This is a genomic window from Margalitia sp. FSL K6-0131 (assembly GCF_038008735.1).
Taxonomy (GTDB): Bacteria; Bacillota; Bacilli; order Bacillales; family Bacillaceae_C; genus Margalitia; species Margalitia shackletonii.
The window spans coordinates 4,727,062-4,842,404 of the sequence record NZ_JBBOZS010000001.1 but is presented as its reverse complement, the minus strand read 5'-3'; the positions used below and the strand labels follow the sequence as shown (position 1 = coordinate 4,842,404).

Annotated in this window: 110 protein-coding genes and 7 pseudogenes (1 of these 117 running past the window's edge); 77 read left to right on the top strand and 40 right to left on the bottom strand. The window is 37.2% G+C overall.

The genetic code is table 11. The features are described 5' to 3' along the window. Positions 1-565: 565 nt before the first annotated feature. From NSQ59_RS23695 to NSQ59_RS28030, 3 genes and pseudogenes are all read left to right on the top strand, one after another. Positions 566-688, top strand: coding sequence for a hypothetical protein (locus NSQ59_RS23695; protein WP_268888422.1), 123 nt, complete (start codon positions 566-568; stop codon positions 686-688). Positions 689-753: 65 nt separating this feature from the next. Further along, positions 754-1,068, top strand: a pseudogene (locus NSQ59_RS28035) (VOC family protein); the annotation flags it as partial. Between the two features lie 315 nt (positions 1,069-1,383). Continuing rightward, the gene (locus NSQ59_RS28030; RefSeq protein WP_437177128.1) at positions 1,384-1,803 is read left to right on the top strand and encodes a VOC family protein; all 420 of its coding nucleotides are present in this window, start codon (positions 1,384-1,386) and stop codon (positions 1,801-1,803) included. Between the two features lie 310 nt (positions 1,804-2,113). Here the strand turns inward: NSQ59_RS28030 and NSQ59_RS23685 are convergent, their stop codons facing one another. From NSQ59_RS23685 to NSQ59_RS23675, 3 genes are all read right to left on the bottom strand, one after another. After that, a complete protein-coding gene (locus tag NSQ59_RS23685) occupies positions 2,114-2,653 on the bottom strand; it encodes an NADPH-dependent FMN reductase (protein WP_055742459.1) in 540 nt (179 codons plus the stop codon). A 111-nt stretch (positions 2,654-2,764) separates the two neighbouring features. Further along, positions 2,765-3,190 carry a universal stress protein gene (locus tag NSQ59_RS23680; RefSeq protein WP_055742458.1) on the bottom strand — a complete coding sequence of 142 codons (426 nt, stop codon included), beginning with the start codon at positions 3,188-3,190 and terminating at the stop codon, positions 2,765-2,767. Positions 3,191-3,355: 165 nt separating this feature from the next. Further along, complete coding sequence (locus tag NSQ59_RS23675; RefSeq protein ID WP_055742457.1) at positions 3,356-3,646, bottom strand: hypothetical protein; 291 nt, start codon at positions 3,644-3,646, stop codon at positions 3,356-3,358. A 273-nt stretch (positions 3,647-3,919) separates the two neighbouring features. On the opposite strand from NSQ59_RS23675, the gene NSQ59_RS23670 reads away from it, so the two are divergent. Together NSQ59_RS23670 and NSQ59_RS23665 are read left to right on the top strand one after the other, a co-directional pair. Then, entirely contained in the window at positions 3,920-4,231 is a 312-nt protein-coding gene (locus NSQ59_RS23670) for a helix-turn-helix domain-containing protein (RefSeq protein WP_055741498.1), read from the top strand. A gap of 74 nt (positions 4,232-4,305) precedes the next feature. Next, positions 4,306-5,184, top strand: coding sequence for an IS3 family transposase (locus NSQ59_RS23665; protein WP_244885895.1), 879 nt, complete (start codon positions 4,306-4,308; stop codon positions 5,182-5,184). Between the two features lie 434 nt (positions 5,185-5,618). Here NSQ59_RS23665 and dacB read toward each other — a convergent pair whose 3' ends face one another. Next, complete coding sequence (gene dacB / locus NSQ59_RS23660; RefSeq protein WP_437177124.1) at positions 5,619-7,115, bottom strand: D-alanyl-D-alanine carboxypeptidase/D-alanyl-D-alanine endopeptidase; 1,497 nt, start codon at positions 7,113-7,115, stop codon at positions 5,619-5,621. Between the two features lie 233 nt (positions 7,116-7,348). Here dacB and NSQ59_RS23655 point away from each other — a divergent pair, with 233 nt between their 5' ends. The 4 genes from NSQ59_RS23655 (at position 7,349) to NSQ59_RS23640 (ending at position 11,127) form a co-directional block, all read left to right on the top strand. Further along, entirely contained in the window at positions 7,349-8,059 is a 711-nt protein-coding gene (locus NSQ59_RS23655) for a FadR/GntR family transcriptional regulator (RefSeq protein WP_055742456.1), read from the top strand. 192 nt (positions 8,060-8,251) lie between these two features. Then, positions 8,252-8,998, top strand: a complete 747-nt coding sequence (locus NSQ59_RS23650; protein WP_055742455.1) for a (Fe-S)-binding protein — start codon at positions 8,252-8,254, stop codon at positions 8,996-8,998. A 22-nt stretch (positions 8,999-9,020) separates the two neighbouring features. Continuing rightward, positions 9,021-10,406, top strand: coding sequence for a LutB/LldF family L-lactate oxidation iron-sulfur protein (locus tag NSQ59_RS23645; protein WP_437177127.1), 1,386 nt, complete (start codon positions 9,021-9,023; stop codon positions 10,404-10,406). A 1-nt stretch (position 10,407) separates the two neighbouring features. Next, the gene (locus NSQ59_RS23640) at positions 10,408-11,127 is read left to right on the top strand and encodes a LutC/YkgG family protein (protein ID WP_055742453.1); all 720 of its coding nucleotides are present in this window, start codon (positions 10,408-10,410) and stop codon (positions 11,125-11,127) included. Positions 11,128-11,316: 189 nt separating this feature from the next. Here NSQ59_RS23640 and NSQ59_RS23635 read toward each other — a convergent pair whose 3' ends face one another. Continuing rightward, complete coding sequence (locus NSQ59_RS23635; RefSeq protein WP_083489552.1) at positions 11,317-12,414, bottom strand: helix-turn-helix transcriptional regulator; 1,098 nt, start codon at positions 12,412-12,414, stop codon at positions 11,317-11,319. A gap of 264 nt (positions 12,415-12,678) precedes the next feature. On the opposite strand from NSQ59_RS23635, the gene NSQ59_RS23630 reads away from it, so the two are divergent. Both NSQ59_RS23630 and NSQ59_RS23625 read left to right on the top strand, forming a co-directional pair. Then, positions 12,679-13,437: a nucleotidyltransferase domain-containing protein gene (locus NSQ59_RS23630; RefSeq protein WP_055742452.1), complete on the top strand. Its 759-nt coding sequence runs from the start codon at positions 12,679-12,681 to the stop codon at positions 13,435-13,437. Between the two features lie 184 nt (positions 13,438-13,621). Then, positions 13,622-13,825, top strand: a complete 204-nt coding sequence (locus NSQ59_RS23625; RefSeq protein ID WP_055742451.1) for a hypothetical protein — start codon at positions 13,622-13,624, stop codon at positions 13,823-13,825. Between the two features lie 24 nt (positions 13,826-13,849). On the opposite strand, the gene NSQ59_RS23620 is transcribed toward NSQ59_RS23625, so the two are convergent. Continuing rightward, the gene (locus NSQ59_RS23620; RefSeq protein ID WP_055742450.1) at positions 13,850-14,122 is read right to left on the bottom strand and encodes a hypothetical protein; all 273 of its coding nucleotides are present in this window, start codon (positions 14,120-14,122) and stop codon (positions 13,850-13,852) included. A 277-nt stretch (positions 14,123-14,399) separates the two neighbouring features. Here NSQ59_RS23620 and NSQ59_RS23615 point away from each other — a divergent pair, with 277 nt between their 5' ends. The 4 genes from NSQ59_RS23615 to NSQ59_RS23600 all read left to right on the top strand — a co-directional run bounded on the left by NSQ59_RS23615 (position 14,400) and on the right by NSQ59_RS23600 (position 17,637). Beyond that, positions 14,400-15,170, top strand: a complete 771-nt coding sequence (locus tag NSQ59_RS23615; RefSeq protein WP_055742449.1) for a transporter substrate-binding domain-containing protein — start codon at positions 14,400-14,402, stop codon at positions 15,168-15,170. An 89-nt stretch (positions 15,171-15,259) separates the two neighbouring features. Beyond that, complete coding sequence (locus NSQ59_RS23610; RefSeq protein ID WP_055742525.1) at positions 15,260-15,922, top strand: amino acid ABC transporter permease; 663 nt, start codon at positions 15,260-15,262, stop codon at positions 15,920-15,922. 1 nt (position 15,923) lies between these two features. After that, the gene (locus NSQ59_RS23605) at positions 15,924-16,646 is read left to right on the top strand and encodes an amino acid ABC transporter ATP-binding protein (RefSeq protein ID WP_055742448.1); all 723 of its coding nucleotides are present in this window, start codon (positions 15,924-15,926) and stop codon (positions 16,644-16,646) included. 100 nt (positions 16,647-16,746) lie between these two features. Continuing rightward, positions 16,747-17,637, top strand: coding sequence for a CPBP family intramembrane glutamic endopeptidase (locus NSQ59_RS23600; RefSeq protein ID WP_055742447.1), 891 nt, complete (start codon positions 16,747-16,749; stop codon positions 17,635-17,637). A 741-nt stretch (positions 17,638-18,378) separates the two neighbouring features. Here the strand turns inward: NSQ59_RS23600 and NSQ59_RS23595 are convergent. The 3 genes from NSQ59_RS23595 to NSQ59_RS23585 all read right to left on the bottom strand — a co-directional run bounded on the left by NSQ59_RS23595 (position 18,379) and on the right by NSQ59_RS23585 (position 20,859). Further along, positions 18,379-19,737, bottom strand: coding sequence for an IS1182 family transposase (locus NSQ59_RS23595; protein ID WP_055742329.1), 1,359 nt, complete (start codon positions 19,735-19,737; stop codon positions 18,379-18,381). Between the two features lie 163 nt (positions 19,738-19,900). Then, positions 19,901-20,287, bottom strand: a complete 387-nt coding sequence (locus tag NSQ59_RS23590; RefSeq protein ID WP_055742445.1) for an iron chaperone — start codon at positions 20,285-20,287, stop codon at positions 19,901-19,903. Between the two features lie 77 nt (positions 20,288-20,364). Next, the gene (locus NSQ59_RS23585) at positions 20,365-20,859 is read right to left on the bottom strand and encodes a DinB family protein (protein ID WP_055742444.1); all 495 of its coding nucleotides are present in this window, start codon (positions 20,857-20,859) and stop codon (positions 20,365-20,367) included. Positions 20,860-21,010: 151 nt separating this feature from the next. Here NSQ59_RS23585 and NSQ59_RS23580 point away from each other — a divergent pair, with 151 nt between their 5' ends. After that, positions 21,011-21,676: a hypothetical protein gene (locus NSQ59_RS23580; RefSeq protein ID WP_055742443.1), complete on the top strand. Its 666-nt coding sequence runs from the start codon at positions 21,011-21,013 to the stop codon at positions 21,674-21,676. A 586-nt stretch (positions 21,677-22,262) separates the two neighbouring features. Here NSQ59_RS23580 and NSQ59_RS23575 read toward each other — a convergent pair. Further along, positions 22,263-22,424 (bottom strand): hypothetical protein, encoded by a 162-nt coding sequence (locus tag NSQ59_RS23575; protein ID WP_161809321.1) that lies wholly within the window; start codon positions 22,422-22,424, stop codon positions 22,263-22,265. A gap of 748 nt (positions 22,425-23,172) precedes the next feature. Here NSQ59_RS23575 and csaA point away from each other — a divergent pair. The 8 genes from csaA to NSQ59_RS23535 all read left to right on the top strand — a co-directional run bounded on the left by csaA (position 23,173) and on the right by NSQ59_RS23535 (position 29,790). Next, on the top strand, positions 23,173-23,502 hold the full coding sequence (gene csaA / locus NSQ59_RS23570; RefSeq protein WP_055742442.1) for a chaperone CsaA: 330 nt from the start codon (positions 23,173-23,175) through the stop codon (positions 23,500-23,502). 428 nt (positions 23,503-23,930) lie between these two features. Beyond that, the gene (locus NSQ59_RS23565) at positions 23,931-24,263 is read left to right on the top strand and encodes a hypothetical protein (protein ID WP_083489550.1); all 333 of its coding nucleotides are present in this window, start codon (positions 23,931-23,933) and stop codon (positions 24,261-24,263) included. Positions 24,264-24,919: 656 nt separating this feature from the next. Next, a complete protein-coding gene (locus NSQ59_RS23560) occupies positions 24,920-25,705 on the top strand; it encodes a helix-turn-helix transcriptional regulator (protein WP_055742441.1) in 786 nt (261 codons plus the stop codon). A 59-nt stretch (positions 25,706-25,764) separates the two neighbouring features. Then, a complete protein-coding gene (locus NSQ59_RS23555; RefSeq protein ID WP_055742440.1) occupies positions 25,765-26,121 on the top strand; it encodes a VOC family protein in 357 nt (118 codons plus the stop codon). A gap of 2 nt (positions 26,122-26,123) precedes the next feature. Further along, complete coding sequence (locus NSQ59_RS23550; protein ID WP_055742439.1) at positions 26,124-26,588, top strand: SRPBCC family protein; 465 nt, start codon at positions 26,124-26,126, stop codon at positions 26,586-26,588. Between the two features lie 86 nt (positions 26,589-26,674). Next, positions 26,675-27,877: a sensor histidine kinase gene (locus NSQ59_RS23545; RefSeq protein WP_055742438.1), complete on the top strand. Its 1,203-nt coding sequence runs from the start codon at positions 26,675-26,677 to the stop codon at positions 27,875-27,877. A 210-nt stretch (positions 27,878-28,087) separates the two neighbouring features. Beyond that, complete coding sequence (locus NSQ59_RS23540) at positions 28,088-29,179, top strand: metallophosphoesterase (protein WP_055742437.1); 1,092 nt, start codon at positions 28,088-28,090, stop codon at positions 29,177-29,179. Between the two features lie 101 nt (positions 29,180-29,280). Next, entirely contained in the window at positions 29,281-29,790 is a 510-nt protein-coding gene (locus tag NSQ59_RS23535; RefSeq protein WP_340832910.1) for an SIMPL domain-containing protein, read from the top strand. A gap of 22 nt (positions 29,791-29,812) precedes the next feature. On the opposite strand, the gene istB is transcribed toward NSQ59_RS23535, so the two are convergent. Both istB and istA read right to left on the bottom strand, forming a co-directional pair. Then, positions 29,813-30,550, bottom strand: coding sequence for an IS21-like element helper ATPase IstB (gene istB, locus NSQ59_RS23530; protein WP_445669191.1), 738 nt, complete (start codon positions 30,548-30,550; stop codon positions 29,813-29,815). After that, positions 30,550-32,049 (bottom strand): IS21 family transposase, encoded by a 1,500-nt coding sequence (gene istA / locus NSQ59_RS23525; RefSeq protein WP_340828741.1) that lies wholly within the window; start codon positions 32,047-32,049, stop codon positions 30,550-30,552. Before istA ends, istB begins: the two co-directional genes overlap by 1 nt. Before the next feature lie 662 nt (positions 32,050-32,711). Here istA and NSQ59_RS23520 point away from each other — a divergent pair. The 5 genes from NSQ59_RS23520 (at position 32,712) to NSQ59_RS23500 (ending at position 39,470) form a co-directional block, all read left to right on the top strand. Continuing rightward, the gene (locus NSQ59_RS23520; protein WP_055742435.1) at positions 32,712-33,395 is read left to right on the top strand and encodes a helix-turn-helix transcriptional regulator; all 684 of its coding nucleotides are present in this window, start codon (positions 32,712-32,714) and stop codon (positions 33,393-33,395) included. A gap of 15 nt (positions 33,396-33,410) precedes the next feature. After that, positions 33,411-34,601 carry a MalY/PatB family protein gene (locus NSQ59_RS23515; protein WP_340832907.1) on the top strand — a complete coding sequence of 397 codons (1,191 nt, stop codon included), beginning with the start codon at positions 33,411-33,413 and terminating at the stop codon, positions 34,599-34,601. 184 nt (positions 34,602-34,785) lie between these two features. Beyond that, on the top strand, positions 34,786-36,156 hold the full coding sequence (locus NSQ59_RS23510) for an APC family permease (protein WP_055742433.1): 1,371 nt from the start codon (positions 34,786-34,788) through the stop codon (positions 36,154-36,156). Between the two features lie 44 nt (positions 36,157-36,200). Next, a complete protein-coding gene (locus NSQ59_RS23505) occupies positions 36,201-36,857 on the top strand; it encodes a carboxymuconolactone decarboxylase family protein (protein ID WP_340832905.1) in 657 nt (218 codons plus the stop codon). Positions 36,858-37,439: 582 nt separating this feature from the next. Beyond that, positions 37,440-39,470, top strand: coding sequence for a Na+/H+ antiporter (locus NSQ59_RS23500; RefSeq protein WP_340832904.1), 2,031 nt, complete (start codon positions 37,440-37,442; stop codon positions 39,468-39,470). Between the two features lie 210 nt (positions 39,471-39,680). On the opposite strand, the gene NSQ59_RS23495 is transcribed toward NSQ59_RS23500, so the two are convergent. Then, positions 39,681-40,754: a branched-chain amino acid aminotransferase gene (locus NSQ59_RS23495; RefSeq protein ID WP_340832903.1), complete on the bottom strand. Its 1,074-nt coding sequence runs from the start codon at positions 40,752-40,754 to the stop codon at positions 39,681-39,683. Positions 40,755-40,957: 203 nt separating this feature from the next. On the opposite strand from NSQ59_RS23495, the gene NSQ59_RS23490 reads away from it, so the two are divergent. Beyond that, positions 40,958-41,632 carry a GNAT family N-acetyltransferase gene (locus tag NSQ59_RS23490; RefSeq protein WP_340832902.1) on the top strand — a complete coding sequence of 225 codons (675 nt, stop codon included), beginning with the start codon at positions 40,958-40,960 and terminating at the stop codon, positions 41,630-41,632. A gap of 2 nt (positions 41,633-41,634) precedes the next feature. Here NSQ59_RS23490 and NSQ59_RS23485 read toward each other — a convergent pair whose 3' ends face one another. Further along, a complete protein-coding gene (locus tag NSQ59_RS23485) occupies positions 41,635-42,042 on the bottom strand; it encodes a hypothetical protein (protein WP_340832901.1) in 408 nt (135 codons plus the stop codon). A gap of 678 nt (positions 42,043-42,720) precedes the next feature. On the opposite strand from NSQ59_RS23485, the gene NSQ59_RS23480 reads away from it, so the two are divergent. After that, positions 42,721-42,918: a hypothetical protein gene (locus NSQ59_RS23480; protein WP_340832900.1), complete on the top strand. Its 198-nt coding sequence runs from the start codon at positions 42,721-42,723 to the stop codon at positions 42,916-42,918. A gap of 54 nt (positions 42,919-42,972) precedes the next feature. Here the strand turns inward: NSQ59_RS23480 and NSQ59_RS23475 are convergent, their stop codons facing one another. The 5 genes and pseudogenes from NSQ59_RS23475 to NSQ59_RS23455 form a co-directional block, all read right to left on the bottom strand. Further along, a complete protein-coding gene (locus NSQ59_RS23475; protein WP_340833196.1) occupies positions 42,973-43,641 on the bottom strand; it encodes an MgtC/SapB family protein in 669 nt (222 codons plus the stop codon). Positions 43,642-43,755: 114 nt separating this feature from the next. Next, entirely contained in the window at positions 43,756-44,226 is a 471-nt protein-coding gene (locus tag NSQ59_RS23470; RefSeq protein WP_340832899.1) for a low molecular weight protein-tyrosine-phosphatase, read from the bottom strand. 132 nt (positions 44,227-44,358) lie between these two features. Further along, the gene (locus tag NSQ59_RS23465; RefSeq protein ID WP_340832898.1) at positions 44,359-45,168 is read right to left on the bottom strand and encodes a MurR/RpiR family transcriptional regulator; all 810 of its coding nucleotides are present in this window, start codon (positions 45,166-45,168) and stop codon (positions 44,359-44,361) included. Between the two features lie 34 nt (positions 45,169-45,202). After that, positions 45,203-45,883 carry an N-acetylmannosamine-6-phosphate 2-epimerase gene (locus tag NSQ59_RS23460; protein ID WP_340832897.1) on the bottom strand — a complete coding sequence of 227 codons (681 nt, stop codon included), beginning with the start codon at positions 45,881-45,883 and terminating at the stop codon, positions 45,203-45,205. A gap of 1 nt (position 45,884) precedes the next feature. After that, positions 45,885-47,422 (bottom strand): annotated as a pseudogene (locus NSQ59_RS23455) (PTS transporter subunit EIIC). Between the two features lie 463 nt (positions 47,423-47,885). Between NSQ59_RS23455 and NSQ59_RS23450 the strand changes: the two are divergent. From NSQ59_RS23450 to NSQ59_RS23405, 9 genes and pseudogenes are all read left to right on the top strand, one after another. After that, positions 47,886-48,377, top strand: a complete 492-nt coding sequence (locus tag NSQ59_RS23450; protein ID WP_055742422.1) for a PTS sugar transporter subunit IIA — start codon at positions 47,886-47,888, stop codon at positions 48,375-48,377. Positions 48,378-48,568: 191 nt separating this feature from the next. Next, positions 48,569-49,837 carry a beta-ketoacyl-[acyl-carrier-protein] synthase family protein gene (locus NSQ59_RS23445; protein WP_055742421.1) on the top strand — a complete coding sequence of 423 codons (1,269 nt, stop codon included), beginning with the start codon at positions 48,569-48,571 and terminating at the stop codon, positions 49,835-49,837. Between the two features lie 467 nt (positions 49,838-50,304). Next, positions 50,305-50,919, top strand: a complete 615-nt coding sequence (locus NSQ59_RS23440; RefSeq protein ID WP_340832896.1) for a 3'-5' exonuclease — start codon at positions 50,305-50,307, stop codon at positions 50,917-50,919. Positions 50,920-50,979: 60 nt separating this feature from the next. Further along, on the top strand, positions 50,980-52,776 hold the full coding sequence (gene pepF / locus NSQ59_RS23435) for an oligoendopeptidase F (protein ID WP_126647909.1): 1,797 nt from the start codon (positions 50,980-50,982) through the stop codon (positions 52,774-52,776). A gap of 209 nt (positions 52,777-52,985) precedes the next feature. Further along, positions 52,986-53,630, top strand: coding sequence for an SDR family oxidoreductase (locus NSQ59_RS23430; RefSeq protein ID WP_055742418.1), 645 nt, complete (start codon positions 52,986-52,988; stop codon positions 53,628-53,630). Positions 53,631-53,707: 77 nt separating this feature from the next. Continuing rightward, positions 53,708-54,477, top strand: a pseudogene (locus NSQ59_RS23420) (class I SAM-dependent methyltransferase). A 48-nt stretch (positions 54,478-54,525) separates the two neighbouring features. Continuing rightward, positions 54,526-54,999 carry a DinB family protein gene (locus NSQ59_RS23415; RefSeq protein WP_055742416.1) on the top strand — a complete coding sequence of 158 codons (474 nt, stop codon included), beginning with the start codon at positions 54,526-54,528 and terminating at the stop codon, positions 54,997-54,999. Positions 55,000-55,083: 84 nt separating this feature from the next. Further along, the gene (locus NSQ59_RS23410; protein WP_055742415.1) at positions 55,084-55,620 is read left to right on the top strand and encodes an HAD-IIIA family hydrolase; all 537 of its coding nucleotides are present in this window, start codon (positions 55,084-55,086) and stop codon (positions 55,618-55,620) included. A gap of 39 nt (positions 55,621-55,659) precedes the next feature. Continuing rightward, a pseudogene (locus NSQ59_RS23405) lies at positions 55,660-55,893 on the top strand (ArsR/SmtB family transcription factor); the annotation flags it as partial. 302 nt (positions 55,894-56,195) lie between these two features. Here the strand turns inward: NSQ59_RS23405 and NSQ59_RS23400 are convergent. Continuing rightward, a pseudogene (locus NSQ59_RS23400) lies at positions 56,196-56,608 on the bottom strand (class I SAM-dependent methyltransferase); the annotation flags it as partial. 81 nt (positions 56,609-56,689) lie between these two features. After that, a complete protein-coding gene (locus tag NSQ59_RS23395) occupies positions 56,690-57,265 on the bottom strand; it encodes an LOG family protein (RefSeq protein WP_340832894.1) in 576 nt (191 codons plus the stop codon). Between the two features lie 155 nt (positions 57,266-57,420). Here NSQ59_RS23395 and NSQ59_RS23390 point away from each other — a divergent pair, with 155 nt between their 5' ends. Further along, entirely contained in the window at positions 57,421-57,957 is a 537-nt protein-coding gene (locus NSQ59_RS23390) for a GNAT family N-acetyltransferase (RefSeq protein ID WP_055742413.1), read from the top strand. Between the two features lie 149 nt (positions 57,958-58,106). After that, positions 58,107-58,673 (top strand): GNAT family N-acetyltransferase, encoded by a 567-nt coding sequence (locus NSQ59_RS23385; protein ID WP_340832893.1) that lies wholly within the window; start codon positions 58,107-58,109, stop codon positions 58,671-58,673. Positions 58,674-58,861: 188 nt separating this feature from the next. Here NSQ59_RS23385 and NSQ59_RS23380 read toward each other — a convergent pair whose 3' ends face one another. Continuing rightward, positions 58,862-59,575 carry an SGNH/GDSL hydrolase family protein gene (locus NSQ59_RS23380; protein WP_340832892.1) on the bottom strand — a complete coding sequence of 238 codons (714 nt, stop codon included), beginning with the start codon at positions 59,573-59,575 and terminating at the stop codon, positions 58,862-58,864. A 361-nt stretch (positions 59,576-59,936) separates the two neighbouring features. Here NSQ59_RS23380 and NSQ59_RS23375 point away from each other — a divergent pair, with 361 nt between their 5' ends. The 6 genes from NSQ59_RS23375 to qoxD all read left to right on the top strand — a co-directional run bounded on the left by NSQ59_RS23375 (position 59,937) and on the right by qoxD (position 66,009). After that, complete coding sequence (locus tag NSQ59_RS23375) at positions 59,937-60,404, top strand: GNAT family N-acetyltransferase (RefSeq protein WP_340832891.1); 468 nt, start codon at positions 59,937-59,939, stop codon at positions 60,402-60,404. 253 nt (positions 60,405-60,657) lie between these two features. Further along, a complete protein-coding gene (locus tag NSQ59_RS23370; RefSeq protein WP_340832890.1) occupies positions 60,658-61,722 on the top strand; it encodes an alpha/beta hydrolase family protein in 1,065 nt (354 codons plus the stop codon). Between the two features lie 496 nt (positions 61,723-62,218). Continuing rightward, a complete protein-coding gene (qoxA, locus tag NSQ59_RS23365; RefSeq protein WP_055742523.1) occupies positions 62,219-63,154 on the top strand; it encodes a cytochrome aa3 quinol oxidase subunit II in 936 nt (311 codons plus the stop codon). A gap of 19 nt (positions 63,155-63,173) precedes the next feature. Continuing rightward, entirely contained in the window at positions 63,174-65,120 is a 1,947-nt protein-coding gene (qoxB, locus tag NSQ59_RS23360; RefSeq protein ID WP_055742408.1) for a cytochrome aa3 quinol oxidase subunit I, read from the top strand. After that, a complete protein-coding gene (qoxC, locus tag NSQ59_RS23355) occupies positions 65,117-65,722 on the top strand; it encodes a cytochrome aa3 quinol oxidase subunit III (protein WP_055742407.1) in 606 nt (201 codons plus the stop codon). The genes qoxB and qoxC overlap by 4 nt, the downstream gene beginning before the upstream one ends. Beyond that, complete coding sequence (gene qoxD / locus NSQ59_RS23350) at positions 65,722-66,009, top strand: cytochrome aa3 quinol oxidase subunit IV (RefSeq protein ID WP_055742406.1); 288 nt, start codon at positions 65,722-65,724, stop codon at positions 66,007-66,009. The genes qoxC and qoxD overlap by 1 nt, the downstream gene beginning before the upstream one ends. Before the next feature lie 210 nt (positions 66,010-66,219). Here the strand turns inward: qoxD and NSQ59_RS23345 are convergent, their stop codons facing one another. The 5 genes and pseudogenes from NSQ59_RS23345 to NSQ59_RS23325 all read right to left on the bottom strand — a co-directional run bounded on the left by NSQ59_RS23345 (position 66,220) and on the right by NSQ59_RS23325 (position 70,911). After that, positions 66,220-67,014 (bottom strand): hypothetical protein, encoded by a 795-nt coding sequence (locus NSQ59_RS23345; protein WP_340832889.1) that lies wholly within the window; start codon positions 67,012-67,014, stop codon positions 66,220-66,222. Beyond that, positions 67,004-67,528 carry a sigma-70 family RNA polymerase sigma factor gene (locus NSQ59_RS23340; protein WP_340832888.1) on the bottom strand — a complete coding sequence of 175 codons (525 nt, stop codon included), beginning with the start codon at positions 67,526-67,528 and terminating at the stop codon, positions 67,004-67,006. Before NSQ59_RS23340 ends, NSQ59_RS23345 begins: the two co-directional genes overlap by 11 nt. Positions 67,529-68,024: 496 nt before the next feature. Then, positions 68,025-68,111: pseudogene (locus NSQ59_RS23335) on the bottom strand (YjcZ family sporulation protein); the annotation flags it as partial. Between the two features lie 174 nt (positions 68,112-68,285). Then, positions 68,286-69,197 carry a DMT family transporter gene (locus NSQ59_RS23330; RefSeq protein WP_055742403.1) on the bottom strand — a complete coding sequence of 304 codons (912 nt, stop codon included), beginning with the start codon at positions 69,195-69,197 and terminating at the stop codon, positions 68,286-68,288. 421 nt (positions 69,198-69,618) lie between these two features. Beyond that, complete coding sequence (locus tag NSQ59_RS23325) at positions 69,619-70,911, bottom strand: serine hydrolase domain-containing protein (protein WP_055742402.1); 1,293 nt, start codon at positions 70,909-70,911, stop codon at positions 69,619-69,621. A 315-nt stretch (positions 70,912-71,226) separates the two neighbouring features. Here NSQ59_RS23325 and NSQ59_RS23320 point away from each other — a divergent pair, with 315 nt between their 5' ends. From NSQ59_RS23320 to NSQ59_RS23310, 3 genes are all read left to right on the top strand, one after another. Then, positions 71,227-72,006 carry an arginase family protein gene (locus NSQ59_RS23320; protein ID WP_055742401.1) on the top strand — a complete coding sequence of 260 codons (780 nt, stop codon included), beginning with the start codon at positions 71,227-71,229 and terminating at the stop codon, positions 72,004-72,006. A gap of 189 nt (positions 72,007-72,195) precedes the next feature. Next, positions 72,196-73,443, top strand: a complete 1,248-nt coding sequence (locus tag NSQ59_RS23315; protein WP_055742400.1) for a multidrug effflux MFS transporter — start codon at positions 72,196-72,198, stop codon at positions 73,441-73,443. A gap of 112 nt (positions 73,444-73,555) precedes the next feature. Continuing rightward, positions 73,556-74,230: a YdeI/OmpD-associated family protein gene (locus NSQ59_RS23310; protein WP_055742399.1), complete on the top strand. Its 675-nt coding sequence runs from the start codon at positions 73,556-73,558 to the stop codon at positions 74,228-74,230. Between the two features lie 70 nt (positions 74,231-74,300). Here NSQ59_RS23310 and nhaC read toward each other — a convergent pair whose 3' ends face one another. Next, positions 74,301-75,698, bottom strand: a complete 1,398-nt coding sequence (gene nhaC, locus NSQ59_RS23305; protein ID WP_055742398.1) for a Na+/H+ antiporter NhaC — start codon at positions 75,696-75,698, stop codon at positions 74,301-74,303. A gap of 449 nt (positions 75,699-76,147) precedes the next feature. On the opposite strand from nhaC, the gene NSQ59_RS23300 reads away from it, so the two are divergent. From NSQ59_RS23300 to NSQ59_RS23280, 5 genes are all read left to right on the top strand, one after another. Beyond that, positions 76,148-77,092, top strand: coding sequence for a sugar-binding transcriptional regulator (locus NSQ59_RS23300; RefSeq protein WP_055742397.1), 945 nt, complete (start codon positions 76,148-76,150; stop codon positions 77,090-77,092). Between the two features lie 212 nt (positions 77,093-77,304). Continuing rightward, positions 77,305-77,976, top strand: a complete 672-nt coding sequence (gene deoC / locus NSQ59_RS23295; RefSeq protein WP_055742396.1) for a deoxyribose-phosphate aldolase — start codon at positions 77,305-77,307, stop codon at positions 77,974-77,976. Between the two features lie 167 nt (positions 77,977-78,143). After that, on the top strand, positions 78,144-78,542 hold the full coding sequence (locus NSQ59_RS23290; RefSeq protein WP_055742395.1) for a cytidine deaminase: 399 nt from the start codon (positions 78,144-78,146) through the stop codon (positions 78,540-78,542). A gap of 90 nt (positions 78,543-78,632) precedes the next feature. Continuing rightward, a complete protein-coding gene (locus NSQ59_RS23285) occupies positions 78,633-79,811 on the top strand; it encodes a NupC/NupG family nucleoside CNT transporter (protein ID WP_055742394.1) in 1,179 nt (392 codons plus the stop codon). Between the two features lie 155 nt (positions 79,812-79,966). Beyond that, on the top strand, positions 79,967-80,599 hold the full coding sequence (locus NSQ59_RS23280; protein WP_055742522.1) for an AmiS/UreI family transporter: 633 nt from the start codon (positions 79,967-79,969) through the stop codon (positions 80,597-80,599). A gap of 333 nt (positions 80,600-80,932) precedes the next feature. Here the strand turns inward: NSQ59_RS23280 and NSQ59_RS23270 are convergent, their stop codons facing one another. Both NSQ59_RS23270 and NSQ59_RS23265 read right to left on the bottom strand, forming a co-directional pair. Beyond that, on the bottom strand, positions 80,933-81,565 hold the full coding sequence (locus NSQ59_RS23270; RefSeq protein ID WP_055742393.1) for a TetR/AcrR family transcriptional regulator: 633 nt from the start codon (positions 81,563-81,565) through the stop codon (positions 80,933-80,935). A gap of 887 nt (positions 81,566-82,452) precedes the next feature. Further along, positions 82,453-83,430: an aldo/keto reductase gene (locus NSQ59_RS23265; protein ID WP_340832886.1), complete on the bottom strand. Its 978-nt coding sequence runs from the start codon at positions 83,428-83,430 to the stop codon at positions 82,453-82,455. A gap of 432 nt (positions 83,431-83,862) precedes the next feature. On the opposite strand from NSQ59_RS23265, the gene rlmN reads away from it, so the two are divergent. Continuing rightward, on the top strand, positions 83,863-84,924 hold the full coding sequence (gene rlmN / locus NSQ59_RS23260; RefSeq protein WP_055742391.1) for a 23S rRNA (adenine(2503)-C(2))-methyltransferase RlmN: 1,062 nt from the start codon (positions 83,863-83,865) through the stop codon (positions 84,922-84,924). Positions 84,925-84,962: 38 nt separating this feature from the next. Here the strand turns inward: rlmN and yfkAB are convergent, their stop codons facing one another. Both yfkAB and NSQ59_RS23250 read right to left on the bottom strand, forming a co-directional pair. Beyond that, positions 84,963-86,087 (bottom strand): radical SAM/CxCxxxxC motif protein YfkAB, encoded by a 1,125-nt coding sequence (gene yfkAB, locus NSQ59_RS23255; RefSeq protein ID WP_055742390.1) that lies wholly within the window; start codon positions 86,085-86,087, stop codon positions 84,963-84,965. A 196-nt stretch (positions 86,088-86,283) separates the two neighbouring features. Then, positions 86,284-86,805, bottom strand: coding sequence for a ribonuclease H-like YkuK family protein (locus NSQ59_RS23250; protein WP_055742521.1), 522 nt, complete (start codon positions 86,803-86,805; stop codon positions 86,284-86,286). A gap of 156 nt (positions 86,806-86,961) precedes the next feature. On the opposite strand from NSQ59_RS23250, the gene NSQ59_RS23245 reads away from it, so the two are divergent. Beyond that, positions 86,962-87,591 carry a hypothetical protein gene (locus NSQ59_RS23245; RefSeq protein WP_235950604.1) on the top strand — a complete coding sequence of 210 codons (630 nt, stop codon included), beginning with the start codon at positions 86,962-86,964 and terminating at the stop codon, positions 87,589-87,591. Between the two features lie 444 nt (positions 87,592-88,035). Here the strand turns inward: NSQ59_RS23245 and NSQ59_RS23240 are convergent, their stop codons facing one another. Both NSQ59_RS23240 and NSQ59_RS23235 read right to left on the bottom strand, forming a co-directional pair. Beyond that, positions 88,036-89,547 carry an acetyl-CoA hydrolase/transferase family protein gene (locus NSQ59_RS23240; RefSeq protein WP_055742389.1) on the bottom strand — a complete coding sequence of 504 codons (1,512 nt, stop codon included), beginning with the start codon at positions 89,545-89,547 and terminating at the stop codon, positions 88,036-88,038. Between the two features lie 318 nt (positions 89,548-89,865). Further along, entirely contained in the window at positions 89,866-90,516 is a 651-nt protein-coding gene (locus NSQ59_RS23235) for a LytTR family DNA-binding domain-containing protein (RefSeq protein ID WP_055742388.1), read from the bottom strand. 251 nt (positions 90,517-90,767) lie between these two features. Between NSQ59_RS23235 and NSQ59_RS23230 the strand changes: the two genes are divergently transcribed. Beyond that, positions 90,768-91,019: a DUF3949 domain-containing protein gene (locus tag NSQ59_RS23230; protein ID WP_055742387.1), complete on the top strand. Its 252-nt coding sequence runs from the start codon at positions 90,768-90,770 to the stop codon at positions 91,017-91,019. A gap of 184 nt (positions 91,020-91,203) precedes the next feature. Here the strand turns inward: NSQ59_RS23230 and NSQ59_RS23225 are convergent, their stop codons facing one another. Beyond that, on the bottom strand, positions 91,204-92,325 hold the full coding sequence (locus NSQ59_RS23225) for a LuxR C-terminal-related transcriptional regulator (RefSeq protein ID WP_055742386.1): 1,122 nt from the start codon (positions 92,323-92,325) through the stop codon (positions 91,204-91,206). Positions 92,326-92,538: 213 nt separating this feature from the next. Here NSQ59_RS23225 and NSQ59_RS23220 point away from each other — a divergent pair, with 213 nt between their 5' ends. The 3 genes from NSQ59_RS23220 to NSQ59_RS23210 all read left to right on the top strand — a co-directional run bounded on the left by NSQ59_RS23220 (position 92,539) and on the right by NSQ59_RS23210 (position 95,647). Then, positions 92,539-93,294 carry an SDR family NAD(P)-dependent oxidoreductase gene (locus tag NSQ59_RS23220; protein WP_055742385.1) on the top strand — a complete coding sequence of 252 codons (756 nt, stop codon included), beginning with the start codon at positions 92,539-92,541 and terminating at the stop codon, positions 93,292-93,294. 42 nt (positions 93,295-93,336) lie between these two features. Then, on the top strand, positions 93,337-94,080 hold the full coding sequence (locus tag NSQ59_RS23215; RefSeq protein WP_055742384.1) for an SDR family NAD(P)-dependent oxidoreductase: 744 nt from the start codon (positions 93,337-93,339) through the stop codon (positions 94,078-94,080). A gap of 733 nt (positions 94,081-94,813) precedes the next feature. Further along, positions 94,814-95,647, top strand: coding sequence for a hypothetical protein (locus NSQ59_RS23210; protein ID WP_055742382.1), 834 nt, complete (start codon positions 94,814-94,816; stop codon positions 95,645-95,647). Positions 95,648-95,725: 78 nt separating this feature from the next. Here the strand turns inward: NSQ59_RS23210 and NSQ59_RS23205 are convergent, their stop codons facing one another. Beyond that, on the bottom strand, positions 95,726-95,902 hold the full coding sequence (locus NSQ59_RS23205) for a hypothetical protein (protein WP_163258594.1): 177 nt from the start codon (positions 95,900-95,902) through the stop codon (positions 95,726-95,728). A gap of 35 nt (positions 95,903-95,937) precedes the next feature. Beyond that, positions 95,938-97,887 carry an aconitate hydratase gene (locus tag NSQ59_RS23200; RefSeq protein WP_340832885.1) on the bottom strand — a complete coding sequence of 650 codons (1,950 nt, stop codon included), beginning with the start codon at positions 97,885-97,887 and terminating at the stop codon, positions 95,938-95,940. Positions 97,888-97,980: 93 nt separating this feature from the next. Between NSQ59_RS23200 and NSQ59_RS23195 the strand changes: the two genes are divergently transcribed. The 4 genes from NSQ59_RS23195 (at position 97,981) to NSQ59_RS23180 (ending at position 100,171) form a co-directional block, all read left to right on the top strand. Continuing rightward, entirely contained in the window at positions 97,981-98,127 is a 147-nt protein-coding gene (locus tag NSQ59_RS23195) for a hypothetical protein (protein ID WP_161809319.1), read from the top strand. A 13-nt stretch (positions 98,128-98,140) separates the two neighbouring features. Then, positions 98,141-99,166 carry a 2-hydroxyacid dehydrogenase gene (locus tag NSQ59_RS23190; RefSeq protein ID WP_055742380.1) on the top strand — a complete coding sequence of 342 codons (1,026 nt, stop codon included), beginning with the start codon at positions 98,141-98,143 and terminating at the stop codon, positions 99,164-99,166. A 24-nt stretch (positions 99,167-99,190) separates the two neighbouring features. After that, entirely contained in the window at positions 99,191-99,574 is a 384-nt protein-coding gene (locus NSQ59_RS23185; RefSeq protein WP_055742379.1) for a VOC family protein, read from the top strand. A 129-nt stretch (positions 99,575-99,703) separates the two neighbouring features. Continuing rightward, positions 99,704-100,171 (top strand): hypothetical protein, encoded by a 468-nt coding sequence (locus tag NSQ59_RS23180; RefSeq protein WP_055742378.1) that lies wholly within the window; start codon positions 99,704-99,706, stop codon positions 100,169-100,171. A gap of 111 nt (positions 100,172-100,282) precedes the next feature. Here NSQ59_RS23180 and NSQ59_RS23175 read toward each other — a convergent pair whose 3' ends face one another. After that, on the bottom strand, positions 100,283-101,023 hold the full coding sequence (locus tag NSQ59_RS23175) for an IclR family transcriptional regulator (protein ID WP_340832884.1): 741 nt from the start codon (positions 101,021-101,023) through the stop codon (positions 100,283-100,285). Between the two features lie 166 nt (positions 101,024-101,189). Here NSQ59_RS23175 and NSQ59_RS23170 point away from each other — a divergent pair, with 166 nt between their 5' ends. From NSQ59_RS23170 to NSQ59_RS23155, 4 genes are all read left to right on the top strand, one after another. Beyond that, entirely contained in the window at positions 101,190-102,065 is an 876-nt protein-coding gene (locus tag NSQ59_RS23170) for a dimethylarginine dimethylaminohydrolase family protein (protein WP_340832883.1), read from the top strand. Positions 102,066-102,085: 20 nt separating this feature from the next. Continuing rightward, positions 102,086-102,847 carry a dimethylarginine dimethylaminohydrolase family protein gene (locus NSQ59_RS23165; protein ID WP_340832882.1) on the top strand — a complete coding sequence of 254 codons (762 nt, stop codon included), beginning with the start codon at positions 102,086-102,088 and terminating at the stop codon, positions 102,845-102,847. Positions 102,848-102,896: 49 nt separating this feature from the next. Continuing rightward, positions 102,897-104,306, top strand: coding sequence for an amino acid permease (locus NSQ59_RS23160; RefSeq protein WP_340832881.1), 1,410 nt, complete (start codon positions 102,897-102,899; stop codon positions 104,304-104,306). 70 nt (positions 104,307-104,376) lie between these two features. Beyond that, positions 104,377-106,008 (top strand): M20/M25/M40 family metallo-hydrolase, encoded by a 1,632-nt coding sequence (locus NSQ59_RS23155; protein WP_340832880.1) that lies wholly within the window; start codon positions 104,377-104,379, stop codon positions 106,006-106,008. Between the two features lie 21 nt (positions 106,009-106,029). Here the strand turns inward: NSQ59_RS23155 and NSQ59_RS23150 are convergent, their stop codons facing one another. Together NSQ59_RS23150 and NSQ59_RS23145 are read right to left on the bottom strand one after the other, a co-directional pair. Beyond that, complete coding sequence (locus NSQ59_RS23150; RefSeq protein ID WP_340832879.1) at positions 106,030-107,448, bottom strand: amino acid permease; 1,419 nt, start codon at positions 107,446-107,448, stop codon at positions 106,030-106,032. Positions 107,449-107,503: 55 nt separating this feature from the next. After that, positions 107,504-108,574: an aromatic ring-hydroxylating oxygenase subunit alpha gene (locus tag NSQ59_RS23145; protein ID WP_340832878.1), complete on the bottom strand. Its 1,071-nt coding sequence runs from the start codon at positions 108,572-108,574 to the stop codon at positions 107,504-107,506. A gap of 138 nt (positions 108,575-108,712) precedes the next feature. On the opposite strand from NSQ59_RS23145, the gene NSQ59_RS23140 reads away from it, so the two are divergent. The 7 genes and pseudogenes from NSQ59_RS23140 to NSQ59_RS23105 form a co-directional block, all read left to right on the top strand. Beyond that, the gene (locus NSQ59_RS23140; protein WP_055742370.1) at positions 108,713-110,065 is read left to right on the top strand and encodes a D-serine ammonia-lyase; all 1,353 of its coding nucleotides are present in this window, start codon (positions 108,713-108,715) and stop codon (positions 110,063-110,065) included. A 109-nt stretch (positions 110,066-110,174) separates the two neighbouring features. Continuing rightward, a pseudogene (locus tag NSQ59_RS23135) lies at positions 110,175-111,010 on the top strand (basic amino acid ABC transporter substrate-binding protein). 195 nt (positions 111,011-111,205) lie between these two features. Further along, positions 111,206-111,862 carry an amino acid ABC transporter permease gene (locus NSQ59_RS23125; protein ID WP_055742368.1) on the top strand — a complete coding sequence of 219 codons (657 nt, stop codon included), beginning with the start codon at positions 111,206-111,208 and terminating at the stop codon, positions 111,860-111,862. Continuing rightward, the gene (locus tag NSQ59_RS23120) at positions 111,859-112,581 is read left to right on the top strand and encodes an amino acid ABC transporter ATP-binding protein (RefSeq protein ID WP_340832876.1); all 723 of its coding nucleotides are present in this window, start codon (positions 111,859-111,861) and stop codon (positions 112,579-112,581) included. The genes NSQ59_RS23125 and NSQ59_RS23120 overlap by 4 nt, the downstream gene beginning before the upstream one ends. A gap of 164 nt (positions 112,582-112,745) precedes the next feature. Next, positions 112,746-113,768, top strand: a complete 1,023-nt coding sequence (locus NSQ59_RS23115; RefSeq protein WP_340832875.1) for a Bug family tripartite tricarboxylate transporter substrate binding protein — start codon at positions 112,746-112,748, stop codon at positions 113,766-113,768. Between the two features lie 91 nt (positions 113,769-113,859). Continuing rightward, a complete protein-coding gene (locus NSQ59_RS23110; protein ID WP_126647841.1) occupies positions 113,860-114,315 on the top strand; it encodes a tripartite tricarboxylate transporter TctB family protein in 456 nt (151 codons plus the stop codon). 21 nt (positions 114,316-114,336) lie between these two features. Continuing rightward, positions 114,337-115,343: the 5' portion of a tripartite tricarboxylate transporter permease gene (locus NSQ59_RS23105; RefSeq protein ID WP_340832874.1), read on the top strand. 520 nt of this gene lie beyond the right edge of the window; the window shows 1,007 of its 1,527 coding nt (coding positions 1-1,007); it begins with the start codon at positions 114,337-114,339; its stop codon lies beyond the right edge, outside the window.

Below are 115,343 nucleotides of genomic sequence, written 5' to 3'. Positions count from 1 at the left end.
TGCAAAAGGAAAAGCTCCGGATGTCGTTCATCGGAGGGATGAAGGACAAAAACGCAAAAGGAACAGCACCGGATGTCGTTCATCGAAGGGATGAAGGACGAAAATGCAAAAGGAAAAGCTTCAGATGTCCTTCATCAGAGGGATGAAGAACAAAAACGTAAAAGGAAATGCACCAGATGTCCTTCATCAGAGGGATGAAGGACAAAAAAGCAAAAGGAAAAGCTCCAGATGTCGTTCATCGGAGGGATGAAGGACAAAAATCGCAAAAGAAAAACTCAGGGAGTCCGTCGCGAAATGTATGAAGAATAAACCTAAAATGTCCTTTATTAGTCAAGTTTCTCCTTTACTAATTCCATCAGTCTTATGAACATTTCTTCTCCACCTTCCGAATGACATTTCTACGACTAAAGTTTGAAATAAGTTCAATCAATGTGTGGATTCGGATTTTTTGGGTAAAGATTAATATATAGCTATGGAATACAAATCGAAACGAAGCTGAATGTTACTAAATAAAAATAAAGTTTGTCATTAAAATCCAATTTAAAAATTTTATGGAGGGATCAATATGTTATTTTCGTATGAACAAATAGAGATTGCTAAATTAATCGAGCAGGATATGGTGAGAAAGAATCGCCACAGATGGGGATATTTCCAAAGGAAAAACGAGAGACAATACGAAGGAAAATAATTGAATGCTCAGGCATTTCAACAAAGTGTTGGGATGCTTGTTTTTGAGATGAAGGGGGAATAATCATGAAAATTTACCGAGTACAGTTAAAAGCATATTACTTAGAAAAAATGAAAAAGTTTTATACAAATCTTTTACAAATGCAGCTAGTTTATGAGGATGAGAGAAGCTTTGCCGTTTTAGCCGGAACAACAAGAGTTTATTTTGAGAAAGATGATGCGCAGCCATACTACCATGTATGTTTCCATTTAGGATCTGCTTTTTTTGATGAAATATATAACCGTTTGGAAAAAGAAAAATTACTCCTATCCAACGAAGAAGGAGAAACAAGCATGTATTGGAAAGGAAAACAGGCGTACTTTTATGATCCGGATGGAAATATTCTAGAGATTTTGGAGAGGCCGTTTCAACAAGGGGAAGAGGAGTCCGATGGTTGGTATAGAGTAGGGGAAATTGGTATGCCTAGCACAAATATCTATGAATTACGTGATTTTCTTTCTCCGTATATAGAAAATCAATATAAGATTGAGCAGGACTCTTTTTCCTTTTTTGGAAAGGAAGAGGGGGTAGGTGTGTTAGTGAAAATCGGACGGAACTGGTATCCGACAGATCGTCCTGCAGAAGTGCATCCTATTAAACTTGTAGTCAGTGGAAATACGGAAGCTTATTTAACTCACCCAACTCTTCCATATGAAATCACTGTAAGAAAAGAATGGTCGACGCTAGTTCCAGCTGTTCAATTCCGAATCGCAAGACCCACGAACCAGATGGAGAAGATTATTGAGTTTTACGGGAAAGGATTAGGTCTCCAAAAAGTAGGCGAGTTTCAAAAACATGAAGGGTATGAGGGTGTGATGTTCGGCATTCCCGATAAGAGTTATCATTTGGAATTTACACAGCATGAAAGTGGAAAGCCAATTCCGCATCCGCCAGAAGATCAGTTGCTTGTCTTTTATATAGCAGATACTTTTATGTGGAATGAAATGGCGGAACGATTATTGAGAATGGGATATCGTCAAGTGCCGTCGGAAAATCCATATTGGGATCGCGGTGGAATTACCATTGAGGACCCGGATGGGTATCGCGTAGTTTTAATGAATACTGTAGGAATTTGATTTTTGTTAATTTGTGAGTGTTCAAAATGCCAGGAGGAAGAAAAAACGGAAGCGAATTGTCCTTTATAAAGGTTCAAAAGACCAAGAGGAAGGAAAAACGGAAGCGAATTGTCCTTTATTAAGGTTCAAGTGACCAAGAAGAAGGAAAAGCCAAAGTGAGATGCAAAATTGGTTGGATACTTGAAGGCTAGGCAAGCAAATAAAAGCAATTAGTTAATAATGAAAAGAGTAACCAGGTGTCTCAGCAATGTTTGATAAAGCATTAATGTACCATAGAAAAAAGTTAGCGGACAGTACCATAAACTGTTCGCTAACCTCCTAATTTGCCTTGTAAATATAGCATTTCTTCCGCTAATTTGTTTATTCTTCGTAAAATATCCTTATCCAAAATCTCCGCAGTCTCTACATCGAATAAATCATTATGAACAAATACGTCCTTTGCAACGACAATTGCTTCTAAATAATGAAGAATTGGTTTTAATTGATATTGTGTTACGAGAAGATGTTTAGAAGATCCACCATTGGTAATACATCCAACTACTTTTGATTTAAATGCCCGTATCGGCATTAAATCGAATAAGTTTTTTAATGTACCTGAAATTGATGCTTGGTAAATAGGGGTTCCAATAACCAAACTATCTGCTTGGAGTATTTTGTTAACGACGGTTTGGGTATCGTCGTTGTAATAAGATAATGGTGTACCACGCATAAATTCAACGTCATATTCTTGTAAATCAATTAATTCCGTTTCAATGGCGGGATTGATATTTTTGGCTGCAGCTAAAACTTCATGTACGGTTTGCATTGTTTTACTTCCTGCCAGTGAACCTGAAACTCCGACAATTTTCACTTTTCTCCCTCCTTCAAAGTTTCCTTTCAATAGTTTCGCTTACTTATGTAAAACCGATTACGTATCCAAGAAAAAATACAGGGAGACATGTAACCTCCCTGTATTTTTTGTTTATTTTACAATTAATACTGGGCAATGAGACAATTGAGAAATCTTGTGGCTCACGCTTCCGAGCATCATTTCTTTAATATTGCCTAAGCCGCGGCTTCCGATTACGATTAATTGGTGATTTTCTTTTTCTGCAAGTTGAACAATTTGAACGGCAGGATCGCCCTGAAGATAAACGGTTTGGGCTTGTATTCCCTCTGCTTCTGCCTTCACTTTCATATTATTTAAAAGGTTTTCTCCTTCTTTTTGGATGGATTCATAAATATTATCGACTGTAGTACCTTCCAAACCTACTGGAATCGTAATATTTCTCTCCACATGTACTAAAGTAACATCTGCTTTTTGTTCTTTTGCAAGATGCAATCCTGCTTCCAAAGCTTTTTCACTCATCTCAGAACCATCGACTGCTACTAAAATCTTACGAAACATTTCAATGCGCCTCCTAAATTAGAAAAGCCTCTACAACCCCATTATATACCTAAATATTACTGGTGTCCCAAAAGGTGCCTATTTGGGTATCATTAGTGTCAGGCACTACTTGTGGACAAATAGAAGGTTTGTCCATTCCATATGGACAGTGGAAAATCATAAAAGTTACTCTCCAATTTTTAAAAGCCATTCCCGCAATTTTCTTTTTGGATAATAACTCTTTCCATTTAGAGCTAGATGCGGTATTTCCGGATGGTCATTTACTAAGGCTTTTGCATCTTCCTTAGAAATTCCCATGTAAAAGTGTATATCGCTCTCTTTTATTAACTCATGCTCATCACTTTCCTCCCACTTTTGAAAGACGCTTTTCGCAGTTGGATTATTAAAATTCTTTAAACCATCCCCAATAAAATAACCAGCTAGAGCAATCCCAATCGCTAAAAAAATGAATTCCATTTTTACTCATCTCCAATAAAAAATAAAAGTCCTGCATTTTATCTACGGAATCCCCATAATAAAGGTTTCACATAGTGTGTCATGCACCACTTGTGGAATATATTGAGAGGTTGTATTGCCTGAATTATTCCGAATTATGCCTGAATAATTACGTGAACTGCCTGAATTATTCTGTAAAGCTTTTTAGCCCCCTTAATCATTTAGACACGATAATACCTTAGGTTTACACTTAATGTATAACATACAAAATGATTCATAGGGAGGTGAAGACCCATGCCTGGAAAGAAAATTGATGTAATTGAAGATGTAAAAAAGAAATATGTTCGGCTTGCGTTAGAAACGGGTAACCATTCTTCTATTGCCCGAAAGGCGGGAATATCAAGAGATACCTTTAGAAGGTGGATGAATGAATATAAAGATGAAATGCTTGATCTAATGGAAAATGAGGGTACAACCATATTATCTGATAACCCCACTAAAGGCGAACTACTAGAAAAGTATGAACAAGCGATGAAATTGCTTGGAGAAAAAGAACTGGAAGTTGCCATGTTAAAGAATTTAATAAAAAAAAACGAATCTCTATAAATTCAAAATTAGATGAAGTGAATCTTTGGGTTGCGGAAGGTTTTCCTGTAAAACAAACGATGAAGGCATTGGAGGTGAGTCGCTCTTTGTACTACTATCATCAGGATATTGAAACAAATGAAAAAATAGTAACGAAGCGAGGGCGTCCTAGTCCAGGTTATTCATTAAGAAAAGATGGATCTATGGTTTCCGACGAACAAATTGAAGAGCTTTTAATGGAAGGCATAGAAGGAGAAGAAGGAATCTATGGTTATCGTAAGTTAACCAATTATTTAAGGGTGGAACATAATCTAGTGATTAACTTTAAAAAAGTGTACCGATTATGTGATAAGTTAGGCATTCTACTGCCAAAGCGCAACGTTTCTCCTTCCTATCCAAGACGACTAGCTAAGCAGCACTCAATTACCGGACCCAACCAATTATGGCAAGTAGATATTAAATATGGTTCGATAGAAGACAGTGGCCGGTTCTTTTTTCTGGCAAGTGCCATAGATGTATTCGACCGTTGTATTGTAGGTTATTATCGAGGATCAACATGTAAAGCCGAGAACATTAATACAATGCTTCAAGAAGCCATTATACGGCGTCAGGTTCATTTGCCACAAGATGAAAAGGAATATAGTATCATTATTCGAACCGATAATGGTCCACAATTTGTAAGTAAAGACTTTGGGGAATTTTGTGAACTCCATAAAATTTATCATGAACGTATTCCCCCAAAATCACCCAATTTAAATGCGTATATAGAATCATTTCACAGTATCATCGAACGGGAGTGTTACCAACGGTACACCTTTGAGTGTTTTGATGAAGCGTATTACCGAATAGATGAGTATATGGAATTTTATAATCACCGAAGATATCATGGGAGTCTTCATTATCTTTCCCCTACTCAGTTCCATAAGAAATTTAACGAGGTAGGTAGTATGGAAGAAATGGTTATTAATTTGTAGTGAGAATAGGATGAGAGGAAATTGGCCCCTTATTTGGTATAAAAGCAGAACGAATTAGGAGCACGACTTGATATGGAGCAGCGCATGATAACCTAGTTGGTGAATACAGCTTCTTAAGAGGCTGGGTTCCTGGATAGAGAATCATGCGCGAAGAGGCTCCATGTCAAGTCGATATGATACTATCACAAAATTAGGCAAGACAGAGGGGGCAATTTCCATCTTAAACAAAAAAATAAAATACTGCGAAAAAGAAAGATAATAGGAGTATGTGTCTAAAATAAGGGGGCCAACCCGAAAGTGACTGAATTATCTAATGGAAGTGGATTCATCAGTCACTATCTGTGGACAAGTCCCAAGTTCGTCCAGGGAAGCCGTGCAACCGCAAACAAAAAGCGCATAGCCATATTAAGAGACTATCCGCTATTTCTTGAATATTATTGATTGACTAATATTGCACAAATTTTATCCTCTATATCCTTCCCTTTTGACTCATCAGTTAGGTTGTTTAGCAAAATAGAAAATATTAGTTCCTTTCCGCTTGTGGTTTTTAGGTATCCGGATAAGGAAGTAATGGTGGAAAGGGTTCCGGTTTTTGCCTTCACATTTCCTTTTAACGGAGCAGTTTTCATACGATATCTTAGTGAACCGCCAACCATTTTGTCCGTTTCACCAGCAACAGGAAGAGACTGTAAATAAGAGTGGTACCATTTCTGTTTTTGTACTGCATACAGTAAAGAAGAAATTTCGTCCGCAGGTACTAAATCGATATGGGAAATCCCGGATCCGTCCCTTATTACTAGCGAGTTTGTATGCACCCCTAGTTTTGATAATTGCTTTATCATTACCTCAATTCCCTTATCCCAGCTGCCTTCTCCTTTTACCACTTTGCCCATTTCTTTTACAAGCGTTTCGGCATGACCGTTATTGCTTAATTTCATAAAAGGAAAGAGTAATTGTTTTAAAGGGATGGATTTATGTGTAATTAATAATTGTGAGCCATCAGATGTCACTCCTGTTTTGACCTTTCCTTCAACCTTAATTCCATTCTCCGCAAGTGATTGTTTAAACAAATCCAATGCAAAACGGGTAGGTTCCCAGACTGCAATCCATTCCTTTGTTATGCTGGCTTTTACGGGAATAGTTCCTTCAATGGTAACGGTATTGGAGCCATGGTCACGTTTAATTCTAATTTCTTTTCTACTATCCGGTGAAACGGTAACGGCATTGTTGACAATTTTGACATAGCTTGTTTTTGGAGTGACAGCAGTAATTGCTTTAGAACCAATTTCACTGCCGGGTTTTACTTCCACTACCACCGTTCCGGCATCGAAATCCTTGTCGGGTGATGCAGTCAATGCTGAAACCTGTGCCCCATAATAACTCGTTTCATCGCTCCACATGAGATCAGTGGATAATCTTACGTTGTCATACCATGTGTCATCTCCAATAAGGTCGCCTTGAATTGACTTTATACCTTTTTTACGAAGATCCGCAGCCATGGAATCAAAATCCTTTTTCAAAAGAGTGGGGTCTCCCTTTCCTTTTAAAAATAGATTTCCGTGTAACGTGTTCCCTTGTTTTCTTCCATTTGTAAGGATTTCAGTAGTAAACCGGTAGTTTTCGCCTAAAGCGGACAATGCAGCAGCAGCTGTTAGAAGTTTCATATTGGATGCAGGTCGTAAGCGGATACTTCCAAAATGATCATACATGATTTGCCCAGTGGCAGCTGACCGAACACTGACACCGGCAATTGCACCATATAAGTTATGATCCTTATTTAAAAGCTGATCGAGCTGATTGGACAGATCTCCTTTTTCCTCTATCGCATGTGCTTGAACATGAGCGAGAGGAGCCTTAACATGCATATTTGGTGTGAATGCTAAAATAAAGACGAAGATAGTAGTTAAAATTCTATGTATTTTTTTTATCAAAGTATCACCTTCCATTCGATTAGTATGGACAAATTTTGAAACGAAAACTCTACTATTTTATATTCCAAAAAAGGGTGAAACAGAATGAAATGAAGATGGTGAGAGAAAAAATAAATATAAGATACAGCTATTTTTATAAAACTTTTAGCGAATATAGTAAGATAGAGATGTATTCAGTGAAAAGTTTTATGGGAAAATAAAGAATATGGATCGTGCATTTCAGGAGTGAAAAAATGGAATATAAAAAGATACAACCCAAAAAAATATATGAACAAGTCGCAAGTGAGTTAATAGATATGATTCGTGAAGGTAAATTGCAGCCAGGTCAAAAATTAGACTCTGTTCAGCAGCTTGCAGAAAATTTTTCAGTAGGAAGATCCACGATCCGTGAAGCACTTACATCTTTAAGAGCTATGGGGTTAATTGAATTGAGACAGGGGGAAGGTACGTTTGTACGTAAGTTTGAACCTAGCGACATCACCTACCCCATTGATCAGGCACTTTTAATGGATAAGGAAGATATCGTACATCTTCTTGAAGTCAGGAAAATATTAGAGACTGGAGTAGCGATTACAGCGGCACTGCAGCATACAGAAGAAGATTTAGCCAATATGAAAAGTGCTTTATTGGATATGGAAAAGGCGACTGGAAATGAAGAATTAGGGGAACAGGCGGACCTTGACTTTCATATGGCACTTGTTAAAGCGACTCATAATCCGTTATTAATTAGTTTGATGAGCCACGTTTCTGAATTAATGGTAAAAGCGATGGAAGAAACAAGAAGAATCTGGTTATATTCAAAAGTTTCCACACTCGAGACTCTTTATGAACAGCATGCTCGGGTGTTAAAACATATTGAAAAAAGAGAATCGGAGCAAGCCAGAACCGCCATGCTAGACCACTTGAACAGTGTAGAAGAGATGCTTAAGGATTATTTAAAATAGTAATTGGCAATAAAATCCTCACCAAGACGAGTGAGGATTTTATTGTTGGAAAGGTATTTTTATAAAAAAGTAGAATAAGTCTAAAAGTAGGGCGAACAGTAAGGGCCTTTTCAAAATTTTAAATTGGAGTTACAATATTAACAGGTCATCTGATGACCTTATGTTCCCTATACTTTTAAGAAGGTGACAAAGTTGAAAGTAAGTTTATTTATTACATGTCTAGTAGATATGTTTAAAACGGATGTAGGAAAATCGATGGTGGAATTGCTCGAGAGGCTAGGTTGTGAGGTCGATTTTCCAGAAGGGCAAGTATGCTGCGGGCAGCCTTCCTACAATAGCGGCTATGTGGAAGATACGAAACCTGCTATGAAGAAAATGATAACGGCTTTTCAAGATGCTGATTATGTAGTGGCGCCATCTGGTTCTTGTGCCTTTATGTTTAAAGAATACCCTAAGATTTTTGCAGGTGACCCGGAATGGGAGCGGAAAGCGAGAAATCTAGCGGATAAAACATATGAATTCACGCAATTTATTGTGGATGTTTTAAAAATAGAAGATGTTGGAGCTAGATTGGATGGGAAAGCCACTTATCATCCATCCTGCCATATGACAAGGCTGCTTGGTGTGAAAGAAGCACCTATGAAACTTTTAAAAAATGTAAAAGGTTTAGAAATTGAACCACTACCTAATGCACATAATTGTTGTGGTTTTGGCGGAACCTTTTCTGTAAAAATGGGGCCGATTTCTGAGAAGATGGTAGATGAGAAAGTCCAGCATGTAGAGGAGACAGAAGCGGAATATTTAATTGGCGCTGACTGCGGCTGCTTAATGAATATTGGCGGACGTATTGATCGCAAAGGAAAACCGATTAAGGTATTACATATTGCTGAAGTATTAAATAGCGGCCATGGAGGTGAGCATATTGGGCATAAAAATTAGCGAAAAACAATTTAAAAGCCGGATGGATGAAGGGCTTCATGATGGTTTTATGCGCGGTGCCGTTCGTGGAGCTCAAGAACGCTTGCAGCATAACCGGGGCTTAGCTGCAGAACAGCTTGGCAATTGGGAGGATTGGCGAACTCTTGGTGAAGAAATCCGTCAAAACGTACTGGCTAATCTCGATTATTATTTATATCAATTAAGTGAAAATGTCGCAAAACGCGGCGGTCATGTCTTTTTTGCCGAAACAGCTGAAGAAGCGCGCGAATATATTAAAAATGTTGTAGTTAAAAAGAATGCGAAAAAAATAGTCAAATCAAAATCTATGGTAACAGAGGAAATCAGTTTGAACGAGTGCCTGGAAGAGGCAGGTTGTGAAGTAGTGGAAACCGATTTAGGAGAGTACATTCTGCAAATTGATGACCATGATCCGCCATCCCATATTGTTGCACCGGCCTTGCATAAAAACAAGGAGCAGATCCGGGATGTGTTTACAGAAAAGATTGGTTATACCAAAACAGAAAAACCGGAGGAGCTAGCTGCACACGCTAGGGCTATGCTCAGAAAGGAATTTTTATCAGCGGATGTTGGTATAACAGGCTGTAACTTCGCCATTGCGGAAAGTGGATCTATTAGTCTTGTAACCAATGAAGGAAATGCAAGGATGGTGACAACTCTTCCGAAAACGCAAATTACTGTTATGGGTATGGAGAGGATTGTTCCTACCTATGAGGAAATGGAAGTATTGGTAAGTCTTTTAACAAGAAGTGCCGTTGGACAGCGATTGACCAGTTATGTTACGTCCCTAACTGGACCAAGAATAGAAGGGGAAGTAGATGGACCGGAAGAATTTCATCTAGTCATTGTGGACAATGGCAGGGCAGAAATTCTCGGTACGGAATTCCAACCGATTCTACAATGTATCCGTTGTGCCGCGTGTATTAATGTTTGTCCAGTTTATCGCCATATTGGCGGACATTCCTACGGTTCTATCTATCCAGGTCCAATTGGTGCGGTACTTTCACCATTGTTAGGTGGTTATGACGAGTTCAAGGAGCTTCCATATGCTTCATCCTTGTGTGGGGCATGTACAGATGTTTGTCCTGTAAAAATTCCGCTCCATGAGTTGCTTCATAAACATCGACAGATCATTGTGGAACGGGAAGGAAAGGCGCGTGTTTCCGAAAAACTAATGATGAAAGCCTTTGGATTGGGTGCTGCATCCAGTGGTTTTTATGGAGTCGGTTCTAAAATAGCAACAAAGGCAGTGAAGCCATTTGTGAAGGATAATAAAATCACAAAAGGACCAGGCCCGTTAAAGGCGTGGACAGAAATTCGTGATTTCCCTGCTCCGAATAAAGAGCGATTCCGCGACTGGTTCCATAAAAGGAAGGAAGGAGATGACTAACATGATCGGTACCATTCAAAATCGTGATGGATTTTTAAATAAAATTGCTAAAAATCTAGGTAGAGAGCCGAAACCTCATGGAGTAGCTCTGCCTTCTTATTCCAAAAAGCCCCAATACGAAATATTAAAAGGAGCGACCCAGGAAGAATTAGTTCAAGTTTTCAAAGCCCAATGTGTGAACATTCATGTTGATTATTTCGACACGAATGTTGGTGAGTTAGCATCTACATTGGATACCGTAGTGAAGCAATATGGAGGCGGCCCGCTTTCCCTTTGGAAGGATGAGCGTTTTGAACAAGCCGGATTGCATACGCTTATACATGAAGTGTGGCCAAGTAAACAAATGGACGTTCATATTTGGGATCCTACTATGGGAGAAAAAAATATAGACCTTTGCGAGAAAGCGAATGTTGGTATTACTTTTAGTGATATCACGTTAGCCGAATCAGGAACCGTTGTTTTATTCAATGACAAGAACAAGGGGCGGTCCGTGAGCTTGCTTCCTCGTACCTATATTGCCATTATTCCAAAAAGCTCCCTCGTTCCACGGATGACTCAAGCGGCCGTTCAAATTCGTGAAAAAATTCAAAAAGGCGAAGTGATTCCTTCCTGTATCAACTTTATTACAGGACCAAGCAACTCCGCGGATATCGAGATGAACCTAGTCGTTGGTGTTCATGGTCCAGTAAAGGCTGCTTATATATTGGTTGACGACTTGTAAGTGTGGCGGAGGGTCCAATCCCTTGTCCACCTAATTTGGACTGGGGGTATGGTCCTTCTCCGATAGGTGGATCAAATGTCATATCCCTTAATTTGCTGAAGGGTAGGACAAGGAATGATTCCCCACAACTACATTGCAATATATACTATAAAAAAACCGTCAGCATAGACGGTTTTTGCATTATCTTGTTTATTTAACTCTCCCCAATAATTCTTTCACTAAGCCACTCAACGTTTCCCTTCCCAAAAAAGGCGCTAAGCTTGCCAATACATCTGGGTCTATATGATCAATTCCGATTTTTTTCAGCAGTGTTTCGATATTCTCTCTGCCTAAAAAAGGAGCGAGGGCCTTAATCCGTTGTATATCTATTTCACCCTCTTCAACCTGACAAACCAAATCATTTAATCGTTCCTTTCCCACAAACGGAGCAAGTTTTACCAATATATCCGGAGTCATTTTATCAGTACCGACTTTTTCAAGCAACGTTCCGATATTTTCTCTGCCTAAGAAAGGTGCAAGGCTTGTAACCCTATTAATATCTAGCTTTCCATCGACTACCTTATTAACTATTTCATTTAATCGTTCTCTACTTACAAATGGAGCGAGGGCATGAACAAAGCTCCAGCTGATTGTACCATCCACAGCTTTCTCGAGCAGCATATCAACGTATTCTCTGCCAAGGAATGGGGCAATTCTGACAAGATCTTGTATAGACAAAGTATTTCCAATTGTTTTATCCACTAATTTTCTCAGCGAATCTTTACTAAGAAATGGAGCAAATCTTGCAACAATATCCCAATTGATTTCTTCATCGGCCATTTGCTGAACTAATTCATCCAATACTTCCGAACCAACGAATGGTGCCAACTGCATGACTGTTTCTACATTAAAAACTCTTTTATCCAGGCTTTCTGTAACCTTATCTAGAATACTAGATTTTACTAATGGGGCAACATCCACAAATTCCTCTACGCTTATCTCTCCAGAATTGACCATTTCCGCTACTTCTTCCGTTTTCCCGCTGGAAATTTCACTAAACATATCTCCAATATGAAGGTATTTTCGATGTTCTAGCGCTTCTCCTGCGTTCATGATATCGTCGACCGTTATATCAAATATATGGGCAATCATCGGCAGTGTCCCGATATCGGGAAGTGATTCCCCGCGTTCCCATTTTGAAACGGCTTGGTGGCTTACATTTAATTGATCTGCTAACTCTAATTGAGTCATATCCTTGTCTTTGCGAAGTTTAGAAATATATACGCCAATTTTACGTGTATCGAGCATTTTATTCTCCTCCTTAAAATAATACAGTGCGCGCTGTTTAATATGATGGTAACATTTTCATCCCTATCAAACTATCAACAGATAGTTGAATGTTCCGAAAGTTTTCACTCAACTGGCGGTTGAGTGGTGGAATGGGAAGAAGGATCCTTGCTCCACTTAATTGGAAATAGGGACAAATCCCGTTCTATATCAAATTTTAAAAAAAGGAAAATAATCAGAGATACCGAAATATGATAAATAGGAAATGTAAAAGGGGATTCTAATATGTTAAGACAAAATACAGCAGTAGAAAAAATAGTGGAAAGTTTAAAACAGGATAAATCTGTGCAAGCCATTTTTTTAAAGGGTTCTATGGGCAGAAACGAACAGGATGAGCATTCGGACATTGATCTTTATTGTCTTGTTCATAAAGAGCATGAGGAGCAATTTTTATCAAGGCGCTTAAACCATTTACAGGCTTATCGGGAAATTATTTTTTATGATGATATTTTTATCATCGCCCCACAGATCATTGCGGTATTCGATGATATGCTGCACATTGATTTGTTCACAGTGACGAGGGAATCATTTGTTGGGAAGGATTATTTTAAAGTGTTGTACGACCCTAGCCATCTTTTAGATGAATTTAGTGATACTCAGGGATTATCACTCTCAGAAACGGAATATTGTGATGACGTATATGATGTAGCTTGGTTTTTGTTCCAATATAAAAAGATGTTAGCAAGGGGAAATGACATTTGGGAAGTGAGAATGCTGACGAATGTTATGTATCACTTAGGGAGAGTACTTTTGCATAGATATGTGCCTGAACGAGCACAGTTAGGATTAAAGACAATAGAGAAATCACTTCCTTCATCTTTAGTTGCGGAACTTGAACAAATCTTTGAAAACATTACACCAAGCCATCACAAAAAGGCGGCAGCACAGATCCGGAGGCTTGTTAAAAAGGAACTGGATTGGATTAAGCTGAACATATCGAAGGATGATCAGATTATTCCTTTTTTAGAGAAGATGCTTGAGTAAAATAGAATGAGAATTTAATCAGTAAAATAACATACTGATTACCAATACAAACAGTCTTAAAGCAACTTCATCGTTTCTTGTTCCATCTAAAGTTAACGTTTAATAATCTTAAATATGTATACCAACAATGCATAAACAAACCTCCTTGCGAAAACATAATGCTAAACAACAAGGAGGTTTTTTTATGGAGAATAGCAACAATGACGGATTTACAGTCGCCGGAACAAATATTGATGAAGTAAAAAGAAAAAATGCGCAGTCAGGGATGTCTTATAATGAAGTAAAAGAATGGCTGGCCAGGACAACAGGAGGGCGTGGGACAGCGATTTATAGTGATACGGATGTGGAAGAGGTAAAAAGAACAATCAACAATATGAGGAATGATTGAAGCCACCGAATTTTTCAGGTGGCTTTATTTGCGGTTTTTCAAAGGCATTTTCGTAATGACAATAGGGTCCTTCCAATTTGCATTAGGAATTTGCTGTGGTTCTAAGGTACTCGGCATGGATTTAATTGCCTTTATCTCTGGCGGAAGCGGAGCATTTACTGAATCAAGAATAATAAATTTTCGCTTCGATATATTTATCGGTTTTCTTGGATCGTTTCCTTTTGAAGGATGCTCACATCCAATTAAGTTAATGACTATAAGTAAGGTAGACATAGTGAACAGTAAAAGGTTTTTCATAACTGCCTCATTCCTTTTTTGTATTAGTATATGTTGTTTAGACATATAAACTCTAAATTTAGGTGAAAAAGCATTCAATCTTATTTATCACGGTGCCCCTTCTTTCCGGTGATTTGATAACAGATTAATGGAAAAGAATATTTCCCTTTTCAATGAATTGGTATAATACTCTGCCTGTTTCTATAAAGTAGTAATAGTCCGCTATTTTCATAGCGAATGAAAAAATATTAACTTTTTACAGGAGGGGTTTGTTATTTTTAGCAAAAGAATAAGGATATTGGCCGTTATACTGTCAATCGCACTTTTATCAGCATGCGGAACAGGCGGCAAAAACGTAGGAACAAGTGATGGCAAGATGAAGACTTACACAGTGGCGACAGACTCGAATTTCAAACCATTCGAATATAAGAATTCGAAAACCGGTGAAATGGAAGGGTTCGACATTGATTTAATCAAGGAAATTGCCAAAAGGGCTAAATTTAAAGTGAAATTTGAATCCATGCAGTTTGATGGGTTGATTGCGGGGATGAAATCGGGGCGTTATCCAATGGGTATTGCAGGGATCTCCATCACAGACGATCGAAAAAAATCTATTGCATTTTCAGATCCATACTATGATTCGGGCATTGTGTTAATGGTTTCAAATGAAAGCGAGATTCACTCTATTGACGATGTGGATGGAAAGAAGATCGGTACTCGTCAAGGTTCAACAAGCCAAGCATATTTGAAAGACAAAACAAATGCAAAGGTTGAAGCTTTCCCAGAAATCGTTAATGCCTACATGGATGTGAAAACAGGCCGTCTCGACGCTGCCTTTTACGATTTGCCAAATGTTCTTTTCTTTATTAAGCAGCAAGGAAATGGAAAAGTGAAGACAACCGGTGATGTACTAGAGGGACAATCATACGGTATTGCCTTCCCGAAAAACTCTGATTTAGTAGACGATGTAAATGCTGCATTGAAAGAGATTATAGAGGACGGAACCTATGCAAAAATTTACAAAAAATACTTTGGAGTTGAACCATCAGAGAAATGGCGGGGTAAATAAGCAATGGAAGCCTGAAAAATCGAGAAGGCGTAACAATGAAGTCTATGTTACGTTTCTTTCACACAATGTTAGGAGATGAAAGTTTTTTTATGATTGATGCCATACTGAACAGTTATTATATTCAATGTTTGCCGTTCTTATTTCAAGGATTGGTATGGACGCTCATTATTACGATTGGAGGATTAATTCTTGGCTTTATTCTTGGAGCACTGGTTGGAATGGGGAGGCTGTCAAAGAATCGCATTATTCGAGCGATATGTATGGTCTACGTCGAGATCGTGAGAGGTACTCCTATCCTAGCTCAAGTTCTCTTCATCTATTTCGGTCTTACGGAAGAAGTCATCGGGATAAATATTGATAAAATTATTGCCTCCATCATCGCGATTTCCTTTAACGCTGGAGCCTATATTGCCGAAATTGTCCGTGGAGCCATCAAATCGATTGAAAAAGGGCAGCATGAAGCAGGGCGCTCCATCGGTTTATCACAACGGCAGACGATGCGCTACATTATTTGGCCGCAAGCATTTAAACGAATGATTCCTCCGCTTGGGAATCAATTTATTATTAGTTTAAAAGATACCTCGTTGTTTTCCGTAATCGCGGTTGGAGAGCTCCTTTATATGGGACAACAATATTACAATCTTAATTTTGCCACTTTCCAAACACTAATCATGGTATGTGTCCTTTATCTTTGTATCACAATTCCGACTTCTTTATATTTACGTCGGTTAGAAAGGAGACTGGATGTGTAACATGATAACGGTCAAAAACTTGCATAAATCATTTGGTGCGCTCGAAGTTTTAAAAGGAATCAATGTAAATATTAAAGAGAAGGAAGTTGTTTGTGTCATTGGGCCATCTGGATCCGGAAAAAGCACTTTTTTGCGATGTTTGAATTTGTTGGAGGAGATTTCATCTGGTGAGGTAATAATAGATGGGAAAAATTTAACGGATTCAAAGATTGATATAAATGCCATACGTACACAGGTAGGAATGGTGTTTCAGCATTTTAATCTTTTCCCCCATATGACCGTGTTGGAGAATGTCACATTGGGACCTATCAAGGTGAAGGGGATAAGCAAGGTGGATGCAGCTGAAATTGCTCTTCCCATTTTGGAAAAGGTAGGACTTTACGATAAAGCAAAGGTGTATCCGGAAAGTTTATCCGGCGGTCAAAAACAACGGGTTGCCATAGCAAGGTCTCTTGCTATGAATCCAAAAGTGATGCTCTTTGATGAACCAACCTCCGCTCTTGATCCTGAACTGGTCGATGATGTTTTAAAAGTAATGAAGGATCTTGCAAAGGAAGGCATGACAATGGTAGTAGTTACACATGAAATGGGCTTTGCCCGTGAAGTTGGTGACAGGGTTCTTTTTATGGACGAGGGAATTATTATGGAGGAAGGGACTCCGCGTGAAATGTTTGAAAATCCGAAGAACCCAAGAACGCAATCGTTTTTAAGTAAGGTATTGTAAAAGGGGAGATGTATATCTCTTCTTTTTAGTCTTTTTTTCGTATTAGCCTTCCTGTAAAATGATTGGAAAGATAAATATATATTATTAGGGGTATGAAAAAATGGAAGTGAAAAGTAAAGCGCGTTTGATTGCCAGTATCATTTATAAATTAGTTGTTTCTATTGTCCTGATGCTTGTCTTAACTACAATCCTGTCGATTCCGGCTGTCATTTATGTCATTGCGACTTCTGATGCTCCATTAGAATCTATTTCTAACTTTTCATTAGATGATCCTGTAACAGGATTACTATCAGGGGCTGCATCCTTTTGTGGAGTGCTTTTAACGGTTCTGATCATGACTAAGTTTAAGAAACTGGCCATGAAAAATATGGGCTGGACGGATTTTTGGAAGCGGAAAAGAGAGCTTATCTTTGGATTGATATTAGGATTTGCTTCGATTACGGCGGTTTTCCTTATTTTGTTAGCAACTGGACAAATTTATTTTGACCATGTTCACTGGAGTTTTTCGTGGTCCCTCCTTCTAGGGCTGATTACATTTATTTTTGTGGCATTAAATGAAGAATTATTTTTTCGTGGGTACATCATTTCGATTTTAAAACCGACACATTCAAAAATTATTATGTATATTGTTTCTGCCGTTATTTTTAGCTGTGCACATATTCTAAATGATAATGTAAAAATTTTAGGTCTTATTAATATCGTATTGATTGGTCTCCTGTTTGCATATATGTTTTTAAAAACGAACCGATTATGGATGTCAGTCGGCTATCATTTAACCTGGAACTTCTTTCAAGGTAATGTATGGGGATTTCATGTAAGCGGAACGAATACTTCTAGTATTTTGCAGCCAGAAATTCGTGACACAATTTTAACTGGCGGAGGTTTTGGTCCGGAAGCAGGGCTTTTAACAACAATTGTTATCGTAGCAGGATTTTTTGTAACGAAATTCTTTTTGAAAACGGAAAAAGTAGAGTTGGAAGAAGAGATTTAAAATACCAAAGAGGCGGATTGATGCCCGAACTTTAGAATCCCCCGTAAGCAATTGGTCGCTTATGGGGGGATTCATTTTTTATTATGATCATAAATATATTGAAACCCATAAAGAAGAAGAGCACGCGAACAGTTGATGCAAAAGTATTGTGGCTTTTTTAATTTTTCTAAGGTAAATATTTTACACCAATCTACCAGTTTTAGCCCGAGAAGGTTAAATAGCAGATGAAGAATGGCATTAGAAATAATGTACAGCACAAATTTCCCATATGTCATTTTTAATATCCAAAGACTCATAACAAGATAGGGTCCAAGGTTAAAAAAATTCATACTATCAAATGGTGGAATCCCTTTATAAAACCTCCACCATCTTTTCTTTTCACCAAAAGTATCAATTATTTTCGTAAAAGTACATATAAAAATGGCGGCAGGGAGATGTCTTTTTAATGCGTTTTTGCCTAGAAAGGGTACGGTTAACCAAGGAAGGATTAGAACTGCAAGGTAAAATAACTTTGTGGGCTTCATGCAATCACCTCAAGGGTTAGAATATGCTATTTGGGAAGAGTTTATCCATTGGGATAGGAGTGTTTTTGGAGAAGACATAAAAAGCTCAGATTTAGATATCTGAGCTTCAGATTGTAGACAAAAGGGGTTCGGAATGGTCACATTCCGAACCCCTTTTGATTTTGTTCTTACTTTTTTACCTTTTTGGGTGTATGCTGACCTCTCTCATCCTCATCTACTAGGCCATTTCCGGACCTTTCCATATCCAGTTGGCCATTTTCTTCAAATTCATGGCAGCGAAAGTAAGCATCGCCTGCATCGACAATTTTTTAAGTCCCCTTAACGTTGTCCAACGCATACCATGCTTTTCTTTTGCGTCTGCAAATACACGCTCAATCGTTTCTTTGCGTTTCGCATATATCGTTTTTACCTCTTTGTGATGACGAAGATGATCTGCTTCCTCAAGGTACTCTTGCCAAATATGACGAGTCACTACTTTTTGATGATCCTTACTCTCCGTACATTGCGATAAAAATGGACAATTAGCGCAAATATGCTTAGAAGATTTGTATTCACGATACCCTTCTTTTGTCGTGGTAGAGTAATTCAATATCTCCCCTGATGGGCATATGTAACAATCATAGTATTCATCATATACGTACTCGTGTTTTCGGAAGAAACCTTCTTTTGTACGTGGTCTTGTATAAGGTAAAGCAGGTGTCATTTCGTTTTCGATTAAGTATTTCGTGATGGCCGGTGTTTTATAAGCTGCATCTGCCGCAACGGCATCGGGCTTTCCTACAATATCCATTACTTGTTCTACTAATGGTTCTAGGATTACGCTATCGTGGGTATTTCCTGGTGTCACCATATTTCCTAAAACAAATCCTTTGCGGTCAGAAGCTGCATGAAAAGAATAGGCGAACTGTTTAGTCCGTTCGTCTTTCACATAGTAACCACTCTCAGGATCTGTGGTACTTTCTTTTATTTCTTTTGTATCTTCTTTTTCAAATTTATCTGGTGGAAATGGCTTTTTTCCATGATCTTCCCGGTCTTGATTGATTTCTTCTTGGAGCTGTTCTTGATAGGCACGTGTTTCTTTTCGGACCACCTTTTTTTCGAATTTACGTTTATTCGCACTCGCTTTTACATGAGTGGAGTCGATAAAAACATGTTCTGCACTTATCAAATTCTTTTCCGCTGCTGTTTTTAGAATTCGATAGAAAATCTGTTCAAACAAATCGGTATCTTTAAAACGACGCTCATAGTTTTTTCCAAAGGTAGAGAAATGAGGGACTCTATCATAGAAACCATAACCAAGAAACCAGCGATAGGCCATATTCGTTTTTAATTCTTCAATCGTTTGACGCATCGAACGAATGCCAAATGTATATTGAATAAAGGTAAGTTTAATCAAGATCACGGGATCAATACTTGGGCGTCCAACTGCGGAATATGTTTCTTCCACTAAATCATAAATGAAAGAGAAATCAATCGCTGCCTCCATTTTTCGGACTAAATGATTTTCGGGAACCAACTGGTCTAAAGCGATCATTTCTACTTGATCACGTTGAATGGAATTATGTTTTGAAAGCATCTTCATCACCCCAAGTATTATTTCTATTTATATTTTAAAACAAAAAAGACTGTAGGCAAGCTCGATCTTCATCGAGTTTGTCTACAGTCTGAAGCTCAGATTTAGATATCTGAGCTTTTTATTATTTTTTTTATTTACTAAGCCTAGTTACATTATTAAAAAGTTATTTCTTGTCCACTAATTTTTCTTGTGCTTTCTTCATATTCTCAGCAACCCTAAATTTAACTATCCTACTAATCAATTCATATGGAAGTGGCTTCGATAAAGGAAAATGAATCGAACCTTTTGTTCTCTTATATTCTGATAGTTCTTGTTTAAAAGCATTCATTCCACTTGAAGTTGGATAAAACCCTATATGATTTTTCCACACAGCAAAATGTACTAGGTTCCCGTAAAACGAAAAGGTTGGCATTTGGTAGCTTATCTTTTCATCGGCTTCAGGTGCAGCCTCTTTTATAACTAATCGTAATTTTTTTAGTGTCTTCTGAATCTCAAGAGGAAATTGTAAGATGTATTCATCAATTGTTTTAAATGTTTTTTTATCTTCCATATTTTCTCCTTGTCAAAAACAGATAAATTTTAGAGACTTATTTTAACCTATACCTTATTAAATAGTCCTTCCCCTTTTTAGTCAAACAGTCCCCTTCTGATTAGATTAGCTGTAATAGGTTTTCGTCCTAGTTCACGGGACCACACAGATAACTGACCAATATGATGTATTTCGTGAGCAATAACATGACGCATTGCTTCTCCATACTTGAAAATTTCTAATTCTCCATCTGAATTAGTTTCTGAAAAGAATAGATTCTCCATATCAGGTTCCCAAGCCAATACAAAAGCTTTTACTTCCTCATGATATGATTTTGATAGTTCTCTGACTTTCTCCAATGTAGCCCATGACTCAAATGGTTCACTACATTCCTGTTTTTTCGGTATTTTTCCTTTCATATCGCAAATCCAACTGTATTCCACATCCACAATGTGAAAAAGTGTTTTTAGGATTCCTCCAACTCCTCCAACTCCTCCAGTTCTTACCTTCAGCAATTCATCTTTTGGTACATCCTCACACCAAGAAAACCACTCATTACGAACTTGCCAGTTATATTGAAACATTGTTTTCATCAATTATCCCACCTTAATTTAGCTACTATTATAATTAATTCGGGATACAAGCAATGTATACCTCTTTTAAGAAACACGGGGATGTATATTGCTCCTGACCAAAAGGTAAATTAACTATGAGGTGTTTATTATTCGATGCAGAATAGTGTTTTTGCTTTTTCTTATCAGTGGAATAAGTAGTAATCAAGTTTTAATTAACGCAGAATCTAAAACGATTGTTGCAAAATCCGAAGAGGCAAAGGTTGTTTTATATGCTGTTAAAAGTGATGGAATGTACAGAAATTTTGAAATGAAGATAAATAAAGGGATGAGGTTCTTCCCCTTTTGGTTGAATGTTACGAATCCAACGTATGCACCGGAGATTTTATACAAAGACATAAACCGGGATGGCATTAAGGATTTAATTATTGTTTTAACAAGAGGTTATGGGACAGGTGCCCGAGATTCTGAGGTTCATGTGTTTCATAAAATTCGCACCAATATAGGTGAAGTTGATAAAGAAAATCTGGTAGACAATCCAACCGCCATTATTTTAAAAAACGTAAAAACAAGTCTTTCCAAGCATCAAGCCATAGTGAGAATCGGCAACCGGAAAACAATTATTAATATTGATTCATTGCATATTCCGCAAGAGCACTTATTCAGTGATATAGCATTGGGAAATATTAAGCACTATGATGTTATCAACGATCATTTGGTGGCGTCCGTTAGTGCACAAATTTCTCCTACTACGTTTATTGGCATGTTAGAAATTACATACGAATTTAAAGATAAGATGTATCAGGCAAAGAAAATAGAGTTTAAACGAGTGAAATAGTATAAGGGCTTCGAGAATTTATACTTTTTAAAATCAAAATGTGGAGAATGTGAATGCTACTGTACCAAGCTCATTTATGCAGGAAAAAGCTTTGAAACAAAAACAGCTTGCAACGGTACCAATAGAAGTATTTTGGAAGTAAGGCGCATAACTTGATAAAGCGGTCAACAGTTCCGTTATTTGTGACAAAATGGAGTATTTTCTTAGTTTTGCGGACAGAGAATCCCTTATTTACCGAAAAAACATGGTTTTCCTTGTGGTTTTTAGTAAATAACGGAACCAGTGTCCGCATAACTCTTAAATTAGGGTCATTTTATGTGAATAGCGGATTCTCTGTCCGCTAACTACAAACATGGGAATGAACCTACAGTTTCTAGAGTGCAGGTCTCTAATCCCACTTATACAAAAGTGATTACAAGTAAGGAAAAATATGAATTTACATTGACAAAAACTTCTGTCATTTTATATTTGAATTTTCTCAGGTCAGGGTATACTATAAATGTATAAACATAAAATAAACCAAGGAGTTGTAACTCCTTGGTCAAATCTGTAACTACTGTTGCAAAGACGGTATGTTCTGGTTGAATTATTGCTGAGAAGAACCACCTTTACGTTTTGGTCGACGCGGGTGGTTTTTCTTTGTCGTTTTTTTACGCTTGCCACTTACTAATCGCTTTGCAAAAGCAGTAGCAAGTGCAGCAAAGAATACATTTAATGTATTCTCTATTAACGACTTGAAAACATCCATAGGTACATCACCTCCTTAACCATAAAAGGAAGAGGGAACATACCGTCCCGCATCAAAGTAGTTACTAAAAGAAGTATAACATAATAGTATAATGCGATTTAGAATATTCTATTTTTTTGTGGTGTATCTTCAAAATCCTCTGTTTTGGATCTAGCTAATAACTGAAGTATACAAAAGTTGTACAATGAAGTAATTTCTCTTGTCCAAAATAAAATGATGAACGGCTTTCAAGCAATTCGAAAATTTTATCAGCTCATCCTGATCTAATAAATAACAAGTTTATAAGTATTACGTACCAAAATTAGAAAAGACACTTGATATTATCTACGAAATCCAACAAAAAATGAAAAAATCCTTATATTTACGGAGTTTAAGAAAATCCATTCGAAAAAGGTTTAATATTAATCCGCAAATTATTAATGGAATGACATCAAGAAGTATTCAAACAGTTAAATATCTGATGAAATGAAAAACTCATTCATACCAGAATGGGTTTTTTTTAATATATAGTGGAACTTTGTATGTATTGCCCGCAGGACGGTATGTTTACGTAATTTAATTACGTGAAGATCTATCCTTACATTTGCGATGATTCGGGTGGTTTATTCTTTGTCTTTTATTACGCTTGTTGTTTCCTATTTGCTGTGCAAAAGTAGTAGCAAGTGTAACTTGGACGTGTTTGTTTGATTTTCCCTCCCATGAGTAATATTGTAAAATCAGAAGAACTAATAAAATGGAGGTAATATTCATGGCAACAATCGAAGATTTTTTAAAGTTAGATATTCGTGTTGGTACCGTGATAAAGGCAGAACCATTTCCGGAAGCACGAAAACCTGCCATAAAATTAGAAATTGATTTTGGCGAAATTGGAATCAAACATTCTTCCGCACAAATAACAAAAAGATATGACCCACAACAACTTATTGGGAGACAAGTAGTAGCTGTAGTAAACTTTCCTACCAGGAGAATTGCGGGTTATAAATCTGAAGTATTGGTACTTGGCGGAGTTCCAGAAGAGGGGGATGTGGTACTATTAAAACCGGATGAGCAGGTTAAAAACGGTACTCCAATAGCTTGAAATACAAAAGCAAACCTTATTATTTCTAGTAAACGTAGCGGTTCTCTAAGAAGGATCGCTTTTTTTCATCATCATCTTTTTTAGCTATAATTACACTGCACAATTTCATAATCTAGGTGAATTTTGTCGAATATTTGGTATTGACATTCTATTTCATTTTATGTAAATATTTTACTGGATATATTTTTTTCTCCGAAAAATTAAACTACAAACTCTTCTTTGATTAGAAGTCATCAATAACCACATTATTACTTCTATGTTTTTATCTCTATTAATAAATTCCAACACCTTATAGTAAGTAAAGTACTTGGTAACCTAGAAAACAGTAAAGCTATATTCTGTCTTTTTGTTAAGCCATCTTATGGGTACATTTTTATATGTACTCATGAGGGTATATATATAAATTTATCCTAAGGAGGATTTTATTTATGGGACATGATATTTACGGGCAAAATAAAGCGGGTGAAGCAATTGCTTATATTCGTTTTACGATGAGGGATTCTTGTGCCTACACTTTTTACCATTTATTAGATGCAACGGATTGTTATGCAGGTGTTAGCGGATCAGGTGACAGCAAAACCCTTTCATTGCCGCAAATGGAAAAGGCATTGGAGGCAAAAAATGAATTATTTAATGAAGATTTTTCAAAACAGCCAAAGGATGATTTTTTAGTATGGCAACAGAAGGAAATCCAGAAATTTATTACTAGTTGCTTGGAAACAGCTCAAAAAGAAGGAAGTGTCAAAGTCTTGTTTTCTTAAATGTTTTAATAGCAGCTTAAGTGTATAGCGGATTACCCACATTTTCCTCTTCCTTGTTGCCACATCTTCCTTACCTTTTCAAAAATCCGGAGACTACAAGTTTTTCATTTTTTTTCAATGACCTAAGAGCAATATCAAGGGTATACTCCTGAAAGAATTCTTCGTCCCATTTTTATAGAGAAGTTGGAATTGGAGATGAAAAGACAATAAATTTTTGATTTGTAATTTACAAAATATTCTTTATTCTAATAGTTGATTATTTGCGGGAAGAACCGAACCACCCTTATGCTTGCGGCGAAAAGCGGGTGGTTTTTCTTTTCGGTTTTTTTACTTCTGCTGCTTAATATTCGCTGAGTAATAGCGGTAGCAAGCGCAGCAAAGAATACATTCACTGTATACTCTATTAACGACTTGAAATTATCTATAGGTATATCACCTCCTTACCCATAATAGGAAGGAGAACATACCGTCCCGCATCAAAGTAGTTACTACAGTCAGTATAGAATATGTCTTCTAAAAAAATAGTGTAAAGGAAGGAGCGCGCCGAGGCTCCATACGAGCAGCATAATGCTACATATAGTTGAAGGAATTCTCAATAGTTCAGAAGAATCTTATAAGAGCAGAGAAGTAAATTCTAATAAAAATAGGTGGCTGTAATGGAAAATAAGAATGATCAAATGAAGGCGGTAAAAATATCTATCGACTATATGAAAAAGAATATAGATACAGAGATTACTTCTGAAGAACTTGCTTACTTAGTCGGTTATAGCACCTATCATTATTCACGGATTTTTAAAGAAATTACAGGTGTTTCGCCACGGCATTATTTATCTGCCTTAAGAATGGAGGCAGGGAAGGAAATGCTGATAAGCTCCAAATCGCCTTCTATTTTAAAAATCCTTTTGTTAATTGGTTTTAGAAGTTTAGGAACATTTAGTTCGAAATTTAAGCAATTTGTAGGATTATCACCTAAGCAATTTCAATTAAGTACTAACGATTTACATGATTTTGTTAATGATTACAAGGACAAGGAATCCCCTTTACTGCTTGCATCTGCACCGCCGATATTATCTTGTCACCTTGAAGTGCCGGCAACTTTTAAAGGAATTATTTTTGTTGGCCTTTTTCCACGTGCGATTCCAGACCAGAAACCTATAATAGGCACAGCTTTTACCCAAAATCAAACAAGTTGTGTTTTTTCAGATATTCCGCTTGGAACTTATTATGTATTAGCGGCTGCATTAAAATGGAGTGTAAATCCGAAAGACTACTTTCTACTGAACAGGGCTTTGCGAGGCAAGTACGATAAGCCGATTGAAATAACCAAGTTTACTGATACAGAAATTACAATAAGCCTGAGAGAACCCTTACCAACCGATCCGCCGATTTTAGTGAACTTGCCCCAGCTTCTATATGAACAGGTAAAGAAGAAAGCAAACTAGAAGAAAGTTTCGGAATAATTAACTGGTAAACTATTCATAAAACCGAGGAGGGAAATAAAATGTTAAATAAAGTATGTGTTCTTACCGTAAAAGTGGAAAATTTGAAAAAAGCGATTGAGTTTTATACGGAGGTTCTGGATTTTAAAGTTTATAAACATTATGGGGAAAAAATCGCTACTTTAGTTCATGATGAAATTCCGATTGTGTTGGAGGAAGAGGGAACAAATAAATCCGGAGAAGGTCAAAATGTTTTACTTGGCATTCTTTCAGAGCATATTGAAAGTGATTTTAATCGATTAAAGTCAAAAGGGGTAAAAATTCTCTTCGATGAACCTAAACCGTGCCCACCTGGCCGCTATATTGTCATAGAAGATCCTTCGGGAAACCAAATTGAAATTTTGGAGTTTACGAATTAAATATGGTGGGAATAAAACACCAGGCATACATTAAGGTAGAAAAGGAGAAGGTATTTCAGACGTTAACCACCGCAGAGGGTTGGAATGCATGGTTCACCGATCGAACAATCATCAATATAAATATTGACGGGACAGGTGAAATCTGGCTTCGTTGGTCATATGGGGATGATCATCAAAGAGAAATCGTTGATGGTGGAAAAATAATAGAAACCATTCCTTGTGAGTCTTTTATTTTTCAATGGAAACCAGGTAAAAATACGACGACTGTAAAATTTCAATTACATCCCTTTAAAGAGGGGACGTTGCTAATCTTAGAAGAAGACGGCTATACAAATGATGATATAACCTCTTGTATTGGATGTTCGGTAGGATGGGGAGAAGCTATTACCTTATTAAAAGTTTTTTTAGAGCATGGGATTGTTTATAAAGGAGATTTATTACTAGGTTTTGAGGATGACCACGGGTAGTGCCTGACACCATGATGTGATACTATATGAGTAGGAATATTTATCCTGTATAGGAAAATGCTAAAAAGACTTTTTTAAGGTGCAACATGGAAGAATTTTATACTCATATAAATAAAAAATTATATTATATAACAGTTTGCATTGTAATAACTATTATGGCAATGGGATTATTAGAGGGTAACGCTATTATTGGCTGGTTGGAGTTTGGGTTTGTTTTACATAGTCTGTTAGTAGTGATTTTATCTGTATGTTTATTGCTATATCCTAAGCATGTAACTCATTTGTTCAGAGCCGTCATTATTATCTTAGCGTTTTGTTATTTTTATACCATCTTTTTTCTGTACCCTGGTATTGGGTCTAATTTTATTTTTCTTTGTTTTATTCCTGCAGTTGCTATTTTGTTTTTTGATTCAAAGCTATTTTATTTTTCCATTCCGCTTAACAGCATTCTAATGACATTTACGTTCGTTTATATTAATTATTTGGATGAAGAATCTGCTTATTACTATATTAAAGAAAATTTAATCGGCAATGTGATAAATTTTATCGGGAGTCAAGCACTGATCTGCTTTACTTTCTATTTAACGTACGGGCGAATGAAAAAACAGCAATTATATTATGAACAAATTAAGCAGTCAGAGCGATTAAAGACAACTGGCCAATTGGCCGCTGCATTGGCCCATGAGATAAGAAATCCTTTAACAGTGGTCAAAGGCTTTTTACAGTTATATGAAAAAGACACAGCATATAGCGCCGACGCAAAAAGACATTTCAGGCTAATGATAGATGAATTAAATATAGCAGAAGAGGTGCTTTCTCAGTTTCTATCAATCGCGAAACCGAATAGAAATGCAGTGACAGAAACCGTGAATGTTAGATCTGTTCTTCAAAGTGTAGTAGATCTGCTTCAATCCTATGGGTTTTTTCGAGATAATAAAATTGAACTTAAGGTAATGGAAGATTGCTTTATCGCTGTCAATAACATTGAGATTAAACAAATGCTCGTCAATATTATCAAAAATGCCATTGAGGCTTCTAAAATTGGCGATTCCGTTATTGTAACGGCAGAAAGGAAAAAGGATTTTGTTGAAATAAAAGTGACCGACTTCGGGGATGGAATGTCTGAAGAGGAAGTGAAATCTCTCGGTACTCCTTTTTATTCATTAAAGAGTAAAGGGACTGGCTTGGGGATGATGATTTGCTTTAATATAGCAGCTAAGTATAATGGGACTATTGACTTTCATAGTAAAAAAGGCGAAGGAACCACCGTTACGATACGATTTCCTTAATAAGGAATAGGCAAAGAGCAAAAGGCATCTTTGCTTTTTTGTTTCCCTTCATTTTTAAAGATGCCTTAATTCGGGTGTATAGCCGTATAAATGAACGATGTGTAAATAAGGAGAGGGTAATGTCCACGAGTATGCCTGACACCGAAAGGAAAATGGAGAATTTTGTCGAATATCAAAAAATAAAATCAAGGAATAAAGGAGTTCCCTACATTGGACAAAATAAGAGAATTATCTATCCCAAATCATGCAAGAATTATTGTTATATCCGATATCCATGGAGAATTAGAGCTTTTTCAAAGGCTGCTAGACAAAGTTCAGTTTAGCAAAGAGGATTACCTCATTATTAATGGTGATCTTTGTGAAAAGGGAAGCAACAGTATGGGCGTAGTCCAATACATAATGGAATTAGAAGCAAATAATCCAAAAGTTCACGTCATAGAGGGCAATTGTGATACATTAGTGGAATATCTTTTAAATGAAGATCAGAATATTATAAACTACTTATGCACAAGAAAGCATTCCATCATGAATGAATGGCTGGAGAATATCGGTTACAAGATTTCATCAGAATCAAGCGTTAAAGAGGTAAAGGAACAATTATGGAGGCATTTTTCAAGGGAAATAAAATGGTTAACAGAACTACCAACTGCCATTGAAACGGATCATTATATTTTCGTTCATGCTGGGCTGGAGGACATTGAAAACTGGAAAGACACGAGCAGAGTTGCTGCCATTTCGATCCCAGAGTTTTTACTTAAGTCACATCAAGCAAATAAATATGTTATTGTCGGACATTGGCCAGTTGGAAATTATACTTCAAAAACTTTATCGAACAATCCAATCATCGATCAGGAGAAAAAAATCATTGCAAATGATGGTGGGAATAACGTAAAACTTTCTGGGCAACTAAATGCCTTTATTATTACTCCGTCCTCCTCAGGGGATAATTTTTCTCATACATACGTGGACCGTTTTCCTACAACGAAGGTAATAAAACAATTTAACGCAGATTCATCTTGGACAGGTTCCATTTCTTATGTAAATTATGCTCTTACTCCAATTGAAAAAGGAGAGCATTTCACCTTATGCAAACAACCGGGAACTGACCAATTACTCTATGTGAAAAATGAGTATATCCTTCAAAAGGATAGAGGCTATGAGGCAAAAGAGGAGGTCTCTTGCACACAAATAAGTGTAGAAAAAGAGGACATTGTTTCTATCATTGATGACAGTTGCGCAGGATATGCCTTGATAAAAAAAGACGGATTCGTCGGCTGGGTAGCTAAGGAAGCTATAGAATGATAGTAAGTCCTAAACATTAGGAAATTTTTAATACTTTTCACACTCCCCATTCCACCTTTTTCTTCATAAAATCTAATATTAAAGAAAAAGGTGGAATGCCTATGTATTATCCCTCCTATCGTGATGATTCTCCTCGTGTAATAACGGTTATTGGAAGGGCAACTCTTTCTCGAAAACCGGATACCGTTATCATCCAATTAGAAGTGATGACAGAGAATGAACAGATTCAACAAGCACAACAGGAAAATGCGTATAAAATGAATCAAGTAATCCAAACTCTTATACAATCAGGAATTATAAAGGAAGATATTCAGACTTCTTCTTATATCATCCATCCTCGATATGATTACGTGGATGGAAAACAAGTATTTAAGGGCTATCAAGTAATCAATTCGATCATGGTTAAAATAAAAAAACTGGATCTAGTCGGACATATTATTGATACGGCTGTTAAAAATGGGGTAAATCAGGTATCCAACATTCAATTTACACTCGAAAATCAACCAATTTACTATCAAAAGGCGCTGAGCGATGCCTTAAAAAATGCTCTGGTAAAGGCACATGTTTTTTGCAAGCAGAAAGTGCAGAAAAATGCAGCGAAATTTACATAGGCTTGCAGCGGTTTGTTTTACATTAAATTTCATCCAATGTTTTTACCGATGAAAGAGCATTTTTTAACCTATAACTTTCTCCCGTAAACGCTATTACGTGGGCATGATGTACTAATCGGTCCACAAGGGCTGATGTTAGGCGGTTATCTCCAAAAACCCGGTTCCATTGACCGAATTCTAGGTTAGAGGTTACTATCACGCTCTTGTGTTCATAACAGTCTGCGATAATATGAAACAATAATTCAGAGCCTTCTTTTTGAAAAGGGACGTATCCCAATTCGTCCAATATAAGTAGGTCGCACTTTTCGATTTGACGTTTTAACCTGTGTAAAGTGCCTAATTTCATTGCTTCTTCTAATTGTCCTACTAAATCAGCTACCCGAAAGAAACGGACTTCATATCCCATTTCACAGGCCTTAACACCTAAAGCCGTTGCTAAATGTGTTTTCCCCGTACCCGGTGTCCCCATAAGTAGTAGGTTCTGTTTTTCCTTAATAAAACGAAGGTCACAAATTTCCTCTTTCGAGGTTGTGGCTGGTAAATGTAGCTGCTCATCCCATTCATAGCCATTAAGCCATTTAAGTTCCCTAAATTTAGCCTTTTTTATTAGTCTAGCTATCTTTGTTGTCTGCCTAGAATTGACTTCAATTAATAGAACATCACGTAAATACTGTTCTTTACTTTCAAAAGGGATATCCTCAAACTCTTCGATAATATGGGCTAAGTGAAGTGTTTTGCAAATTGCCTTCAAGTCGGCCATCAGGAAACACCTCCTTCCAGAGAAGGACAAAGCATTTTATCATAAGTATTCAAATCGGTTTCATAGTTAAGCAAAATCTTAGGCGTATGTACCTCGTTTAATTTTTCCGGATAGGATGCTTTTTTTGCTTCTAAAATAAAATCAAGTTCATGTGGATCCCTCTCAAAACGTTCTTCTTTTTCCAAAGCCATATGAATATCATTCAGAGTATGTTTTTCTAATAATTTTTTTACCCCCTTGACCCGGGATCTGGTCTCTTCTGATCGTATCGTCAAATACGTTTGAACTCTTTCCGGCAAATACTTAAAAAAGCGTGAATACCTCACGGACCGCGGTTTCTTCTCCCAATCTATTAAAATATCATTCCATGGAATCGCTCTTGTGGCATTCATATAAGGGCGGTTTTCTTGATAAACAATTTCTCCGTCATTCGTAAAACAGGTAAATCGATCCCATTCCATTTTAAGGACTAACGCCTGTTTCATTCTCGCTTTGTGGAGAACAAATTTCTCACCGTCAACTTCAATTTCCCCGTATTTATTAACCTTAGCGGATTTTACCGAATAAATCGGAAAATCAGTTAAAGGAAGGGCTTTCAATTGCTTTTTATCCTCTTCCCAAAGCTCATCAATCATCACATTTTTTTCATAGTGGGGACGTTGCCGGTCCTTTTCCATTTCTTCCTTCATCCAGTCTGCTAATTGTGGAAAACTCTCCATAATCGGTGCTGTTGTAAACAGGTTATTCCTTGTATATCCGACCTTCTTTTCTACATTTCCTTTCTCATGTCCACTTGCCGGATTACAAGGCTGTACTTCAAAGCCGTAATGGCATTTAAATCTCAGAAAGGCGTCAGTATAGGTCCTTCTGTCCCCTTTGCCAATAGAAACAACCACCGCGGCTAGGTTATCTATACGCAAATATGTAGGTACTCCTCCTGATTGATGGAACAGCTGCTTTAACCCCTCTAAGAAACACTCGGTATTTTCGCCAGGAAGAGGATAACCAAATCCAGCATTACTGTGTGGAAAGCTCAGGATTAGAGCTTTGATATCTTTATAGGCTCCATCTTTTACTACAGTCATGTTTCCAAAGTCCACCTGCGCTTCACCTGGAGGGTGTTCTAAACGTTCATGTCTTTCAATCCTAGCTGCTTTGAGTTGTGGCTTTCGGTTCTGGATATATTCGCATACGGTCCGATAGGACCCTTTAAAACTATGGTTATCTCTAAGATCTTCATAGATCTTCTTGCTAGTTCTCCGTTCTTTTCTTTTGAGTTTCATGTCCTCCTCTAGCCAATCATCAACAATTTCCCCGAAACCTTCTTCGTACATCATTCCTTTTTTACTGAACTTTAGTGTCTCTTCAAATCTTTCTCCATCAGCGTATTTCTTAACCGTCCTCCAATTACAACCAGTTTTTCTTGTAATTTCATTTATTGATAAGTCTTCTTCTTCTCTTAAGTGTTTGATATAATCTACTTTAGGCATTGCTAGCATCCTTTCATTTCCTCCCCACTGTTGTGATCTCTCAATCAATACAGTAGGGGATAATTTTGGGGCTGGCAAGCCTATTTTTATGCAGTTAAGTTCTGCATAAATTCCCTGCAAACCTCTGTACTTTTATTTTGCAATAAACAGGCACAGACGCTTGCGGAAACATTAAAGGTAAATTATGACCCCATCCCCATAAAAATTGTAGAGGATATTAGTGAAATGCCCCACCCTTTTCAAAAATTTGCGTTGGTGGAAAATAGTATGTCTACTCCTATTGTGCCTGGCGAGATGGAGATTAAGGCAAAAGTGGAAGTGCAAATGGAGTATTATGGATAAACATCCGTTAAAAAAGCGCATATCAGTCATTTTGATTTGCGCTTTTTTAAGTGGCCCAAGTCGAAAAATGTAGTTTTTTTAATGTTGTGAATATTCCATAAAAATATTGACACATAAATAAAAATAAAATATATTTATCGTAATAAAAATTTATTATCCTAATAAAAAATAATCATTGATGAAAGCGAGGGGAATATGTAACAACATTTTTTTACATCTCTATTGAAAGCGTTTTCATAAAAGGTAGAACTGTCCTTGTGGAACGGACAAATAAAGAAAATGTCCACGGGTGGTGCCTGACACCACTTGGTGAGGGGTGGTAGTTTCATATGAGTGAGAGCGTGTCTTTGCAAATTAAGAAGTATATACCGTTGGTGGAGTTCTTGGGAAGTGTAATGGGAAGCCATTGTGAAGTGGTTTTGCATGATGTTCGTAATATCGAAAATTCTATTGTTGCCATCAAAAATAGTCATATAAGCAATAGAAAGGTAGGGGGTTCCTTAACAGATCTTGCATTAAAAATATTAAAAGATAAATCATATATAGGAAAGGATTTTCTGATTAATTATGCCGGCAAGACACAGGATGGCAAGATTGTCCGTTCGTCCACCTTTTTTATAAAGGACGATATGGGAAATGTAATAGGAATGCTTTGCTTTAATATGGACGTAAGCAAAATGGTGGAAACTAGGAATCTATTAGATAGTTTGATTAACGGGGCAATGGAGGTTCCGGAAAATGGCTTGCAGCTTGAAGGAAAACAACCTGGACATCATGATCCGCCTATAGAAGATTTGCATACTTCCATAGAGGATCTTACAACATCCATCGTTTGCAAAACTATATCAGAAACAGGTATTACTCCAGATAGAATGTCATCGGAAGAAAAAATGGAAGTGATTCAAAAACTAAATGAAAAAGGTGTTTTTTTAATCAAAGGCTCCGTATCAGAGGTAGCAAAACATATGAAAACATCTGAAGCAACGGTATACAGATACTTAAATAAAGCTTAATGGAGGAAAAAGAACATGAAATATAATTTTGATGAGGAAATAAATCGTTTTAATACCAGTTCCGTTAAATGGGATGAAGTAGATACTATTTTTAATGGTGAAAACCTTCTGCCTATGTGGGTGGCTGATATGGATTTTAAGGTGCCAGAACCTGTCATTGAAGCAATAAAACAACGGGCAGAACATGGAATCTTCGGTTATACAGCACGGAACGATTCTTATTACGAAGCAATCATTAATTGGATGCAGCGGCGCCACAATTGGAAGGTGGAAAAAGATTGGATTTGCCATGCACCTGGTGTCGTTCCAGCATTAGGGATGATCGTTCGAACCTTCACAAAACCGGGGGATAAAATCATTATACAATCGCCTGTCTACTACCCTTTTACAAATGTAGTAGAAAAAAATGAGAGAGTCATTGTCCAAAATCCATTAAAATACGAAGACGGTAAGTATGTTATGGATTTCGAAGATCTGGAGAGTAAAATCGATCACGACGTAAAAATGATCATTATTTCCAGTCCTCATAATCCGGTTGGAAGAGTGTGGAAGAAAGAAGAACTTACCCAACTAGGAGATATTTGTCTAAAACATAATATCCTTGTTGTATCAGATGAAATCCATTTTGATTTAATTTTAAAGGGACATTCCCATACGCCATTTGCTTCCATTTCAGAAGAGTTTGCCCAAAATTCGATTATTTGCACTGCTCCAAGTAAAACATTTAATTTAGCAGGATTGCAAACATCCAATATTATTATTCCGAATAAAAATATACGTGAAAAATTTACAAATACATTAGAGTCCCTTTTCATAGGCATGACTAGTACCTTTGGCCTTGTAGCAACAGAGAGTGCATACCGTTATGGGGACGAATGGCTCGATCAACTACTAGTATACTTACAGAAAAATCTAGAGTTTTTAACTGATTATATTAATCAAAATATTCCAGAGTTAAAAGTAATCCCAACAGAAGGCACCTATCTTGTTTGGATTGATTGCAGAGAATTGGGGCTTGAGGCAAAAGAGCTTGAACATTTAATGCAAAAAGAAGCGAGAGTTGCATTAGATGAAGGCTATATATTTGGCAAAAGCGGTGAAGGCTTTACAAGAATGAACATCGCTTGTCCGCGCTCTATTTTGGAAGAAGGGTTAAAAAGAATCGAGAAGGCAGTTAAAAGTGTCAGGGGGGTTGCCTCGAAATAAAAATTCAATAGGATTTCCCAACTGTGAAAATGTCGTTCGAGTACTTTCATAAAGCAGTTAATTCCCTCTTCGTACAGATTCGGGCGACAAAGGTTACTAAGATAGTGAATGAGAAAGCTATTTTAGTAATTTTTTTAACGAGAGTATTCAGAATGTTCCAAATAATGTTGAGGGGGATTGGGAAATGGCTAGTCAAGAATCGAATTTAAAGAAAGTATTAGGATTAGGGGATGTAATGGGAATTGCGGTAGGTCAAATTATCGGTGCAGGTGTTATGGCATTGACAGGCGTTGCAATCGGAATGACTGGAAGTGGTATAACACTCGCTTTTATTCTTTCTTCTGTTTTTACCATTATTACTATTTTGCCAATCGCCATAATGGGATCTGCTATACCTACAACAGGCGGATTATATCGATATTCCAGCCGCTTATTATCTTCAAAAGTAGGATTCTTTTGGATGTTGTTATTTATTCTTGGTAATTTGACTATTGCAATGTACGCCATTTCGTTTGCCCAGTATATGCAAGGATTAGTGCCATCTATACCGATGACACCTATTGCATTCGGACTACTCACGATATTCTATCTTTCTAATATTGTAGGTGTAAAATTTGCAGCAATAGTGGAAAAAGTGATGGTAATCGTGCTCTTCCTTGGTTTAGCAGTCTTTATCATATGGGGTTTTCCAGAAGTAAATTATTCCGTATTTAATGCTAAAGAGATGTTTCCGCATGGGGCAGGTGGATTTTTTACCGCTGTCGCATTGCTTTCCTTTGCAACTGGAGGTGCTCAAGTAATTGCTGAGCTAGGCGGGGAAATGAAAAGACCTGGAAGGGATATTCCATTAACCATCATTGTTACGACCATTGGAGTAGGTATTCTTTATGCGTTTATGGCAACTATTGCAGTTGGAATTCTACCGATCTCCGATGTTGCTAACAAGCCGTTAACCGATGTTGCAAGAACGATTCTACCGCATCCGCTATTTATTTTCTTTATGATTGGCGGGGCAATGTTTGCATTAGCAACAACCTTAAATGCCACCTTATCTTGGATCACAAAGGGAATCTTGATATCTTGCGAGGATGGATGGCTTCCGAAATCATTGGGGAAGGTCAATAAGAAATTCGGAACACCACATTGGCTGCTAACTGTATTTTATGTTGTTGGTTTGATCCCAATTCTTACAGGACTATCGCTTGAAACCATTTCGGCATTAGGTACTGGAGTGTTACTGGTTGCAAATGTTATCCCAATCATTGCCTCTTCACAATTGCCGAAAAAATATCCGGAATTATATATGAAAGCACCATTTAAATTATCGAAAACAGCATTAAATATTGTCGTTGTTCTTGCCGTGATTCTCTTGGCAGTTCAAGGATACTTACTATTATCATCCTTATCTTACAAGTTTATGATCGGTGCTGGTATTTACATGGTTGCCGCTGCACTTTATGTCATTATCTTCGGCAACAGATTAAATATCAAAAAAAATCTAAGCTTTGCGGAGGATCCAGATTCCCCGCAACATCCAACCAATATTGGAGCTTAGGGTTTTCTGAGTAAAAAAATGTAAAATAGTGGGAGGTATCGAAAATGACAGACGATAATTTATATAAAAAGTCGTATATTCGTAGATTAAGTGAATTAGGAAAGCTGGCACCGGATACGATGAAAAAGTTTACGGCTTTCGATCAGCAGGCATTAGCAGAAGGGGTGCTATCTAAAAAGACAAAGGAACTAATTGCGGTTGCAGTGGCTCATGTTACTGGTTGCCCGTACTGTATTGAGGCGCATGTTTCAAGTGCAAAAAGATTAGAGGTTTCAAAGGAAGAAATGCTGGAAGCCATTATGGTGGCAACAGCGTTAAAAGCAGGTTCAGCACTCGCTCATGGGGTAAATGCGTTAAATGCCTACGATGGAACAGGTGGGGAGGAGCTTTACAAGAGGTCGAATAAAAACCGACTGATGGAGTTTAAAGAGATAAATGCTGATTCGTTTCATGCTTTTTCTCTGTTTAATCATCAAGCATTGAAGGATGAATTGTTGAGCAGAAAAGAGAAGGAATTAATTGCCGTTGCGGTTGCTCATGTTACAGGGTGTGCCTATTGCATTGATTCCCATACGAAGAGTGCGAAACAATTAGGAGTCACCCTAGAAGAACTTGCGGAATCCATTTTTGTAGCTACCGCGTTAAAGGCAGGTTCAGCACTCGCACACAGTGTTAATGCTCTCAATGCTTATTACGACTAGTTAACGGTAATTTCTGCAAAACTAGATAAGCAGGAGGGGGTATGGAATGAAGATTCCAAAAACATTTCCTTCACTAGGGTTTCGTGATTATCGATTGCTTTGACTAAGCTTTTCTATGGCTAATTCCGGACAATATGCCTTTACGGTTTCAGTTAGCTGGCTTATCTTTTCTTTATCTAAATCATCCGTTCTTGTGGGTTTGATTATGTTCGTTACCATGATTCCGGGAGTAGTATTTGGTACCATCAAAATAATAATAAGTTTAAGGATTCCGAGTTAATGGACTTGGAATCTTTTTTTTGAGGGTAAAAAAATGTAGAAGCAATGAAACAAGGTTTTTCATTTTAAAACATGACCAATATTAAATGGTCGGTGATGTAATAAAAGCAACAAATAAACGAAAAATAGAATGGTAAAACTGTTTTCGTAATTGGTATTAAATACTTAGGCAGACTTCGTTTCGGGCATCTTTTCTTAAAAAGGATATCCATTCTTAAATCGGGTAAGTAAGTTTATAAGATTACTTTTACAAAAGCAACAAAATCTAAGAAAAGAGCCAATGGTAAAGGAGAATGAAAATGAATGGATAATTTACTGATTGTCTTATTGTTATTAGCAATTATTGGTCTTTCCAACGTTATTAATCATCTTGTTCCATTTATTCCTGTACCCCTTATTCAAATTGCTCTTGGTGTCGCTATTGCTGTCCTTCCATTGGGAGTCCATGTTCCGATGGAAACCGAATTGTTTTTAGTATTATTCATTGCACCACTGTTATTTAACGATGGAAGAAATGTATCGAGGATTGCTTTGTGGAAACTAAAAACACCTATTTTATTATTGGCACTCGGGCTTGTGTTTGTTACCGTGTTCATCATTGGGTATTTCATCCATTGGTTAATTCCAACGATTCCTCTTCCTGCATCTTTTGCCTTGGCAGCGCTTTTGTCACCGACAGATGCAGTAGCAGTAAGTGCAATGTCAAGCCGGGTTAAGATGCCGAAAGTTATTATGCATATTCTTGAAGGAGAAGGCTTGATGAATGATGCATCAGGACTTGTCGCTTTTAATTTTGCCATTGCGGCAATGGTAACCGGAGTGTTTTCATTAGCAAATGCCAGCATAAGCTTTGTTATTATTGCAATTGGCGGTTTTGTGGGTGGTGCCTTTCTGGCATTTATTATTATTAGGTTAAGGGTTTTAATACGGAGATTTGGGATGGAAGATGTAACAATCCATATGCTGATTCAAATTCTTACGCCATTTGTTATTTACCTGATAATCGAACATTTTCATCTATCAGGAATATTGGCAGTAGTGGCAGCTGGAATTGTGCATGCCATTGAAAAGGATCGTGAAAAATCACCAACTGTTGACCTGCAAGTTGTTTCCAAAAGCACTTGGACAGTCATTTTATACGTTTTAAACGGTTTGGTATTCGTTTTACTTGGAATTCAGATTCCTAGTGTAGCTAGTACGATCATAAAAGACCCATTATATAATAATTTTGTTGCATTAAAATATATCGTTCTCATTACTGCCGCATTATTAATTCTTCGTTTTGTCTGGGTTCTTCTGTCGGGAACTATCGGTTTGAAGATTAGAAAACGTAAGATTGGAAAATTAGGTTTCAGACAAATAGCCATTACGACGATTGGCGGTGTAAGAGGGGCAGTCACATTAGCAGGAGCTTTTTCCATTCCGGACGTTTTAGAGGATGGAAGCCCATTTCCTGAACGATCCTTAATTCTTTTTATTGCAGCAGGTGTCATCCTATTAACGCTGATTATTGCAAGTATATTCTTACCTGTGATTGCAAAATCCGATGGGGCTAAGGAAGTAGAGAGGGAAAAAATAAAGGAATGGGCCCTTATTCAAATGAGTATTGCTGCAATTCGTACTATAAGGAATAGCATGAATGATGATAATCGCGCATCCGCTTTGTCTATTATTACATCCTACAATAAAAAAATTCATCAACTTCGATATGGAAATGAAGAAGCAGGCTCATCCGCCATAAAGAAGGCAGAAGTAGATATTCGGATGGAAGCATTAGAAGCGGAGTCTCAATATGTTGCAAAACTTATTAAAAATAAAGAAATTGACAGAGATACCGCCTATCGTTGCCAAGAACATATTCACCGAATGGAAATTGCGATTACCAACCAAATGAAATACAAAGCTCTCGTTTTCTGGAGTATGGTAAAAAGAATCCTCATTCGTATCGCACAAATTTTTACTCCTAAAAAAGAGGCACTGCTGCAGCAACGCAGGAAGCAATTTCAAAAAATAGCGGAGTTAAAAATAGAAATGGCAAAAGCAGCAATCGATCAATTGATCAAAGCAATGTCGCAAGAAAATAAAGATATTTGTTATTTAGTGATTAGCGAATATAATGAATTGATAATGAAGCTAAAGAAAATGAAGGATAAAAATACATCAAAAACCAATGAACGGTATGAACGAGAGCTAAAAGATAAGGCTTTCCAAGCAGAAAGAGATGCGCTCCAAAATATGTTTGAAAAGGGGCAAATACCTGCTGATCTTGTTAGAAAGCTAAGGCAGCAAATCAATATTAGGGAAGTATATTGGATGGAAGGGAAAAGTTTGTAGCGAATGTAAAAAAAGAAAGCCACTAGGAAATAGAGGCTTTCTTTTTTAGTCTTTGTTTAGCGCAAGCAGCCGTCGGTTAGCGGATCTCTCCAACTTCTTCCGATAATAGGTCAACATCTGCTCGTGAACTGCCTAGCTGTGTTTCCTTTCTCTCAGTCGAAGACTAGGAAATCCGTACTCCGATGAGCAAGGCGCCTGCGCTTTTCTAAATTATTTTACTTCAAGAGTCCAATCAAATGGATCGGGTTCCGTTCCATTTTGTAAATTTGTTAGTGTATTATATAGCTTTTGGGATAACGGTCCGGTTTCTCCATTATTAATATCCATCTTTTCGCCTTCCCAATTTAATTCACCGACTGGAGAGATGACAGCTGCTGTCCCTGTTCCGAATATTTCCTCAAGGGAACCATTTTTGTAACTGTCATAAATTTCATCGATTGAAATTTTTCGCTCGCTTACAGGAATACCCCAGTATTTTAATAGACTGATGACAGAATCACGTGTGACCCCTGCTAAAATACTGCCATTAAGTTCAGGAGTTACTACTTCCCCATTGATTTTAAAGAAGATATTCATACTTCCTACTTCTTCAATGTATCTTTTTTCGATTCCATCTAACCATAAGACTTGAGAATAACCTTGTTTTTCCGATACTTCCTGTGCCTTTAAACTAGATGCATAATTTCCTGCAGTTTTTGCTTTTCCTGTTCCACCGGCTACTGCACGGACATACTCCCGTTCTACAAAAATTTTAACAGGATGAATTCCTTCTTTATAGTAAGAACCAACCGGAGATAAAATAATCATTAGTTTGTAGGATGCGGATGCTGCTACACCAAGATAGGGTTCCGTTGATATGATAAAAGGACGAATATAAAGGGATGTCCCCTCAGCAGTTGGAATCCAATCCTTTTCCATCTCTATCAATTTTATTAAAGCCTTCAAAACAAAATCTTCATCAATCCGGGGAATACATAAGCGCTCATTAGACAAATTTAATCTTGCCATATTCATTTCAGGCCTAAATAGAAGTACTTTGTTTTCCTTTGTTTTATAAGCCTTTAATCCTTCGAAAACGGTTTGTCCATAATGAAAGATCATGGCGGCAGGATCTAATGTGATGGGCTGGTAGGGCACAATTCGAGGATCATACCATCCCTTCTCTACCGTATAATCCATAATGAACATATGGTCTGTGAAAATTCTTCCAAATTCAAGCTGTTCCGAATTCGGTTTCTGCTTTTTAGAATGGCTTTGGGTAATTTGAATTGTTTGATCTTCCATTTCAATCCTTCTTTTCTTATGGAGTTTAATAATTTTAAATACTATTATTACAGTTTTAAAGCATTAAAGCAATCCTTTTTGCAAGAATATTAGATAAACTTCATTCCATATTAAACCCTTTTCCACTTCTTCTATTTTAGAGGAGTTATTCGGGTCTGAATCGAAACTATAGGAAGTGAATGTGTTTTATAGGAGGAATTTTATTGTTGTCTGATTTTGAACTAATGAGAATTCATGTAAACGTTTTGTTTCGACATGATGAGGAAAATAGAATTACGTATGTGAACGAACCTCCGTATGATAAAGCGCCCCGGGTTTTTATCGGTGGAACTAAAGATGGTTATGTAGTCAGGTATCATCGATCTCTTAGTGAAGAAGTGGTCAATGAATTGGAGCAAACTATTAGTTCGGATAATAATCCTCCCTTAGCTGAAATTATTTGTATTCTAAACAAAGCTCGGGAGATAAACAGTATTGAGGTTGGAACTGCATATTTTTTTTCGGGTGTGAAAAGTAGTGCAAACAGAGCAGTGAAGGTCACTTCCTCCAATCAAGAGATTTTATTGCCGAATTTCCCCTATACATATGAGGAATTTGAATTGAAGCAGCCATGTTACGCCATCGTCCAAAATGGAATTGCTGTTTCTTTATGCTGCAGTGCCAGACAAACGGATGCCGCTGCCGAGGCAAGCTTATTTACATTGGAAGAATATCGTGGAATGGGATACGGGATGGAGGTTGCGAATGCATGGGCATCGGATGTGCAGAATCAAGGGAAATTAGCCTTGTACAGCACGTCTTGGGATAATTTCTCCTCTCAATCAGTGGCGAAAAAGCTGCAATTAAGTCAATATGGAATAGATATCCATATTAGATGATTTCAATGTGGGGATTTTTCCCTTACCTTCAAAATATCCTCGATAATCGCCAAATGAAAAGCTGCCCAAGCTTTTTCACGAAAATGGAGCAATACACTAACAATTAGAATAAGCAGGTATATAAATCCAAAAATAGCCCAAAGTTTACTGCCATCTTGAAAGAGAAACTTCTCTAATTGTGTGGCAAAAAGGAATAATAGCCACGGAATGGAGGACACAAAGAGAGGAATGATACCGGACGCATTTCTCTCTTTTATCATGCGATAGTAAATAAGTGTTAAAGTATTGCTGTCAATAGATTCATAAAAATCCTTTATTTCCTTGATTTCGGTTAAAAATTTGGCCTGTTTCACTCCGCTTTGCTTTAATTGCAAATAAACCTTATGTGCATCTCCACGCAAAGAAAACATATTTCCTCCTTGTATTGATTCATGTCGCTGAAACGAATCTTTTCCGGTTACATTTTATCTAGTTTGTGGAAAATAATACATTCTATACGGTTTATGGTTATAGCAGGTAGGGTGATGCCTGAAAACGTGATTGGAATGATAATACGTTCAGCAAAGAGGAGGATTTGTGCTCGAGAATAAGATCGGACCGGGAATTAGTCTATGAAAGAGGTGGGAATGTGCCCGAACGCTGTACAAATTGAGAGCAACAGTAATATTGGGAGGGTGAATGTGCCCGAACGCTGAATAAATTGAAAACAACGGTAATATTCAGAAAAAGAATGTGCCTGGAAGAAGACGGTAACAATACGAGGAGAATCTTTCCCGCAAATGGGGCTGGAGAAGAAAAACGGTAACAATACAAAGAGAATCGTGCCCGCAAATAAGGCAGAAGAAGAAGAACGGTAACAATACGAGGAGAATCTTTCCCGCAAATGGGACTGGAGAAGAAGAACGGTAACAATACGAGGAGAATCGTTCCCGCAAATGAGGCAGAAGAAGAAAAACGGTAACAATACAAAGAGAATCGTGCCCGCAAATAAGGCAGAAGAAGAAAAACGGTAACAATACAAAGAGAATCGTTCCCGCAAATAAGGCAGAAGAAGAACGGTAACAATACGAGGAGAATCTTTCCCGCAAATGGGGCTGGAGAAGAAGACGGTAACAATACGAGGAGAATCTTTCCCGCAAATGGGGCTGGAGAAGAAAAACGGTAACAATACAAAGAGAATAATGCCTGAGAATGCGGTCGGAATAAAAAAACGGGAACAATACGAGGCAGATTGTTCCCGTGAAAAGGAAAACAGTAACGAGTGGGGAGCAAATGCCCGAATATGAAGCCTAACCAAAGAAACTGGCATCATTGAACTTAGATTCTGACAAAATGACAATCTAATCAAATTTAATCCTTTCAATTTCAGGCAGTTGCTGAAGCGCTTTTATAATATCATTATCTTTTATTCCCTTATTTGATTTTAGCTGAAAGTCGATAATATAGTGGGGTTGCGTATCGGTTGATTTAACTTTTACTTGATACGTTACTACTTCAAGGTTTTGTGATGTCAAGGTATCCAGAATACTAGGTATGACTTCGTTGGAAGAAACGTGGATATTCATTTTATGTGACTTCGATATAATAGGTTGAAATAATCTTTTTAATACTTCTAGACCTACTAAAACAAGCACAGTTCCGCAAATACTTACAATGTACATACCCGATCCGATAGCAAGCCCGATTCCCGAAGTTGCCCAAAGTCCTGCTGCTGTCGTAAGGCCGCGAACAGATTGGCGCTGAACAAGGATGGTTCCAGCTCCTAAAAAGCCGACTCCGCTAACTACCCCGGCTGCAATACGGCTCGGATCAAGCTCAATCGTACCATTATGTACAACGTCGAAAAAAGCGTACTTAGAAACGATCATTGCAAGGGCGCTACCAACTGCCACTAGAAAATGAGTGCGCAATCCTGCTTCTTTGAAACGCTTCTCCCGTTCAAAACCAACGAGTGCCCCAAGAATCCCGGCTATCACGAGCCTCGCGATGAGTTCAATTTCTGTCATAATGCTAACTTTCCCCTTTTCACAAAGTGTTTGATTATTCGTTTTATTTAGGATACCATTGCCAAACTTTTAATTCCAGAAATTAAAAAAATCCCGCCGAAAGACGAGATAATTTTATTACTTCTGTAAATGATGTTCCTCACGAATTTTCTCAAGCAACGCCCTGCACCCTTGTGAAACTAAATCATACGTTTCCTGAAAATCACCCGTATAATATGGATCTGGAACATCTTTTTTATGTTCGGTTAAATCCAGCAGGCGAAGGATCTTCGGATGATTTGGTTTCCCAGTTAATTGATAGATGTTTTTTACATTGCTCGTATCCATGCCAACTATGTAATCGAAATTCTCGAAGTCATCCTGTTTCATTTGGCGTCCCACAAGACCCTCAGTGGAAACATTGTATTTCTTCAAGATAGTAAGAGTGCCCTTATGCGGCGGATCCCCAATATGCCATGAACTAGTAGCTGCAGAATCTACTGTTATTTGATTGGTCAAATTTTCTTTTACAAGCATGTCACGAAAAAGGGCCTCTGCCATAGGGGAGCGACAAATATTCCCGAGACAAACGAATAGGATATTGATCATGTGTTCGGCTCCTTTCCTTCTATTATATAGTGCTTATTATATCACCTATTCTAAGAACGGTATTCTCTTAAAAATCTGTTGAGTAAAAACATGAAAAGAAAAACTCCTCTACAGAAGAGGAGTCGATGTTTGTTAAGTTCTATCTATATGCGATAAAGAAGAGATTACTGATACTGTTTCAGTATATATTTTATTTCTATAAGGATCTTGTAAAAAATGCACGGTAATTCGGTCGATTAAAAATAATGCACTTAAATCAAGCCCCGTAGAGAAATAGCCATTTCGAATAGGGTGAACTGTCCACAGTACCTCGTGTGATAATTTGGTTAACGGAGTATCACCGTAAGCCGTGAACGAAACGATTTTTGCACCATTTTCCTTTGCTCTTTCTATTGGAATAAGTAGATCCCTTGTTTGTCCGGAACGGGAAAATGCGAGTAGAAGATCGCCTTCCTTCAGCAATGCACTCCTTATGACCATTAAGTGCGGATCTGTTACTGCTTCGGCAATAAACCCCATCCTGCTTAAACGGTAGTTAAGTTCCTGTGCGGCAAGTCCTGAACTGCCTAAACCATATATAAAAATTCGATTTGCTTCTTTTATTAATGATAAAACACGAGAAAAGGATTCCTTTCCAGATAACGATTGGATATCATGGAATATTTCGATGTATTGATGATGTAATGCATCATCGATATCCGTGCTCTCCTCCGTATGATTTTCCCGAGCCAGCTTTAATTTTAGCTCCACAAAATTTCGGCAGGAGACTTTTTTGGAAAATCTAGTAATAGAAGCAACAGAGACTCCTGTTTTTGCCGCAATCTCTTTAATATGACTTTGGGAAGCTTCCTCTGGAGAAGAGAGTAAATAATCCGCTATTTGCCGTTCTTTATCTGAAAAAGAAGAATATCTTTCCTGAATATCCTTTAAAAGTGATGCCACTTATAACTCCTTTCTCCTTCGAAACAGTGGTTAACTACTTGCGAATCATATCAGTAAAACGTGCTGTAATTTGCTGTGGTCTGGAAATGGCACCGCCAACCACAACGGAATGTGCCCCAAGATCCAACACCTGTTTAGCCATTTCCGGCGTAATAATATTTCCCTCTGCTATAACAGGAATGGACACGGTTTGAAGGATGTCTTTTAAAAATTTAAAATCACTATCATATAGTTTACATCCTTTTGTTTCATTTGTGTATCCGAATAGGGTGGTAGAAACACAATCGAAACCTAATTGTTCCGCATTTTTTGCATCCTCCACAGAAGAGATGTCAGCCATTAACTGTACTTCCCGCCCATTTGTTCTGATATAGGATACAAGCTCTTCAAGTGTTTCTCCATTCGGTCTCGTTCTTAACGTAGCATCTAGTGCAATCATTTCACAGCCGCTTTCAAGCAACTCAGCCAATTCTTTTTTTGTTGCGGTGATAAATACCTCACTATCCGGATAATCTCTCTTGAGGATACCTATCACTGGTAAATCAATTTCCTGTTTAATAGCGATAATATCCTCTTTAGAATTAGCACGTATTCCAACTGCTCCGCCCATTTTAGCAGCAAGAGCCATTTTTGCCATAATAAATGAGCTGTGAAGCGGTTCATCTGGAAGTGCCTGGCAAGAGGCGACTAGCCCTTTTTTTATGGTCTCTAACATTTTATCCACCTACAATTTCTTCGATTTCGTTTTTGATAATTGTTACATCCGGTCCATAAATAACTTGAATGCCTTTTCCTTTCGAAACGACACCTTTTGCACCGGTTTGCTTCAAAATATCTTCATTAATAGAAGTTTCGTCTTTTACCGTTACACGCAAGCGAGTAGCACAGCAGTCCACATTTTCAAGGTTTTCAGCGCCACCTAATGCGCCAATAATGACTTGGGCACGTTCACTTTTATTAGTAAAGGTAGCAGTTGTTTCACCTGCATCCTCACGTCCTGGTGTTTTGAGATTAAACTTCTTAATGAAGAAGGTGAAGGAGAAGTAGTATAGGAAGAACCATACAACTCCAACAACTGGAACAAGCACCCAGTTTGTTTTTGCATTACCTTGTAAGATTCCAAATAAAATAAAGTCAATAAATCCGCCAGAGAATGTTTGCCCAATCGTAATATGAAGGATGTGGGCCATCATAAACGCTAAACCATCGAAAAATGCATGTAGAACATAAAGCCCTGGTGCAATAAATAAGAATGAAAATTCAAGTGGTTCTGTAATCCCTGTTAAGAAAGAAGTTAATGCAGCAGAACCCATTAAACCAGCAATCTTCTTTTTATTTTCAGGTTTTGCTGTCCGATAGATGGCAAAAGCAGCACCAATCAATCCGAACATCATGGTAATAAAACGGCCGGACATAAATCTAGATGTTCCTATAAAGAAATGGTTTGTATTTGAATCAGCTAATTGAGCAAAGAAAATTCGTTGAGTTCCTTCCACTAAATGGCCGCCAACAACAGCAGTACCTCCTAGACTTGTTGTCCAAAATGGCATGTAAAAAATATGATGAAGTCCAAAAGGTCCAAGTAATCTGAGAATAAATCCATAGAAGAATGTTCCGATATACCCTGTTGCTTGAACAATTCCACCAAGCTTAAAGATTCCGCTTTGAATAAATGGCCAAATAATAAACATTACAACGCCTAAAATAATAGCTGCAAATGAAGCGATAATTGGAACAAAACGAGAGCCACTAAAGAATCCTAAGAATGGCGGCAGCTGAGTCTTGTTATATCGATTGTGTAACCATGCTGCTAAAATTCCGACCACTACCCCTCCGAATACACCTGTTTCTAGGGTTTGAATACCAAGAACCATCCCTTGTCCTGCACAGCAGCAGGGTTTTCTGTATTCATCTTATGAGTGATAGTAAGCATTGCTGACATCGTCGCATTCATTACCAAAAAGGCAAGAACACCGGCAAGACCAGCTGTACCTTTATCTGATTTTGCTAAACCAACTGCAATACCAACTGCAAAAAGTAAAGCTAAGTTAGCGAAAACTATATTTCCTGCACTTGACATAATTGTAAAGATGGATTGAAGCCAAGATACATCTAAAAATGAATAGGCTTTTACGGTATTTGGGTTCGATAATGCTCCACCAATTCCCAATAAAAGACCGGCAGCCGGCAATACAGCAATTGGTAACATAAAGGACTTACCGAACTGCTGAGCTTTCTCGAAGAAACTATTCATCAAAGCACCTCCTAACATGAAAATTATTTACACACAAAGTATATAACATTACTAAAATATAATTCAAGAAAAATTTAAAAGCGTTTTCAATTGATATTCAAAAATTCATGATTTGAAAAAGAATATAAACATGCGAAAAAATGGTTTGCAGCAAGGGTTTATCCATATCATTTTCTGGACCTTTGAAAAATTTTAATGTATATGATTTTTCAAAATCGTAATCTTGCGTTAGAATAGTAATCGTTTTTTATTGCAGATTAACGGGAAGGTAATACCCGCCTTAAAAATTGAAGGAAACTAAGTAGTGGAGAGTGACTGCACGAAAAGCTCGATTGGTTCGGGCATGCAGGAGCAGGTCACCAAGACGTTGCAACAGGCTGTTGCGTGTTTAGCCATATCAGTTGGAAACCCTCGACTGATATAAGTTCCACTTTATTTAGGCCAAATGACTGGAGGAATTTACATGTTTAAATCATTATTTAAAAAAAGTGATAAATCTATTACACTATTGGCACCCTTAACGGGTAAGGTTGTTCCATTAGAAGAGGTTCCTGATCAGGTCTTTTCACAAAAAATGATGGGGGATGGAGTAGCTATTATTCCATCAAATAGCACAGTATACTCCCCGTTTGACGGAGAGATTGTAAATGTTTTTCAAACAAAGCATGCCATTACGTTACGTTCAAACGAAGGCGTAGAGATTTTAATTCATATGGGATTAGATACTGTTAACCTTAAAGGAGATGGGTTCGACATAAAAGTATCAGATGGAGAAAAAATAACAAAAGGAAGTTTATTGGCAAATTTTGATCTAACTAAAGTAAAAGAAGCAGGCTATGAAGTCATTACCCCGATTATATTATTAAATGGGGACACTTATGAAATAAATCAACAGTCTCTTAGTAATATGGTTAACGGCGGAAATGATATTTTGATGGAGATAACTAAAAAGTAATCAATGAGGAAAAGTACTTTTGCCATAGGTAAAGGTACTTTTTTTAAATAGAAAAATACTGAATATAGCAAAAAAGCGTCATATTGTATGAATCCCAAAAAAAGAGTTATATTTAATTATGACATCATAAATTTTCTATAACTATGCATAATGAATAGATTTTTAATTAGGAATAGTAGGAAGTGAATAGTATGACATTAAAGTCTACACGAATTGTTGTGACAGGTATGGGTGCTGTTACTCCTTTTGGGATTGGGGTAAATCCATTTTGGGACGCTTTGCTTGCAGGTAAGTCTGCTGTAAAGGAAACGGAAAATGAGCTATGGAAGAAGTGGATTCCAGTGCTAGCGGAAATCCCTGAATTTGATCCTTTAGAGTATCTTACGAAAAAGCAAGTAAGAAATACAGACCGTTTTACCCAAATCACGCTTATTGCGGCGGCGGAAGCAATCAAGGATGCGGGCTTGTCATCGGATGACCCGGATGTGGCATGGAAGCCTGATACTTCTGCTCATCGAATTGGTATTTCGGTGGGTACTGCATATGGCGGTGTTGGCACATTGGCGGAAGGCGCCGAGACTTTGACGATGAATCCAGATAAAAGAATGAGTCCTCGCTTACTATCCAAGTCATTGCCTAATGCAGCTGCGGCTGCGCTTGCCTTGAATTACGCAGTTCGCGGACCAGTGATGACATATACAACGGCCTGTGCCTCTTCCGCCAATTCGATTGGGGAAGGGGTGGCCTGGCTGCAGACTGGGAAAGTAGATCTCGTCATTGCCGGCGGTTCAGAATCTTTGTTCTCACCGGTTGTTTTATCAAGTCTTCGTTCTGCAGGAGCGATTGCAACCGAAGGACCAGAGGACTTTAGTGCTTGGAGCAGACCGTTTGATGCGAATCGCAAGGGAATGGTTGCCGGAGAAGGAGCAGCTTTCATGGTGTTGGAACCTTATGATCGTGCAGTGAAACGCGGTGCGAAAATCTATGCAGAACTTGCCGGCTACGGGGCTTCCAATGATGCCTACCATGAAACAGCACCGCATCCAGAAGGAGCTGGTGCAGCGCTTGCTATTGTACAAGCGCTTGAAGATGCGGGAATTGATGCTAATAAAATCGATTATATCAATGCTCATGCTACAGCGACGCCAGCTGGAGACAAGGCGGAATCTATTGCTCTTAAGCGGGTATTTGGGGAACAGCTTGCCGACATTCCGGTGAATTCTATTAAAGGAGCGATTGGCCACTTAATTGGAAGTGCCGGTGCTATTGAAAGTATTGCATGTATTAAATCCATCGAAACCGGAATGCTGCCGCCTACGCTTCATTGTACAGACCCTGATCCAGATGCACCAAGTAATCTTGTTTTAAAAACACAGCAGCATCATGTGAAGCATGTTTTATCCAATTCATTTGGCTTCGGTGGACAGAACGGATCTTTGATTTGGAAAAGCGTAGAATAAGAGCATTTGCTGGGAAAAATGAAACTAATCGGAGGACCAAATCTCATAATGATTTGGTCTTTTTTATAAAAACAATGTAATGGTTTTGGCGGACAATGGTTCCGTTATCTGTGACAAAACGGGTTCATTTCACATGTATGCGGACATCAGTTCCGTTATCTAGCAAAAAAGCAGTGATTTTCTTGCACTTTTTCGTAAATAACGGATTCAGTGTCCTCATAACCCTGAAATGGAGGCCATTTAATCAAAATAGCGGATCTGGTGTCCTCCTATGATTTTTATTCCACAATATCGGTCCAACTGACCTGCTTCATAAAAAGGCATTTTTTAATGATGCTGTGAGCAAAAAGATAAAAATTGCTGGACAATAAAGGTTATAATAAGAATATAATTGAAGAGATATTTTTGTGAACGAAATGTTAAGACTATTCAAACATATTATATAGTGAAATTGGAAAGGAGTAATAATGAAAAATTTCATTGCATTTGATTTTGAAACGGCAAATCGCAATCGCCATAGCATTTGTTCTGTAGGGATGGTATTCGTGGAGGATGGCAAAATCGTGGATTCTGTATATTCATTAGTGGATCCGGAAGAATCGTTCGATTATGGGAATATTCAAGTCCATGGGATTCAGGCCTACGATGTTGAAGGGGCGCCAACTTTTGACGCCTTTTACGAGTCTATTAAAGGCAGAATAGAAAATCAGGTCATGGTCGCGCATTTCCTCCCTTTTGACGGCTACGCTCTTAGAGATAATTTAAATCGATACAATGTAACTCCAGTATCCACCCAACTACTTTGCAGCTATCAACTATCTAAAAAACTTTTAAAGGGACGATCAAGTTATACTTTAAAATCCTTGTGTGACCATTATGAAATTGACCTTCTCCATCACCATAATGCACTGGACGATGCGAAGGCTTGTGCGGAAATTATGATCAACCTTTCCAATGAATTTGGAATATATGATCTGGATACGATTTTTCAAAAAACGAATATCAGAGCTGGCGAGATTGCTCCTAGCTACTATCGTTCATCATTAGTTTCTAAAAAAATGAAAACATGTGATGCTTCATAATTTGGGGGTACCGAAAAGCGGAGTCCAACTATTTATCATATAAAAAAGGGGTAATGAATAATGACTACATATGCATCAAGGCAAGAGATACCAGAAAAGGAAAAGTGGAATTTAACAGACATTTATCCAACAGTCGAGGATTGGAATAAGGATGTTCAGTATATTGAACAGGCAGCGGAAGAATTGAAGAAATTTGATGGGAATATTCATGATGGCAAAGCGTTGCTTTCTTATTTAACAGAAAACGAAAAAGTATCGTTTAAATTTGGCAAAGTGTATGCATATAGCATGCTGTCTGTTGATCTTGACACAAGAGATACCGCTTCTCAGTCTCTCCAGGATAAAGCGAAACAGGTTGGGGTGAAGGTGAGTTCAGCTACATCCTTTTTCATGCCTTTCTTACTTGGGCTAGAGGAAACAACTTTGAAAGCCTATATGGAGGAAGAAAAAGGGCTTCAGTATTTTGAAAAGGATTTACATGATGCCTATCGTTATAAAGCACATGTTTTATCGAAAGAAAAGGAAGAGGTATTGTCCCAGCTGGGTGAAGCTCTTTCGGCACCTAGCCATACATACGGTATGATGAATAATGCAGATATTAAATTTGGTAAAGTGACGAAGGCAGATGGAGAAAAAGTGGAGCTTACACGCGGTATGTATGCGAAGCTGATTGAAGATCAAGACCGAAATAAACGAAAAGAAGCCTATAAAGCTTATTATCAACCATATGTTCACTTGAAAAATTCTATTGCATCCACACTCGGTGCAGCCATTAAAAACAATGTGACGGTTTCGCGTTTACGTCACTATCCTTCTGCTTTGGAAAAAGCATTGTTTGCAGATAATGTCCCGAAAGAAGTGTATGATAATTTAATTTCAGCTACAAAACAAAATATTGAACCGCTTCACCGGTATGCGAAAATCCGTAAAGAAAAGCTAGGACTGGATGAACTCCATCAATATGATTTAAATGTTCCGCTTGTGGAAGGTGTGGAAAAGGAAATTTCCTTTGATGAAGCTTATGAAACAATGTTAAATGCGTTACGTCCGCTCGGCGAGGATTACATCAATACACTCGCGTCTTTCAAGGATGCTCGTTACATTGATGTTCGCGAAACACCGGGAAAACGATCTGGTGCATATAACATGGGCGTATATGGTGTTCACCCTTATGTGCTGTTAAACCACCGCGATAACATCGATGGATTGTTTACATTGGCACATGAGATGGGTCATGCCATGCATAGCCATTATTCTCATAAAACACAGCCGCAGAATACGGCTAAATACAGTATTTTTGTAGCGGAGGTAGCATCGACTGTTAATGAGGTATTATTGATTAACTACTTGCTTAATAAAGAAACGGATGAAAAACTCCGTCAGTATTTGCTCAATCATTTTATCGATAAATTTAAAGGGACATTATTTACCCAAGTCATGTTTGGGGAGTTTGAAAAAATTACCCACGAGCTGGCTGAAAAAGGTGAGCCGTTAAATGCAAAGGTATTTAGCGAAGTATACGAAAACCTATTTAGAGAATACAACGGGGATGAAATCGTATTTGATGAGGAAGTAAAATATGGATGGTCACGAATTCCGCATTTTTACCGTCCATTTTATGTATACAAATATGCGACAGGATTTGCTTCCGCCGTCCATATTGCAAACCGTATTCTAGACGGCGATTCCAAAACCCAAGCTGCATATTTGGAATTTTTGAAGAGCGGAAGTGCGGAATATCCGCTAGATCTTTTGAAAAAGACTGGTGTGGATTTAACCTCTCCAGAACCGGTGGAAAAAGCCTTAAAGCAATTTAGCGAGTTAGTGGAAGAGTTTGCAAAGATACCGATAAAATAATAGCTCCTCAAAAAGAATTAGCATACCATGAACTTGATGTTGGTATGCTTTTTTCTTAAATTATTTTTTGCTTTCGGAATGGGGAAAATGGTGTATAAGGGCTAAAGAAGTCAAAGAATATTCCATTTACATCGAAGACAATAATAGGTAGATGGTGAAATCTCTGTTGAAAATTTCTCATGAATTAATTGTAGAAAGGAGTGTTTGCTTTGAAGGTATTAGTAGTTGGAGCAAACGGTCAAATTGGAAAACAGCTGGTGAGGCTTTTAAAAGAAAGCTCCGAATACAGTGTTCGTGCATTCGTGAGAACAGACAAGCAAATAGAGGAGTTCGAACACTTAGGGGTAGAGGCGATACTAGGGAATCTCGAAGGAAAAGTGGGTGAACTTGAAGAAGCAGCTAAAGGCTGTGACGCAGTGGTCTTTACAGCTGGATCCGGCGGACAAACGGGCTATGATAAAACACTGCTGATTGATCTGGATGGAGCAGTAAAAATGATAGAAGCGGCTGAAAAAGCAGGGGTAAAAAGATTTATCATGGTCAGTGCTATTCAAGCTCATAACCGTAATAATTGGAATGATCAGATCAAGCCATATTATGTGGCAAAACATTATGCAGATAGAATTCTTACACAAAGTGAATTAATATATACCATTATACGGCCAGGAGGTCTCGTTAATGAGCCTGGTACAGGTAAGGTGAGAGTTGCAGAGAACCTTGAAAGAGGATTTATTCCAAGGGAGGATGTGGCAAAAACAATCTTCGCAGTTATGAACGAAGCGAATACTTTTCATAAATCATTTGATATTGTATCAGGAGAAACCCCTATTTCAAAAGCGGTTAGAAGTATATAAACTGTCTTTTACATGCCTTCAAAATTTCCGCCACATAATAAGGAAAGTGTTCTTAAAAAAATATTGGCGATGTGAAGATGACAAATATAACTAAGTTTAATGGAAAATCAATCGTTTATTCGAAATTCCGTCCAGATTATCCGAACGAATTAGTAATGGATATGATTTTTGAAAATAAGCTAAAAGAAGATTCAATCGTCGCGGACATTGGTTCTGGTACTGGTATTATGACAAAGAAATTATTAGATCATGGCTTCAAAGTATTTGCAGTGGAGCCAAATACTGAAATGCGTAAGGTGCAGAAGAGAAACTGAAAAAATATAAACTTTTCATTTCTGTTGAGGGTTCTGCAGAAAATACCACATTGTTAAAAAGAAGTGTTGATTTCATAACGGTTGCTCAAGCATTTCATTGGTTTGATTTAAAAAGGTTTCAAAAAGAGTGTCAAAGAATATTAAAGGTATATGGAAAAGTTGCAATTATATCCAATGAACGAATGACAGAAACTTCTATTACTCAAGAAATTGAAACCGCCTATAAACGATTCTGTCCAGATTTCAATGGTTTTTCTAATGGATTAAATAATTCCGAAGAAATTTACGATAGATTCTTTAAAGAAAATTATTCAGTGAAAATTTACGAAAACCCACTGTCATATAATAAAGAGGGTTTTATTGGCCGTCATTTATCCTCTTCCTTTTCCTTAACGAAGGACGACAAATATTATCCAAATCTCGTCGAAGCCTTAAGCAACATATTTGAAAAATACAGTAAAAATGGCATTATTTCAGTGCCTAATTTAACTAAATATCGATGTGGATGTGTCAAAATAATCGATGAAGGTTAAAAAGTAGTAATGCAATATGAGAGAACCACATGAAAAGGAGAATAGGAAATGAAACATTATTTATTTGATCAATTATATTTTGTTCGGAACAATACCTTGAATGAATTGGCGGATGTTACCGATAGTTTATCTGATATTATCCCGGCAGGTTTTAATAACAATATCAAGTGGAACGCAGGCCATATTTTCTTTATTCAAGAGAAGTTTTCTTTTCATTTTGCCGGAGAGGAAATGAGTATTACGGAAGAATTTTCAAAGTTGTTTTGTTCAGGCTCAAAACCGGAAGAAGGCAACTCGAATGTACCATCAATTATGGACATTAAAGAAATGCTTAGTAAGCAAGTGGAGCGGATAGAAAAAAACTTTAAACACCGCCTTAAAGAAATTTCCCCCATAGGAGGATATACAACATCTAAAGGATTGCCTCTGTCAAGTGTGGAAGAATTCCTCAGTTTTTGCCTTTATCATGAAGGGATGCACTTTGAAAAAATAAAGCTATTAAAAAAAATGCTTAATGCATAATTTTCCTTTTGAAGAATTTCTATAGGTTTCTTGTTTAAGAGGTAGGTTACTAGAATAAGAGAATTTGAAAGGAGAAATATATATTTGAATTCAAAAAAGATAGAAGCAGTGTTTATTGATCGTGATGGGACGATTGGTGGTACTGGGCATTTTATTCACCCAAAAGATTTTACACCTTATCCTTTTAGTAAAACTGCTTTAAAGCTATTGAAAGATAATAATATTAAAATATTTGCATGTACAAATCAACACCGAATAAGTAAAGGGGAAGCTACAATCAGTGAATTTTACAATGAGTTTAAGTTATTAGGATTTGATGATGCATTTATTTGTCCCCATAACCCTAGCGAGGGATGTGATTGCCATAAACCTAACCCGGGATTGCTTTTAGAAGCATCAAAAAAATACAATTTGGACTTAATGAAGACTGCGTTTATCGGGGATGTTGGTTCAACTGATATGTTAGCCGCTCATTCTGTTGGGGCAATCAAAGTTTTAGTATTAACTGGATGGGGAAATGGTTCCCTTCATCATCACCGGCATACATGGTCAAACGTGGTGCCGGATTATATTGCGGAAAACTTACTGGATGCAGCGAAATGGTTAATGGATAATGTTTAGTAAAAGGTTGATCAGCAAAAAATTAATAAATTCAGATGGGAAATTGCTGATCGTTTACAAATCCGACAGCCACAAGCTTCGAAACACCTGCGTGTACTTAGTGATGCAGGAATTGTTGAAGCACACGCAGATGCGAATCATCGCATCTACAAATTAAGACCAGAACCATTTATTGATTTAGATGCATGGGTTAAGTCTTACAGTCAAATCTGGGAGGAAAGATTTGATCGCTTGGATGATTATTTAAAGAATATGCAAAAAAAGAACAATTGAGAAAAATGGGTTAATATATCCAAAAATTCACAATTTGACCAACTCGATCATCTTCTGGAAGCCTTAAAATAAATAGAGAAAACAGACCAAACGTATACTTAAGTGTTTTATTTTGCTGTGTATTTTATATTAAAGGCGTGACAACTGACATCAGTTTTGGCACGCCTTTTTTTGACAACTAAAGCTCCACGTTTGCCAATCATGAAGAAGAGCTTCGCCAGAGACCCTGTAAGAATACTATGTTCTTAAAGTGGTTGAATAAGAAAACGTCCCTACATCTCGTAGGAACGTATAAAAAACATTTACTTTTCTGCTGAGATAATTAAGAACATAGGTCTCCGAAGTTCATCTTTCATTTTCAGGAATGTTCTTTAACATTTCATCAGAGGGAACTGGTTCCTTGACTGTCCTTATAATAAATTAAGTCATTGACATAAGTTGAAAAAGTACGGTGATATTTTATCACGTTTTCAGTTATGAATGTTGTCTCACGAAGCCCTTCCGATTGGTAATGATCAACTGCCCAATGCCAGGCAATTCCTCTGGTCATCATAATACCAATCTTGTTCATTCCGAGAAGTGAAAATGGGATGTTCAACTGAAAAGAACCTCCAAGCTTCAGACAAGCGTAGACTTTTTTACAGATTGCTTCAAAGGACTTAATATAGTAAAAGGCCAATGAACTGATTACAACATCAAATGGTGAGTCTGAAAATTCCTGTGTCAATTCCATTTAACAAAATGCACTTCAAAAATGAACCCTTTAAAATAGCCAGGTCTGCTTTTTTGTCGATCTTTATTTTTCGGTATTGTATGATTTTACTGTAGGCGGTTCGTATGAATTAAATTTATCAAGCAAGCCTTTTGGATCATTATCTACTATGGCCAAATTACGATACTTTTCATGTAAAAACTGCTCTTCTGCCATGTGATTAAATAACGCGACTAGAGGGTCATAGTAATGATTAATATTTAAGAGTCCGCATGGTTTTTGATGCAGTCCTAATTGAGCCCATGTAAAAATTTCAAAGAACTCTTCTAAAGTTCCTGGGCCACCAGGCAGTGCTATAAATCCACCCGCCAAATCTGCCATCTTTGCTTTTCTATCATGCATGGAATCTACGATAATCAATTCTGACAAGTTCTTATGGGATATCTCTCTTTTCTCTAAAAAACCCGGCATAACACCAATAACAGTTCCTCCTGCTTCCAGAACTGAATCCGCAACGGCACCCATGACTCCAACACTAGCTCCACCGTAAACAAGGGCAATTTTTCGTTCTGCTAATTCTTTGCCAAGTTTTTTTGCCTCTTCTATATAGACATTTGATGCTCCATTACTCGAACCACAAAATACGGCTAACTTTTTCAATATATCGCTTCCTAAATTATTTCCTTTTACGATTATATTAAACTTTTAGATATTGTTAAACTTAAAATATTAAATGAAATGAATTTCAACAAAGGTAAAAGGATTATTCTGATATTGGAATTATATAGGAAGTCAAATAAAAAGGAGCTCAACTGATGGATTTAACATTAGAATCTAATCGAATATTATTAATGTGTTTTAAAAAGGAAGACGCTTATAGAATTGCAGAGTTAGCAAATAATGAGGAATTAGCTAATATACTTGGTCTTCCACACCCATATAAAATAGATATTGCACAAGAATGGATTGCTACTCAACCTGAATTAATTAAAATGGGAATCGAATACCCATTAACCATCATCGATAAGCAAGTAAAAGAAATAGTTGGGACAATTACTATAAGGGTGGATAACAAAAATAATAAAGGTGAACTTGGTTATTGGATAGGTAGGGATTTTTGGGGAAAAGGTTATGCATCAGAAGCAGTAAATAGGATGATAGAATTTGGTTTTATTGAACTCCATTTAAATAAGATTTGGGCGTCTGCTATTTCCAGAAATATTGCGTCCATCAAGGTATTGGAAAAATCGGGATTTCAAAAGGAAGGAACGTTAAGACAAAATAAACTACTTTTAGATACTTATGAAGATGTAGATGTATTCGGTCTTTTAAGATGCGATTATATCAAATAATAATCGTGTATTGTAATTTTCTTGAAATGGCACAGCAATATGGTAAGTTTTTTTCATATTTATTTTCTCCATTATCTTTCTTTATAAAATTTTATAAAGTAAAAGTAATACCCTATTACAGAAAAGTATTTAATAATGGAGTGAAACCAATGGTAGATTTGAGGTATAAACCACTAATTGTAGGAGAGAAGGTAAAACTAAGGTCTTTTAATGATTCGGACCTTCCTTATTTAGAAGAGTGTTTAAAGGATCCGGAGGTTATAAAACTTACAGGAAGTACATCAGAATTCGATAGGGAATCTGTTATTCATTGGTATGAAACAAGAAATGAGCAAAAAGACCGTTTGGATCTTGCAATTGTTGATAAATCCGTAAACATCTTAGTAGGAGAAGTGGTAGTCAATTTATATGATGAAAAAAAGGAAAGTATGAATTTTAGGATCCTCATTGGACCATGGGGAAGAAATCGTGGATTAGGAACGGAAGCTACCAACCTCATAATTGATTACGTCTTCAAAAATACGAATCTAAAGCAATTAACTTTAAGTGTTTATGAATTTAATCCTAGAGCAAAAAAAGTATATGAAAAGGTTGGATTTGTTTTAGATAGTATAGATAAAAACGATTTAGAATTTGAGGGGGAATGGATCGACTCCATAAATATGATATTGACAAGAGATAATTGGATGAAAATGCATGATGAAAAGAGTAGATGAAGATCAATGGAGAAAAGCAGCTTTCTTAATTGAACGTATGGGGTAAAGAGATAGTAAGGAGTTGCGGTGGAATCACTTTTCTCTTTTTTGCTAAATATAATAAGCTTAATAGTTATAAAAAATAGGAAAGGATTTTTATCTCCTTTCCCGCCCCATAATTTCCATCCATTTTGTTTGTGAATCTCCTATTATTGGAGACCTAATGCTTCCAATCCGATTTTGGCAAGTATCTCATGCCCTAAAGGTGTTGGATGGTTATCCTCGGGTAAAATATATCTATCTTGTTTTTCTTCAAAAGCATTAAAAGCATCTGCAAAAACTACATTATTTCCCGTATTTGAAATAACATCCTGAATAGAGGTGTTGATTGGTGAAAGTAAATAATCAACATAATAATGTAATCCATCATCTCCTAATTGGAACGGATTAAAAATATTGTAAGCAATGATTTTAGCATCAGTCAGTGACCGAATTTCATTAACAATATCACCAAGGTTTTGCAGCATAGGATCAATGTAAGTCTGTAAAACGTCGGGATCTCCATTACCAGCTAATAATCCTTGTAGGAAATCATTTGTGCCGATGTTCAAAGAAACAACATCTGCATGTTTTACTGCGTTACGAAAGGCATTATCTGTCCGTAAAGCATTTAACAATTGGCCAGATGACATTCCTGGTACACCAAGGTTACGTAACCGCATATCCGTATTTTGCGCAATAATAGAAGGATAAGCAAGATTAGATGGATGATTATTATTATCTAAATTGTATCCGTACGTTATCGAATCCCCCAGCGCAACGAATGATTTTTTGGCATTTACGCTCTTTGCTTCTCCCGTAGTTGTAAATAAAGAACCAACCAACATTAATACTCCTAACCACACCATTAGCTTTGTCTTCATCACTTCACCTCTTTATTATTTATAAAACCAGTATAAATAAAGTAAATATACAGAAGTGTCGAATCCTGGAAAATATATGAATTTTATTTTCATCGATATTGTTAAGTTATAAGTATTTCATTATATGAAGCGATCAAATTTAGATTAAGAAGGAATTGCAGCAAGAGAAGCAGAATAGATAATATACGTTTTCTTAGCATCTAAATATTATCTAAATTGAGTGGGTTAGTATTATGAAACTAATAAATGGCGAATTTACGGTAAAACTTAATGGCATAAATCATTGGGTTAAATTTGAGGGCAGCGAGAATAGTACCGACTATATTAAATAGAATCGGAACGTTTTAGAAGGAGAATTATTATGGAGTTTCATTATTATAATGAAAGATATAAAAATTTAATTGAACAATATACCTTATCAGAGGAACAGCTCTGTTTTACTGCCACTCCAAAAGACTGCGTGGAACTTTCAAAGAAAGATCCAGAAAGATATTCTATATTAGCTATTGAAGGTGAACAGTTAGTAACGTTTTTTGTTCTACATAAAAATGAGGGAGTAAAGCCTTATTCAAATAATAAACATGCAATATTATTAAGAGCTTTTTCAACGGATTTTCATCATCAAGGCAAAGGATATGCAAAACAGGCATTAATGTTATTGCCTGAAATCGTTAGGTCACATTTTCCCGAAATGAACGAAATTGTTTTAGCAGTGAATCTGAAAAATGAAGTGGCACAAGGATTATATAAAAAATGCGGTTTTGTTGATGAAGGTGTAAGAATGATGGGGGAAAAAGGCGAACTTATTATTATGAGCTATCATTTGTAACTTTTAAATTGTGTATTATTTATGGAAGACCCAGAAAAGGCATTTCAATTTCCGCAAGTTCGAGCAAAGACTGAACATGTCAAAAAAGTCCAGGCTTTTTTAGCATGGTCTATAACCTACATCATTCCTCTATTTCAATAGAATGCCAGAAAATCAATGGTTATCATCAGCTGTTGGTTTGGTCATAAAAAGTATATGAAACAGGTAAGTGAGAGATTGGTTAATGATGAAATATGAATAGGGGTATACTAAAATGAATTCGAATATAAAGGTTGGCAGAGTGATTAAAGTAATAGAGGATTTCAATAGACAAGAAATTTATGAGGAAAATAGATATTTTCGTTCTTTTCCCATTAGCATATTTTATCCAACAAATGAAATACAGGAGACAGACATTACTTCATTATTCCATCCTGCTATCCATGATGCTATAGATGCTTTTTCAAAGGCGGGGATTGGGGAGGAGAAGTTGAGAGAAGTTTTTATTTCGGTTAAGGACAATGCAACGCCTTTACAAAATACTTCGTTTCCAGTCGTTCTTTTGACACCTGGTTTCGGCATTGATCGTGATTTGTACATAGAAATCATTACAGCTATTGTTCAAAAGGGATATATAGTAGTTGCTATAAGTGTCCCATATGATAGTTTTTTAACGGTTTTTCCAAATGGGAAAGTTATAAAGCAAGCAGAAAGATTTCCGGATGATCAATCACAGATAGTAATGAGAATGGACGATGTTCGTCTTGTATTAGATTCTTTGGACAAATGGAATCAAGAAGAATTTTTTAATGGTATATTTGATACTGATAAAATCGGTATGATTGGGCATTCCCTTGGTGGAGCTACCGTTTTTAATCTAGCAGCTATTGAAAAACGTGTACGTTGTGCTATTTTATTAGACGCAAGTTTGCATTTACTCGATGAAAAGATGCCAAATATCCCTATACTAAATATTCGGCAAGAGGCAGCTTCGTTTGAAGAGTATCTTACTGCAATTATGGAGGAAGAGGACGATGGGGCAAGCGAGATTATCGCTAAGCGTTATATAGAAAAACAATTAGATATGTATGAACACTTACCAGCAAGCAGTTCATTTATAAAAGTAATGGGAGCTCATCATCTGTCATTTTCAACAATTGGAAGACTAATATCTGATGTATCTCCAGATGTTACTATATCGATACAGGAGCTCACTAGTGCATTTCTGGAGGAGTTTTTGAAAGAAGAACGAGGTACCTATTCAGAAAGAATAAACGAAAAAAATAGACCATTGAATATCGTGGAAATCAATGGAGGCGGTTTTCCTGTTATTTCATAAATTTCTCTGATGTTGTTATAACATATTTCAAAGAGCTTTTCACCTAAAAGGTATTTCTGCAAATATGCAGAAATGTTTTATTTAAACATTTAATAAGTTAAGGGTATTTTTTAGTAATTTAAGTTTGCTAGATACCTAAATTTCCAACCAATTTCCCCTAATTAGTTATTAACAAAACCGTAAATTTTTTCATTAATTTTCACAAATTGTCCGCGTAGAAAAGACAAAATACAGAAATGTCCACTGGTAGTGCCTGACACCAAAATGGGAACAGCGTTTGTCCCTTCATTAGTGACGGCAATATGAACTAGTGGTGAACGACATATGAAGAATTGTTGTCGACTTTGTGAAATTGCGCACAAATTATTTTATTTTGAGTAGAATTTACCATAAAGATTAAAAGAGAATGAGAAACACATTAAAAAACAACGAAATTTCACTAAAAAAATTTGTGAATCAATACACAAACTCTGACTTAAGAAAGGAGAAGAGAATGTTGCAAATAAAAAAACTCCCATGGAAACGGTTATCTTTCATACTGTTATCCGCGCTATTTTTATTAAGTGGCTGTGACACTAGTAATATTGCAGTTTTAAATCCAAAAGGGCCAGTTGCCCAAAAACAATATGATCTTATTGTTTATTCATTTTGGCTGATGATGATTATCCTAGTCGTTGTTATGGGACTCTTTATTTTTATGGTATTCAAATATCGAGAAAAACGACTAGCAGCAGATTATGTTCCGCCAGATCATCATGGCAATAAGTGGCTTGAAATTATTTGGACGGCAATCCCGATTGTCATCATTATCGCAGTTGCCATACCGACTATTAAAGCAAATTATGCATTGGAAAAAGTGCCTAAGGGTTATGAGGATAAAAAGCCTATTATCATTAATGTTACATCGGCAGACTGGAAATGGATTTTTAGTTATCCGGATCAAAATATTGAAACGGTAAACTATGTCAATATTCCAGCCGGAAGACCGGTTAAGTTTCAATTAACATCTGCTGGAACTATGGCTTCTTTCTGGGTGCCGGAATTGGGTGGACAAAAATATACGATGCCAAATCACTCCATGGAATTGATTCTTCTAGCAGATAAACCAGGGTCCTACCAAGGAAGAAATTCCAACTTTAATGGTGAGGGTTTTGCTCATATGGATTTCGAAGTTCTTTCACAATCTCAAAAGGATTTTGATAAATGGGTAAAAGATGTGAAGGGATCCGCACCTAAACTAACAAAGAAAGACTATAACAAAATTTTAAAACCAGGTTTAGTTGGACGAATGACATATACGGGAACTCATTTGGCATGGGTGAGTACACCACATCAACACAATGTTATGAAGGTAAAAGACAATAGTCAACACGAACATAATATGGATGGAATGGACATGGACAACATGGATATGTCCGATCATAAACACTAGAAGATGGGAGGAGAACAGAATGAAGCTTGATGAATTTTTCGTCACAGGTGAGCCGATTATTTACGTAACGGAAGCGGGAATTGCTCTTGCGATGATCGGTATACTGTTTTACTTAACCTATTTTAAAAAATGGAAATGGCTTTGGAAAAACTGGCTTACAACTGTTGATCATAAAAAAATCGGTGTCATGTATATATTAGTTGCGGTCTTAATGCTATTCCGCGGCGGTGTCGATGCACTAATGATGCGAGCCCAACTTACGGCTCCTAATTTAAAACTATTAGATGCAAATCATTACGATGGAATTTTTACGACACACGGTACTATCATGATTTTGTTTATGGCAATGCCATTTTTAATGGGGTTAATAAACATTGCAGTTCCATTGCAAATTGGGGCACGTGATGTTGCCTACCCAATGTTAAATTCCTTTAGCTTCTGGACATTCGCAGCAGGCTGTGCACTATTTAATATTTCGTTTATTATCGGTGGTTCACCGACTGCAGGATGGACGTCCTACTTTCCGCTCGCAGGAACGGAATTTAGTCCTGGCGTAGGAAACAACTATTATGCAGTTGCCTTGCAAATTGCAGGTATAGGTACATTAATTACAGGAATTAACTTTTTAGTGACGATTCTTAAAATGAGAACAAAAGGCATGACCATGATGAAGATGCCGATGTTTGTATGGTCCGTGTTAATCATGTGTATCATTATCATTTTTGCATTCCCGGTATTAACGGTGGCATTGGCATTAATGACATTTGATCGTATAGCCGGAACTCACTTCTTTACGATGGCAGCTGGCGGTATGCCAATGCTTTGGAGTAATCTGTTCTGGATTTGGGGACATCCTGAAGTATATATCGTATTACTGCCATCATTAGGTATTTACTCAGAAATTATCAGTACGTTTGCGAAAAAACGTCTCTTTGGTTATAAATCAATGGTCTTTTCGATGTTGGCAATAGCTTTATTCAGTTATTTTACATGGGTTCACCACTTCTTTACGATGGGGAACACCGCAGCCGTTAACTCGTTCTTCTCGATTTCGACGATGCTGATTGCAATACCAACCGGTGTAAAACTGTTTAACTGGATTTTTACCATCTATAAAGGAAAAGTGAAACTAACATCCGCCATGCTTTGGTCTTTAGCTTTTATCCCGAACTTCCTTATTGGTGGGGTAACTGGTGTCATGCTTGCGATGGCGGCAGCGGATTATCAATATCACAATAGTTATTTCTTGATCGCGCATTTCCATTACACATTGATACCAGGGGTAGCATTCGCATGTTTTGCCGGTTTGCATTATTGGTATCCGAAGATGTTCGGTCATATGTTAAACGAAAAGCTTGGAAAAATTACGTTTTGGTTCTGGATGGTCGGATTTAACGTATGTTTCTTACCGCAGTTCGTTCTTGGTTTAAAAGGAATGACTCGTCGGATGTATACGTATCAAGCAGGACTTGGCTGGGATAATTTAAACATGGTTTCCACAATCGGCGGTGTATTGATGGGTATCGGTTTCCTTGTCCTTGTATGGAATATTGTCTATAGCGTTCGCCACGGTGAGCGTGATGTAACAGGTGATCCATGGGATGGACGTACATTGGAATGGGCTACACCAACTCCAGTACCTCATTATAATTTTGCGGTAGCTCCTGTTGCGGAAGATATCGATGCGTACTGGAATATGAAGCAAAAGAAAACACCTTTATATAAAAAAGAAGATGTAAAACCAATCCATATGCCAAATAATACAGGAATGCCGTTCGTTGCGGCCGTAGGATTTGGACTTGGTGGTTTCGGACTTGTCTTCTCATGGTGGTGGCTTGCGATCATTGGGTTAATTATTGTACTTGGATGTCTTGCATGGAGATCTTTTGATCCCGATAAAGGCCACCATATCCCAGTGAAGGAAATATTAGAAACGGAAGAAGCTGCAAGGGGTGAGGTAGTATGAGTGAACATTTAGACACTTCTTTACCGTTAGAATATCAATCTGAACAAAGCAGATTAAATATATTTGGCTTTTGGATTTTCTTAGGTGCAGAGATCGCTCTTTTCGCGACTCTCTTCGCTACCTATTTTGTCCTTTCCGGAATGACTGCTGGAGGACCGAGTCAACTGGATTTGTTTAAAGAAAAAGATGTTATGGTAGAAACGATACTACTGTTAGTCAGCAGTTTCACTTGCGGTCTTTCGATTTTTTCTATGAGAAATAATAATAAGAACGCAATGCTAACATGGTTCATCCTAACATTACTCTTAGGTGCCGGCTTTATCTACTTCGAACTGCATGAGTTTATTGACTATGTACACGAAGGAGCTACCATGCAAACAAGTGCTTTCTTATCTGCCTTCTTTGTCTTGCTTGGTACACATGGTGCCCATGTTACAATGGGGATTCTTTGGGGAATTTTACTGATTATCCAAGTGATCAGAAATGGTTTAAACCCTGTAACATCTAGAAAATTCTTTATCATCAGCCTATATTGGCATTTTCTTGATGTTGTTTGGATCTTTATCTTTACATTTGTGTATTTAGGAGGGCTGATACAATAATGGAACATCAACATTCCAAATATCCTATTGGTCATATTATTGGTTTCCTTCTTTCGTTAGCAATGACGATACTCGCTGCGATTGTGGCGCTGCGTTCAGGGTTGCCTAAACCAGCAATCATGAGCATCATCGGTGTCTTGGCCTTCATGCAAGCAGGTATGCAGCTCTTCATGTTCATGCATATCAAAGAAAGTGATAACTCAGTTGTTCAAATCGGCAACATTATATACAGCATCATCATCGCCCTAACCATCGTCCTGGGCTCTGTCTGGGTAATGCATAACTAAACTGCATTGAAGGGTGCCTGGCACCACTCGTGGACAATTTGCATTTTTGTTCACATACAGAGGACAGATTTAAAAAGGCGGAAGTAATCATGCAAAGGTAGTTTTTCGTTATGATCGAGGGGATTTACAAATAATAAGCTGATGCCGGATCCTTGTATTTAAAACTAAAACAACCTTATCCAATGAATGGATAAGGTTGTTTAAAGAATTTTAATAAATGCCTCCAAATTCATCACAATTAAATTCGATTGTAAATGCTTTTTCATTTGAAATATTGCTTAAAGAGAAGATTCCTTCAATTCGTATCTTATACTTTTTACCGCCATCTACTAAGGAAGCTTTATAGGAAGTCTGTTTCCATGTACCTGGACCGGAATACTTTGCAAATTGTGTTGATACATTGTCTACTCCTACAAATATATTACGGTCAAGTTCTGCATTATATTGCGTTTTAAATTTGGCTGTTACTTCAATTTTTCTTATAATATTAGGAATGTATATATAGGTTGGTTTAGTTGTTTCTCCATCCAAATCTGTTACTGCAGGCTCAAGATCGGAGGACCTAGCAGCTATTTCTTCACGTTCTGTTTTTAAGTCTGCCTCTAACATACTTTGAATCTCTTTTTTAAATTTTTCTGGTGTAACCCAATGATTAAACTCTTCAAAAGGTGAAAGGCCGATAGTTGAGCCGACTTTCTGTTCGTTCGCTTTTTTTACAATTTTTTTATATTGCTCATAATATTGTTGTTTCTGTTCTTCTGTAAGTGGATGGGAAGAATGATTGGAATTACTCTGGGGAGTATTTTCTTCTTTAACGATGGAAAGCATAACTGGTACTGCTAAAACTACTGTTATCATTATAAAGAGAGCAAATACCACTACCGGTTTTAAATAAAAATTAGACGTACGTGATTGACGAACACGATATCGAATAGTTGCTTTTTCATTTTCTGTTAATGTAATATTTACCGGAATAGACTTCTCTAGTTCATCTTTAATATTCATACTCTAAGTCACTCTCCTCCATTGTTAATTTCGCTAACTTTCTTCCTCTCGCTAAACGTGTTTTTACTGTATTAGCTGAGCAATTTAAAACATCTGCAATTTCAGTTATTGATAATTCTACATAGTAATACAGCCAGATGACCTCTCGATATTTAACAGGGAGGGTACTTACTACTTCTGCAATGTTTTGATTTTGTTCTTTTTGTATATATTCAACTTCAACGGAATCGTAATTTTTCCATATTTTCATTTTCTCTGTAACTACTAATTTTCTATAATGCCAGCTTTTTAAATAATTTTGACACTCATTTACTGCAATCCGATATAAATAAGTTTTAATAGAAGAACGACCTTCGAAACGATCCAGATTTTTATAAAATTTAATGAAAACTTCTTGTATGATATCTTCTGTTTTTTGAATATCTTTTACATATGTAAAAATTAAGCGTTTTAAATAATCGCCATGTTGATCCATCGCTTCATTTAAGTGACGCTCCTTCTCATTAACAGTCAAAAGATTACCCCCTCTCATATAGGTTAGACAAAGCGGTAAGCTATTCGGTTTCATTTTGAAAATAAAAAAACTATAAAATCCTTTGTTGATTTTATAGCGTGGATCATTTTATCGTTATGGAAAGAAACTTTGTGTTTTATATTATTTTTGTGCGGTAGTTCTGGATGAGGTGTTCCACTATCTAAATATGCATTTATCCAGTTAAATTTATAATAACAAAAAGATTTATACTCTTTAAATTTTTTGTTTTTAATAAACGATGTCCAAACTAGTGGCTGGTTATTTATGCATTTTTAATTCAGGAATATTTAATAAGTTTAAGTATTTCAGTAGTTCCATATAAGTAGCAAGTAAAAAGAATGGAGTGATACCCCATTCTCAATTCATTTATCAAAATAAGGTGAAGTCTGTGTACAACAATTATCACATCATCTTACCAGAAAAACGGGAAAAATCCTCCGATAAATACAGGGTCAGCTCCGCCAGCAGCACCGGCTCCACCTACATATGATGCACCAACAATAATTAACAGAATAAATAAAACAACAATTAACGCAAATCCGCCTCCAGTAGTGCCACTCATCTCAACACCTCCCACCGTAACTCATTCAATAGTTAAACGATGATATTTAAATAAAAATTGTCTGTACATGCACCTATTCATAGATGAAGAAAAGGTGCCAGGCACCACCCAAAAAAGATACCTATGAAAACATAGGTATCTCGTAATTTATTATACTTTCAATGTATTTACATTTTATTTAGATGCGCCGACCTGAATATCTGTAGCGTTGTGGATTTTCGGTGTGCGATTTACAAAATAAATACTGAAAACAATGAGGATAAGTCCGATAACTAAATTAATAGTAACTGGTTCATGAAGAACGATCGTACCAACCACTAAAGCGATAAGTGGAACTAAAAATGTGCAAGTCGCCACTTTACTAGCCTCACCAGAACGCACCAAGACAAAATAAGCAAGCCAAGCTAACGGGATTCCGAAAATAGCCCCATATAATAAACCAGAAATATAAGGTAAGGTCAAATGGATGGCAGCAAGACTCTCTGTATCAACTCCCACAACAGACATAACGAATCCACCGACTAGGCATTGGATCGTAACAAGCCAAATGGCATCGACCTTGTCTCCAGACTTTTTCAAGAATACCGTACCAATCGCCCAGCTAATCGCTGTAATTAGTGCTAAAACTACTCCAATAACAGAAACTTCAGCACTTAAACTTTTAAAACTAATGACTATTACTCCAAAAAATCCGAGAATCAAGCCTAAAATCTTGAATCCAGACATTTTTTCCCCGAGCCATAGCCATGCAAGAAAGCCGACTAACACTGGCTGGAAATAGACAATAACGGAAAATAACCCAGATGGCAAGTATTGCAATCCGACGGTTTGCAACCCGAAAAATAAAATGACATTAAAGATTGTGGAGATCAAGTATACAAACCAGTTCTCCTTCATATGAATTTGTTTATACCTTGGAATCGTTACAATAAGGAGAAAAATTCCTCCTAAAAATGTCCGCATTCCCGAAAATAAAATAGGCGGTGTGTAGTTCAACGCAATTTTATAAATGGGCCAGCACAAACCCCAAACGAGCACAAGAAATGATATCAATAATACAGATCGGGTTCGTGATAGTTCACCCATGATGATTCCCCCCTCATTTTTTACATACAAAAAGATTATACGCCTGTTATAAAAAAATGACTATACTCTAGAATCACCAATATGAAAAGTACAAGCACCACAATTATAACGTACGGATTTCGCGTCTTCGACGAGCTTATGCCTTACCACTGGGAGAAGTGGTAAATATACGCTAGCTGATAGGCGCTAGAATTAGACAGAGACTAGAAATCTGGTAATTAAAAAGGAATCTAGATGCCCGAACATGCAATTGGAAACGGAAATTGGTAACGAAAGAGGAGGATAGGTGCCCGAAAATACGTTTAGAAAGGGAAACCGGTCACCAATGCTGAGGATTGATGGCCAAAAGTGCGATTGGAAAAATACTTATTTTTAAATCTTTAATTAAGAGCCAAGCAAGCCTGGCTCTTCATCACCACTATTATTCAACCTTGAGCAGCATTCTCATTCCTAAAAACGCTGCCCATGATTCCTTTTTTTCATTGAAATGGAAACGGATAGTTCTTCCTTTTTCGCTTATAAGCGTGTTGTTTTCTCCAACCCTTAAAGGCAATGTTTCATTTTCCAATATTGCTTTCAAATGATTATCCTCTAAATGAATTTGCAAACGGGAGCCTTCGTTTGACTGATAGGTACCAACATATGAAACTAATTCCTCTTTCGCAACATTCTCTGCAAAAGGCTCCACACTTCGCTTTTCACCAAGTGGAATTCCGAGAGCTGTATTCACCGCTTCCAGCCAAATATCCGCGGCAGGAGCATTCGAAACATTTGTTAAAACCGCTACAACAAGTCCCTGTTCCGGAACGAATCCAAAATTAGACGATACACCAGGCTGCCCTCCGCCGTGCTCCACTAAGGTAACTCCATGATAACGAGGGGTAACCTCTAAAGCATATCCATAGTAGGAATTTCTGGCATATTGAATTACAGGACGCCACATTTTTTCGATGAATTTCTTTGAAATGATTTCTTTTCCCCCATTAACAAAGACCTCACCATACTTCACTAAATCGCGTACACTAGAACGGATTCCACCCCCAACTTCATAGTTTCCGAGAGTTGGCCATGGCTGCTTCTGATATTCGCCCTCAGTAAAAACATATGGGGTAGAGACGTTATCCATTTTAGACAGCTCTTCAATACTAAAAGTGGAACGGTACATTTTTAACGGATTTAATAGGCGTTCCGTAACAAATCGCCTAAATAAACAGCCGGTTACTCTTTCGATAATAGCTCCTAATAATAAAAACGCATCATTACAGTAGCTAAAATATTCGCCCGGCCTTCCTAAAATATCGTGGTCATCCCCCGCTAAATAATCAAGATGCTCCCGAAGTTTGTTTAACTCCTCTCGCCGTCTCAATGGTGCTAGACCAGTTGAATGAGTTAGCAAATGATGAATTTTAATAGAATCTATGTCCGCTATGGTAGGAATTCTGAATTCAGGCAAGTATTTTGTTACCGGGTCATCTACACATAGTTTTCCTTCCTCCTCTAATGTTAAAATCGCAAGAGCGGTAAAAGATTTTGTTACGGAGGCAATGCCAAACATCGTATCGGCATTTATAGGTTCCCCAGTTTCAACATCTTGTACACCGAATCCTTTTTCATAAAGAACTTTTCCATTTTTGCTGACGGCAATAGCTAGCCCCGGAATATGATCTGACTCCATTCTGGCATAAACTTGCTTTTCAAAGGATGTCCAATCCATTTCAATCACCTCTTATAAAGTTACTATTACTATATTATCTAAAAATTCTATGCATTTTGGAAGCGGGAATGAGGGACAAGGGCCCTACCTCCTCAACCCACCCTTATCCGAAGCAAAATCTTTTGTTGAAAAAGGAGGAAGTTATATAATATCCATATAACAATTTTCAGTAGCATTTTGCCATATCTAAAACTAGTTTTTATGAGATTGGATAACATGCAGCACTGATTTCACCTCGATTTATTTACTATTCTCTATTAAAATATTGCTCGTGTTAAAACCAATCTCTTATAATACGATAGGAGATGAAAGAGGATGGGGTTATTAAATAAAGGAATAACCATCATGAACTTTGACGAAACGTATTTTGCACAGCAAGCGCTACAGCATTACCCACATGACAACATTAATGTTCAGCAATTACAACATGTTAGTCTTTATTGCGAAGAAGACTCTTTAAAAGAGATAAATAGCTTTTTACAGAAAAGACAGCATAGAGGAATTACGTTTATTGGTAGTGGCAACTATCATTATGTCACTTACTTATTATTAAAAGATATGAAAAAGCCATTTAGCTTAGTATTATTTGATAATCATCCAGATATTGGCCAAAACAAAGGGGATCGAATGCTCTCTTGTGGTACATGGGTCTCTTATGCACTTTCCAACATTCCGCTTTTAAAAAATGTCATCATCATTGGCCCGACTGGCAGTGAGGCAAGTCGTATCCAAAGCCCTCGTATAAATGTTTTTTCTTTCAAAGGTAATCAAGTCTATTCAACTGCATCTATTCTATCTGCGATTCCAACCGACAGAGTGTATATAAGTATTGATAAAGATGTCTTAAATCCAAATGAGGTTCAAACAAACTGGGACCAAGGTGTGATGACAATCAATACGTTACTTAGCTACTTAAAGTCTATCCTACAGTTTAAAAAAGTGGAGGGGGTGGACATATGCGGGGAGGAAAAGCTATCTCCTCTCCAAGCTATACTTCCAAACTATCAAAGTATTATTCACAAAAATGAAAAGGCTAATCTAAAAATTTTAAATAGCTGCTTAAAAGGGTATGAAGCACAATTAAAAGGGGCATAAAGTTTTTTTTATCCTTCCTAGATGCTGAGGAGGGATTTTTTTATCCTGCATTTCTGTTCGGCGGCATTCGTTTTTCATTGAGTAAATTTCCGATTCATTTTCTTTGAAAAGTAAAGCATGAATATACTAAAATTTAATGAATATATTCATTACTTAGATATATTTCCACCATCATCTTAAAAAAGGAAGATAAAGAATATGAGTTTAAACAACTTGGGTTTAGAAAGTAATGCAAAAATGCACCGATTAAGACTGGCTCTCATCCTCGGTTCACTTACCGCATTTGGCCCGTTATCCATCGATATGTATTTACCTGCACTCCCAACTTTAACCAAACAACTTCATACTAGTACATCTGTTGCACAGCTTAGCTTGACAGCGTGCCTCATTGGGATGGCAGTAGGCCAACTTTTTGTGGGCCCATTAAGCGATGTGAAAGGGCGGAGAAAGCCTCTTTTAATGACGCTTATCTTTTATTCCATTGCATCCCTGCTTTGTGCTGTAAGTTCGTCCATCTGGATACTCATAATTTTACGTTTTATTCAAGGTGCGACTGGTGCTGCTGGCATTGTCATTGCTCGGGCTTCTGTTCGGGATATGTTCTCGGGAACCGAGTTAACAAAATTCTTTGCTTTATTAATGCTTGTGAATGGTGCAGCACCAATTTTAGCACCGATTGTCGGAGGACAAATTCTTCATTTTGTTTCATGGCGAGGAGTATTTATCGTATTGTTTTTCATTGGCATCCTTATGTGGGCTGCTGTTACATTTGGACTTCACGAAACATTGCCAATGGAAAGACGATCTAAAGGTGATATCTCCCATACGTTTGCTGCTTACCTTCGATTATTAAAAGACAGGGAATTTATGAGTTTTGCCTTTTCGCAAGGCTTTGTTTCGGCTGCGATGTTCGCGTATATTTCAGGGTCACCTTTCGTATTACAGGAGATTTTCGGTGTCTCCCCTCAAGTTTTCAGCATTATTTTTGCCATTAATGGGATTGGTATTATTATCGCTTCGCAGGTTACAGGGCGGCTTGCAGGAAAAATTGCAGAGTTAAAGTTATTTATATTCGGTATTAGTTTAGCCGCTATTGGCGGTTTGATTTTTCTTATAGTGATCTTAACCGGTGGAGGATTAATAGCTGTAATTCCATCATTGTTTATTGTCGTTTCTTGTGTAGGGATTGTCGGGACCACCTCATTTTCATTAGCTATGCAAAATCAAGGCGGCTCTGCAGGAAGTGCGTCTGCATTACTTGGTTTGTTGCCATTTATTTTTGGCTCGATTGCTGCACCGCTTGTCGGAATTGGCGGCAGTCATACCGCATTGCCGATGGCGATTGTTATTGCTGTCTGTGACCTCGGAGCCTTATTTTTATTTTTACTGATTAAAAAGAGCACCAAGAAAAAGGTTGCACAACAAACCATCCATTAAAACTGTTTGGAGCCTAATCCGAACGGTTTTTCTTTTGCTAAAAAAGGCAATATTGTAGGAAGAAATGATAAACTAAAATTATAAATTTAGTAGAGGGAGAAATGAATGTAGTATGAGTGCACCGAAAACTGTAATTGAAAAATTAAATTTAAACAAATATCCTACTAAGCTTATTTTGAACAAGCCTGATGATATAAATGATTTTAATGAACTGGAATATGATACGGATATCAAACAGAATCAATATGATCTCGTTTTTCAGTTTATATTTTCGATAGAAGATTTCCTTCAGAAATTACAATTCGTAATCGAAAAACAGTTAGTAGAAGATAATGGTTACTTATTTTTTGCCTATCCGAAAAAGAATAATCCTCAATATGAGGAATACATTGATCGAGACCGTTTTTTACAAGAAATCAATTTAGATGAAGATGGATATGTTCCTGGAAGCAATTTAAAATTCTCGAGAATGGTAAGTTTGAATGATGTGTTTACAGTTGTAGGTCTGAAAGCTGCACCGAAGAAAGCGAAGAAGCCATCTAGTGCAAAAAGTCAATGTGTCGACGATTATATTGAGCATGTGGAAGATATTAAGCAATATTTGCAGTCAAAAGAGGAAATATTAAATGCCTACAATCAGCTAACCCCTGGATATCAAAAGGATTGGGCACGTTATGTATACAGTGCAAAGCGAAAAGAAACACAAGAAAAGCGTCTGCTGGAAATGGAAACTGTTTTAGCAGAGGGATATAAAACAATGGATTTATATAGAAGAAATAAGAAATAAATATAAAATTAAGCTGATATTAAAGGCAGCTAGCCTCCTTTAATATCAGCAGTATCTAATCTAAAGTCTATTAAGCACTGATTTTTTCTGTTTCTTTAATGGTTAATGTTTTCCCCGTAAATCCAAAAAATATGGTTAAGATTGGGGAAAGCAAACAAAAGAAGGAGAATGGTAAGTAATGTAAGGTGCCGACACCTAGAACTTTCGTTAAAAAGACACCACATACACTCCAAGGGACTAACGGGTTGACAACTGCTCCCGCATCTTCAAGAACTCTGGAAAGATTCTTATTGGCAAGGCCAAGCCTCGCAAATGATTGCTGAAACGCTTCTCCTGTTAAAATGACAGATAAATATTGTTCTCCAATGAAAACATTCACACCGATTGCTGTGAAAGCAGCCGACATAATGACCGTACCAATTTTGTTTAATCCTCTACTTAAGGATTGTAATAAAACTGGAATTATACCTAAGGTTAAAGTGAGACCAGCCATACAAAGTGCAAGAATGACTAATGACATTGTGAACATCATGCTATTTAGCCCTCCTCTAGTAAGCAGGCTATCAATCATTTTGTTCCCAGTATGAGATACATAACCATTAAATAGTACTTGGAATAATTCTGTGCCTGATATAGGGTGATGAAAATAAGAAAGAATAATGGCAAAAAATGAATTAAAGGCCAGCGAAATAAACGCAGATATTTTTTTATAGGCAAAAATTCCAAGTAACACAATTGGAAGCAAGCTATACCAATGAATTAAATGGGTATGAACTAAACTGTCTTGAAATCCTGAGAGTCTCGTCATATTTTTGGATGATATGTTAAATGAAAGAATAACATAACCAATACAACTAATAATAAAAGCTGGGATGGTGGTCCATGCCATATTACGAATATGTTCAAATAAATCTACTTTCATAATGCTAGATGCTATATTCGTTGTATCTGATAATGGTGACATTTTATCACCGAAAAATGCTCCGGAAACAATGGCACCGGCCGTAATGGCTAATGATGCGTCAAGTGCCGATGCAATTCCGATAAATGCAACACCTAATGTAGCGGAAGTCGTTAACGAGCTTCCAATCGACGTTCCTACAATTGCAGTAAGGACAAAGACAATCGCATAAAAGAAATGTTGAGTAACAATATGAAAGCCTCCGTATATTAAAGTTGGAATAGTCCCGCTGATCATCCATGCAGCAATCAATATTCCGATTAGGAAAAAGAGAAAGACGGCTGATAAACCATTTTGCGCCCCAATTACCATACCTGTCTCCAAGTCCTTAAAAGAAATTTTTTTGATGAGCCCGAAAATAATTAATACAAAGATAGATAGCAGTATGGGGATTTGTGGTGCTGCAGAAAATTTAATGATACTAAAACTGATTAATCCCACAATCAAGATAGTTAGTATTAATGCTTCCGGCAACGAAGGTGTATACACCTTTTTCATTTGATTCATGTTGCAAACCTCCTATGATGTAAAAAGAAATAAAAAAGAGAGCTTCCTTGTCCCAATTAGGGACGAAGAAGCTCTCCGCGGTACCACCCTAGTTAATGATATTACTCATTCACTCATTTCTTTCCAAAAATGCACACGGTGTATTTCATTCTGCTTATCGCCTGGATTTTCAGCGACCATCCAGTTTCTTTATGCTGCTAATAAGAGAATTACTAGTGTCCGTGATTTGGAATAAACTATTAACTTTTATACTTAAACGCTTTTAAGCTTTTATGCAATAAAGTAATCGGTTATTAATATATCATGTTTTGAAAAATAATCAAGTGGAAATTTTGGCTTCATCTGAAGAAGTGAAGAAGCTAAAATAGAATTCCCTTTTACAAATGTTCAATTTCCTACCTTAATTTGTTAATATAAATATATAGTACGTTCAAATTTGGAGGATGGGTATGGAAGCGGAAAAACTTAAAAAGGTAATAGAGGCTGCAAGACTCTATTATTTACTTGATTATAATCAACATCAAATTGCAGATAAATTAGGAATTTCGAGACCCACGGTATCAAGATTGTTGCAAATTGCAAAAAATGAAGGCATCGTTCAGATAAAGATTATGGATCCGAATGATGATGTTGAACAATTATCCAAACAAATTGAAAAAAAGTTCAATTTAAAAAAAGCAATTGTTGTTTCAGTCCCTCAATATGAAGACAATATTATTAAAAATTATATTGGGGAGAAAGCAGCAGCATATATGCATGATATCGTGAAAGATGGCGATATAATTGGGGTTACTTGGGGAACAACCTTATATCATGTTGCGTTAGAATTAAAGCAAAAGTTTGTGAAAGACGTGAAAGTTGTTCAACTAAAAGGTGCAATCAGTCATTCTGAAACAAACACCTATTTTTCAGAAATTCTCTATCTTTTTGGGAAAGCATTTAATACGAATCCAATCCATTTGCCGCTGCCGGCAATTGTGGATCATATCGTCGTAAAACAGGCGATGGAGGCGGATAGACATATTAAGAAAGTGTTGGATATAGGGAGAGAAGCAAATATTGCTATGTTTACTATTGGTGCTGCAAAATCAGAATCACTATTGTTCCAATTAGGATATTTTTCCGAAGAGGATATGAGAATGATTCGTTCCAAAGGTGTCGGTGATATTTGTTCGCGATTCTTTGACCAGGATGGCAACATCTTAAATGAAAACTTAAATAATCGGACATTAGGCATTGAATTAAGTGAATTAAAACAAAAAGAATATTCCATCCTAGTCGCTGGTGGAGCGCAAAAAATAGACGGAATTTATGGAGCGCTTAAGGGTGGATATGCTAATGTAATCGTCATTGATCAATTTACAGCTAAATTTTTGCTGGATAGAGATGAATAATTAATAATGAAAGCTCTCAGAGGGAACTGAGAGCTTTCATTTTGTAAAAATTTAACCTCTGGAAGAATTTGATTTTTACATTTGTTCAAGTCAATATTTACAATTGTTCTATCTCTTGGTATAGTACTTGTGTAAAGGTTTTCAGATTAATTCATAAAATCGTTTTCATATAGTTGATAAATTAGTAACGAGAAAAAGGGAGGAATAGTAAGATGAATCATTCTTTAGCCAAAATGATTGACCATACTTTGTTAAAAGCAGATGCAACGAAAGCAGAAATTCAAAAATTAGCAGAGGAAGCAAAAGAATATTCATTTGCATCCGTTTGTGTCAATCCAACTTGGGTAAAAACGGCTGCAGAAATATTAGAAGGAACACCTGTTAAAGTGTGTACGGTAATCGGTTTTCCGCTTGGAGCAACTACAACAGAGGTTAAAGCGTTTGAAGCAAATAACGCCATTGAAAACGGTGCTACTGAAATCGATATGGTCATTAATATCGGGGCTTTAAAGGACAAGCAGTATGACATGGTTGAAAAAGATATCAAAGCGGTTGTAGAAGCTGCAAAGGGCAAAGCTTTAACTAAAGTTATTATTGAAACTTGCCTTTTAACTAATGAGGAAAAGGAAAAGGCATGTGAGTTGTCCGTTAAAGCAGGTGCTGATTTTGTGAAAACATCAACTGGGTTCTCCACAGGTGGAGCAACAGCAGAAGATGTGGCATTAATGAGAAAAGTTGTAGGTCCAACAATTGGAGTTAAGGCTTCTGGCGGTGTGAGAAGCTTGGAGGACGCAGAAAATATGGTGAATGCAGGTGCTACACGTATAGGTGCAAGCTCCGGTGTTGCTATTGTAAACGGTCAAACATCAACATCTTCTTATTAATTGATTGATTTATATTAAGTTTAGTTTCAAGGCATCTTTTCTTAAACGAGGTATCCATTCCCTGGAATGGGGAAACCAATATTGTTTTCTTTAAAATAGTTATTGTCACTGAAAAAGCCAACAAAGTTTAAGAAAAGTGCCTTGGTTTTTAGAGAGGAGAATGAAGGATGAATGTAAATTGGCTGATAGAACAAGCGATAGAAGCTCGGCAAAAGGCGTATGTTCCGTACTCATCATTTCAGGTTGGCGCTGCTTTGTTAACGGAAAATGATAAACTTTACCTTGGTTGCAATATTGAAAATGCCTCCTATGGTTTAACAAATTGTGCGGAAAGAACAGCGATTTTTAAAGCGGTTTCAGAAGGGGAAAATCGTGTTAAAGCAATTGCGATTGTTGGAGATACGGAAGGGCCTATTTCCCCATGTGGTGCTTGCCGTCAAGTTATTGCAGAGTTCAGTGATGACAATACGAAAATTATCCTGGCTAATTTAAATGGTGATTTTGTGGAAACAACCATTAATGAACTTTTACCTGGCTTTTTTTCCAAAAAAGATTTAATAAAATAAATAATTTGTTTAATCTATAGCACTAATATTTTTAATTGTTTTGTAACCGTATCCAATTGAACTTAAAAACTACAACTAGGAGAGACAATAATGAAATATCTAATTTCCATTCTCGGAATTATAGTCGTTCTCGGTCTAGCATTTCTGGCAAGTAATAACCGTAAAGGGATCAAATATAAACCGATTGTGATTATGATTGTGATTCAGTTAGCTTTGTCGTATTTATTATTAAATACTAAATTTGGATTACTTATTATTAAAGGAATCGCGGATGTTTTCACTAAGTTATTAGAATATGCAAATGAAGGAGTTTCGTTTGTTTTTGGCGGAATCGCCAACAAAGGGGAAGCACCTTTCTTCTTAAATGTCTTACTGCCAATCATTTTTATCTCTGTGTTAATAGGAATCTTTCAATATCTTAAAATCCTTCCGTTTATTATGAAAGGGATCGGGTTGCTGATAAGTAAAATTAATGGTATGGGAAAATTGGAATCTTATAATGCGGTTGCCTCCTTAATGGTTGGACAATCAGAGGTATTTATCACACTAAAAAAACAATTACACCATTTACCTAAGCATCGTTTGTATACTTTATGTGCATCTGCAATGTCAACCGTTTCTATGTCTATCGTTGGTGCATATATGACGATGATCGAACCGAAATATGTTGTAACAGCGTTAGTCATTAACTTATTCGGAGGATTTATTATATCTTCTATTATCAATCCATATACAGTAGATAGCAAAGAAGATATATTAGAAATCCAGGAAGAAAAACAAAGCTTTTTTGAAATGCTGGGCGAATATATTATGGATGGTTTTAAAGTAGCAATCATCGTTGGTGCAATGTTAATTGGTTTCGTTGCATTAATGGCTGCAATTGATAATGTTTTCGATTTAATTTTTGGCATTTCCTTCCAGCAAATACTAGGATACATCTTTGCTCCAGTCGCATTTTTAATGGGTATTCCGGCTGGGGAAATAGTGAAAGCAGGAGGAATTATGGCAACAAAGCTTGTAACCAATGAATTTGTGGCCATGATAGATTTAACGAAAATTAAAGATAGCTTAAGTCCTAGATCTCTTGGAATTATTTCGGTTTTCCTTGTATCTTTTGCAAACTTCTCTTCCATTGGGATTATTTCAGGAGCAGTGAAAGGGTTGAGTGAAAAGCAAGGTAACGTCGTTGCACGCTTTGGACTAAAGCTTCTGTTTGGTGCAACATTGGTAAGTGTTTTATCCGCTATTATTGTTAGCTTTATTTTGTAATGAAAAATGGAAAAAGGCATTTCCTATTAAATACATAGGAATTGCTTTTTTCTTTTTCATTCCATATTCAGAAATTCCCATCAAGCGCAAGAAACAATATAAAGAGAGGTGAAATAATGCGGTGATAAACGACGATGTTTTTCACAGCATTCTATATGGGTGACGTTGGTTTATTATTATCCGGAGCAACATTATTTTTGAATAGTTTAATGTTACTTGGCAAAGCAGATAATAAGAGTGTAGGAGTCTTCAATTTGTTTGTAGGGCTACTACAAATTATTTTTCCTATTTATTTAATCGCTGTATCTGATCAAGATCATTGGACGATTTTTAATTTGGCCTGTGTATTTCTCTTCGGGCTAACTTATTTATTTGTAGGAATCATTAATCTGACTGGCATTGATGGAAGTGGATTAGGGTGGTTTTCCCTATGGGTATCTATTATAGCCGTTGTTTATATGATCCTATCCCTTGTCCACAATCATGACATCATTAACACATTAACATGGGCTATGTGGGCTTATTTATGGTTCTTATTCTTTTTATCCATGGCACTAAATAAAAAAATAGATGTTTATATAGGTAAGGTTGCATTTGTTCAATCGTGGGTTACTCTTACGATTCCTTCTCTTTTATCTTTAACAGGGGCATGGAAAATGGAGTATGTCTCAAACATATGGATCTATGTTCAAGTGATTTCATTGGTTTATTTCTGTTTTTGCACAGGAAAAATAATGTTAGCAGCCAATAATCGAAAAAATGAACAGGACTTATCGGTTTCGTCATGAGTTGTTTTTGAGTAATATGGAACTTAAAAAGAAACAGGTCTCACGTAGAAATAGGATCTAAATTAGCAAGTTAAAACGCATGAATATGATTCATGCGTTTTTGTGTGTAATTTTACTAAAGGGACTGTTCCCAAAATGCTCAGCCTTTATACCTAAAAAAGTATTTAATTGCTTCAAGACGGATATTATGGTTGCAGTCTTCACAACAAAATACACTCTTCTTATTTTCTTTGTATAATTGGTACTTTCTAGTTCCTTCATACACTTTAAAAACTTTCCGGCAACTACAACAAATTACGTCATAAGAAAACATTTTCATTCCCCTCAAATTATTCATATCTTTTGAGTTGCCCTATCAAAGATTGTCATTAACTCTATAATATAATCCTTAACCCTTAATTGGGGATTTCTCATTAATTCAATGCTAAATCCGTCAATGGCATTCCTAATGGTTAAAGCCATTACTCTTGCTGATAGAGAAGAAAACTCTCTGAAAATTCCTTCCTCCATCCCCATGCGAAGAATATTTTCAATTGGAAGGAATATAGTTTCATCATGTTCAGCAGCAAACCTTAGTTTTCCATCCTCCGTTCTCTCATTAGATACAATCTCTATAACCGCAAATACATGCTTTCGATTTTCATTAACAAAATTCAAATTTGATTCGATGTACTTAATAAGTTTGCCTCTGGCAGATGATTCTGCTTCTATTTGCGGGCTTATAAAAGATTGACAAGCTAAATAATATTCCATTACTACTTGCTCAAGTAATTCCTCTTTGTTTGAAAAATGATAAGAAATGATCCCCTTACTTATATTTGCACGTTTTGCGATTTGTCCTAATGATGCCTGCGCATAACCCAATTCAGAAATAGTCTCAATTGTACATTCTACAATTTGAGTTCTTCTTGCCTTTTCGATAAATGATAATTCCTTTTGTTCATTTGTTTTATTTTTTGTATTCATGTTTTAATTTTAGTACGTTCGTACGAAAAATTCAATGGGGATATGTCGGAAAGTATTATATCTAAAATGATAATAACAAATTGAAAAAACAGCCAAGGAACTTAAAAAGGAATATGGGTTACATTGACCAGAAGAAAGGCCACGTAGAAAAATGCAAGGGTCACAATAAATTGGATGGAGGGAGCGAAAAACGGCCAAGGCAACCTTTCATTGTATTCCTTTTAAACTATTCTATTTTCTTACAAGATATCCTTATTAAATTTTTTTACATTTCTATTTAATAGTTCAGTATTTTTTTCAAAAGTTCAGCGTTTTCCTCACATTTTTCAGCACTCTCCTCATTTTTTTGAACAATCCTCTTCGACTTCAGCATTCTTACCTATTTTTTCAGCGTTTTGATCCAAAAGTTCAGCGTTTTTCCCTTATTTTTCAGCACTCTCATCATTTTTATCAGCAATCCTTTTCGACTTCAGCATTCTTATCTGTTTTTTCAGCGTATTAATCCAAAAGTTCAGCGTTTTCCACTCATTTTTCAGCACTCTCATCATTTTTTTCAACAATCCTCTTCGACTTCAACATTCTTATCTGTTTTTTCAGCGTTTCAATCAAAAAGTTCAGCGTTTTCCTCTCATTTTTCAGCACTGACATAAAAAAGAAAATGGGTTACATTGACTGGGAGAGGGGGCACGTATAAAAACGCGAGAGTGACATTAAATTGGTTCGAGGGAGCGCGTTAAGTCAAGCAGGATTCGATTTACTAGGCGATTTCATATATAACCATCACCAATCGCTAATCTAAAGGGAATAAGAAAAACCAAATCGCATAGTGATTTGGTTTACTTATTGGTATGTTGCTTTATATTTTTCTCTAAAAAGGCTGAATAAATTTACGGCATTGCGTTTCCACGGGATGCAACATATAACGAATACCATTTTTCCCTTGTCATTTGCTCCGCTTGACGAACAGCATCTTCACAATTTTTAATGCGTTCAGGGTCAGTTGTTCCAATCACTGGCTGAATTTTAGCCGGATGCCGCAATAACCAGCCGAGAACAATTGCCTCCCGGGTAGTCTCTTTTTCAAGTGCCATTTTTTCTACTAATTCTTTTGTTTTTATATCGGCTTCCGTTAAACTTAAGCTTTCATTCCCGGTATATATACCCCTTGCCAATGGCGACCACGCTTGAATTTGAATATCACTCACCATGCTGTATTCTATTAACCCTTCCGCAAAACGGGTGCCAAGTCCTGCTTTTTGATTGACCAATACTCCTTGCTCCACCCAGTCAAGCTTATGTAAACTCATTTCAAGCTGATTAACAATCAATGGAACGTCACAGTATGCCTGAAGTAATTGAATTTGTCCCATGTTCATATTGGAAACACCAAAATGGCGTACTTTGCCTGAAAGCTCTAACTTTGCAAAAGCCTCACCAACTTCTTCGGGCTCCATTAATGGGTCTGGACGATGCAATAATAGCAAGTCTAAGTATTGCACACCAAGTCTTGATAATATTTCATCAACGGAATTCAAAATATGCTCTTTGGAAAAATCATATCGGCCAGGAGCATGCTCATCTTGAAAGCGAATGCCGCACTTACTTTGAATTACAATTTTCTCGCGAAGTCCAGGCTGTGATTTTAAAATTTCACCAAACACTTTTTCTGCCTTACCTCTTGTGTAAATATTCGCATGATCAAACATGGTAATTCCGGTTGATAGAGCGGCATCAACTGCTTTTTCTCCTTTTAAAACATCCTCGTTGGAAATTGGGCTGTTATCCCAGCTGCCTCCAAACCCCATGCAGCCTAAAACCATTCTGCTAGATGAAATCTTTCGCTTTTCTAAAGGCATAATACGCATGCAATGACCTCTTTTCATTTTTAATGGCACTTTTCTTAAACAAAGCTGCTTTTTAATAATTGTAAATCTTATAAACTTCTTCTTTAGGTCTGGAATTCGGATTTTAAACAATTTATTAAAAGCAACAACTATTTAATAAGGTTAATACTATAATCAATTTTATGAAAAGTACTGCCATTCATGCAACTTAAATGGTCAATGTCTGCCTAGTTATGTTTCCGTTGGTCTCACCTGAGACTCCGAAATCCGTTCGTTAGATCCAGCGCCTAGGCTTTTCTTATTGGAGCATTCATCCAATCTTATCATCATTTGGGGTGTTTATTTTCCGCGAAATATTGTTATAATAGACTTTTGAGAGATAATAGAAATTCATCATAGATTCATGTTAAAATAGATAGTATTGCAATAAAACTGTCGAAAAGAGGTTTTAAAATGACAAAGCAATCCATTTACGGATTAACAATAGATCAGCTTACAGAATGGCTTTTAGAGCATGGACAAAAGAAATTCCGTGCTACGCAAGTGTGGGAATGGTTATATCAAAAACGTGTAACAAGCTTTTCTGAAATGACAAATATTAATAAAGACTGTCTTCAATTACTAGAAGAACATTTCGATATTGAAACACTGAATATCCAAATAAAGCAAGAATCCAAAGACGGAACGGTAAAATTACTGTCTCAATTACAGGATGGAAATTTAATTGAAACAGTATTAATGCGTCAAAAATATGGTCTGTCTGTATGTGTGACAACACAAGTTGGCTGTAATATAGGGTGCTCCTTCTGCGCAAGCGGTATTCTCAGAAAAAATCGCGACCTTGTAAGCGGAGAAATTGTGGAGCAAATCATGAAGGTCCAACAACACTTAGACGAAGCAGGAAACGGTGAACGAGTGAGTCATATTGTGGTAATGGGAATTGGCGAACCATTTGACAACTTCGATAACTTAGTTAATTTCTTAAAAATCGTTAATAATCCAAAAGGTCTTGCGATTGGTGCCCGTCACATTACGGTTTCTACAAGTGGTCTTGCGCCGAAAATTTACGAATTTGCGGATCTTGATCTACAGGTAAACTTAGCAATTTCCTTACATGCGCCAAATAATGAACTTCGTACGCAAATTATGAAGATAAATCGTGCATACCCATTAGAAAAACTAATGCCTGCTATCGATTATTATTTAGAAAAAACAAATCGACGCATTACATTTGAATATATTTTATTAAATGATGTAAATGATCATAAAGAAGAAGCATTACAGCTTGCCAAACTATTAAAAGATAAACGTCATCTTGCCTATGTGAACTTGATTCCATACAATCCTGTAAGTGAGCATATTCAATACAAACGAAGCACAAAGGAATCCATTCTGACTTTCTACGATACATTAAAGAAAAATGGAATCAACTGTGTTGTTCGCCAGGAGCACGGAACAGATATCGATGCAGCATGCGGTCAGCTGCGAAGCAAACAATTGAAAAAGGCAAATTAAGAAAAAAGGAGCTTGAATTTCAAGCTCCTTTTTCATATTTATAGTCTTGATTTTCTCACAGTAAAATCTGTTTGTGGATAATATTTATTTTTCACAAGAATATTAGGACCTAGACACTGGACAGAAGGACAATGACAGTTTAGTGATTTTGCAATTGGTTGTTCCATCCATTTTTCAAACATGTTTGGAAGCGTATCATGTTGGATATTCCCAAGCGGTGGTGTATCTCCAAAATCAGTAACAATGACATCTCCGCTAAAAATATTAACATTTAATCGGGAGCGTCCATCGGGATCATTTCGAACCGTTACATTTTTACTTTTATATAATCTTTGAAGCAATTTCAGGTCTTCCTCGTTTGCGCTGCATGGATAAAAAGGCAGTGTTCCAAATAACATCCAAACGTCCTCTGAGCGAATGTCGAGGAGATGATGAATGGCATCGCGCATTTCATCCAATGTAAGTACTTCGAGATTCTCAGCGAAATCACTTGGGTACATCGGGTGAATTTCATGTCTGGCACATTTCATTTCTTCTACTACTTGATGATGGATATGCTCCAAATAGGGAAGTGTTCTTTTGTTTAACATTGTCTCAGCAGAGACCATGACACCTTCCTCTGCCAAGATTCGGCTATTCTCAATCATTTGGTCGAATAATTTTTTTCGTTTTTCGCGAGTTGGTTTCCTTAACGCATTCGCAAATCCGATGTCGATGAATTCATCCGTTGTTCCCCAATTGTGAGATATATGTAAAACATCTAAATAAGGTGAAATTTTTAAATAACGCTCTGTATCGAGGGTTAAATTAGAATTGATTTGGGTCCGAACACCTCTTTCATGTGCGTATTGTAATAAGGGCAGCACATAATTCTCGATAGATTTCTTTGAAAACATTGGTTCGCCGCCGGTGATACTCATTGCACGCAAAGCAGGAATTTCCTCTAATCTTTTAATAAGGAGCTCAAGCGGCAATGCGTTTGGATCCTTTGGCTGAAGGGTATAGCCAACAGCACAGTGCTCACAGCGCATATTACATAGTGTAGTAGTAGTAAACTCAATATTGGATAATGTCATTCGCCCATGTTCTTTTACATCCAGGTATGCTTCCCATGGATCATAGTCAGGGCTAATTAATCTTATATTACTTGATGCAGTTTGCATAAAAAGGACTCCTCGTTTGTAAATTATTACTCTAGCATTATCAAAAACGAAACGGAAAATGTCAATGGATTATGAAAATATGGAAAGGTGCTCAATTTTCAATTATTTTCTTTAAAAGGATATATGGATCGAAAGGATTTTATGACATGAGGAGAAAAAGCTTATGTAGTAGGTACCTTTTTTTAAAAGTACCTATTCATTTTGTATAACGATTTGCATAGCTGGAAGCAACAAAAGCATTGGGCTTAATTTTCGGTTCGACTCCAATAGATTCCATTCTTGCGACCATTTCCTTTACAAATTCCCTTGTTTTGTTTCGTTTGCCTGCCCCAATATCGATATGACCCTCCATGGTAAAAGCTGCCCCTTCATAAATATTAGGGAGAACAATATTAATTAATTGATTTTTCCGATCCTCTGTAAATAAAGATACAATTTCTTCTGTTAACGATAACTCATAGGAAATCCGTTCATGCAAATGGGTCATCTTTCTAGGAATCAAGACCTTTCTGATGCAGGCCCAAACACCGTTTCCTTCTTGCTGTATAACAATTCCTGTAATAAAAATAGTATGGAATTTATGAACCTGTGAATCGGTGCCAACCATTAATTTAAATTTTCCTTTTGGGTTTAACTCCATGAACTCTAAAATATGATGAAAAACCTCTTCGAAGGACATTGTTGATTTTTGCAAATTTTGAAATGGTGAAATGTACATAGGTGATGGTTTCAATTGAATAACACCCGTCTTTCTATTTAAGGAAAGGATTTGTTTATGTAACATAATATGGTTTGTTCTTTATGGTCGTGCAGGGGAATTGGGTTGTACCTGTTCCATTTTGGAAAGGATGATAAAGAAAAGGGGAGATGCATAATGCTAGGAAATCGTATGCTTGGGATATCGATTATGATTGGCGGAATTCTCATTTTAATAGGAACTGTTCTGCATCCTATCTTAGTTGACCCATATGCTGGGGAAGAAGCTCTTCATAAATTTAAGCATTCCCAAATGTGGATGTTAGATCATATTCTGATGCTGATCGGCATGTTCCTATGGCTTGGAGGACTAGCCGGAAGCAGTTCCTATTTTAGAAAAAACGGAGCTGCAATGTTCTATATATCATTAGGATTATGGATTTTAATCCTTACCGCCGAACTAACAATATTACCGTTAATCGGAAATGAAATTATAGGCAGGCATCATGGTGTATTGAAAAAGGTTTGGGAGGCAATCTTTTCATTTGGACTTTTAGCCGGATATTTTGCCGTGGCTTGCAGTTGGGCAGGGGTTGCATTATATGGCTGGTGTATGAAGCGTACGGAGAATTCATTCTCCACATGGTTCCAAAATAGTGGATTTTATAGTGGGGTTTGGGGCTTTGCGGGGATTGTATTCACCTGTTGCTTTTTTAAGACGGCATATATTGTACTTCCTCTTACCTCGGGACCGGCCTATCTTTGGACAATGTGGTGGGGATGGAAGTTATTTCGGAAAAAGATATAAATTTTCATCCTTATCCCTTAATGACTCCAGATTATAAGCAGACACAGAGTACGTTATTTGCCGGAAAACATAAGGAACTCTTTGTTTATTATCAAATATCGGAACATTCATTCCCTGATTGTGCCCGTTCTCGAGCTCTATGGGGAAATTCGGTCACAATCAGCGCCAGATCGTGCCCGTTCTCGAGCTCTATGGGGAAATTCGGTCACAATCAGCGCCAGATCGTGCCCGTTCTCGAGCTCTATGGGGAAATTCGGTCACAATCAGCGCCAGATCGTGCCCGTTCTCATGCACCATGGAGAAATTCGGTCACAATCAGATCCAGACCGTGCCCGTTCTCGAGCTCGATGGAGAAATTCGGTCACATTCCGTTATTCAGGAATTCACCTTTCAATAAAAACATTAGCCCGCTAATAGTAGAAGCGGGCTTACGATTTTATTTAACTAATTCAGCGCCTTTTCCAGCATAGTTCCGTTCTTTTTATAATTTATATGCCATGAAAATGCTTTTTCCAACACATGTGGAGTTTGGCCGCCTCTTGTTTTTGCTTCATTATAATATTCCCAAAGCTGATCACGGTATAACGGATGTGCACAATTTTCGATAATGAGCGGTACACGCTCAATTGGAGCCAACCCTCTTAAATCAACATAGCCTTGTTCTGTGACAATAACATCTACATCATGCTCTGTGTGGTCCACATGGGATACAAAAGGAACGATGCTTGAAATATTCCCATTCTTCGCAATGGACTTCGTTACGAAAATTGCCAGTCTTGCATTTCGCGCAAAGTCACCTGAACCGCCGATTCCGTTCATCATATGGGTGCCGCTGACATGTGTGGAGTTAATATTGCCGTATATATCCACTTCCAAAGCGGTATTAATAGAGATCAGGCCTAAGCGGCGAATGATTTCGGGATGATTGGAAATTTCTTGCGGTCTTAACATGAGCTTATCTTTATATTGATCTAGATTGGAATAAACCTGTTTCATTTTTTCATCTGATAAAGTAATCGAACAACAAGAAGCAAAACTTACTTTGCCAGCATCGATTAAGTCAAAAACAGCATCCTGTAAAACCTCTGAATACACTTCTAAGTCCGTAAACTCCGATTCGATAAGTCCATGTAAAACGGCATTTGCCACAGAACCAATCCCCGATTGCAATGGAGCTAGTTTATTTGTTAATCTGCCTGCTTCCACTTCTTTTCGTAAAAAAGAGATTAGATGGTTCGCCATTGTTTGTGTTTCTTCATCAGGCTGAACAATGGTGGAAGCAGAATCAATTTGATGAGTGAAAACGATTCCAACAATTTTGTCAGTGTCCACGGGAATGCCTAGAGTACCGATTCGGTCACTTACCTTCGTCAATGGGATTGGACTTCTTTCTCCTTGATTTCCTGTTTCATAGATATCATGAAGTCCTTCCAATCCTTGTGGCTGAGCCGTATTAATTTCGACAATAATATGCTTAGCTTTTTCTACAAAGATGGATGAATTTCCAATGGAAGTGGTAGGAATAATCATGCTATCAGCACTTATCGCAACTGCTTCTACAATGGCGTAATCAATAGGACCAAGTGCACCTGCACGGATAGATTCCGCCATATGGGATAAATGTTGATCGACGAAAAGCAGTTCCCCTTGATTGATGCTTTTCCGCATTGTACTGTCCGCTTGAAATGGGATTCGCTTGTTTACCATTCCAACCTCAGCCATTAATTTATCAATATCGGATCCTAAGGAGGCACCTGTATAGATATTCACCTTCAATGGTTCTTCTTTTGCTCTTTCTATTAGTGCTGTTGGAACTGCTTTTGCGTCACCGGCTCTTGTAAAACCGCTTAATCCTAAGGTCATTCCGTCTTTTATCCAGGAAGCTGCGTCCTTTGCTGATACAATCCGGTCTATTAAACGAGCGTCTCTTATATAATTAGAAGTATTAATTTCCATTTAAGGTCACCCTTTGTTCACTTTTTAAAAATTTTATCAATTTATGAACAAGGATTCATTAGTTTTGGTATGAAAGGGCTTTATTGTTGCTTTAAACAGAAAATTTCTAACATAAAGCAGAAAAATGGATGGAAAATAAAAAACAGTTTGTACCTAGTATTACAAACTGTCATTTTTATTGTTTAAAAGTTGTCTTTGTCAAACGAAAGCAGCTATTTACAAGTGCTCTTCCGATTTTCTATTCTAGAATAAGCGGGCATCAGCTCCATAACAGTGAATAGTCCATTCGTCGATAAGCGAGAAAATTTTGCTTTTCTATCAGAAATGAAGAATCTTACGAAATTGACTTGAGTACGTTTGACTAACAGGTATTCTAGTTCCATCTTTCATTAACAACAAAAAGGTTGAATGAGATTCGGGATGGATTTCCGCAATATAATGAATATTAATGATATAGGACCTGTGACATCGAATAAACATATCGCTTGGAAGATAAAATTCTAACTCTGTTAAATTTAACTTGTGCACACCAACCAGATTTTCTGAGTGCACATTGGTCTTTCTGCTTAAGGCTTCTAAAAACATTACCTGCTTAAAGGGTACTGGATACCAACGATCATTCGCTTTTATCGTTAAAAATGAGGGTGGAAATTCGAGCGGCTTTTTCGGTAAAATGGCTGTCACACAACCTTGAACCCTTTCTCCATCTAATATTGGTACAGACATACCGAAATATGGAATGCCCAAAACATCCTTCTCAATGTAATCCGTAATCTTTTCCTGGAACGATAAAGCTTTAAATGATGCAGTTCCTTCACGAATCCTGTCTCCGGGTTTTATTTTTAAATCAATTTGATTACTTGGCTGATAGTATATATATTGCTGACTATTCGTCACTGCTATGGACGTATACTTTGGAACCAAATCCTGCATAACTTCCATGATGGACAAAACCGTTTGCTGATCCATGGTGATCAGTCACCTTCCCTGTCAAAATTGAATAAAAACAACAAACTGCAGCGCTTACAATTCTATTATAACACGTGATGTCTACCGTAAAGTGGCTGGCATCACTAGTGGATAAATTCGTAACTGTACTTCTGACACGGTCAGGAAATTACTGTTTAAAGTTAGATAAATAACTTTATATATTTTTGAATCATATTTGTTTTTTAATCGTATGTATACTAATAAATCCTTTTTATAGGGGGAGAAGTGTGATGGATATCGCATTGATTGTTATCCTATCAGTATTAGTTCTATATTTTATTGTTATGATTCCTCTACAATACAATTACATTTCAGAAATGCAGGAAAGGAAGGCTGAAACCCAGAAAACAAACGAGGAAATTATTGATGACATGTCATTTGAAAATCAACAGCTAACCTATAATATGCAAGGAAATCTCTTTACCTTGCCATCTAGTATTGTAGCCTGGATTATTTATAAAATACGTCATCGGGCTGTATAAGATGTGTAGAAATAGGCTCAGAATATGGGTCAGGAAAAGGAGCTATTGGCGTAGAAGGTACAGTTCACTACAAAAATGGTGAGTGGAAAATTAAAGAGTCAAAAGAGAATTGGGTAAGTTAAATAACTTTGAAATATATACAAAAGAGGTGAGAAATAGCACCGCACCTCTTTTGTAATTGTGTTTATGTTAATAATCCTAATCTAAAAGCAGAAGCAACGACTTGAGTTCGATTCTTCGCTTGAAGCTTTGTCATTAAGCTTCCCACATAATCCCGCACAGTATGCTCACTTAAGTGCAGCAGCTCCCCCATTTTTTTATTGTCATATCCTTCCGCAAGCAAATCCAGGATCATCGATTCCCGTTCTGTTAAATGAACCAAAGATTCAGTGACACCCTCATCATTGCTTCTCGATAAATATAAGCCTATTCTTTTCCCAACCTGTTCGAGCAGCATTAGCTCATCTTTTGAACAATCAAATTCCACTCCCATTTGATCAAAAGTTACCCACCCATACACTTGATTGTGATGGACAATCGGTACAAAAATAACAGAAGAAAGGTTAAATAATTTGATATGTTCTTCTTTTACAAAGATATGAGGATCCTTTAAGAAAATTGGCTTTTTTGTGTGAAAAACAGTCGTCATATTTGCTCCTATATGGCCTTTCATACTTTGAACTTTAGGAAGTTCTGCCCCTATTACACCATAAAACTGCTGGGACCATGGTATGTATGCGTAAAATACACATCTTTTATAATGAAAAATTTCTTCACACTTTTTTAGGATAAAGGGGAGATCCTTTTCTCCTGAGCAACTAATCAACAGTTTGTTTAATTTATCTAGTTGTTTCAATCTATTTATTTCAACTAAATCAGGTGTTTTATCGAAATCCTCTGTTTCATCTATTATTTTATTAAAGGTGAAAATAAGATGAGAATAAATGGATAGTAAAAACATAATGATGGCAAGAGTATTTTGCTTCGCAGTGGCTATTAAAGTCATGATAGCTTTTTCAAAAATATATAGAAACAAGTTAAAATACTTTGCGTTTATAGTAGAAATTTGAGATTGCAGCCAAGTTTCGAATATCTTTTTATATTCATCATCTTTCAATTTTAGATCCAGGTGGATAAGTAAATGAAAAAAGGATTCTAGAACGATTCCTGTTATCTTTCTATCCTGCTCCGAAAAGTAAGATTCCAGATTCAAATAGATATTTATATTTTCTTCAATCTTCTTCTGATGGCTTCTAATAAATACGATAAATTGTTCAAAAGTCATTTCCTCATAGAGGTGTTTCATACTATTCTTCTCCTCGAAACAAATTAACCCTATAAATGAAGGATATCTTACTTGTTATTATACAGCTTTTTGTAGGATAGTAATCGAAAATGAAGGGAGTAAAATGAAGATATAGATAAGAGAGAGTTAATAAGATATGCGTTTCTCTAGTATCTAAGACAGCACCTTTTACATGGTGGTGCTTAAAGTTACAGAAAGGAATCGTGATATAAAATGAGACTTGAAAATAAAGTTGCCATCATTACGGGCGGGGGCACAGGCATAGGCAAAGAAACCGCTTTATTGTTTGCTAAAGAAGGGGCAAAAATTGTTATTACAGATATAAATCAAGAATCTGGTAATCAAACTGTAAAAGACATTCAAGACAGTGGCGGAGAAGCTTTATATATTCGCCATGACGTAAGCAAGGAAGAGGATTGGAAGAAAGTTGCAGATGATACCATCAAGACATTTGGAAAAGTAGATATCCTCTTCAATAATGCAGGTATATATATCATTAAACCAGTTGCTGAGATTGAACTCGAAGAATGGAACCGACTAATGTCCATCAATGTAACCGGAGTATTTTTAGGAATGAAGCACATCATGCCATTAATGGCGAAACAAAATAATGGTTCGGTCATCAATGCATCTTCTATTGCAGGATTAACTGGTGCTCCTGGACATGTTTTATACGGCGCAAGTAAAGGTGCAGTCCGTATTATGACAAAAGATGCGGCAATGGAATATGCACCTTTTGGGGTTAGAGTAAACTCTATCCATCCTGGATACATTGATACTGGAATGGCAGACTATGCATCAGAGGTATCAGGTAATTCAAAAGAGAAATTAGGAAAAGACCTATTCCCACTTGGAAGACTTGGATCTGTGAAAGATGTTGCAAATACCGTTCTATTCCTTGCATCGGATGAATCAGCTTTTACAACTGGATCAGAATTTGTCATTGATGGCGGTGCAACAGCTAGATAATAGTACTTTGGGAAAAATATGAACTAAAAGGAGCGATACAAGATGAAACTAGATAATAAAGTAGCAATCGTTACAGGTGGAGCAAGCGGCATTGGCGAAGCATCCGTTCGTCTGTTTGCGGAAGAAGGGGCAAAGGTGGTAATCGCTGATTTTTCCGAACGCGGCAAGCAATTATCAGATGAATTGAATGCAAAGGGATACGATACTTTATTCATTAAAACAGATGTTACTAGTGAAGAAGATGTTAAACATATGGTATCCGAAACAGTTAACCATTATGGAAAGCTTGATATCTTGTATGCCAATGCAGGAGTTGCTGATGATGCTCCAGCACATGAATTAACCTATGAAAAGTGGAAAAGAACCATTGAAATTAACTTATCAGGCGTATTTTTATCCGATAAATACGCAATTGAACAATTTTTGAAACAAGGAAATGGCGGTGTCATCGTTAACGCCGGTTCTATCCACAGCCATGTATCTTTACCTAATCCGACTGCATACTCCGCAGCAAAAGGCGGTGTGAAGTTATTAACCCAAAACTTATGTACAGCATATGCCAAAGAAGGTATTCGAGTAAATGCTGTATGTCCAGGCTATATCGATACACCATTACTTACTAAAGTAGATCCAAAAACGAAAGAATATCTTGCATCCTTACATCCGCAAGGAAGACTAGGTAAACCAGAAGAAATTGCAAAGGCAGTTCTCTTTTTAGCAAGTGATGACTCATCCTTTGTAAATGGTACAAGCCTTTTAGTTGATGGAGGTTATACTGCTCAATAATGAAGAAGGGAGGTTTCCAGATTTGGAACCTCCCTTGTTATTTTTGGGTCGTAATCGGTGTACCAAGAGTATTTTTTTCAAGAAGCTTGCCAATCGGCTTTTCATCTTTTTTTCTACTATGATTACGTATTTTTGTTGAGAGTAAGTAGTTAGCGTTAATTCTCCATTTGGATAGAAAAAATTTGTGTTTGGGAGCCATTCCAATTTGCAGCTTTCTATATTCTCCCAAGGGATAAATGTATCCGCAATCGAAATTCCTATTTTCCCTATCTTTCCATATTGAAATAAAATAGAAAACATCGAAAATCCTACCATGGTGCTAATGTACAGCAAAAGCACGTTTCGCAAACCATAAGTCATAAGAGAAAAAATTAATAAGAATATATATAAGACTAAGGCGATAATAAATATCCGTGTTCGCCACCATTTTCCAGTCCCTTTGACCCTAAACATCCTCTTATGTACAGGTTCACAATTACCGAAATGAACTAACAGTAGAGTTCTTAGGAAATAACCCGCAAGTGTACGTACCACGGAAAAGTTCTAAAGGACATTATTAGATTCGAATGAAGGGAAATGTCCTTTAGAAACTCCCCCTCACTTTTGAAATTCCTTGCATTCTCCTCTAAATGGTATTATTTCAATCACATGAAATCCTCAGTCTTAATGTCCCGTATCTTAGGCGAGCCGCATAAAATATTACATGCTTATGGGGAGGGAGGTGTAGACTTAGGTGGGATTATTTATTAATAAGAATGATCACCCAGAGGTTTTTCATAATCCAGGAAACATTCAAGAATCAAATCAAGATTTTGCTAAGACAGATTATCTAACAGTACTAATCAAAGGACAAAAAGAAGCCTACGAATCTTTGCTCCACTCCTTTTACGATCTAAAAAATCTCCATCAACAACAGGAAACTAACCAAATAAATCAGTGGAACGATATTGGTAATCAGTTGAAGAAACTGAGTGAAAATCATCAACGACAGGAGACAAATCAAATAAATCAGTGGAATGAAATCGGAAACCAACTGAAGGACCTGCGTGAGAATCATCACATGCAAAAGGAATTTGAAAGCCATGTGATGGACTGGTTGATAAAATTAGATGAGGAGAATAACAAGCTTCAAGGTATCTTGGAAAATGAGGGTCAATTAAAACAAGAAATAATGGAGAAAATTCATAGTGTAAATCAGTCTACCCAAGAAATTATAAAAAGACTGGAACAATATGAAGCGACCAATCAAGATCTTACCCAAAAAATTAACGAGCAGCTGGATAACCACCAACAGATGGCTGAGCAATTTACCAAGCAGGAAGATATTCAAAAAGAAGTATTAACCAGATTGGATACCCAAGAGGCATTAACAGAAAAAATCCTAAGACAGATCAACCATATTCGTTCCATTTTATTCGAAAGAACGAATTATTTAGCGGAGAAAATTGAAAGCGGCTATAAGATCACTTCTTCTTATGTTTATAAATTAATGACAGGCTCTGATAAACCCCTGACCCTTTTGATGATGAATCAAAAGGAGGAGGAGACACAGAGAAAAACAGATTAGAAACATATCGTCATGGAGGATGTTCAGCAGAACTTAAAAAAGTGGAATGGGGATATAAACCGCCCATTCCACAAAGCATTAATCTAATAATCGATTATTCTCATCCACCGACATTAACTTTGCAGGATTTCTGCTGCCATCTGCGTTCAGTTCACCTTTTCCATGGCAAACGTTACAGGTATATTGCCAGCCCTCATCATCGGAAAGCATCCCTGTGCCTTCACAGGCTTTACAGGTTATTTCTCTGTCGATCATTTTCATCCCTCCATATAAAATTTCATGAAACGCTTTTATGCGTTCTGCCCCACATGATTTGCTTTCACCCAGTTGATTAATCCGCCGCTTAGCACGATTTCAATTTGGCGTGATGAAAGCAAATGCTTCACTTTTATTTCATTATTTTTTCCTTTAACGGTGATAGTAATCTCATTTCCGTTTTGTATCTTAGATTTGATATCCTTCAGTTCAAGTACATCGCCTTGTTCCAAATTGTCATAGTCCGCTTCGTTGACAAAGGTAAGAGGCAGAACACCAAAGTTTACAAGGTTTTGCCAATGAATACGGGCAAAGTCTTTTACTATCGCAACACGGAGCCCGAGATATCTTGGGGCAAGAGCTGCATGCTCTCGACTCGAGCCTTGTCCATAGTTGAATCCGCCAATAATAGCGTGGTTGCCTGTTTCTTTTGCTCGAGTGTAATACGTTCTATCTATTATTTCAAAAGTAAACTTACTAATCTCTGGCAAATTACTTCGATAAGGCAGAACCCTTGCTCCACCTGCAAGAATTTCATCCGTTGAAATGTTGTCTCCCATTTTTAACAGGATTGGCAATTCCAATGAGTCCGGAAGTTCATCCATTGAAGGGATAGAAGCAATATTAGGCCCTTTATGTAGCTTTACTTCTTTTGCCTTCTCGTATGGCAAAGGCTCATCTAATAGTTTTTCATCAATAGTTGGATTGGCAGGCTCCTGTACTTTGGGATAGGGAATGCCAATTGTCCTCGGGTCTGTAATCACACCTGTTAATGCAGAAGCTGCTGCTGTTTCCGGACTGCAGAGAAAGACACTGTCCTCTCTTGTACCTGAACGTCCAGGGAAATTTCGCGGAGTGGTGCGCAAGCTGTTTCTTCCAGTTGCCGGTGCTTGTCCCATTCCAATACAACCATTGCAGCCCGCTTGATGCAGACGTGCACCAGCTTGAAGCAAGCTCGCAATATGGCTTTCCTTTACTAAGTCCGTTAACATTTGTCTGGAAGTCGGATTAATGTCAAAGGAAATTCCGTCTGCGATATGCTTCCCTTTTACAATTTCCGCCGCAATAGCAAAATCACGATAACCAGGATTCGCGGATGAACCGATATAAGATTGGTAAATAGGAGTACCGGAGATTTCAGAAACAGGTACCACATTGCCTGGACTTGATGGCTTTGCGATAAGAGGTACAACCTCTGATAAGTTCAATTCTTCATCTATGTCGTATGTTGCTCCCTCATCAACCTCAAGAGGAGACCAATCGTTTTCTCTACCTTGTTCAATTAAGAAACGTTTTATTTCTTCATCTGAAGGAAAAACCGTGCCGGTTGCTCCTAATTCCGCTCCCATATTGGCAATAACATGACGATCCATTGCACTTAAGGTCTGAACCCCTGGTCCGTAATATTCAATGACTTTTCCGACCCCGCCTTTTACTCCATGCCTGCGGAGCATTTCCAAAATGACATCCTTTGCACTTACCCAATCAGGAAGCTTACCCGTTAATTTTACTCCCCAAACCTTTGGCATTTTTACATAAAAAGGCTGCCCGGCGATTGCCATCGCAACATCAATGCCACCGGCACCCATTGCCAGCATTCCCATACATCCATTCGCACAGGTATGACTGTCGGAACCTAACAGCGTTTTTCCCGGTTTAGCTAATCGCTGCATATGAACCGGATGGCTAACACCATTACCAGGCTTACTAAAATAAATGCCAAACCTGCGTGTAGCGCTTTGTAAAAACAAATGGTCATCAGGGTTTTTATTGTCCACTTGAATCAGGTTGTGATCTACATACTGTGCAGAGGCTTCCGTTTTTGCACGTTCCAGTCCCATCGCTTCTAGTTCCAGCATCACCATAGTACCAGTTGCATCCTGTGTTAATGTCTGGTCGATCTTAAGCCCAATTTCTTCTCCAGGTATCATTTCTCCAGAAACAAGATGGCTTTTAATTAATTTTTGGGTCATATTCATTGGCATAAAATAACCTCCAGATGAAAATCAATAATAATTTGAACCTTTATATAAAGTGCCTATATTTGTAAAAAATATACGTGGTGTCAGGCACCACGAATGGACAAAACGAAAATTACGCTTGTAGTGATCATTTATTTTGCTTTTTACTTTTTCTATAAAAAATATAAAACAGCGTTCACCAATTATATGGAGAATACAAATGATGAAGTGAAAACAAAGGCAGCGGTATCTATACAAGGTTAGGAAGGAGTTATACATGAAAGCAGTTATTATAGGCGACGTATTTGTAACGGCGGATCAATTTGAAGAGGCTATTAAACAATGGGATGCACCTATCGATCAAGTGGTGAAGTTAAGCTGGGGCCCAAACAAAAAAGAGGAATTTCAAGAAGCGATATTAGAGATTGAAAGGTCTGGACCAGAAGCAGTCTCTCCACCGAAAGGATTACTGGAGCAAATTGTGGATGCAGATCTTTTACTTGTCCATTTCGCACCAGTTTCCCAAATCGTTCTAGAGGCGGCTCAACAGTTAAAGGTAATTGGAACATGTAGAGGTGGTATGGAACATATTAATCTAGCATTTGCCAAAAGCAGGGGAATCCCAGTCGTAAATGTTATACGTAATGCTGAAGCAGTTGCTGATTTTACGATTGGGTTAATATATAGTGAAACACGGAATATTGCCCGTAGCCATCATGCGTTAAAAGCGGGGAAATGGGTAAAGGATTTTCCTAACTATTCTTATACAAAATCAGTTAAGGATCAAATAGTTGGAATTGTAGGTTTAGGCAATATTGGCAGAATCGTAGCAAAAAATTTAATTGCATTGGGTATTCCTGTTATAGGTTCTGACCCATATGTAACATCGCAGGAATTATCAGAAGAAGGAATAGAAATAAATCTCGTTTCTTTAGATGAATTGTTTGAAGCAGCATCCATTGTAACTGTACATGTCCGATTATCAGAAGAAACGAAAGGACTTATAAAGGAAAATCATATTTTAAAGATGAAAAAGGATTCCTATTTAATCAATACATCTAGAGCTGAGGTAATGGAAGAAAAACCTCTATGTGAAGCACTTGTAAATAAACAGATTGCCGGTGCAGCAATAGATGTTTTCTGGCAGGAACCTATACCTCAGGGGCATCCATTACTACTATGCGACAACGTGACATTAACACCGCATATTGCCGGGGATACGGTTGATGCATTACCTAAATCACCTATTAAGCTAGTTGAAAATCTCAAGAAAACGTTAAAACTTGAAAAGATTGAAGCATGAGATATGTTAGAGGAGGAAAATATAATGACCATAAAAAAATTCGAACATGTAGGAATTCAAGTGAAAGATATAGACACAACGATTGAGTTTTATACAAGAGTGGTAGGATTAGAATTAATAGAAAAACAAAATCATGTTGATCCTTCTCTTAAATTAGCCTTTTTAGGCATAAAAGATACAAAGGAACCGATTATAGAACTAATTTCAGGATACAATCCAAATTTGCCGACGGAGGGGAAGGTTCATCATTTTGCATTGTCCGTGGATAATATTGAAGCAGAAATTGCGAGATTGAAGGAACACGAAGTTACATTTGTGGACGAAGCCATTACAACATTACCAAGTGGTGCAAAATATGTTTTCTTCTATGGTCCGGATGGTGAATGGATCGAATTATTCCAATCATAATGCAAGGCGGTGTCATGCACCAAAACTAATGGTGCATGACACCGCTTGTTGCGAGAACTCAAGTTTGTTATAGTATCTTTAGATGTCCCTTAGAGATTCCACTCAAGCTTCATAAGGAGTTGATAATCCATGACAAAATTAGAAGATTTACAAGTGGAATTAGCAAATTTAAAAAAAAATAATCACAAGCTATTCGAAGAGATAATCATTCCTGAGTTAAAACGAAAAGTTCAAGAGTTTTTGGATGCTTTTGAGAATTATTTTAGAGAAAGAGGATTTGTCGTGAAGAAAGATCAGGGTACCATTCGGGTTGCCTACAATTCACTTGAATTCTCTGCATTCACGAATAATGACCATGATATCTTTATTATGAAAGAAAGAGAACAGATTGCTTCTATTTCGGTAAAATATAAAAAAACGAGAATGGGGATACATCTTGTGCCGGCAGATCCCGTTGAACGGCTAGCAAAAGAAGTAGAAAAAGAAAAAAACATCGCGGAGGAAATGAGAAATCCTCATTTTTACTATACTGGAAGTGAATTCGGACATGTGTACGAAACTCCTCAATCCGTTTTGGAAAGTATTTTTCATGTATAGAATGCAACTAAAAAAGAAAAAGAACATAGAATAAAGGTTTGATGCCTAACTTCTATGTTCTTTATTTTTATGAGATATTTTATTATTTCTTTAAAATATGTATACCCTGTCTTATCTATAATAATATCCCATTTTCTTTGAAATATTTCGTCCTGCATTTACAACATGATTAATAACAAACTCCATTTTAACATCGGTCATTTGAAAACTAATAAACTTAACACTTACGGCTCCCACCACTTCACCCAATCGATTAAGAATTGGGGCAGCTACTGTAGAAATCCCTTCTGTATGTTCGTCCTCCCGAACTAGATAACCATCACTTTTTATTTTTTTTAGTAGTTGAAAAAAATCTTTCCTGTCTTCCTTTGGGACCAACTTGTCCATAATTTGATCTCTTTGAGCTTCCGTCATAAAAGCAAGCATCGTTAAGTTTGCAGCACCGATATTCATTGGTGTCCGAAGACCAAGCTGATCATGGATTCGGATAGTATTTTGCTCACAATCAATCCTTTCAATTAACAGAGCCTCCATGCCTAATGGCTTGCTTAAGTACACACTTTCCTCAACCGCATGCATTAATTTCTCTAACTCAGGTCTGATAATGCTAACATAATCCATCGAATCGTACACTTTAAGCCCATACTCAAGCCATGCGTTTCCAAGCCCATACAGTTTGCTTTCCGGATCTTGTTGAATCATTTCGTGTTTCATCATTGCCTGCAGAAGACGATGAATGGAACTTACGGGTAAATTGCATTCTTTAGCTAATTCTGTAATGGAAAGAAATCGGTTCTCTTTGTATGAAGTTAGGACTTTTATTATTCCCATTGCTCGATCAAGTGATTGCATATTCAAAACCCACCTTTGTGTTTATTATAAACCGTGTTATAGAAATAAAAAATTATTTTGATTATTTCAAATAGATTGACACGTTTAATGGTATACATTTATACTCGAAACATAAACATTTCCTTTATACGGAATTGTTTTCCACTATACGGAAAAGGTGATGAGAATGAAGTATAGCCATTCTATGTTTAATAAGCTAAAGCATGTTATTTTAAAACATCCAAAAGATGCCTTTATCAGTCAAGTGCATTTAAGCAATGAATGGGAAAAGTACAATTATCTGGAAGAACCTATTTATGATGAGTCATTAAGTGAATACGAGGAGTTTGTAAGTATTTTGAAGGAGCATGTTGATCAAATCGACTATTTACCTTTTTCAGAAGAAACTGGACTTGATTCCTTGTATGCCCATGATCCAATTAAATTTACAAAAGAGGGAGCCATTATTCTGAAATCCGGAAAATTATTGAGACAGCCAGAAGCCAAGATTTATAAAGAATTTTTGTTAGAAAAAAACATCCCGATTCTTGGTGAATTGACAGGCGATGCTGTGGCAGATGGCGGAGATATTATCTGGTTGGATGACAAAACGCTTGTAGTAGGGCGGGGTTACCGGACGAATGATGAAGCCATTCGACAATTACGAGAAATTACCTCCCACTTGGTGGAAGAATTTATTGTTGTTCAGCTCCCGCACGATCAAGGAGAGTCAGAGTGTCTGTATTTAATGTCATTCATCAGTATGGTGGATCATGATTTGGCAGTAGTACATTCACCATTGATGCCTGTATTTTTTAGACAGCTTTTACTGAAGCGTAAGATTCAGTTAATTGAGGTCCCTAAAAATGAATATCTTACACTAGGTTGTAATGTCTTAGCACTTGCACCACGTGTTTGCATCCTTCCTCATGGGAACGTATACACAAAACAACAACTTGAAGAAGCGGGTGCGACAGTTTATGAATACAAGGGAGAAGAAATTTCTTATAAGGGAACAGGCGGGCCAACATGCTTAACCTCGCCGGTAATCCGCACATATTAAAATCGGATGGAGGAATCAAAATGTTTAAACAGGTTATTGTAAAAAAACCAAGTAGTAGCTATGTAAATGGATTAACAACAAGCGATTTAGGAAAGCCAGACTATGAAAAAGTGTTGGTACAACATGATAACTATATACAAGCATTAAAGAAATGCGGAGTAGAGGTGGAATATCTTTTAGAAAGTGATGAGTTCCCTGATTCAACCTTTGTGGAAGATACAGCTGTATTGACTCCTGGATTTGCCGTCATTGCGAACCCTGGTGCAGAAACGAGGAATAAAGAAATTATTGAAATGGAGAGTGTTATTAAAAAATATTATGACGATATTCGATATATCAAAGCCCCAGGAACCTTAGATGGTGGAGATGTATTACAAATTGATGACCATTTTTATATTGGAATTTCTGAACGCACCAATGAAGAAGGAGCAGAACAATTAAAAAGGATACTAGAGTCTGCTGATTACAAAGCAACCATTGTACCATTAAAGGAGTTTTTCCATTTGAAAACAGGGATTGCTTATCTTGGGAACAATCAAATCATTGTTGCAGGGGAATTTGTTGATCACCCGGACTTTGATCATTATGAGAAAATTATCGTAACAAAAGAGGATGAATATAGTGCTAATTGTATAAGAGTTAATGATTATGTCATTATTCCGAAGGGCTATGAAGAAACAAAAAGAAAGCTTAACGAAGCTGGTTATCAAATAATTGAACTTGAAATGTCAGAATTCCAAAAGCAAGATGGAGGCTTGAGCTGTCTATCTCTACGATTCTAATAGAAATATATGTAAAAGGGCAGATTCTTAGGTTAGGAGGTTTGGATATATGGAAGACATTAAAACCCATGAACAATTAAATCGTTCAATGAAAAAACGTCACTTATTTATGCTCTCACTTGGCGGAGTGATTGGAACGGGACTTTTTTTAAACGCTGGTTACACCATCCACCAGGCGGGAGCTGGCGGGGCTTTATTAGGTTACTTAGTAGGTGGTCTTATTCTATATATGGTAATGGTTTGTCTAGGTGAACTTGCTGTGCATATGCCTGTCACAGGTTCATTCCAAAAATATGCCTCAGAATATATTGGCCATTCAGCAGGATTTTCACTTGGGTGGATGTATTTCATTGGGTCCGCTGCAACAGCGGGAGTGGAGTTTACAGCAGCAGGAATATTAATGAAACATTGGTTTCCACATGTACCTACTTGGCTTTGGTGTGCTGTCTTTATTGTTCTTCTATTTTCATTGAATGCATTAACGACCAGAGGCTTTGCAGAGGCAGAATATTGGTTCTCTGGAATAAAAGTAGTTGCAGTTATCGTCTTTATTATCATTGGGGTAGCTGGAATTTTTGGATTTGTACACTTATCTGACCGTCCTACACCTTTTCTTAAGAATCTTGCCCCAACTGGTCTTTTTCCGGCAGGGATTCCAATAATATTTGTTACCATGATGAATGTTATCTTTTCTTACCAAGGCTCAGAACTCATAGGAATTGCAGCAGGCGAGAGCGAAAGTCCTGAAAAGAACATTCCAAAAGCAATTCGAAATGTTCTGTTTAGAATCATTGTGTTTTATATAGCATCAATCATTATTCTCTCTGCTATTTTCCCTTCTAAAGAATTAGGATTGCTGGAAAGTCCGTTTGTAACGCTCATTAGCATAGCAGGTGTGCCTTATGCAGCAAGTATCATGAATTTTATTATTTTAACTGCCATATTATCAGTAGGGAATTCATGTCTTTATGCTTCAACACGATTACTTTGGTCTATGTCTCATGATGGAATGGCACCAAAGATATTTGGAAAATTATCCAAGCGAAAGGTACCACTAAATTCTCTTATTTTTACCATCATCTTTTCTCTTTTATCGTTATTAACAAGTGTCGTGGCAGCCGACACGGTATTCGTACTGCTAATGTCCATTGCGGGAATATCTGTCACAATCTCATGGATGGGAATTGCTCTATCACAGTATATGTTCCGTAGGAAATATATAAAAGCGGGCGGAAAAACAGAGGAATTACACTATAAAGTTCCTTTTTATCCATTTGTACCGTTATTTTGTTTAGGATTTTGTTTGTTCATTCTCATCTTCCTAGCTTTTGATCCTACACAGCGAATTGGACTCTTTTACGGGATAGGCTTTTTAATTTTTTGTATACTATTCTATAAGATTAAACAATCGAGAAAATCAAAAACAGCAGAAAATAGTAGCATCACCATGAGAAAATAAAAACAGTTAGTTGTTTTAAAAAAATTACTAGGATTTTGTCTATAAAAACATAAAAAGGAGTTAAGGCAAAATGATTAACATGAAATGGGGAACTCCTGAGAAGTTAAGAGAGTTGCTTTGCGAGCTTGTAAGCTGGAAGAGTATTACATTATCTGACGGCGAGAAACAATTTCCCATTCTGCTGAAGGAGAAGCTCAAGGATCTGGAGCATTTTCAAAAATATCCTGAACACCTCTCTTTGCATCAAGCTGATTTAGGACGCCAATTTTTAACAGCTATGTACAAACACCCTGAAGCCACTGATACTATTTGTTTAATCAGTCATTTTGATACAGTAAACACAGAGGAATATGGTGATTTGCAACCGTTTTCAACAATGCCGGAGAAATTAACGCAGTTATTTCTCGAAAAGTACGATGATTTCTCTCAAGACGCTATAAAGGATCTAGAATCAGGTGAATACCTATTCGGCCGCGGAACAATGGATATGAAAATGGGACTTGCTATGCATATGAGACTCATTGAAAAAGCAAGTCTGGAAAATTGGCCGGTTAATCTATTGCTGTTAACCGTCCCAGATGAAGAGGTAAATTCCTCTGGGATGAGATGTGCAGTTCCGGTACTGCTCCATTTGCAAGAACAATATAATCTTACGTATAAACTATTTTTGAACGGGGAACCAGTCTTTTCACAAAAGCCGGCAGACCCTCAGTACTATATTTACACAGGAACAATTGGTAAAATTATGCCGGCCGCTCTCTTTTATGGAAAGGAAACACATGTAGGAGAACCGTTTGGAGGAATTACATCACCATTTATCGCTTCGTTTCTAACACAAAAAATGGAATGGAATACAGAGTTCCAAGAAACCGTATTAGGGGAAAGGACACCTGTTCCTGTTACACTTCAACAGAAAGACTTAAAGCTGGAGTATTCTACACAGACACCATACCGTTCAACGGCTCTTTACAATGTCTTTCTAATGAAACGAAATGCTTCGGAAATCATGGATTTGTTCGAGCGCATTGCCAATGAAGCGGCAAATGATTGCAATACTGTTTATTTGCAAGTCTGTCAAAAGTACAGGGTTGAACCTGTTGGAAAGGTAAGAGTTATTCGATATCAGGAGCTACTGCAGTATGCGAAAGATAAATTTGGATGGGAATATATAGAAGAAATAAAAAAGGAAATCCATGCAAACCAGGAATGGGATGACCGTGAAAAGTCGTTCAGAATCACGGATAAATTGATGATTCAATGCCAAGAGCTTTCACCGTCTATTGTAATCCTTTATGCACCTCCTTATTACCCAGCAGTAAATTCTACTGGAAATGAGCTTGCAGAGGAATGTGTAAAATTCGTGACGGAAAGAGCACTTGAAAAATATAATTTATCTGTAGAAAGAATTCATTATTTTAATGGTATTTGTGATTTGAGTTACGTTAACTATCAGGATTCCTATGAAGGATGGACAGCGTTTGAAGCGAATACACCTGTGTGGGGAGATAGTTATGATGTGCCATTTAAGGGAATGGAAAAGTTGAATGCTCCGGTACTAAATGTAGGTCCATTTGGAAAGGATGCACATAAACGAACAGAGCGTTTGCACATAAGAAATGCATTCGAGGAAATACCATTCATTGTAGAAGAAATGATCTACATGATAAGCAGCAAGAAAAAAACCGCTGATTTGAAGTCTTAAATCAGCGGTTTTTCAAGTATATTATAGATCTTCCTTTGAAATTGGAATGGATGGAACATCAGAATGACTCATCTTTCTTCTTGTAAAAACAAAATAATAATATAAATAGCATGCGATAATAAATCCAAATCCCCAATATAATGATGTTCGCTGAGTAGGGTCAAATGCGGTGAAAACAAAGATAAATAAGCACATAACAATACACAGGATTGGATTAAACGGGTAAAGACGGACTTTAAATGCTAAATCCTCGACCTTTCCTCCATCTTTCACAAACTTTTTACGGAACCGTAATTGGGCAACGGCAATCGCTAACCATGTAAGGGTTCCGCCAATTCCGCTTATTGCTAATAGAACAACAAACAATGTATTCGCTGCCACAATACTAGTTAATAAGGAAAGCAATGCAAATCCCAAGGTAATAAGTAAGGCGTAAGAAGGAACCCCGCGTTTATTAAGCTTTTTAAAAATAGATGGTGCCATCCCACTTTCTGAAAGAGAAAACAAAATTCGGGTACAGGCGAATAATCCGGTATTTCCTACTGAGAGTATCGCCGTTAATATAACAAAATTCATGATATCAGCTGCATACGGAATCCCAATCATATCAAATACCGTTACAAACGGACTTTCCAGCACTCCTGCTTTTTGCCATGGAACAAGAGCGGATAAGACAAAAATAGCAAGGACATAAAAGATTAGGACGCGAAATACGATATTTCGGATTGCCTTTGGAATATTTTTCTCTGGCTCTTCCGTTTCTCCAGCAGCTACACCCATAATTTCTGAACCTTGAAATGCATAGATAACCGTCATCATCGATATGAATACACCTACCATACCAGCTGGAAATATGCCATCACCGATAAAGTTAGACAGATAAGGAGCTGGATCACTATGCATAGGGATGATTCCAAAGATTGCACCAAGACCGACGATAATAAAAAGAATAACTGTTAACACCTTGATGCCTGCAAACCAATATTCTGTTTCAGCAAAGCTCCGTGTCGTAAGCGAATTAATGGAAAAAAGAATAATGACAAACAAAGCACACCAAATCCAAACAGGAACGTCGGGGAACCATCTTTTCATTAAAACACCAGCTGCGACAAATTCAAGTCCAACATATAATGCCCAGCTTAACCAATAAATCCAGCCAACGACAAAGCCTGTAGCGGGGCCGATGAATCGTGTCGCATGTGCTTGAAAAGAACCCGAAACAGGCATCACTACGGATAACTCACCGAGGCACACCATTGCTAAATACATTAAAAGTCCGCCCACTAAATATGCCAAGATAGCACCTGCTGGACCTGCTTCTCCGATTGCATAACCAGATCCTAAAAATAGACCAGTACCGATTATTCCTCCTAATGACATCATGAATAAATGTCTGCTCTTCATCGACCTTTTTAGTTTCGGTTGATTTTCATGGTCCATACCCAATCACCTATTTTCCGATAAATTAGTAATACGGAGGCGCTTACATTTTGTTTTATAAAGGTAAAACCTTTTCTAAATCTCTTTGTAAAAGTAAATGAAAATGGTGAACTAAATTTTCTGTAAGAGAAAATCTACCTTGTGTATATGCTCCAGTATCAATTCCCTTTTGAACCGTTTCACAAATTTCTAAATCCTCTTTACGCACCAATTGATCGATTGCCATTAGCTCCTCTTCTTCCTTTGTTATCTCTTCCTTCATAAAAAAAGTTGTGTATACATACTTCGTTGTCTTGTGATCAATAGGGATTGATTGATGTATCGATAGATTAGGAGGACCTGGGTCGAACGAGAACCATGTATTTGGATAAAGCCAATAATAACGGCCGCCTTGGCCTAAAGGGAAATTGCTATCCAATCCTTTGAGCGGTGTGCTCTGATAGGAATAATTATCATACATCTTATACTCATATTGATTCATATCGACCTTTGAGACGAGCGCCTTATGAACAATGGAGCAGTGGTCACATTCAAGATAATTATCAATACCAATCTTCCAATTGGATTTGCAGATAGTTTCCTTCACACGTACCCTTTTTAAATCACCAAGATTATTTTCCTTTACATGGTTGAACAAGTCAGGAAATTGAACAGATAACGGGGAAGCATTTGAATCAAGATTAACAAAAATAAAAGATTCGAATATTTCCAGTTTAATTTTTTTTAAGCAAAAATCCTTATGGTCGAAATTCTCAACCCCCATCATATTAGGTGCTTTGTTAAGAGAACCGTCCAAATTATAGGACCATGCATGATATGGGCAAACTAGAAGCGGTTTATTTCCCTCACCATCCACAAGTTTAGATGCCCTGTGTGAACAAACATTATAAAAGGCACGAATTTCCCCATCTTTTCCACGAAGGACAATAATCGGTCTATCTGCAACTTCAGTTGTGAGATAATCACCAGCTCTAGTAAATTGGCTAATATGGCCAACATATTGCCATGTCCTGCTAAATATTTCTTTCTTTTCTATTTCTAAAACATCGGGATTGGTATAAAGCCATGACGGTAAAGTATGTGCTTCACTTAACTTTTCACTAACTCGGTGTGTTATGTTATTCAATGATTGAACCTCCTTTTGAAAATAGAATCAGAAAATTATTACAATTATATGAACAATTAAAATAAAAAGAAGTAATGTGACAAGTATTTTTTATGCCGATATATAATAAATGTAAGAAAATCTTAGGAGGGTCTAGGAATGTCCACAAAATTAGAAGGTAAAAGCGTTCAAGAATGGATAGAGGAATATCCATTACTACATAAGCTGATCAAAATGGACGAGGTATTGTGGGTAAATCCGCATTATAATGCGAAAAACAAAAACACTAATTTATCCATTTCTAATATTTCCGAAGCTGCGGAACGACTTCAACGTTTTGCACCATATATCGAAACTGTTTTCCCTGAAACGAAAAACACAAATGGAATCATCGAATCCCCGCTTGTGGAAATAAATAAAATGAAAAAAGCCATGGAGCAAGCTTATCAACTAGACATTCACGGTACACTCCTTTTAAAATGTGACAACGACTTGCCAATCTCGGGATCTATTAAGGCTCGAGGAGGTATTTATGAGGTTTTAAAGCATGCAGAAGAGCTTGCTCTTGAGCATGGAATGTTGAAAACGTCTGATTCCTATAAGATATTTGCTTCACCTGATTTCCGGCAGTTTTTTTCCCAATATAAAATTGCAGTAGGATCAACCGGTAATTTAGGCTTGAGCATAGGCATCATGAGTGCCGAGTTAGGCTTTAAGGTTACCGTTCATATGTCTGCGGATGCGAAGCAATGGAAAAAGGATCTTTTGCGGAGCAAAGGTGTAAACGTAATTGAATATCCATCTGACTACAGTAAAGCGGTGGAAGAAGGACGGAAACAAGCAGAAGCGGATCCAAACTGCTATTTTATCGATGACGAGAATTCCAAGGACTTATTTCTTGGATATGCAGTCGCAGCTTCTCGCTTAAAAAAGCAGCTTGAGGAAATGGATATTACAGTGGACGAAAAACATCCACTATTTGTCTACCTTCCATGCGGTGTAGGGGGAGGACCGGGAGGAATAACATTTGGTCTAAAGATGGAATTCGGTGAACATGTGCATTGCTTTTTTGCGGAGCCGACCCATTCGCCATGCTTTCTAATAGGACAAATGACGGGACTTCAGGATAAAGTATCCGTTTTTGATTTCGGTCTGGATAATCGAACAGATGCGGATGGTTTAGCGGTTGGAAGATCGTCAAGCTTTGTTGGGAAGACAATTGGTAATATGTTGAGCGGATGTTTTACTATACAAGATCAAAGGCTTTACAATTTCCTTCGGGAACTAGCAGACCAGGAAAATATTTTTCTTGAGCCTTCAGCACTTGCAGGATTTTTCGGTCCTATTCAGCTTGCTAGTCAAAAAGAGGGGGAGAAATATCTAACAAACCAAAAGCTGCAAACAAATATGGATAACGCCACACATCTTGTGTGGGCAACAGGCGGAAGTATGGTCCCCGAAGAAATGATGAAGGAGTATTATCGCAGAGGTGTCCATGATAATGTCGAATGATAGCATATCCAATAGAAACTACTAGAATTATTTCGAACATTCCCCCTTCTAATCTATTTCCGTTTTCAATATAGATGAAATATAGGAAAAGTTTACTAGGGGGAAATTTATGAAGAATAAACTATTAAAGATGTTCCTTTCTTCGCTAGCGATTAGCTTATTATTGCTTGTATCGGCATGTGGGACAAGTGAGAAAACTACTACAGGCTCATCTGATAAACCAGCCTCAGGTGAGACACAACACAAGAAATTAAGAATAGTAACGGATGCCACCTATGCTCCAATGGAATCATTGGATGGCGATAAGATTGTTGGATTTGATGCGGATATATTAGATGCTGTCATGAAAGCTGCAGGCTATGACTACGAATTGGTGAATGTTGGATGGGATCCGGTATTTGTGGAGGTTCAAGGTAAAACAGCAGATGCAGGTATTTCGTCCATTACGATTAATAAGAAGCGGCAAATGACTTATGATTTTTCCCTACCTTACTTTGAATCTATAAATAAAATTCTCGTACCAAAGGATAGCTCTATTCAAAGGGGTGCGGATTTAAAAGGAAAAACAGTTGCTGTTCAAAACGGGACAACTGGACAAGAAATTGCGGAAAAAGTTCTTGGCAAAGATTCACAGCATATTAAGAAGTTTGAAAGTAATGTTTTGGCAATTATGGAGTTGTTAAAAGGCGGTGCAAATGCTGTGGTAGCGGATAATGCTGTTGTGGAAGAGTACGCCAAAAACAATCCGGAAAAAATTTAAAAGTAATCACTGACCCTTCTTTTTCATCTGAATTCTATGGGATTATGTTACCGAAGGGCAGTAAATTAAAAGTAGATCTTGACAAGGCAATAAAGCAAATTATAGATGATGGAACCTATACAAAAATTTATAAAAATACGTTTGGTACAGAGCCAAATATTGATGCACTAAAAAAACAATTTTAAGCTTACATGAATTGCGTAACGAACGGAAAGGGTTACGCATTTTTTTATTTTGACGGAAGCGACTTTTAATAAAAACAAATTGTAGTTGTTTTCTCTTACCCTATGTATTATGGCGCTTTTTGAATTTGCATTGGTGATGAAATAGGATTCCTTGCACAGGAATTCAACTAAAACCTTTATAGAAGGAGATGTACGATGAATTTTCGTTTTGATCTAATTGCACACTATATCCCATATTTTTTACAAGGAACACTTACGACGATAGAGGTTTCCATATTAGGGATTATTTTCGGAACGATTATTGGTCTGTTAATCGGAATTGGAAAGATGTCAAAAAATAAAGTAATACGATTTCCATTTGTTTGGTATATCAATTTTTTTCGAGGAACACCACTATTTGTTCAAATTCTCCTCGTACATTTTGCAGTGATTCCAACTTTTACAGGAAAAACAAATGCTTTTGCAGCATTAATAACGGCTCTTTCAATAAATGCGGGGGCATATATTTCTGAAATTTTCAGGGCAGGTATCCAATCGATTGATAGAGGACAAATGGAAGCTGCCAGGTCTCTGGGAATGACACATTTACAAGCGATGAAGCTTGTCATTTTGCCACAAGCGGTAAAGAGAATGATTCCACCTCTTGGCAATGAATTCGTTGTACTAATCAAAGATTCTTCACTTGGCGCTGTTATTGCAGCACCGGAGCTTATGTATTGGGGGCGTGCAATGCAAGGAGAGTATTATCGTCCCTGGGAGCCATATTTAACCGTCGCACTTATCTATTTCATCTTAACCCTCACCCTCACATATCTTTTGAATTTTATTGAAAGAAAGGTGAGCACGGAATGATTAAAGTTGAGAATCTAAAAAAGTCATTTGGAAATAATGAAGTTTTGAAGGAAATTAATGTTGAAATAAAGCCGCAGGAAGTAGTCGTTGTCATTGGCCCTTCCGGATCAGGAAAATCAACCTTTTTAAGATGCCTCAATCTACTAGAAACAATCACAGATGGTCATGTGTACATCGAAGGAACTGACATAACTGATTCTAAAACGAATATTAATGATATCCGGACCGAAGTAGGAATGGTGTTCCAGCAATTTAATTTATTTCCCCATAAAAGTGTGATGGAAAATATTGTGATGGCACCAATACATGTACGAAAGTGGGAAAAAGAAAAGGCACGCCAAAAGGGGCTTGAACTCCTGAAAAAAGTAGGGCTATTAGAAAAGGCGGATGCTTACCCGGATTCACTTTCAGGTGGCCAAAAGCAACGGGTGGCTATTGCCAGGGCCTTAGCAATGGAACCGAAGATCATGCTATTTGATGAGCCAACCTCTGCACTTGATCCCGAAATGGTCGGGGAAGTATTGGAAGTCATGAAGCAGCTTGCCAAAGAGGGCATGACCATGATAATTGTAACGCACGAAATGGGCTTTGCCCGCGAAGTAGGCGATCGTGTGTTATTCATGGACGGCGGCTATATTGTGGAAGAGAATATTCCATCTGAATTGTTTGACCATCCAAAACATGAAAGAACGAAGGCGTTTTTGAGTAAAGTATTATAGACCCTATTCTGCTTTAAGAATAGGGTTTTTTTATGTTTATCGTGTCCGTGAACTTTATGAACAAAATAGTGTTATCGTTTTTAATACACAATAAATGACTAATCTATCAAAATACTTTTTTTAGTATAAAATTTAGAAAACGCTTTCAAATAAGGGGGATTTATATGATATCAGTTAAAAAGTTTTCAGCAATATTGTGTGCGGGGGCTTTGGCGTTAAGCCTAGGTGCATGCAGCAGCAAAGATACATCCGGCTCCGCAACAAAAAATACCGGCTATCCGAAAAAGTCCATTACGGTCGTAGCACCATCTGGAGCAGGCGGCGGATGGGACATGACAGCTCGCTCCTTTACAAAAGTGCTAAGTGAGACAAAGCTTGTCAAAGTACCGCTGACCGTCGAGAACAAGCCTGGAGGCGGCGGGGCTGTTTTCATGGCGGAATATGCAACAAAAGAGGCACAAAATAACGATATGTTATTTGTAAGTTCACCACCGATCATTATTAACAATTTGAAAAAAGAAGGAAACAGTCCATATGGAGTTAAAAATACCACTCCATTGGCTCAGCTGACAAAAGACTATGGAGTTATTGTAGTAAAAAATGATTCTAAATTTAGGGATTTAAAATCTGTGCTGGAGGAAGTAAAAAAGGACCCAACAAAGCTAACCTTTGCTGGAGGCTCCGCACCAGGTTCTATGGACCATCTAGTTGCCATTCTTCCTGCATTTAAATACGGTGTAGACCCGACAAAAATTAAATATGTTTCATATGATGGCGGAGGGGAAGCGATTACAGCGCTGCTTGGAGGCAATGCAGATGTAATCGGAACAGATGCTTCCAGTGTCAAGGAATTTTTAAAAGCAGGAAAGATTCGTGTCTTAGCTGTTACATCTCCTGAACGTTTGTCTGGTGATTTTAAAGACATTCCAACTGCAAAAGAACAAGGCATTGACGCAGAATTTACGATTTGGCGTGGTATTTTCGGTCCAGAAAAAATGTCTGCTGAAGCGAAGGACTTTTGGGAAAAAACAATCGGCAAGCTTGTAGAAACGCCAGAATGGAAAAAAGAAGTCGAAACACAAGGCTGGGAAATGCAATATAAAAATGGAGACGACTTTAAAACGTTTTTAGAAGATCAAGAACAACAAGTCCAGCAATTATTAGAAGCATTAGGTATGCAAAAATAAGTGCAATGACTGACAAGGGGATAGGGGGGAACTGGATAAGATCCCTCCTGTAGGTCAGTCTTCGCTATTTTTCTCGAAGGAGGTATCTGGAATGAGCGTCAAATTTGACCGAGTTGCTGCTGTATTATTTTTAGCCGTAGGCATCCTTTTTATCGTTGGAAGTAAGCAACTGGCAAGCTCTTCTTACGGAAGTAAAGTAGGTCCTGACATTTTTCCATTTTTTCTTGGAATTATTCTTGCTGTATTAAGTATTCGATTATTTTATGAAACCTTTCGTGCCCAGTCACAAGGAGCACAAAAGGAAAAACTGCAATATAAGCCATTTTTAATTATTTTCGTGGCAACATTGATTTATATTTTAACGTTAGAAACTATTGGATATGTGATTACAACGTTTTTATTTTTATTTGTGTGTTTTCAAACGATGGAAAGGACTAAATGGATTACATCACTTATTATCTCAGCTGCATTTTCCGGCGTTGTTTATTTTATTTTTGTCGAAGTGCTGAAGGGAACATTGCCGGGATGGCCAGTCTGGTTTTCTTAGGAAAGGGGGAGTAAAAACATCATGAGTACCATTGAATATTTAGTACATGGATTTGGGACGGCAGTCGTTTGGTATAACCTGCTATTTGCGTTCGTCGGAGTATTAATTGGGACGGCAGTCGGTGTTTTGCCAGGAATTGGCCCGATGAGCGGGGTGGCTTTGCTTATCCCCGTAACAGCCTCCATTACAGGGGGGCTTCCTCCGGAAACAGCCGCAACGAGTGCGATTATATTACTTGCAGGTGTTTACTATGGGGCGATGTATGGCGGATCGACCACATCAATTCTATTAAATACACCTGGCGAGTCATCTTCTGTTGTTACAACATTGGATGGCTACCAAATGGCAAAAAAGGGCCGGGCAGGAAGTGCACTATCCATTGCAGCAATCGGCTCCTTTGTCGGCGGGATTGTCACACTTATTGCTTTAATTGCATTGGCAGAACCATTATCTAATATTGCCCTTAAGTTTGGACCTGCTGAATATTTTTCGCTTATGCTTTTAGGACTTGCAGCAGTAAGCGGATTGGCAGGAAAATCTGTTACGAAAGCGTTAATTATGACCGTTTGCGGTTTATTATTGGGAACCATCGGAATCGACAGTGTTTCTGGAATTGCTCGTTTCACTTTTAATATTCCATGGCTATATCAAGGGGTTGAATTTTTAACCATTGCCGTAGGATTATTTGCACTTGGAGAGGTGTTTAAGACCATCATTGAAAAAGAAGAGGAAGAGGGAGGCATTGCGAAAATTAATAATATGATTCCTTCCAAAGCAGAAATGAAAGAATCTGCCGGTCCGATTGCCTGGGGATCCATTCTTGGATTTTTCGTTGGAATATTACCCGGAGCAGGAGCGACTCTCGCATCTTTTTTCTCTTATCTTTTAGAAAAAAGAATTTCAAAGAATCCATCCAAATTTGGAACTGGAACGATTGCTGGGGTTGCTGCACCAGAGACGGCGAATAATGCAGCATCCGGAGGTGCAATGATTCCTTTATTAACATTAGGAATTCCAGGATCAGGTAC

Excerpts from the sequence above, each read along its gene's own strand:
- csaA (WP_055742442.1), top strand. The coding sequence starts at position 23,173 with ATGGCAACAATCGAAGATTTTTTAAAGTTAGATATTCGTGTTGGTACC.
- NSQ59_RS23625 (WP_055742451.1), top strand. The coding sequence starts at position 13,622 with ATGGAGAATAGCAACAATGACGGATTTACAGTCGCCGGAACAAATATT.
- NSQ59_RS23380 (WP_340832892.1), bottom strand. The coding sequence starts at position 59,575 with ATGAAGACAAAGCTAATGGTGTGGTTAGGAGTATTAATGTTGGTTGGT.
- NSQ59_RS23150 (WP_340832879.1), bottom strand. The coding sequence starts at position 107,448 with ATGGACCATGAAAATCAACCGAAACTAAAAAGGTCGATGAAGAGCAGA.
- NSQ59_RS23190 (WP_055742380.1), top strand. The coding sequence starts at position 98,141 with ATGAAAGCAGTTATTATAGGCGACGTATTTGTAACGGCGGATCAATTT.
- NSQ59_RS23345 (WP_340832889.1), bottom strand. The coding sequence starts at position 67,014 with ATGAATATTAAAGATGAACTAGAGAAGTCTATTCCGGTAAATATTACA.
- NSQ59_RS23545 (WP_055742438.1), top strand. The coding sequence starts at position 26,675 with ATGGAAGAATTTTATACTCATATAAATAAAAAATTATATTATATAACA.
- NSQ59_RS23640 (WP_055742453.1), top strand. The coding sequence starts at position 10,408 with ATGATCGGTACCATTCAAAATCGTGATGGATTTTTAAATAAAATTGCT.
- NSQ59_RS23515 (WP_340832907.1), top strand. The coding sequence starts at position 33,411 with ATGAAATATAATTTTGATGAGGAAATAAATCGTTTTAATACCAGTTCC.
- NSQ59_RS23575 (WP_161809321.1), bottom strand. The coding sequence starts at position 22,424 with ATGGATGTTTTCAAGTCGTTAATAGAGAATACATTAAATGTATTCTTT.
- qoxC (WP_055742407.1), top strand. The coding sequence starts at position 65,117 with ATGAGTGAACATTTAGACACTTCTTTACCGTTAGAATATCAATCTGAA.
- NSQ59_RS23450 (WP_055742422.1), top strand. The coding sequence starts at position 47,886 with ATGTTTAAATCATTATTTAAAAAAAGTGATAAATCTATTACACTATTG.
- NSQ59_RS23155 (WP_340832880.1), top strand. The coding sequence starts at position 104,377 with ATGATTAACATGAAATGGGGAACTCCTGAGAAGTTAAGAGAGTTGCTT.
- NSQ59_RS23200 (WP_340832885.1), bottom strand. The coding sequence starts at position 97,887 with ATGCCAATGAATATGACCCAAAAATTAATTAAAAGCCATCTTGTTTCT.
- NSQ59_RS23645 (WP_437177127.1), top strand. The coding sequence starts at position 9,021 with ATGGATGAAGGGCTTCATGATGGTTTTATGCGCGGTGCCGTTCGTGGA.
- istA (WP_340828741.1), bottom strand. The coding sequence starts at position 32,049 with ATGCTAGCAATGCCTAAAGTAGATTATATCAAACACTTAAGAGAAGAA.
- qoxD (WP_055742406.1), top strand. The coding sequence starts at position 65,722 with ATGGAACATCAACATTCCAAATATCCTATTGGTCATATTATTGGTTTC.
- NSQ59_RS23215 (WP_055742384.1), top strand. The coding sequence starts at position 93,337 with ATGAAACTAGATAATAAAGTAGCAATCGTTACAGGTGGAGCAAGCGGC.
- NSQ59_RS23675 (WP_055742457.1), bottom strand. The coding sequence starts at position 3,646 with ATGGAATTCATTTTTTTAGCGATTGGGATTGCTCTAGCTGGTTATTTT.
- NSQ59_RS23505 (WP_340832905.1), top strand. The coding sequence starts at position 36,201 with ATGACAGACGATAATTTATATAAAAAGTCGTATATTCGTAGATTAAGT.
- NSQ59_RS23245 (WP_235950604.1), top strand. The coding sequence starts at position 86,962 with ATGCTAGGAAATCGTATGCTTGGGATATCGATTATGATTGGCGGAATT.
- NSQ59_RS23605 (WP_055742448.1), top strand. The coding sequence starts at position 15,924 with ATGATAACGGTCAAAAACTTGCATAAATCATTTGGTGCGCTCGAAGTT.
- NSQ59_RS23230 (WP_055742387.1), top strand. The coding sequence starts at position 90,768 with ATGGATATCGCATTGATTGTTATCCTATCAGTATTAGTTCTATATTTT.
- NSQ59_RS23125 (WP_055742368.1), top strand. The coding sequence starts at position 111,206 with ATGAATTTTCGTTTTGATCTAATTGCACACTATATCCCATATTTTTTA.
- NSQ59_RS23415 (WP_055742416.1), top strand. The coding sequence starts at position 54,526 with ATGAAACATTATTTATTTGATCAATTATATTTTGTTCGGAACAATACC.
- NSQ59_RS23485 (WP_340832901.1), bottom strand. The coding sequence starts at position 42,042 with ATGTTTTCTTTGCGTGGAGATGCACATAAGGTTTATTTGCAATTAAAG.
- NSQ59_RS23110 (WP_126647841.1), top strand. The coding sequence starts at position 113,860 with ATGAGCGTCAAATTTGACCGAGTTGCTGCTGTATTATTTTTAGCCGTA.
- NSQ59_RS23180 (WP_055742378.1), top strand. The coding sequence starts at position 99,704 with ATGACAAAATTAGAAGATTTACAAGTGGAATTAGCAAATTTAAAAAAA.
- NSQ59_RS23655 (WP_055742456.1), top strand. The coding sequence starts at position 7,349 with ATGGAATATAAAAAGATACAACCCAAAAAAATATATGAACAAGTCGCA.
- NSQ59_RS23330 (WP_055742403.1), bottom strand. The coding sequence starts at position 69,197 with ATGGGTGAACTATCACGAACCCGATCTGTATTATTGATATCATTTCTT.
- NSQ59_RS23695 (WP_268888422.1), top strand. The coding sequence starts at position 566 with ATGTTATTTTCGTATGAACAAATAGAGATTGCTAAATTAATCGAGCAG.
- yfkAB (WP_055742390.1), bottom strand. The coding sequence starts at position 86,087 with ATGCAAACTGCATCAAGTAATATAAGATTAATTAGCCCTGACTATGAT.
- NSQ59_RS23520 (WP_055742435.1), top strand. The coding sequence starts at position 32,712 with ATGAGTGAGAGCGTGTCTTTGCAAATTAAGAAGTATATACCGTTGGTG.
- NSQ59_RS23470 (WP_340832899.1), bottom strand. The coding sequence starts at position 44,226 with ATGATCAATATCCTATTCGTTTGTCTCGGGAATATTTGTCGCTCCCCT.
- NSQ59_RS23240 (WP_055742389.1), bottom strand. The coding sequence starts at position 89,547 with ATGGAAATTAATACTTCTAATTATATAAGAGACGCTCGTTTAATAGAC.
- NSQ59_RS23175 (WP_340832884.1), bottom strand. The coding sequence starts at position 101,023 with ATGCAATCACTTGATCGAGCAATGGGAATAATAAAAGTCCTAACTTCA.
- NSQ59_RS23630 (WP_055742452.1), top strand. The coding sequence starts at position 12,679 with ATGTTAAGACAAAATACAGCAGTAGAAAAAATAGTGGAAAGTTTAAAA.
- NSQ59_RS23225 (WP_055742386.1), bottom strand. The coding sequence starts at position 92,325 with ATGAAACACCTCTATGAGGAAATGACTTTTGAACAATTTATCGTATTT.
- NSQ59_RS23290 (WP_055742395.1), top strand. The coding sequence starts at position 78,144 with ATGAATGTAAATTGGCTGATAGAACAAGCGATAGAAGCTCGGCAAAAG.
- NSQ59_RS23265 (WP_340832886.1), bottom strand. The coding sequence starts at position 83,430 with ATGCGTATTATGCCTTTAGAAAAGCGAAAGATTTCATCTAGCAGAATG.
- NSQ59_RS23500 (WP_340832904.1), top strand. The coding sequence starts at position 37,440 with ATGGATAATTTACTGATTGTCTTATTGTTATTAGCAATTATTGGTCTT.
- NSQ59_RS23195 (WP_161809319.1), top strand. The coding sequence starts at position 97,981 with ATGGACAAAACGAAAATTACGCTTGTAGTGATCATTTATTTTGCTTTT.
- NSQ59_RS23320 (WP_055742401.1), top strand. The coding sequence starts at position 71,227 with ATGGGGTTATTAAATAAAGGAATAACCATCATGAACTTTGACGAAACG.
- NSQ59_RS23510 (WP_055742433.1), top strand. The coding sequence starts at position 34,786 with ATGGCTAGTCAAGAATCGAATTTAAAGAAAGTATTAGGATTAGGGGAT.
- NSQ59_RS23550 (WP_055742439.1), top strand. The coding sequence starts at position 26,124 with ATGGTGGGAATAAAACACCAGGCATACATTAAGGTAGAAAAGGAGAAG.
- NSQ59_RS23585 (WP_055742444.1), bottom strand. The coding sequence starts at position 20,859 with ATGAAAACAATGTTTCAATATAACTGGCAAGTTCGTAATGAGTGGTTT.
- nhaC (WP_055742398.1), bottom strand. The coding sequence starts at position 75,698 with ATGAATCAAATGAAAAAGGTGTATACACCTTCGTTGCCGGAAGCATTA.
- NSQ59_RS23535 (WP_340832910.1), top strand. The coding sequence starts at position 29,281 with ATGTATTATCCCTCCTATCGTGATGATTCTCCTCGTGTAATAACGGTT.
- NSQ59_RS23235 (WP_055742388.1), bottom strand. The coding sequence starts at position 90,516 with ATGGATCAGCAAACGGTTTTGTCCATCATGGAAGTTATGCAGGATTTG.
- NSQ59_RS23555 (WP_055742440.1), top strand. The coding sequence starts at position 25,765 with ATGTTAAATAAAGTATGTGTTCTTACCGTAAAAGTGGAAAATTTGAAA.
- NSQ59_RS23680 (WP_055742458.1), bottom strand. The coding sequence starts at position 3,190 with ATGTTTCGTAAGATTTTAGTAGCAGTCGATGGTTCTGAGATGAGTGAA.
- NSQ59_RS23270 (WP_055742393.1), bottom strand. The coding sequence starts at position 81,565 with ATGAATACAAAAAATAAAACAAATGAACAAAAGGAATTATCATTTATC.
- NSQ59_RS23220 (WP_055742385.1), top strand. The coding sequence starts at position 92,539 with ATGAGACTTGAAAATAAAGTTGCCATCATTACGGGCGGGGGCACAGGC.
- NSQ59_RS23610 (WP_055742525.1), top strand. The coding sequence starts at position 15,260 with ATGATTGATGCCATACTGAACAGTTATTATATTCAATGTTTGCCGTTC.
- NSQ59_RS23560 (WP_055742441.1), top strand. The coding sequence starts at position 24,920 with ATGGAAAATAAGAATGATCAAATGAAGGCGGTAAAAATATCTATCGAC.
- NSQ59_RS23205 (WP_163258594.1), bottom strand. The coding sequence starts at position 95,902 with ATGATCGACAGAGAAATAACCTGTAAAGCCTGTGAAGGCACAGGGATG.
- NSQ59_RS23370 (WP_340832890.1), top strand. The coding sequence starts at position 60,658 with ATGAATTCGAATATAAAGGTTGGCAGAGTGATTAAAGTAATAGAGGAT.
- deoC (WP_055742396.1), top strand. The coding sequence starts at position 77,305 with ATGAATCATTCTTTAGCCAAAATGATTGACCATACTTTGTTAAAAGCA.
- NSQ59_RS23140 (WP_055742370.1), top strand. The coding sequence starts at position 108,713 with ATGTCCACAAAATTAGAAGGTAAAAGCGTTCAAGAATGGATAGAGGAA.
- NSQ59_RS23620 (WP_055742450.1), bottom strand. The coding sequence starts at position 14,122 with ATGAAAAACCTTTTACTGTTCACTATGTCTACCTTACTTATAGTCATT.
- NSQ59_RS23590 (WP_055742445.1), bottom strand. The coding sequence starts at position 20,287 with ATGGAAGATAAAAAAACATTTAAAACAATTGATGAATACATCTTACAA.
- qoxB (WP_055742408.1), top strand. The coding sequence starts at position 63,174 with ATGAAGCTTGATGAATTTTTCGTCACAGGTGAGCCGATTATTTACGTA.
- NSQ59_RS23310 (WP_055742399.1), top strand. The coding sequence starts at position 73,556 with ATGAGTGCACCGAAAACTGTAATTGAAAAATTAAATTTAAACAAATAT.
- NSQ59_RS23250 (WP_055742521.1), bottom strand. The coding sequence starts at position 86,805 with ATGTACATTTCACCATTTCAAAATTTGCAAAAATCAACAATGTCCTTC.
- NSQ59_RS23285 (WP_055742394.1), top strand. The coding sequence starts at position 78,633 with ATGAAATATCTAATTTCCATTCTCGGAATTATAGTCGTTCTCGGTCTA.
- pepF (WP_126647909.1), top strand. The coding sequence starts at position 50,980 with ATGACTACATATGCATCAAGGCAAGAGATACCAGAAAAGGAAAAGTGG.
- NSQ59_RS23280 (WP_055742522.1), top strand. The coding sequence starts at position 79,967 with ATGGGTGACGTTGGTTTATTATTATCCGGAGCAACATTATTTTTGAAT.
- NSQ59_RS23565 (WP_083489550.1), top strand. The coding sequence starts at position 23,931 with ATGGGACATGATATTTACGGGCAAAATAAAGCGGGTGAAGCAATTGCT.
- NSQ59_RS23185 (WP_055742379.1), top strand. The coding sequence starts at position 99,191 with ATGACCATAAAAAAATTCGAACATGTAGGAATTCAAGTGAAAGATATA.
- NSQ59_RS23445 (WP_055742421.1), top strand. The coding sequence starts at position 48,569 with ATGACATTAAAGTCTACACGAATTGTTGTGACAGGTATGGGTGCTGTT.
- istB (WP_445669191.1), bottom strand. The coding sequence starts at position 30,550 with ATGGCCGACTTGAAGGCAATTTGCAAAACACTTCACTTAGCCCATATT.
- rlmN (WP_055742391.1), top strand. The coding sequence starts at position 83,863 with ATGACAAAGCAATCCATTTACGGATTAACAATAGATCAGCTTACAGAA.
- NSQ59_RS23375 (WP_340832891.1), top strand. The coding sequence starts at position 59,937 with ATGGAGTTTCATTATTATAATGAAAGATATAAAAATTTAATTGAACAA.
- NSQ59_RS23480 (WP_340832900.1), top strand. The coding sequence starts at position 42,721 with ATGGGGCTGGAGAAGAAGACGGTAACAATACGAGGAGAATCTTTCCCG.
- NSQ59_RS23120 (WP_340832876.1), top strand. The coding sequence starts at position 111,859 with ATGATTAAAGTTGAGAATCTAAAAAAGTCATTTGGAAATAATGAAGTT.
- NSQ59_RS23115 (WP_340832875.1), top strand. The coding sequence starts at position 112,746 with ATGATATCAGTTAAAAAGTTTTCAGCAATATTGTGTGCGGGGGCTTTG.
- NSQ59_RS23165 (WP_340832882.1), top strand. The coding sequence starts at position 102,086 with ATGTTTAAACAGGTTATTGTAAAAAAACCAAGTAGTAGCTATGTAAAT.
- NSQ59_RS23325 (WP_055742402.1), bottom strand. The coding sequence starts at position 70,911 with ATGGATTGGACATCCTTTGAAAAGCAAGTTTATGCCAGAATGGAGTCA.
- NSQ59_RS23635 (WP_083489552.1), bottom strand. The coding sequence starts at position 12,414 with ATGCTCGATACACGTAAAATTGGCGTATATATTTCTAAACTTCGCAAA.
- NSQ59_RS23460 (WP_340832897.1), bottom strand. The coding sequence starts at position 45,883 with ATGTTAGAGACCATAAAAAAAGGGCTAGTCGCCTCTTGCCAGGCACTT.
- NSQ59_RS23160 (WP_340832881.1), top strand. The coding sequence starts at position 102,897 with ATGGAAGACATTAAAACCCATGAACAATTAAATCGTTCAATGAAAAAA.
- NSQ59_RS23300 (WP_055742397.1), top strand. The coding sequence starts at position 76,148 with ATGGAAGCGGAAAAACTTAAAAAGGTAATAGAGGCTGCAAGACTCTAT.
- NSQ59_RS23670 (WP_055741498.1), top strand. The coding sequence starts at position 3,920 with ATGCCTGGAAAGAAAATTGATGTAATTGAAGATGTAAAAAAGAAATAT.
- NSQ59_RS23440 (WP_340832896.1), top strand. The coding sequence starts at position 50,305 with ATGAAAAATTTCATTGCATTTGATTTTGAAACGGCAAATCGCAATCGC.
- NSQ59_RS23390 (WP_055742413.1), top strand. The coding sequence starts at position 57,421 with ATGGATTTAACATTAGAATCTAATCGAATATTATTAATGTGTTTTAAA.
- NSQ59_RS23385 (WP_340832893.1), top strand. The coding sequence starts at position 58,107 with ATGGTAGATTTGAGGTATAAACCACTAATTGTAGGAGAGAAGGTAAAA.
- NSQ59_RS23595 (WP_055742329.1), bottom strand. The coding sequence starts at position 19,737 with ATGCTTTCAAAACATAATTCCATTCAACGTGATCAAGTAGAAATGATC.
- NSQ59_RS23495 (WP_340832903.1), bottom strand. The coding sequence starts at position 40,754 with ATGGAAGATCAAACAATTCAAATTACCCAAAGCCATTCTAAAAAGCAG.
- NSQ59_RS23600 (WP_055742447.1), top strand. The coding sequence starts at position 16,747 with ATGGAAGTGAAAAGTAAAGCGCGTTTGATTGCCAGTATCATTTATAAA.
- NSQ59_RS23170 (WP_340832883.1), top strand. The coding sequence starts at position 101,190 with ATGAAGTATAGCCATTCTATGTTTAATAAGCTAAAGCATGTTATTTTA.